This is a genomic window from Pseudomonas sp. TE3899, from assembly GCF_056279105.1.
This window is the reverse complement of record NZ_JBWBQR010000001.1, coordinates 961,672-1,073,356: the sequence shown is the minus strand read 5'-3', so window position 1 is coordinate 1,073,356 and position 111,685 is coordinate 961,672. Positions and strand designations below refer to the sequence as shown.

General features: G+C 60.5%; 107 protein-coding genes and 2 pseudogenes (2 of these 109 running past the window's edge). 60 read left to right on the top strand and 49 right to left on the bottom strand.

Going from position 1 to position 111,685, the window contains the following annotated elements; translation table 11 throughout:
* On the bottom strand, positions 1-92 hold the start of the coding sequence (locus ACZ89E_RS04940) for an ArsR/SmtB family transcription factor (protein WP_403017013.1). 244 nt of this gene lie to the left of the window's left edge; the window shows 92 of its 336 coding nt (coding positions 1-92); it begins with the start codon at positions 90-92; the stop codon falls past the left edge of the window.
* 104 nt (positions 93-196) lie between these two features.
* Between ACZ89E_RS04940 and ACZ89E_RS04935 the strand changes: the two genes are divergently transcribed.
* Entirely contained in the window at positions 197-1,060 is an 864-nt protein-coding gene (locus tag ACZ89E_RS04935) for an MBL fold metallo-hydrolase (RefSeq protein ID WP_463257642.1), read from the top strand.
* Positions 1,061-1,187: 127 nt separating this feature from the next.
* Here ACZ89E_RS04935 and bkdR read toward each other — a convergent pair whose 3' ends face one another.
* Complete coding sequence (gene bkdR / locus ACZ89E_RS04930) at positions 1,188-1,673, bottom strand: Bkd operon transcriptional regulator BkdR (protein ID WP_463257644.1); 486 nt, start codon at positions 1,671-1,673, stop codon at positions 1,188-1,190.
* Positions 1,674-1,859: 186 nt separating this feature from the next.
* Between bkdR and ACZ89E_RS04925 the strand changes: the two genes are divergently transcribed.
* From ACZ89E_RS04925 to ACZ89E_RS04905, 5 genes are all read left to right on the top strand, one after another.
* On the top strand, positions 1,860-3,095 hold the full coding sequence (locus ACZ89E_RS04925; protein WP_463257645.1) for a 3-methyl-2-oxobutanoate dehydrogenase (2-methylpropanoyl-transferring) subunit alpha: 1,236 nt from the start codon (positions 1,860-1,862) through the stop codon (positions 3,093-3,095).
* Position 3,096: 1 nt separating this feature from the next.
* Positions 3,097-4,155: an alpha-ketoacid dehydrogenase subunit beta gene (locus ACZ89E_RS04920; RefSeq protein WP_149661370.1), complete on the top strand. Its 1,059-nt coding sequence runs from the start codon at positions 3,097-3,099 to the stop codon at positions 4,153-4,155.
* On the top strand, positions 4,156-5,430 hold the full coding sequence (locus ACZ89E_RS04915; protein WP_476254995.1) for a dihydrolipoamide acetyltransferase family protein: 1,275 nt from the start codon (positions 4,156-4,158) through the stop codon (positions 5,428-5,430).
* A 3-nt stretch (positions 5,431-5,433) separates the two neighbouring features.
* On the top strand, positions 5,434-6,816 hold the full coding sequence (lpdA, locus tag ACZ89E_RS04910) for a dihydrolipoyl dehydrogenase (RefSeq protein WP_476254994.1): 1,383 nt from the start codon (positions 5,434-5,436) through the stop codon (positions 6,814-6,816).
* Between the two features lie 261 nt (positions 6,817-7,077).
* The gene (locus ACZ89E_RS04905; RefSeq protein ID WP_149661367.1) at positions 7,078-8,097 is read left to right on the top strand and encodes a branched-chain amino acid aminotransferase; all 1,020 of its coding nucleotides are present in this window, start codon (positions 7,078-7,080) and stop codon (positions 8,095-8,097) included.
* A 59-nt stretch (positions 8,098-8,156) separates the two neighbouring features.
* Here ACZ89E_RS04905 and ACZ89E_RS04900 read toward each other — a convergent pair whose 3' ends face one another.
* Both ACZ89E_RS04900 and ACZ89E_RS04895 read right to left on the bottom strand, forming a co-directional pair.
* Positions 8,157-8,981, bottom strand: coding sequence for a TIGR03915 family putative DNA repair protein (locus ACZ89E_RS04900; RefSeq protein WP_476254993.1), 825 nt, complete (start codon positions 8,979-8,981; stop codon positions 8,157-8,159).
* Positions 8,978-10,198, bottom strand: a complete 1,221-nt coding sequence (locus tag ACZ89E_RS04895; RefSeq protein ID WP_476254992.1) for a putative DNA modification/repair radical SAM protein — start codon at positions 10,196-10,198, stop codon at positions 8,978-8,980. Before ACZ89E_RS04895 ends, ACZ89E_RS04900 begins: the two co-directional genes overlap by 4 nt.
* A gap of 158 nt (positions 10,199-10,356) precedes the next feature.
* On the opposite strand from ACZ89E_RS04895, the gene ACZ89E_RS04890 reads away from it, so the two are divergent.
* Positions 10,357-10,698: a hypothetical protein gene (locus ACZ89E_RS04890; protein ID WP_476254991.1), complete on the top strand. Its 342-nt coding sequence runs from the start codon at positions 10,357-10,359 to the stop codon at positions 10,696-10,698.
* On the opposite strand, the gene ACZ89E_RS04885 is transcribed toward ACZ89E_RS04890, so the two are convergent.
* Positions 10,644-11,402 (bottom strand): ArsR/SmtB family transcription factor, encoded by a 759-nt coding sequence (locus tag ACZ89E_RS04885; protein WP_149661364.1) that lies wholly within the window; start codon positions 11,400-11,402, stop codon positions 10,644-10,646. The genes ACZ89E_RS04890 and ACZ89E_RS04885 overlap by 55 nt on opposite strands.
* Before the next feature lie 82 nt (positions 11,403-11,484).
* Between ACZ89E_RS04885 and ACZ89E_RS04880 the strand changes: the two genes are divergently transcribed.
* Positions 11,485-12,594: a cytochrome P450 gene (locus tag ACZ89E_RS04880; protein ID WP_476254990.1), complete on the top strand. Its 1,110-nt coding sequence runs from the start codon at positions 11,485-11,487 to the stop codon at positions 12,592-12,594.
* Between the two features lie 4 nt (positions 12,595-12,598).
* On the opposite strand, the gene dmeF is transcribed toward ACZ89E_RS04880, so the two are convergent.
* From dmeF to ACZ89E_RS04865, 3 genes are all read right to left on the bottom strand, one after another.
* Positions 12,599-13,525, bottom strand: coding sequence for a CDF family Co(II)/Ni(II) efflux transporter DmeF (dmeF, locus tag ACZ89E_RS04875; protein ID WP_476254989.1), 927 nt, complete (start codon positions 13,523-13,525; stop codon positions 12,599-12,601).
* 11 nt (positions 13,526-13,536) lie between these two features.
* Entirely contained in the window at positions 13,537-13,812 is a 276-nt protein-coding gene (locus ACZ89E_RS04870) for a metal/formaldehyde-sensitive transcriptional repressor (protein WP_149661361.1), read from the bottom strand.
* Positions 13,813-14,079: 267 nt separating this feature from the next.
* A complete protein-coding gene (locus ACZ89E_RS04865; protein WP_476254988.1) occupies positions 14,080-14,418 on the bottom strand; it encodes an FKBP-type peptidyl-prolyl cis-trans isomerase in 339 nt (112 codons plus the stop codon).
* Positions 14,419-14,593: 175 nt separating this feature from the next.
* Between ACZ89E_RS04865 and ACZ89E_RS04860 the strand changes: the two genes are divergently transcribed.
* On the top strand, positions 14,594-15,658 hold the full coding sequence (locus ACZ89E_RS04860) for a diguanylate cyclase domain-containing protein (RefSeq protein WP_476254987.1): 1,065 nt from the start codon (positions 14,594-14,596) through the stop codon (positions 15,656-15,658).
* A gap of 11 nt (positions 15,659-15,669) precedes the next feature.
* Here the strand turns inward: ACZ89E_RS04860 and ACZ89E_RS04855 are convergent, their stop codons facing one another.
* Positions 15,670-15,978, bottom strand: a complete 309-nt coding sequence (locus ACZ89E_RS04855; protein ID WP_463257653.1) for an RcnB family protein — start codon at positions 15,976-15,978, stop codon at positions 15,670-15,672.
* Positions 15,979-16,127: 149 nt separating this feature from the next.
* On the opposite strand from ACZ89E_RS04855, the gene ACZ89E_RS04850 reads away from it, so the two are divergent.
* From ACZ89E_RS04850 to ACZ89E_RS04840, 3 genes are all read left to right on the top strand, one after another.
* Entirely contained in the window at positions 16,128-16,733 is a 606-nt protein-coding gene (locus ACZ89E_RS04850) for a DJ-1/PfpI family protein (protein WP_476254986.1), read from the top strand.
* Between the two features lie 155 nt (positions 16,734-16,888).
* On the top strand, positions 16,889-18,181 hold the full coding sequence (gene tcuC, locus ACZ89E_RS04845) for an MFS transporter (protein ID WP_149661356.1): 1,293 nt from the start codon (positions 16,889-16,891) through the stop codon (positions 18,179-18,181).
* Positions 18,182-18,208: 27 nt separating this feature from the next.
* Positions 18,209-18,979 carry a substrate-binding domain-containing protein gene (locus ACZ89E_RS04840; RefSeq protein WP_149661355.1) on the top strand — a complete coding sequence of 257 codons (771 nt, stop codon included), beginning with the start codon at positions 18,209-18,211 and terminating at the stop codon, positions 18,977-18,979.
* Here the strand turns inward: ACZ89E_RS04840 and ACZ89E_RS04835 are convergent.
* The gene (locus ACZ89E_RS04835) at positions 18,969-19,877 is read right to left on the bottom strand and encodes a LysR family transcriptional regulator (protein ID WP_149661354.1); all 909 of its coding nucleotides are present in this window, start codon (positions 19,875-19,877) and stop codon (positions 18,969-18,971) included. The genes ACZ89E_RS04840 and ACZ89E_RS04835 overlap by 11 nt on opposite strands.
* 159 nt (positions 19,878-20,036) lie before the next feature.
* Here ACZ89E_RS04835 and ACZ89E_RS04830 point away from each other — a divergent pair, with 159 nt between their 5' ends.
* Positions 20,037-21,848, top strand: coding sequence for a monovalent cation:proton antiporter-2 (CPA2) family protein (locus tag ACZ89E_RS04830; protein ID WP_463257658.1), 1,812 nt, complete (start codon positions 20,037-20,039; stop codon positions 21,846-21,848).
* A gap of 142 nt (positions 21,849-21,990) precedes the next feature.
* Here the strand turns inward: ACZ89E_RS04830 and hcnC are convergent, their stop codons facing one another.
* The 5 genes from hcnC to ACZ89E_RS04805 form a co-directional block, all read right to left on the bottom strand.
* On the bottom strand, positions 21,991-23,250 hold the full coding sequence (gene hcnC, locus ACZ89E_RS04825; protein ID WP_476254985.1) for a cyanide-forming glycine dehydrogenase subunit HcnC: 1,260 nt from the start codon (positions 23,248-23,250) through the stop codon (positions 21,991-21,993).
* Positions 23,243-24,652 (bottom strand): cyanide-forming glycine dehydrogenase subunit HcnB, encoded by a 1,410-nt coding sequence (gene hcnB / locus ACZ89E_RS04820; protein ID WP_476254984.1) that lies wholly within the window; start codon positions 24,650-24,652, stop codon positions 23,243-23,245. The genes hcnC and hcnB overlap by 8 nt, the downstream gene beginning before the upstream one ends.
* Complete coding sequence (gene hcnA / locus ACZ89E_RS04815) at positions 24,649-24,963, bottom strand: cyanide-forming glycine dehydrogenase subunit HcnA (RefSeq protein ID WP_149661350.1); 315 nt, start codon at positions 24,961-24,963, stop codon at positions 24,649-24,651. The genes hcnB and hcnA overlap by 4 nt, the downstream gene beginning before the upstream one ends.
* A gap of 240 nt (positions 24,964-25,203) precedes the next feature.
* Positions 25,204-25,743 (bottom strand): hypothetical protein, encoded by a 540-nt coding sequence (locus ACZ89E_RS04810; protein WP_476254983.1) that lies wholly within the window; start codon positions 25,741-25,743, stop codon positions 25,204-25,206.
* A gap of 371 nt (positions 25,744-26,114) precedes the next feature.
* Positions 26,115-27,053: a hypothetical protein gene (locus tag ACZ89E_RS04805; protein ID WP_149661348.1), complete on the bottom strand. Its 939-nt coding sequence runs from the start codon at positions 27,051-27,053 to the stop codon at positions 26,115-26,117.
* Positions 27,054-27,363: 310 nt separating this feature from the next.
* Between ACZ89E_RS04805 and ACZ89E_RS04800 the strand changes: the two genes are divergently transcribed.
* Together ACZ89E_RS04800 and ACZ89E_RS04795 are read left to right on the top strand one after the other, a co-directional pair.
* Entirely contained in the window at positions 27,364-28,047 is a 684-nt protein-coding gene (locus ACZ89E_RS04800; protein ID WP_476254982.1) for a response regulator transcription factor, read from the top strand.
* A complete protein-coding gene (locus ACZ89E_RS04795) occupies positions 28,025-29,419 on the top strand; it encodes a sensor histidine kinase (RefSeq protein WP_149661346.1) in 1,395 nt (464 codons plus the stop codon). Before ACZ89E_RS04800 ends, ACZ89E_RS04795 begins: the two co-directional genes overlap by 23 nt.
* 1,444 nt (positions 29,420-30,863) lie before the next feature.
* Here the strand turns inward: ACZ89E_RS04795 and ACZ89E_RS04790 are convergent.
* Genes ACZ89E_RS04790 through ACZ89E_RS04780 form a run of 3 tightly spaced genes read right to left on the bottom strand, consistent with a single transcriptional unit; the run spans position 30,864 to position 33,113 of the window.
* The gene (locus ACZ89E_RS04790; protein ID WP_476254981.1) at positions 30,864-31,274 is read right to left on the bottom strand and encodes an SRPBCC family protein; all 411 of its coding nucleotides are present in this window, start codon (positions 31,272-31,274) and stop codon (positions 30,864-30,866) included.
* 28 nt (positions 31,275-31,302) lie between these two features.
* Positions 31,303-32,100, bottom strand: coding sequence for an SDR family NAD(P)-dependent oxidoreductase (locus ACZ89E_RS04785; RefSeq protein ID WP_476254980.1), 798 nt, complete (start codon positions 32,098-32,100; stop codon positions 31,303-31,305).
* Positions 32,097-33,113 (bottom strand): aldo/keto reductase, encoded by a 1,017-nt coding sequence (locus tag ACZ89E_RS04780; RefSeq protein ID WP_476254979.1) that lies wholly within the window; start codon positions 33,111-33,113, stop codon positions 32,097-32,099. The genes ACZ89E_RS04785 and ACZ89E_RS04780 overlap by 4 nt, the downstream gene beginning before the upstream one ends.
* 120 nt (positions 33,114-33,233) lie before the next feature.
* On the opposite strand from ACZ89E_RS04780, the gene ACZ89E_RS04775 reads away from it, so the two are divergent.
* Entirely contained in the window at positions 33,234-34,133 is a 900-nt protein-coding gene (locus ACZ89E_RS04775) for a LysR substrate-binding domain-containing protein (protein ID WP_476254978.1), read from the top strand.
* A gap of 140 nt (positions 34,134-34,273) precedes the next feature.
* On the opposite strand, the gene ACZ89E_RS04770 is transcribed toward ACZ89E_RS04775, so the two are convergent.
* Together ACZ89E_RS04770 and ACZ89E_RS04765 are read right to left on the bottom strand one after the other, a co-directional pair.
* Positions 34,274-34,408 (bottom strand): hypothetical protein, encoded by a 135-nt coding sequence (locus tag ACZ89E_RS04770; RefSeq protein ID WP_372242366.1) that lies wholly within the window; start codon positions 34,406-34,408, stop codon positions 34,274-34,276.
* A 155-nt stretch (positions 34,409-34,563) separates the two neighbouring features.
* Positions 34,564-35,502, bottom strand: a complete 939-nt coding sequence (locus ACZ89E_RS04765; RefSeq protein ID WP_475268971.1) for a cyclase family protein — start codon at positions 35,500-35,502, stop codon at positions 34,564-34,566.
* A 533-nt stretch (positions 35,503-36,035) separates the two neighbouring features.
* Here ACZ89E_RS04765 and ACZ89E_RS04760 point away from each other — a divergent pair.
* From ACZ89E_RS04760 to ACZ89E_RS04745, 4 genes are all read left to right on the top strand, one after another.
* On the top strand, positions 36,036-36,332 hold the full coding sequence (locus tag ACZ89E_RS04760) for a hypothetical protein (RefSeq protein WP_476254977.1): 297 nt from the start codon (positions 36,036-36,038) through the stop codon (positions 36,330-36,332).
* 273 nt (positions 36,333-36,605) lie between these two features.
* Positions 36,606-39,326 carry a magnesium-translocating P-type ATPase gene (gene mgtA, locus ACZ89E_RS04755; protein ID WP_476254976.1) on the top strand — a complete coding sequence of 907 codons (2,721 nt, stop codon included), beginning with the start codon at positions 36,606-36,608 and terminating at the stop codon, positions 39,324-39,326.
* A 184-nt stretch (positions 39,327-39,510) separates the two neighbouring features.
* Positions 39,511-41,160, top strand: a complete 1,650-nt coding sequence (locus ACZ89E_RS04750) for a Na/Pi cotransporter family protein (RefSeq protein WP_476254975.1) — start codon at positions 39,511-39,513, stop codon at positions 41,158-41,160.
* On the top strand, positions 41,148-41,501 hold the full coding sequence (locus ACZ89E_RS04745; protein WP_476254974.1) for a DUF2493 domain-containing protein: 354 nt from the start codon (positions 41,148-41,150) through the stop codon (positions 41,499-41,501). The genes ACZ89E_RS04750 and ACZ89E_RS04745 overlap by 13 nt, the downstream gene beginning before the upstream one ends.
* Positions 41,502-41,527: 26 nt before the next feature.
* Here the strand turns inward: ACZ89E_RS04745 and ACZ89E_RS04740 are convergent, their stop codons facing one another.
* The 5 genes from ACZ89E_RS04740 to ACZ89E_RS04720 form a co-directional block, all read right to left on the bottom strand.
* On the bottom strand, positions 41,528-42,175 hold the full coding sequence (locus ACZ89E_RS04740) for an amino acid ABC transporter permease (protein ID WP_463257691.1): 648 nt from the start codon (positions 42,173-42,175) through the stop codon (positions 41,528-41,530).
* Position 42,176: 1 nt separating this feature from the next.
* Positions 42,177-42,857 (bottom strand): amino acid ABC transporter permease, encoded by a 681-nt coding sequence (locus ACZ89E_RS04735; RefSeq protein ID WP_463257692.1) that lies wholly within the window; start codon positions 42,855-42,857, stop codon positions 42,177-42,179.
* Between the two features lie 3 nt (positions 42,858-42,860).
* Positions 42,861-43,637 carry an amino acid ABC transporter ATP-binding protein gene (locus tag ACZ89E_RS04730; RefSeq protein WP_429531540.1) on the bottom strand — a complete coding sequence of 259 codons (777 nt, stop codon included), beginning with the start codon at positions 43,635-43,637 and terminating at the stop codon, positions 42,861-42,863.
* A 16-nt stretch (positions 43,638-43,653) separates the two neighbouring features.
* Positions 43,654-44,619, bottom strand: a complete 966-nt coding sequence (locus tag ACZ89E_RS04725) for a substrate-binding periplasmic protein (protein ID WP_463257693.1) — start codon at positions 44,617-44,619, stop codon at positions 43,654-43,656.
* A gap of 85 nt (positions 44,620-44,704) precedes the next feature.
* Positions 44,705-46,138 (bottom strand): amino acid permease, encoded by a 1,434-nt coding sequence (locus tag ACZ89E_RS04720; RefSeq protein WP_463257694.1) that lies wholly within the window; start codon positions 46,136-46,138, stop codon positions 44,705-44,707.
* Positions 46,139-46,477: 339 nt separating this feature from the next.
* Here ACZ89E_RS04720 and ACZ89E_RS04715 point away from each other — a divergent pair, with 339 nt between their 5' ends.
* The 3 genes from ACZ89E_RS04715 to ACZ89E_RS04705 are packed head-to-tail and all read left to right on the top strand — an operon-like array spanning position 46,478 to position 49,524.
* Positions 46,478-47,896 (top strand): aminotransferase-like domain-containing protein, encoded by a 1,419-nt coding sequence (locus tag ACZ89E_RS04715; RefSeq protein WP_463257695.1) that lies wholly within the window; start codon positions 46,478-46,480, stop codon positions 47,894-47,896.
* A gap of 4 nt (positions 47,897-47,900) precedes the next feature.
* On the top strand, positions 47,901-49,145 hold the full coding sequence (locus ACZ89E_RS04710; protein ID WP_463257696.1) for an NAD(P)/FAD-dependent oxidoreductase: 1,245 nt from the start codon (positions 47,901-47,903) through the stop codon (positions 49,143-49,145).
* Between the two features lie 28 nt (positions 49,146-49,173).
* Entirely contained in the window at positions 49,174-49,524 is a 351-nt protein-coding gene (locus tag ACZ89E_RS04705; RefSeq protein WP_463257697.1) for a RidA family protein, read from the top strand.
* 148 nt (positions 49,525-49,672) lie between these two features.
* On the opposite strand, the gene ACZ89E_RS04700 is transcribed toward ACZ89E_RS04705, so the two are convergent.
* Positions 49,673-50,464: an SDR family NAD(P)-dependent oxidoreductase gene (locus ACZ89E_RS04700; RefSeq protein ID WP_476254973.1), complete on the bottom strand. Its 792-nt coding sequence runs from the start codon at positions 50,462-50,464 to the stop codon at positions 49,673-49,675.
* A 125-nt stretch (positions 50,465-50,589) separates the two neighbouring features.
* On the opposite strand from ACZ89E_RS04700, the gene ACZ89E_RS04695 reads away from it, so the two are divergent.
* Both ACZ89E_RS04695 and ACZ89E_RS04690 read left to right on the top strand, forming a co-directional pair.
* Positions 50,590-51,528 carry a GlxA family transcriptional regulator gene (locus ACZ89E_RS04695; protein ID WP_476254972.1) on the top strand — a complete coding sequence of 313 codons (939 nt, stop codon included), beginning with the start codon at positions 50,590-50,592 and terminating at the stop codon, positions 51,526-51,528.
* Between the two features lie 271 nt (positions 51,529-51,799).
* Positions 51,800-52,459, top strand: a complete 660-nt coding sequence (locus tag ACZ89E_RS04690; RefSeq protein WP_476254971.1) for a methyltransferase family protein — start codon at positions 51,800-51,802, stop codon at positions 52,457-52,459.
* Positions 52,460-52,580: 121 nt separating this feature from the next.
* Here ACZ89E_RS04690 and ACZ89E_RS04685 read toward each other — a convergent pair whose 3' ends face one another.
* From ACZ89E_RS04685 to ACZ89E_RS04675, 3 genes and pseudogenes are all read right to left on the bottom strand, one after another.
* Positions 52,581-53,249 carry an HAD-IA family hydrolase gene (locus ACZ89E_RS04685; RefSeq protein WP_476254970.1) on the bottom strand — a complete coding sequence of 223 codons (669 nt, stop codon included), beginning with the start codon at positions 53,247-53,249 and terminating at the stop codon, positions 52,581-52,583.
* Between the two features lie 62 nt (positions 53,250-53,311).
* Positions 53,312-53,722 (bottom strand): response regulator, encoded by a 411-nt coding sequence (locus ACZ89E_RS04680; protein ID WP_463257702.1) that lies wholly within the window; start codon positions 53,720-53,722, stop codon positions 53,312-53,314.
* Positions 53,723-53,834: 112 nt separating this feature from the next.
* Positions 53,835-53,974 (bottom strand): annotated as a pseudogene (locus ACZ89E_RS04675) (GMC oxidoreductase); the annotation flags it as partial.
* A gap of 1 nt (position 53,975) precedes the next feature.
* On the opposite strand from ACZ89E_RS04675, the gene ACZ89E_RS04670 reads away from it, so the two are divergent.
* Positions 53,976-54,488: a hypothetical protein gene (locus tag ACZ89E_RS04670; RefSeq protein WP_476254969.1), complete on the top strand. Its 513-nt coding sequence runs from the start codon at positions 53,976-53,978 to the stop codon at positions 54,486-54,488.
* Positions 54,489-54,574: 86 nt separating this feature from the next.
* Here the strand turns inward: ACZ89E_RS04670 and ACZ89E_RS04665 are convergent, their stop codons facing one another.
* The 3 genes from ACZ89E_RS04665 to ACZ89E_RS04655 are packed head-to-tail and all read right to left on the bottom strand — an operon-like array spanning position 54,575 to position 56,318.
* Positions 54,575-54,871 (bottom strand): pentapeptide MXKDX repeat protein, encoded by a 297-nt coding sequence (locus tag ACZ89E_RS04665; RefSeq protein WP_463257704.1) that lies wholly within the window; start codon positions 54,869-54,871, stop codon positions 54,575-54,577.
* A gap of 53 nt (positions 54,872-54,924) precedes the next feature.
* Positions 54,925-55,704, bottom strand: coding sequence for a molybdopterin-dependent oxidoreductase (locus ACZ89E_RS04660; RefSeq protein WP_149661684.1), 780 nt, complete (start codon positions 55,702-55,704; stop codon positions 54,925-54,927).
* Positions 55,701-56,318 carry a cytochrome b/b6 domain-containing protein gene (locus ACZ89E_RS04655; protein ID WP_463257705.1) on the bottom strand — a complete coding sequence of 206 codons (618 nt, stop codon included), beginning with the start codon at positions 56,316-56,318 and terminating at the stop codon, positions 55,701-55,703. Before ACZ89E_RS04655 ends, ACZ89E_RS04660 begins: the two co-directional genes overlap by 4 nt.
* A 158-nt stretch (positions 56,319-56,476) precedes the next feature.
* Here ACZ89E_RS04655 and ACZ89E_RS04650 point away from each other — a divergent pair, with 158 nt between their 5' ends.
* Positions 56,477-57,415 (top strand): class I SAM-dependent methyltransferase, encoded by a 939-nt coding sequence (locus ACZ89E_RS04650; protein WP_476254968.1) that lies wholly within the window; start codon positions 56,477-56,479, stop codon positions 57,413-57,415.
* A 62-nt stretch (positions 57,416-57,477) separates the two neighbouring features.
* Here the strand turns inward: ACZ89E_RS04650 and ACZ89E_RS04645 are convergent, their stop codons facing one another.
* Positions 57,478-58,245, bottom strand: a complete 768-nt coding sequence (locus ACZ89E_RS04645; RefSeq protein WP_476254967.1) for a helix-turn-helix transcriptional regulator — start codon at positions 58,243-58,245, stop codon at positions 57,478-57,480.
* A gap of 111 nt (positions 58,246-58,356) precedes the next feature.
* Between ACZ89E_RS04645 and ACZ89E_RS04640 the strand changes: the two genes are divergently transcribed.
* Both ACZ89E_RS04640 and ACZ89E_RS04635 read left to right on the top strand, forming a co-directional pair.
* The gene (locus ACZ89E_RS04640; RefSeq protein WP_149661680.1) at positions 58,357-59,460 is read left to right on the top strand and encodes a polyamine ABC transporter substrate-binding protein; all 1,104 of its coding nucleotides are present in this window, start codon (positions 58,357-58,359) and stop codon (positions 59,458-59,460) included.
* A gap of 152 nt (positions 59,461-59,612) precedes the next feature.
* The gene (locus ACZ89E_RS04635; protein WP_476254966.1) at positions 59,613-60,728 is read left to right on the top strand and encodes a DmpA family aminopeptidase; all 1,116 of its coding nucleotides are present in this window, start codon (positions 59,613-59,615) and stop codon (positions 60,726-60,728) included.
* Positions 60,729-60,771: 43 nt separating this feature from the next.
* Here the strand turns inward: ACZ89E_RS04635 and ACZ89E_RS04630 are convergent, their stop codons facing one another.
* Positions 60,772-61,404 carry a TetR/AcrR family transcriptional regulator gene (locus tag ACZ89E_RS04630; protein WP_133839938.1) on the bottom strand — a complete coding sequence of 211 codons (633 nt, stop codon included), beginning with the start codon at positions 61,402-61,404 and terminating at the stop codon, positions 60,772-60,774.
* Between the two features lie 163 nt (positions 61,405-61,567).
* On the opposite strand from ACZ89E_RS04630, the gene ACZ89E_RS04625 reads away from it, so the two are divergent.
* Entirely contained in the window at positions 61,568-62,008 is a 441-nt protein-coding gene (locus ACZ89E_RS04625) for a hotdog fold domain-containing protein (RefSeq protein WP_149661678.1), read from the top strand.
* 117 nt (positions 62,009-62,125) lie between these two features.
* Here ACZ89E_RS04625 and ACZ89E_RS04620 read toward each other — a convergent pair whose 3' ends face one another.
* Complete coding sequence (locus tag ACZ89E_RS04620; RefSeq protein WP_149661677.1) at positions 62,126-62,848, bottom strand: GNAT family N-acetyltransferase; 723 nt, start codon at positions 62,846-62,848, stop codon at positions 62,126-62,128.
* 358 nt (positions 62,849-63,206) lie between these two features.
* On the opposite strand from ACZ89E_RS04620, the pseudogene ACZ89E_RS04615 reads away from it, so the two are divergent.
* From ACZ89E_RS04615 to ACZ89E_RS04605, 3 genes and pseudogenes are all read left to right on the top strand, one after another.
* Positions 63,207-66,543, top strand: a pseudogene (locus ACZ89E_RS04615) (Ig-like domain-containing protein).
* Positions 66,544-66,677: 134 nt separating this feature from the next.
* Positions 66,678-67,784: an alkene reductase gene (locus tag ACZ89E_RS04610; protein WP_476254965.1), complete on the top strand. Its 1,107-nt coding sequence runs from the start codon at positions 66,678-66,680 to the stop codon at positions 67,782-67,784.
* A 194-nt stretch (positions 67,785-67,978) separates the two neighbouring features.
* Positions 67,979-68,866 (top strand): LysR family transcriptional regulator, encoded by an 888-nt coding sequence (locus ACZ89E_RS04605; RefSeq protein ID WP_463260623.1) that lies wholly within the window; start codon positions 67,979-67,981, stop codon positions 68,864-68,866.
* 1 nt (position 68,867) lies between these two features.
* Here ACZ89E_RS04605 and ACZ89E_RS04600 read toward each other — a convergent pair whose 3' ends face one another.
* Positions 68,868-70,088, bottom strand: coding sequence for an MFS transporter (locus ACZ89E_RS04600; protein ID WP_149661675.1), 1,221 nt, complete (start codon positions 70,086-70,088; stop codon positions 68,868-68,870).
* 228 nt (positions 70,089-70,316) lie between these two features.
* On the opposite strand from ACZ89E_RS04600, the gene ACZ89E_RS04595 reads away from it, so the two are divergent.
* Positions 70,317-71,408, top strand: coding sequence for a Gfo/Idh/MocA family protein (locus ACZ89E_RS04595; protein WP_476254964.1), 1,092 nt, complete (start codon positions 70,317-70,319; stop codon positions 71,406-71,408).
* 633 nt (positions 71,409-72,041) lie between these two features.
* On the top strand, positions 72,042-72,785 hold the full coding sequence (locus tag ACZ89E_RS04590; RefSeq protein WP_149661673.1) for a hypothetical protein: 744 nt from the start codon (positions 72,042-72,044) through the stop codon (positions 72,783-72,785).
* A gap of 38 nt (positions 72,786-72,823) precedes the next feature.
* On the opposite strand, the gene ACZ89E_RS04585 is transcribed toward ACZ89E_RS04590, so the two are convergent.
* The 4 genes from ACZ89E_RS04585 to ACZ89E_RS04570 all read right to left on the bottom strand — a co-directional run bounded on the left by ACZ89E_RS04585 (position 72,824) and on the right by ACZ89E_RS04570 (position 76,386).
* Positions 72,824-73,627: a hypothetical protein gene (locus ACZ89E_RS04585; RefSeq protein WP_476254963.1), complete on the bottom strand. Its 804-nt coding sequence runs from the start codon at positions 73,625-73,627 to the stop codon at positions 72,824-72,826.
* A gap of 106 nt (positions 73,628-73,733) precedes the next feature.
* Positions 73,734-74,303: a YceI family protein gene (locus ACZ89E_RS04580; protein WP_476254962.1), complete on the bottom strand. Its 570-nt coding sequence runs from the start codon at positions 74,301-74,303 to the stop codon at positions 73,734-73,736.
* Between the two features lie 68 nt (positions 74,304-74,371).
* Complete coding sequence (locus tag ACZ89E_RS04575) at positions 74,372-75,730, bottom strand: sensor histidine kinase (protein ID WP_476254961.1); 1,359 nt, start codon at positions 75,728-75,730, stop codon at positions 74,372-74,374.
* The gene (locus ACZ89E_RS04570; RefSeq protein ID WP_149661669.1) at positions 75,727-76,386 is read right to left on the bottom strand and encodes a response regulator transcription factor; all 660 of its coding nucleotides are present in this window, start codon (positions 76,384-76,386) and stop codon (positions 75,727-75,729) included. Before ACZ89E_RS04570 ends, ACZ89E_RS04575 begins: the two co-directional genes overlap by 4 nt.
* A 131-nt stretch (positions 76,387-76,517) precedes the next feature.
* Between ACZ89E_RS04570 and ACZ89E_RS04565 the strand changes: the two genes are divergently transcribed.
* The 5 genes from ACZ89E_RS04565 to ACZ89E_RS04545 all read left to right on the top strand — a co-directional run bounded on the left by ACZ89E_RS04565 (position 76,518) and on the right by ACZ89E_RS04545 (position 81,296).
* Positions 76,518-76,841, top strand: a complete 324-nt coding sequence (locus ACZ89E_RS04565) for a PepSY domain-containing protein (RefSeq protein WP_463257717.1) — start codon at positions 76,518-76,520, stop codon at positions 76,839-76,841.
* Positions 76,842-76,926: 85 nt separating this feature from the next.
* Positions 76,927-77,397 (top strand): DUF2271 domain-containing protein, encoded by a 471-nt coding sequence (locus ACZ89E_RS04560; protein WP_476254960.1) that lies wholly within the window; start codon positions 76,927-76,929, stop codon positions 77,395-77,397.
* Positions 77,398-77,421: 24 nt separating this feature from the next.
* Entirely contained in the window at positions 77,422-79,602 is a 2,181-nt protein-coding gene (locus ACZ89E_RS04555; RefSeq protein ID WP_476254959.1) for a PepSY domain-containing protein, read from the top strand.
* Positions 79,592-80,572, top strand: coding sequence for an FAD:protein FMN transferase (locus tag ACZ89E_RS04550; protein ID WP_476254958.1), 981 nt, complete (start codon positions 79,592-79,594; stop codon positions 80,570-80,572). The genes ACZ89E_RS04555 and ACZ89E_RS04550 overlap by 11 nt, the downstream gene beginning before the upstream one ends.
* 22 nt (positions 80,573-80,594) lie before the next feature.
* Complete coding sequence (locus tag ACZ89E_RS04545; protein ID WP_149661665.1) at positions 80,595-81,296, top strand: VIT1/CCC1 transporter family protein; 702 nt, start codon at positions 80,595-80,597, stop codon at positions 81,294-81,296.
* A gap of 67 nt (positions 81,297-81,363) precedes the next feature.
* On the opposite strand, the gene ACZ89E_RS04540 is transcribed toward ACZ89E_RS04545, so the two are convergent.
* Positions 81,364-87,309 carry a peroxidase family protein gene (locus ACZ89E_RS04540; protein WP_476254957.1) on the bottom strand — a complete coding sequence of 1,982 codons (5,946 nt, stop codon included), beginning with the start codon at positions 87,307-87,309 and terminating at the stop codon, positions 81,364-81,366.
* 73 nt (positions 87,310-87,382) lie between these two features.
* On the opposite strand from ACZ89E_RS04540, the gene ACZ89E_RS04535 reads away from it, so the two are divergent.
* A complete protein-coding gene (locus tag ACZ89E_RS04535) occupies positions 87,383-88,873 on the top strand; it encodes a sensor histidine kinase (protein WP_476254956.1) in 1,491 nt (496 codons plus the stop codon).
* Here ACZ89E_RS04535 and ACZ89E_RS04530 read toward each other — a convergent pair whose 3' ends face one another.
* On the bottom strand, positions 88,874-89,572 hold the full coding sequence (locus tag ACZ89E_RS04530; RefSeq protein WP_149661662.1) for a response regulator: 699 nt from the start codon (positions 89,570-89,572) through the stop codon (positions 88,874-88,876).
* A gap of 316 nt (positions 89,573-89,888) precedes the next feature.
* Between ACZ89E_RS04530 and ACZ89E_RS04525 the strand changes: the two genes are divergently transcribed.
* The 4 genes from ACZ89E_RS04525 to ACZ89E_RS04510 all read left to right on the top strand — a co-directional run bounded on the left by ACZ89E_RS04525 (position 89,889) and on the right by ACZ89E_RS04510 (position 95,465).
* The gene (locus ACZ89E_RS04525) at positions 89,889-91,625 is read left to right on the top strand and encodes a type I secretion system permease/ATPase (RefSeq protein WP_463257722.1); all 1,737 of its coding nucleotides are present in this window, start codon (positions 89,889-89,891) and stop codon (positions 91,623-91,625) included.
* A complete protein-coding gene (locus ACZ89E_RS04520; RefSeq protein ID WP_463257723.1) occupies positions 91,626-92,972 on the top strand; it encodes an HlyD family type I secretion periplasmic adaptor subunit in 1,347 nt (448 codons plus the stop codon).
* A 1-nt stretch (position 92,973) separates the two neighbouring features.
* Complete coding sequence (locus ACZ89E_RS04515; RefSeq protein ID WP_256672397.1) at positions 92,974-94,308, top strand: TolC family outer membrane protein; 1,335 nt, start codon at positions 92,974-92,976, stop codon at positions 94,306-94,308.
* 89 nt (positions 94,309-94,397) lie between these two features.
* Positions 94,398-95,465, top strand: coding sequence for an ArsO family NAD(P)H-dependent flavin-containing monooxygenase (locus tag ACZ89E_RS04510; RefSeq protein ID WP_463257724.1), 1,068 nt, complete (start codon positions 94,398-94,400; stop codon positions 95,463-95,465).
* A 283-nt stretch (positions 95,466-95,748) separates the two neighbouring features.
* Here the strand turns inward: ACZ89E_RS04510 and ACZ89E_RS04505 are convergent, their stop codons facing one another.
* Positions 95,749-96,669 (bottom strand): universal stress protein, encoded by a 921-nt coding sequence (locus ACZ89E_RS04505; RefSeq protein ID WP_476254955.1) that lies wholly within the window; start codon positions 96,667-96,669, stop codon positions 95,749-95,751.
* Positions 96,670-96,978: 309 nt separating this feature from the next.
* On the opposite strand from ACZ89E_RS04505, the gene ACZ89E_RS04500 reads away from it, so the two are divergent.
* From ACZ89E_RS04500 to ACZ89E_RS04490, 3 genes are all read left to right on the top strand, one after another.
* A complete protein-coding gene (locus tag ACZ89E_RS04500) occupies positions 96,979-97,404 on the top strand; it encodes a potassium channel family protein (RefSeq protein WP_463257726.1) in 426 nt (141 codons plus the stop codon).
* Between the two features lie 227 nt (positions 97,405-97,631).
* Complete coding sequence (gene fnr / locus ACZ89E_RS04495; protein ID WP_149661698.1) at positions 97,632-98,375, top strand: fumarate/nitrate reduction transcriptional regulator Fnr; 744 nt, start codon at positions 97,632-97,634, stop codon at positions 98,373-98,375.
* 217 nt (positions 98,376-98,592) lie between these two features.
* On the top strand, positions 98,593-99,156 hold the full coding sequence (locus tag ACZ89E_RS04490) for a GNAT family N-acetyltransferase (protein WP_149661656.1): 564 nt from the start codon (positions 98,593-98,595) through the stop codon (positions 99,154-99,156).
* 57 nt (positions 99,157-99,213) lie between these two features.
* Here the strand turns inward: ACZ89E_RS04490 and ACZ89E_RS04485 are convergent, their stop codons facing one another.
* Both ACZ89E_RS04485 and ACZ89E_RS04480 read right to left on the bottom strand, forming a co-directional pair.
* A complete protein-coding gene (locus ACZ89E_RS04485; protein WP_149661655.1) occupies positions 99,214-100,137 on the bottom strand; it encodes a universal stress protein in 924 nt (307 codons plus the stop codon).
* Between the two features lie 109 nt (positions 100,138-100,246).
* The gene (locus tag ACZ89E_RS04480; protein WP_256672398.1) at positions 100,247-100,432 is read right to left on the bottom strand and encodes a hypothetical protein; all 186 of its coding nucleotides are present in this window, start codon (positions 100,430-100,432) and stop codon (positions 100,247-100,249) included.
* Between ACZ89E_RS04480 and ACZ89E_RS04475 the strand changes: the two genes are divergently transcribed.
* Positions 100,347-100,613: a PAS domain-containing protein gene (locus tag ACZ89E_RS04475; protein WP_476254954.1), complete on the top strand. Its 267-nt coding sequence runs from the start codon at positions 100,347-100,349 to the stop codon at positions 100,611-100,613. The genes ACZ89E_RS04480 and ACZ89E_RS04475 overlap by 86 nt on opposite strands.
* Here the strand turns inward: ACZ89E_RS04475 and ACZ89E_RS04470 are convergent.
* Complete coding sequence (locus tag ACZ89E_RS04470) at positions 100,525-101,763, bottom strand: MgtC/SapB family protein (protein ID WP_463257730.1); 1,239 nt, start codon at positions 101,761-101,763, stop codon at positions 100,525-100,527. The genes ACZ89E_RS04475 and ACZ89E_RS04470 overlap by 89 nt on opposite strands.
* 285 nt (positions 101,764-102,048) lie before the next feature.
* On the opposite strand from ACZ89E_RS04470, the gene ACZ89E_RS04465 reads away from it, so the two are divergent.
* Positions 102,049-102,975 (top strand): universal stress protein, encoded by a 927-nt coding sequence (locus ACZ89E_RS04465; protein WP_476254953.1) that lies wholly within the window; start codon positions 102,049-102,051, stop codon positions 102,973-102,975.
* A gap of 93 nt (positions 102,976-103,068) precedes the next feature.
* On the opposite strand, the gene ACZ89E_RS04460 is transcribed toward ACZ89E_RS04465, so the two are convergent.
* A complete protein-coding gene (locus ACZ89E_RS04460) occupies positions 103,069-103,473 on the bottom strand; it encodes an acyl-CoA thioesterase (RefSeq protein ID WP_476254952.1) in 405 nt (134 codons plus the stop codon).
* A gap of 41 nt (positions 103,474-103,514) precedes the next feature.
* Between ACZ89E_RS04460 and ACZ89E_RS04455 the strand changes: the two genes are divergently transcribed.
* Positions 103,515-104,162: a VOC family protein gene (locus ACZ89E_RS04455; RefSeq protein ID WP_476254951.1), complete on the top strand. Its 648-nt coding sequence runs from the start codon at positions 103,515-103,517 to the stop codon at positions 104,160-104,162.
* 10 nt (positions 104,163-104,172) lie between these two features.
* Here the strand turns inward: ACZ89E_RS04455 and ACZ89E_RS04450 are convergent, their stop codons facing one another.
* Entirely contained in the window at positions 104,173-105,531 is a 1,359-nt protein-coding gene (locus ACZ89E_RS04450) for an MATE family efflux transporter (RefSeq protein WP_149661650.1), read from the bottom strand.
* A gap of 571 nt (positions 105,532-106,102) precedes the next feature.
* On the opposite strand from ACZ89E_RS04450, the gene ACZ89E_RS04445 reads away from it, so the two are divergent.
* From ACZ89E_RS04445 to ACZ89E_RS04405, 9 genes are all read left to right on the top strand, one after another.
* Positions 106,103-106,435, top strand: a complete 333-nt coding sequence (locus tag ACZ89E_RS04445; RefSeq protein WP_476254950.1) for a hypothetical protein — start codon at positions 106,103-106,105, stop codon at positions 106,433-106,435.
* A 36-nt stretch (positions 106,436-106,471) separates the two neighbouring features.
* The gene (locus ACZ89E_RS04440) at positions 106,472-107,653 is read left to right on the top strand and encodes a reverse transcriptase family protein (RefSeq protein WP_476254949.1); all 1,182 of its coding nucleotides are present in this window, start codon (positions 106,472-106,474) and stop codon (positions 107,651-107,653) included.
* A gap of 1 nt (position 107,654) precedes the next feature.
* Entirely contained in the window at positions 107,655-107,891 is a 237-nt protein-coding gene (locus ACZ89E_RS04435; RefSeq protein ID WP_476254948.1) for a retron Se72 family effector protein, read from the top strand.
* 280 nt (positions 107,892-108,171) lie between these two features.
* Positions 108,172-108,444, top strand: a complete 273-nt coding sequence (locus tag ACZ89E_RS04430; protein WP_123402772.1) for a hypothetical protein — start codon at positions 108,172-108,174, stop codon at positions 108,442-108,444.
* Between the two features lie 102 nt (positions 108,445-108,546).
* Positions 108,547-108,960 (top strand): hypothetical protein, encoded by a 414-nt coding sequence (locus ACZ89E_RS04425; RefSeq protein WP_476254947.1) that lies wholly within the window; start codon positions 108,547-108,549, stop codon positions 108,958-108,960.
* Positions 108,960-109,277: a DUF6966 domain-containing protein gene (locus ACZ89E_RS04420; RefSeq protein ID WP_463257745.1), complete on the top strand. Its 318-nt coding sequence runs from the start codon at positions 108,960-108,962 to the stop codon at positions 109,275-109,277. Before ACZ89E_RS04425 ends, ACZ89E_RS04420 begins: the two co-directional genes overlap by 1 nt.
* 69 nt (positions 109,278-109,346) lie before the next feature.
* Positions 109,347-109,745, top strand: coding sequence for a GFA family protein (locus ACZ89E_RS04415; protein ID WP_476257016.1), 399 nt, complete (start codon positions 109,347-109,349; stop codon positions 109,743-109,745).
* 69 nt (positions 109,746-109,814) lie between these two features.
* Positions 109,815-110,138: a hypothetical protein gene (locus tag ACZ89E_RS04410; RefSeq protein WP_476254946.1), complete on the top strand. Its 324-nt coding sequence runs from the start codon at positions 109,815-109,817 to the stop codon at positions 110,136-110,138.
* 232 nt (positions 110,139-110,370) lie between these two features.
* Positions 110,371-110,844 carry a phage infection protein gene (locus ACZ89E_RS04405; RefSeq protein WP_149659744.1) on the top strand — a complete coding sequence of 158 codons (474 nt, stop codon included), beginning with the start codon at positions 110,371-110,373 and terminating at the stop codon, positions 110,842-110,844.
* A gap of 97 nt (positions 110,845-110,941) precedes the next feature.
* Here ACZ89E_RS04405 and ACZ89E_RS04400 read toward each other — a convergent pair whose 3' ends face one another.
* Positions 110,942-111,685: the 3' end of a bifunctional diguanylate cyclase/phosphodiesterase gene (locus ACZ89E_RS04400; protein WP_476254945.1), read on the bottom strand. 1,842 nt of this gene lie beyond the right edge of the window; the window shows 744 of its 2,586 coding nt (coding positions 1,843-2,586); its start codon lies off the right edge, out of view — the gene reads right to left on this strand; it ends in the stop codon at positions 110,942-110,944.

Below are 111,685 nucleotides of genomic sequence, written 5' to 3'. Positions count from 1 at the left end.
TCCTCATTGGCCAAAGCCTTGAGCAACGCACAAGCTTTGGAGGCCGATGCCCGCAGTTGGGCGACTTCACCTTCGGTCAGACTGGATTGCATTTGCAGGATGCCTTCGACGTCACTTAAGCTGCAGACATTATGTGTAAACATAAAGTGTTGCAACCGGTTACTGTCTTCCCACTCCTTTCACAGGTTCGTGTCCCATGCCCGCGCTGATTGAAGCCTTCCTCGACCCCGCCTCGTCCACCTACAGCTACGTGATCTACGAGCAGGCTGGCGGGCAATGCGCGATCGTCGACCCGGTGCTCGATTACGACCCGGCGGCCGGGCGCACCACCACGGCCCAGGCTGATCGCGTAATTGCGTTCGTGCGCGAACACCAATTACAGGTGCAATGGCTGCTGGAAACCCACGCCCACGCCGATCACCTCTCCGCCGCACCGTACCTGCGTCGCGAGCTGGGCGGGAAGATTGCGATCGGGCAGTCGATCAGCAAGGTGCAGGGCGTATTCAAGACCCTGTTCAACCTGGAGCCGGAATTTTGTGTGGATGGCTCGCAGTTCGATCACCTGTTCGCCCCGAACGAATCGTTCATGATCGGCAACCTCAAGGCCACCGCGCTGCATGTACCCGGCCACACCCCGGCGGACATGGCGTATTTGATCGACGGGGATGTGATTCTGGTGGGCGATACGCTGTTCATGCCGGATGTCGGCACGGCGCGTTGCGATTTTCCGGGGGGCAATGCGAACCAGTTGTTTGCTTCGATTCAGAAGCTGCTGGCCTTCCCTGCCGGTGTTCGGCTTTACGTTTGCCACGATTACCCGCCTGAGGGCCGTGAGCCTGAGTGCCAGACCACCGTGGGTGAGCAGCGCAAAAGCAACATTCATGTGCATGACGGCATTGATGAAGCGGCGTTCGTGGCCATGCGTACGCAGCGCGATGCCGGGTTGGGCATGCCGAATTTGCTGCTGCCGGCGATTCAGGTGAACGTGCGGGCGGGGAATATGCCGCCGGCGGAGGAAAACGGCGTCACCTACCTGAAGATCCCGATCAACAAACTCTAACGCTTGATCGTTCCCACGCTCCGCGTGGGAATGCCGCCAGGGACGCTCCGCGTTCCGCTTCGGATGTGACGCAGAGCGTCACGGGATGCATTCCCACGCGGAGCGTGGGAACGATCAGTGGACGCCTTCAGGCGAGGGTCAACCCATTCGCCGGCAATGGCAGCGCGGTTTTGTAGCGCACTTGCTTGAGCGCAAAGCTCGAACGAATGTTGGCAACCCCGGGCACTTTGGTGAGGAAATCCATCATGAAGCGCTCCAGCGACTGAATCGTCGGCACCAACACCCGGATCAGATAATCCGGATCCCCCGCCATCAAGTAGCATTCCATCACTTCCGGGCGATCGGAAATCGCCTCTTCGAAATGCGCCAGCGCCTCCTCCACCTGCTTCTCAAGGCTGACGTGAATGAACACATTCACATGCAGCCCCAGCAGGTCGGCATCCAGCAGGGTCACTTGCTCGCGAATTACCCCCAGTTCTTCCATCGCCTTGACCCGGTTGAAACACGGCGTCGGCGACAGGTTCACCGAACGGGCGAGGTCAGCGTTGGTGATGCGGGCGTTCTCCTGAAGACTATTGAGAATGCCGATATCGGTACGGTCCAGTTTGCGCATGAGACAAAACCACCTGTTATTTTTGTTTAGGCAGATTTTTTATCCTCAAATGACTGCCAACGCAACGAAACACAGAGAAATATTCTCCTGCGCCGGGCCTATGATGTTTGTAGGACAAGATTTCCATTAACCGTGGAATGACCGTCAGCTCACTACAAAAAATTCACAAGATCGAGCGTAGAAGCCATGAACCAAGCGTACGAACCGCTGCGCCTGCACGTTCCCGAACCTTCGGGCCGTCCCGGCTGCAAGACCGACTTCTCCTACCTGCATCTGACTGACGCAGGTCTGGTGCGCAAACCCCCAATCGACGTAGAACCGGCCGACACCGCTGATCTGGCCAAGGGCTTGATTCGTGTGCTCGACGACCAGGGCAACGCACTGGGTCCATGGGCCGAAGGCGTGCCGTCCGAGATCCTGCGTAAAGGCATGCGCGCCATGCTCAAGACGCGGATTTTCGACAACCGCATGGTGGTCGCCCAGCGTCAGAAAAAAATGTCGTTCTACATGCAAAGCCTTGGCGAAGAAGCCATCGGCAGCGCCCAGGCCCTGGCCTTGAACATCGACGACATGTGCTTCCCCACCTACCGTCAGCAAAGCATCCTGATGGCCCGCGAAGTGCCGCTGGTGGACCTGATCTGCCAACTGCTGTCCAACGAGCGCGATCCGCTCAAGGGCCGGCAGCTGCCGATCATGTACTCGGTACGCGATCACGGTTTCTTCACCATTTCCGGCAACCTCGCCACCCAATTCGTACAAGGTGTGGGCTGGGGCATGGCGTCGGCGATCAAGGGCGACACCAAAATCGCTTCGGCCTGGATCGGCGACGGCGCCACTGCTGAATCGGACTTCCACACCGCCCTCACCTTCGCCCACGTTTACCGCGCGCCGGTGATCCTCAACGTGGTCAACAACCAGTGGGCGATCTCGACGTTCCAGGCGATTGCCGGTGGTGAAGCCACCACGTTCGCCGGTCGTGGCGTCGGTTGCGGGATTGCCTCCCTGCGGGTCGATGGCAACGATTTCGTCGCGGTCTACGCCGCCTCTGCCTGGGCCGCCGAACGGGCGCGCCGCAACCTCGGGCCGACCATGATCGAATGGGTCACCTACCGCGCCGGCCCGCACTCCACCTCCGATGATCCTTCGAAATACCGTCCCGCCGATGACTGGAGCCACTTCCCGTTGGGCGATCCGATCGCGCGCCTCAAGCAGCACCTGATCAAGATCGGCCAGTGGTCCGAAGAGGAACACAGCGCCGTCAGCGCCGAACTGGAAGCCGAAGTGATTGCCGCGCAGAAAGAAGCCGAAACGTACGGCACCCTCGCCGGTGGCCAGACGCCAAGCGCCGCGACCATGTTCGAAGACGTCTACAAAGAGATGCCGGAGCACTTGAAGCGCCAGCGTCAAGAGTTGGGGATCTGACATGAACGACCACAACAACCATATTGAGCTGGAAACCGCCATGACCACGACCACCATGACCATGATCCAGGCCCTGCGCTCGGCCATGGACGTGATGCTTGAGCGCGACGACAACGTCGTGGTGTTCGGCCAGGACGTGGGCTACTTCGGCGGCGTGTTCCGTTGCACCGAAGGCTTGCAGAGCAAGTACGGCACCTCCCGGGTGTTCGATGCGCCGATTTCCGAAAGCGGCATCGTCGGCGTTGCGGTGGGCATGGGCGCCTACGGTCTGCGGCCGGTGGCCGAGATTCAGTTCGCCGACTACGTGTACCCGGCGTCCGACCAGATCATTTCGGAAGCGGCGCGCCTGCGTTATCGCTCGGCCGGCGAGTTCACCGCGCCGATGACCCTGCGCATGCCTTGCGGCGGCGGCATTTACGGCGGCCAGACCCACAGCCAGAGCATCGAGGCGATGTTCACCCAAGTCTGCGGCCTGCGCACAGTCATGCCGTCCAACCCGTATGACGCCAAAGGCTTGCTGATCGCCTCCATCGAAAACGATGACCCGGTGATCTTCCTTGAGCCGAAACGCCTGTACAACGGCCCGTTCGATGGCCACCACGACCGTCCGGTCACCCCGTGGTCGAAACACCCGGCCGCACAAGTACCGGACGGCTACTACACCGTGCCGCTGGACGTCGCCGCCATCGCCCGTCCGGGCAAGGAAGTCACGATCCTGACCTACGGCACCACGGTTTACGTGTCGCAAGTCGCCGCTGAAGAAAGCGGTGTCGACGCTGAAGTTATCGATCTACGCAGCCTGTGGCCGCTGGACCTGGAAACCATCGTCAAATCCGTGAAGAAAACCGGTCGCTGCGTGATCGTTCACGAAGCCACCCGCACCTGCGGTTTCGGCGCGGAATTGGTCGCGTTGGTGCAAGAGCATTGCTTCCACTACCTGGAAGCGCCGATCGAACGCGTCACCGGTTGGGACACCCCCTACCCGCACGCGCAAGAGTGGGCGTATTTCCCAGGGCCGTCCCGAGTGGGCGCGGCGTTGAAACGGGTTATGGAGGTCTGAATGGGCACGCACGTTATTAAAATGCCGGACATTGGTGAAGGCATTGCAGAAGTTGAGTTGTCGGTGTGGCACGTCAAGGTTGGCGACATGGTCGTCGAAGACCAGGTGCTGGCCGATGTCATGACCGATAAGGCGATGGTCGATATTCCGTCGCCGGTGCATGGCAAGGTGATTTCCCTGGGCGGCCAGCCGGGCGAAGTCATGGCGGTTGGCAGCATTTTGATCAGCATTGAAGTGGAAGGCGCGGGTAACTATAAAGAGTCCGCGCAGCCGGCAGCCGTTGCCGTTAAAGAAGCACCGGTTGCAGCGGCGCCAAAGGTTGAAGCCGAAAGCAAACCGGTGGCGGCGCCGCGTCCTGCGGTCGCGTGCCAGGGCCCGATGGTCGCCCGTGAAGCCGATGAACGCCCGCTGGCCTCCCCGGCCGTGCGTAAACATGCGCTGGATCTCGGCATTCAGTTGCGCCTGGTGCGTGGCACTGGCCCGGCCGGTCGCGTATTGCACGAAGACCTCGACGCTTATCTGGCCCAGGGTCAGTCGAATGCCTCGGCACCGGTTGCCGCCGCTTACGCCCAGCGTAACGACGAAGAGCAAATCCCGGTGATCGGCATGCGCCGCAAGATCGCCCAGCGCATGCAGGACGCCACCCAGCGCGCTGCCCACTTCAGTTATGTCGAGGAAATCGATGTCACCGCCGTGGAAGAACTGCGCGCGCACTTGAACGAAAAACACGGTGCGACTCGCGGCAAGTTGACCTTGCTGCCGTTCCTGGTCCGTGCCCTGGTCGTTGCCCTGCGCGACTTCCCGCAGATCAACGCCCGTTACGACGATGAAGCCCAGGTCATCACCCGCCTCGGCGCGGTGCATGTCGGCGTCGCCACCCAGAGCGATATCGGTTTGATGGTGCCCGTGGTGCGTCACGCCGAAGCCCGCAGCCTGTGGGACAGCGCGTCGGAAATCTCGCGTTTGGCCACCGCTGCACGCAATGGCAAGGCCAGCCGCGATGAACTGTCCGGCTCGACCATCACCCTGACCAGCCTCGGCGCGTTGGGCGGCATTGTCAGCACGCCGGTGCTGAACCTGCCGGAAGTGGCGATCGTCGGCGTGAACAAAATCGTCGAACGCCCGATGGTGGTCAACGGCCAGATCGTGATTCGCAAGATGATGAACCTCTCCAGCTCCTTCGATCACCGGGTGGTCGATGGCATGGACGCGGCGCAATTCATCCAGGCCATTCGTGGCCTGCTCGAACAACCCGCCACCCTGTTTGTGGAGTAGGAAATGCAAAATTTGAACACCACGCTGCTGATCATCGGCGGCGGCCCTGGCGGTTACGTGACAGCGATCCGTGCCGGCCAGTTGGGCATTTCGACCATTCTGGTGGAAGGTGAATCGTTGGGCGGTACTTGCCTGAACATCGGCTGCATTCCGTCGAAGGCGCTGATTCACGTCGCCGAGCAGTTTCACCAGACCCAACACCACAGCCAGCATTCGGCTCTGGGTATCAGCGTTTCGGCGCCGACCCTCGACATCACGAAAAGCGTCGAGTGGAAGGACGGCATCGTTGATCGCCTGACCACTGGCGTGTCGGCGCTGCTTAAAAAGCACAAAATCCAGGTCATCCAGGGTTGGGCCAAGGTCATCGACGGCAAGACCGTTGAAGTCGGCGACACGCGGATCCAGTGCGAACACCTGGTGCTGGCCACCGGCTCCAAGAGCGTGAACCTGCCGATGCTGCCGATTGGCGGGCCGATCATCTCCTCCACCGAAGCCCTGGCGCCGAAGTCCGTGCCTAAACGGCTGATCGTGGTCGGTGGCGGTTACATCGGTCTGGAGTTGGGGATTGCCTATCGCAAGCTCGGCGCCGAGGTCAGTGTGGTCGAGGCCCAGGATCGTATCCTGCCGGCCTACGACGCCGAACTGACGCACCCGGTGCACGAGGCGCTGAAGCACCTTGGCGTGAAGCTTTACTTGAAGCACAGCGTGCAAGGTTTTGATTCGGCTAGTAATACGCTGCAAGTGCTTGATCCGAATGGCGACGTTTTGAATCTTGAAACTGATCAGGTATTGGTGGCCGTCGGTCGCAAGCCGAACACTCAGGGCTGGAACCTGGAAGCGCTGAATCTGGCGATGAACGGTTCGGCGATCAAGATCGACAACCGCTGCCAGACCAGCATGCGCAACGTCTACGCCATCGGCGACCTGAGCGGCGAACCGATGCTCGCGCACCGGGCCATGGCCCAGGGCGAGATGGTGGCTGAGCTGATCAGCGGCAAATCCCGCGAATTCAACCCGACGGCCATCGCTGCCGTGTGCTTTACCGACCCGGAACTGGTGGTGGTCGGCAAGACGCCGATTGAAGCCGAAGCGGCCGGTCTGGACTGCATCGTTTCCAGCTTCCCGTTCGCCGCCAATGGCCGGGCGATGACCCTGGAGTCGAAAACCGGCTTCGTGCGGGTGGTCGCTCGTCGGGACAATCACCTGATTGTCGGCTGGCAAGCGGTGGGCGTGGGCGTTTCGGAATTGTCGACCGCGTTCGGCCAAAGCCTGGAAATGGGCGCGCGGCTGGAAGACATCGCCGGCACCATCCATGCGCATCCGACGCTGGGCGAAGCGGTGCAGGAAGCGGCGTTGCGGGCGCTTGGGCACGCGCTGCACCTCTGACTGATCGTTCCCACGCTAACTGATCGTTCCCACGCTCCGCGTGGGAATGCAGCCCGGGACGCTCCGCGTCCCAAAGCGGACGCGGAGCGTCCGTTGAGGCATTCCCACGCGGAGCGTGGGAACGATCAGCGCGCGGGGAACGATCAAAGGAATGCATTCCAGGCTGCGAAACCGGCCCGGAATGAAGTATTGTTGTCCCCATCCAAAAAAACGTCAGAAGCCTTGAACCGTTTCGGCGGTTGTTCAGTGATAGAGGGTGTCATGGGTAACGAGAGCATCAATTGGGACAAGCTGGGTTTTGACTACATCAAGACCGACAAACGCTATCTGTCGTACTGGCGCAATGGCGAGTGGGACGCAGGCACCCTGACCGAAGATAACGTGCTGCACATCAGCGAAGGCTCGACTGCCCTTCACTATGGCCAGCAATGCTTCGAAGGCATGAAGGCTTATCGTTGCAAGGACGGCTCGATCAACCTGTTCCGCCCGGACCAGAACGCCCTGCGCATGCAACGCAGCTGCGCACGCCTGCTGATGCCGTTTGTGGAAACCGAGCAGTTCATCGAAGCCTGCAAAGCCGTGGTTCGCGCCAACGAGCGTTTCATCCCGCCTTACGGCACTGGCGGCGCGCTGTACCTGCGTCCGTTCGTGATCGGCGTGGGTGACAACATCGGCGTGCGTACCGCCCCTGAGTTCATCTTCTCGATCTTCGCGATTCCGGTCGGCGCTTACTTCAAGGGCGGCCTGACTCCGCACAACTTCCTGATCTCCAGCTACGACCGCGCCGCCCCACAAGGCACCGGTGCGGCCAAGGTCGGTGGCAACTATGCCGCCAGCCTGATGCCCGGCTCCCAAGCCAAGAAGGCGCACTTCGCTGACTGCATCTACCTGGACCCGATGACCCACACCAAAATCGAGGAAGTCGGTTCGGCCAACTTCTTCGGGATCACCCACGACAACAAGTTCGTGACCCCGAACTCGCCGTCGGTCCTGCCAGGCATCACCCGCCTGTCGTTGATCGAACTGGCAAAATCGCGTCTGGGTCTGGAAGTGATCGAAGGCGATGTGCTGATCGACAAACTGTCGGACTTCAAGGAAGCCGGCGCCTGCGGCACCGCTGCCGTAATCACCCCGATCGGCGGCATCAGCTACAACGACCACCTGCACGTGTTCCACAGCGAAACCGAAGTCGGCCCGGTCACCCAGAAGCTCTACAAAGAGCTGACCGGCGTACAGACCGGCGACATCGAAGCGCCAGCGGGCTGGATCGTCAAGGTTTGACCTGACGTCCGTTGCACAAAAGCCCCCCATCGAGTGATCGATGTGGGGCTTTTTGATCTTCAGCGCTTCATGCCAATCCGTTTCCCCTGCCTCCCGGCAATCCCGCTCGCCTGCCCGTCCTGCTGCTTACCCGTGCGCGCCTGGGTGATCAACCCCGGAATCAACACGCCTTCGGGCAGGTTCTTCCAGAACCGCGCTGGCAAATGCCCTTGCATGACCTTCGGGTTCAACCGCGCCGGGTTGAAGATGTGGCTGTAGTAGGTCAGCCACATATCGCCGTGGGGATCGTCGACGTTCTGCGCCAGTTGTTGCCATTCAACCGGGCATTGGCGTTGGTGGATCAACTGCTCGCCATCGTAATAGACGCCGTCGCGGGGTGTGGCGATCAACCAGCGGTGGCGGCCCATGCGCCCGACAAAGTGCTCGCTGGCGCTGTGCAGGATGTCGTGGGCCGGTTCATGCCACGCCACGTATTGCGGGCCTTCGGCATGCTTGGGCCGCTCGACGAACCGCACAAACGCATGCAAATGATGGGCTTCGCGCTGCACCTGCTTGATCCGCCGCTGCAGCTCACTGCCGAGCTTGTCACCGGCCAGCATCGCCGTGCGATCACCATGACTGACCCGCCACAACACCTCATAGAGCAGGCTCCAGCGCTGATCGCCACGATAACGGGCGGCGCTCTCCAGGATGCCGAGCAAGGCCAATGGAATACGCGCCTGAAACGGGCCATTGCCAGCGGGCGGCGCATCGTCGCTGGCAAACAGGTCGGTGACGCCTTCCGACGCCCAGCTGACCAGGCTCGGATCGATCTCATGGCTGAGCAACCACCGCGCCTGTTGCCGCCAGGTGTCGAACAGGTCGTCACAGTCCAGGCTGATCATCCCCACAACCCCATTTGTTGCGGTTGCGGCCGGTCCCGCAGTTGCTGATAGAGCAAATGGCTGGTGACTTCCGCCTGCTGGGGGTGGTAATCGCTGGTGATAAAGAACGGCTTGGCCTTGGCCAGCACGCAACGCATGCGCGCCAGGTCTTCATAGCGTATGCGCCGTTGTTGGCGCAGCTCCACCAGACGTTCGGTGGTGCGCAGGCCAATCCCTGGAATCCGCGCGATCAACGAAGCCTCAGCGCGATTGAGGTCCAGGGGAAACACGTCGCGATTCTCCAGCGCCCAGGCCAGTTTCGGGTCGATGTCCAGGGCCAGATCCCCCGGTCCCTTGAACAACTCGCCAGCGGTGAAGCCGTAGCTGCGCAGCAGAAAATCGGCCTGATACAAACGGTGTTCGCGCATCAGCGGCGGCGCCGCCAGGGGCACACTTTTCGGGCTGTTGGGGATCGGGCTGAACGCCGAGTAATAGACCCGCCGCAGGCGATAGCTGCCATACAGCGCCTGGGCGCTGTGGAGGATGGTGCTGTCATCGGTGTCATCGGCGCCGACGATCATCTGCGTGCTCTGCCCGGCCGGGGCGAATTTCGGTGACCGAGGTTCATTGAGCACGGTTTGCTCGCCGGTGTAGATGGTCTGCATCGCCTGCTTGATCGAGCCCAGTTGCTTTTCCGGGGCCAGGGTTTGCAGGCTGAGGTCGGTCGGCAGTTCGATATTGACGCTCAACCGGTCGGCATAGCGCCCTGCTTCGGCAATCAGCGCCGGATCGGCTTCGGGAATGGTCTTGAGGTGGATATAGCCGCGAAACTCATGTTCTTCGCGCAACAGCCTGGCCACGCGGATCAGTTGTTCCATGGTGTAGTCGGCCGAGCGGATGATCCCCGAACTGAGAAACAAGCCGCTGACGCAGTTGCGACGGTAGAAATCCAGGGTCAACGTCACCACTTCTTCCGGACTGAATCGCGCCCGAGGCACATCGCTGGAACGGCGATTGACGCAATACTGGCAGTCGTAGAGGCAGAAGTTGGTCAGCAGAATCTTCAGCAACGAAACACACCGCCCGTCCGGCGTATAGCTGTGGCAAATCCCCATGCCATCGGTGGAACCCAGCCCGCTTTTGCCTTCGGAGCTGCGCTTGGGCGCGCCACTGCTGGCGCAGGACGCGTCGTACTTGGCGGCGTCGGCGAGAATGCTGAGCTTGTCGATGAGTTCCATGGGGCACGCCTTATACTGTTCGGATATACAGTATAGCTTCGCCCTGCGACGCACAACCCGCAGATGCACCCCTCGTCGGATCAGAGGAAATCGGCGCCCGCCTCAATTCATTACTAAACTTGCGGCGTGCAACCGCCATCGACAGGTATCGACAAACCATGGGCAAATTCTGGCGCAAGTATCTGGCCTTGCTGGACACCGACTTCACCACGCAGGTGTTCGACAACATCAAGAACCTGCTGGTCTGCGCTTTACTGTTTGCGGCGGGCACCAATGCGTTGCACAGCGAACATCACCCGTACATGGGGCTGCTCACCTCGGACGTCGCGGGCTGGGCGCTGATCGCGGTCTCTGCGCTACTGATGCTGCTCAGCGTCAGCGACGGCTTGCGTCGCTTGTCACGACTGCCCTATCACGCGGCGTTCCAAGTGATTCTGTTTTTGATCTACCTGGTGCTGGCGGTGCGGGTGGTGGAGTACGTCTGGGATTTCCGGGCGTAGGAAAGATCGGCCGGTAACACCAGATCAAACCGCACCCCCATCTCCTTGCGCCCCGCCGCCGTCAATGCCAACGCCCGACTGTCCAGGCCTTGGGTCACCCATTTACGCTTGATCGCCACCTGCAACAACGCCGCCCCGAGCGAACCACCCAGATGCGGCCGACGCATGCTCCAGTCCAGGCACGGGCAGGCAAAGCGACGACGCATCGTGCTCAAGTCTTTGACTTCGATGCCCAAGCCTTCAAACAACGCCTCACCGCTGTCACTCAGCTGATAAACCTGCTCGTCAGTCTCCAGCAACCACCCCGCCTCAATCATCCGGTCATGCAGCAACACCGCCAGGGTGCCGGCCATGTGGTCGTAGCAGGTGCGGGCGAATTGCAGGCGATCAGGGGTGCGCGAATTGAAAGTGGGCGCGGCGTTCTGGCCGATCACCATCAAGGCTTCCAGCGCCTGGGCCACGCGTTTGTCGGCGAGGCTGTAATACCGATGGCGGCCCTGGACGTGCAGCCGCACCAGCGCCGATTCCTTGAGCTTGGCCAAATGCGCACTGGCCGTGGAGGCGCTGACCTCGGCAATCGCCGCCAGCTCGGTGCTGGTGCGGGCGTGGCCGTCCATCAGCGAACAGAGGATCTTTGTCCGGGCCGGCTCCGCAATCGCGGCGGCAACCTGAGAGACGCCGATGTCGTGCTGTTCAACGTTCATATTTCGCTCCCGGACGAATCAAGGCCGTTGTGAACTGGAGATAGTAGCAACACTTTCCCCACCACAAACAAGGCTGCGACCCATGGACCCGATCATCGCTGCGACTCATGCCGATCCTTATCCCTATTACGCGCAATTGCGTGCAGAGGGCGGGCTGGTTTTTCATCAAGGACTGAAGTTATGGGTCGCCAGCAGTGCCGCGACCGTGGCGGCGGTGTTGGCGCATCCTACTTGCCATGTGCGCCCGGCCGGTGAGCCAGTGCCCAAGACGATTGTTGACGGTTTGGCCGGCGAAGTATTTGGGCGGTTGATGCGGATGAATGAAGGTGAACGGCAGCGCTGTCCCCGGGCGGCGATTGAGCCGGGGTTGGCGTTGATCGACCCTGTCGAAATACAAGGGTTGGTCAGTGCACGGTTGATCACCCCGGACGCCGAGGGCTTATCAAAAGCCATGTTTTATGGCCCGGTGTGCGTGGTCGCGACGTTGCTCGGGTTCTCCCCCGCCCAGACCCGAGAGGTCAACGAATTGACCGCTGACTTCGTGGCCTGTCTGTCGCCGCTGAGCACTCGTCTTCAACTGGACCGCGCTCACGAGGCGGCTGAGCAATTGCGGGGGCATTTCTTCGAATTGCTGGATGACCCGGACGTGCACAGCCCTGTGTTAAATGGCATCAAGCAACGCTTCGCTTCTTCGGACAACGAAATGCTGATCGCCAACCTGATCGGCCTGTGCTCGCAAACCTATGAGGCCACGGCCGGGTTGATTGGCAATGCGCTGGTGGCATTGATTCGCGCTCCGCTGTTGCTGCGCGATGTTGACTCGTTCCTGGCCGAAGTCCAACGCCTCGACCCCTCAGTCCAGAACACCCGCCGCTTCGTCGTCGCGCCTTGCGTAATCGACGGTATCAACCTGAACCCCGGCGACACCATTCTGGTGCTGCTGGCCTCGGCCAATCGCGATCCGCAGCTCAACGAGCAACCCGATACATTCATCGTCGACCGCCCAAACCGTCGCAGCTTCACCTTCGGCGCGGGCCGCCATCAATGTCCGGGGCAGACATTGGCGTTGAGCATTGCCAGCGCCACATTGAGGCAAATCCTGGCGATAAATCCTGCGCTGGACGGTTTGACCTGGCACTACCGCCCGTCCCTGAATGGTCGGATTCCACTGTTGACCGAAGCCCAAGCCTGATCACTCAGGCGACGCGGTATTCCACCGTCAGGTGCGACAACTCATGAACAGGCGCCAAACGCTCGCGAATGGCATCTGCACTGACACTGGCCGCCGCCACCACGCTGACGATCGCCGCCCGGGCGTCAGGCCCGACCTGCCAGACGTGCAGGTCGCTGATGGTCACGTCGCCGGGGGTTTCCAGCAGTTCGCGGATTTCTCCGGCCACGTGTTCGTCGGTGGCATCGAGCAGCACGGCGGCGCTGTCGCGCATCAGGCCGTAGGCCCATTTCGCGATGACGACGGCGCCGACGATGCCCATGACCGGATCGAGCCAGACCCAACCCAGATAGCGGCCGGCCAGCAACGCGGCGATGGCGAGGACCGAGGTCAAGGCATCGGCCAGCACGTGGACGTAGGCGGAACGCAGGTTGTTATCGTGATGATGACCGTGGTCGTGGCTGTGCCCGTGATCATGGCCGTGATGCCCATGATTGCCCGCCAGCAGGAAGGCACTGACGACGTTCACCGCCAGCCCCACCACGGCAATGATCGTCGCCTCGGTGAAGGCCACGGTGGTGGGTTGAAACAGACGCAGGATGGACTCGCCAGCAATGCCCAGCGACACCAGCCCCAGCACCATGGCCGAGGCAAACCCAGCCAGGTCGCCGACCTTGCCGGTGCCGAAACTGAAGCGCGCATTACTCGCGTGGCGCCGGGCAAACCCGTAAGCCGCCGCCGCGATGCCCAGGGCCACCGCATGGGTGGCCATGTGAAAACCATCGGCCAGCAACGCCATTGAACCGGTGATATAACCGGCGGCGATTTCGCCAATCATCATCACGAACGTCAACGCCACCACCCACAACGTGCGGCGGCCGTTTTCATCGTGGGAGGCGCCGAGGAACATGTGATCGTGCGTAAAACGAGAAGCCTGGGGTGTCAGTGTCATGGTAATCGACCCTACTTCGAATAACGGCGGATGGCTTGCAGCAACTCTTCCACGCCCTGGGCGCGCTCTTCGTTGCTGAGGTCGGGATGGGCCACGTGCTCACGGGCGTGGGCGTCGATGAACTGGTCCATCAAACCATTGACCGCGCCACGGATCGCCGCCACCAGATGCAGGGTCTTGGCGCAATCGGCATCGGATTCCAAGGCCTTCTCCACCGCTTGCACCTGCCCGGCAATGCGCCGGACGCGATTGAGCAGATCATCCTTGTGTTCGTGAATGTGCGACATACCTATACCCCATACCCCTATGTGGCGCGCATAGTCTCTGGAATAGCCCAGGGCGGCAAGGATTTATTCAAGGTTTTTCTGGTGGCCTGACGAACAACGCGATCTTTTGATCTTCATTCGCCAAACCATGAGAGATCCTCCGCCGAAAACGAGAAAAGCCCTGCAAGCGTAAACCTGCAGGGCTTCTCGGTCAGGCTGACCATCTCATTAAACCCGCCCTCCCATAGCACCGGGATGGCGGGTCTTGTCATCTCAAATCACAGCCAATCAATCATCCCGCGTCAAAACTTCCAACAACTCAATCTCAAAAACCAGATTCGAATTCGGCGTAATCGCGCCCATCGTCCGTTCGCCATAGGCTAAATGCGCCGGCACCAGCAGCTTGCGCTTGCCACCGACCTGCATGCCCACAATCCCCTGGTCCCAGCCTTTAATAACCCGACCCGTCCCGATCACACACTGAAAAGGCTTGCCACGGCTATAGGAAGAATCGAACTCGGTGCCGTCTTCCAGCCATCCGCGATATTGCGTGGTGATCAGTGCGCCTTTGACCGCTGCTTTGCCGTCGCCCAGTTCAAGGTCGATTACCTGAAGCTCATCATTCATTACATGCACTCGTCTGTTGTCTCCCCCGGAGGGACTTAATGGCCGCCGTTTTCCCAGAATCGCGGGCAATTGGCAACTGTTCGGCGCGGTTTAGCTCTATTTCCGACCGTAACCCTGAACTAAGCTAAGCACCATCAACCCCACGGTTAAAACACCCGATGATGGCCATCCCTGAATGAGTGTCCTCTGGATCTGCGCTGCCATCGGCTTAGTGATGCTTGCCGTGCTGATTGTGCTGGTCTGCCGCCAGTCTGTCCTGCGACGGCAGTTGGAGGAATGCCGCGCGCTGATCGCCAGCCTGTCCACGGCGAAAAATATTCACCTGGACGGTGACGCCGAACGCTTCAAACGCAGCCAGTACTTCGCCCGCATCGGCACCTGGGACTGGGACGTGGACACGGACACGCTGTATTGGTCGGACGCGATCTACGGCATGTTCGGGTTCAAGACCGGTGAAGTCACGCCCTCCTACGCCTTGTTCTGTTCCTGCGTACACCCGGACGACCGGGCCAAGGTCCGCGCCGGCGAGTTGCGTTGCCTGGAAACCGGCGAAAACCATGACGAGGAATACCGCGTGGTCTGGCCCGACGGCACCATCCGCTGGCTGCGCGAGACTGGCAATGTGGTGAAAAACGATCACGACACCACGATCAAAATGATGGGTGTGGTCCGCGACATCACCGAAGAAAAAGCCTCCGCCAGCTACCTGCAACACTTGGCCTATTACGACCCGCTGACTGGCCTGCCCAATCGCCTGGTGCTTGAAGAACGCCTGTCTAAAGCGCTGGAACAGGCGCGCATCAGCGCGACACGGGTGGCGCTGGTGTTTGTCGACCTCAATGGTTTCAAGGCGATCAACGACCATTACGGGCATGCGGCCGGCGACCGGGTACTGGTCACCACCGCCACGCGGCTCAAACGCATCCTGCGCTCAACCGACACCGTGGCCCGGATTGGCGGCGACGAATTCGTGGTGATCCTCCAGGGCCTGCCGCCCGGCATTAATCTGCAAGACGAAGCGCGCAGCATCTGCCAGAAAATCTTCGTCGAACTCTCACCGCCGGTGACGATTGGCAATGATCAGCGCCACATTGGCACCAGCCTGGGCGTCGCGGTGTTCCCGGACCATGCGCCGAGCATGGACCGGTTGATTCACATTGCAGATTTGGCGATGTATGAGGCCAAGCGCAGTGGGAATAATCAGTATCGGTTGGGCATCCAGGCGTTGAGTCCTAGTTAGTGACGGACGAACTAACGCTCCACCGGCGTAACATCCACGATCGTCCCGCTGGTAATCAACACCATCATGTACTTGTCATTGATCTGCACCCACTGCGCGTCAGACGCCGGCGCCTTCAGACCTTTGGCCTTCCAGTTCTTCACGGCTTTTTCGCTGCGCTGATAGACCTCCGGCGCACGGTCGCCTTTCACCAGGCTGCGGGCGTTGTTGGCGCCGGGCTGGACGGTTTTCTGCGCTGTTTCGGCGGCCTGGACGATAGGACTGATTGCGGCAATACCGGCGACAAGGGCGAGGCTGGCGATAAGGGTTTTGCTGTTCATCGGTGAACCTCTTGGGATGTCGTGACTACTGAGTTCCGACTGCGCTCGTGGCGAATCATTCCTTACTGTAGCGATGATTCTGCAACTGACTGTACTGGAGGTGTCGCGCCGGCTCGGCGTAGGCTACGAAAAAGCCAGCAGGATTCGCCATGCACGTCGCCATTCTGACCTTCGATGGTTTCAACGAACTGGACTCCCTGATCGCCTACGGCATGCTCAGCCGGATTTCGCTGTTGGGGGATCAGGACTGGCGGGTGAGTATCGCCTCGCCAACACCGCGTGTGACGTCGATGAACGGTTTGACCATCGATGCGCACATCGATCTGCAGCAAGCCTGCACAGCCGATGCGGTGTTGATCGGCAGTGGCCGCAAGACCCGCGAAGTGGCCGACAACCCGGAGATCATGGCGCAGTTGCAATTCGACCCGGCGCGGCAACTGCTTGGGGCGCAATGCTCCGGCACGTTCCTGCTGGCCAGGCTCGGGTTGCTCGGCGATGCCCCGGCCTGCACCGACGCGATCAGCAAGCCCTGGGTGCAAGCGGCCGGGGTCAATGTGGTCAATCAAGCGTTCTACGCCAATGGCAATATCGCCACGGCCGGTGGCTGTTTGGCGTCGCAATACTTGTCGGCGTGGTTTCTGGCCCGGCTCAAAGGCACGCAAGCCGCGCGGGAAGTGCTGCACAATTTCGCGCCGGTGGGCGAGAAAGACGACTATGTCGCGCGGGCGTTTGCGCACATCGAAGCGAACCTGTAGCGGCATAATCCACAATGTATTGATCCACTTCGCACATCAATACATGCCAACTATGCAATTAACATATCGATGCCTCTGCTCCACTATCCGCCCCAATAAGAACCGTGCGCCGCTCCCACGCAGCGCACGTCATAAAAGCGGTGGAGTACAGATCAATGACAGCCTCAATCCCTTCCGGGCGCTCCCGGGCCAGTGCGATTTTCCGGGTCACCTCGGGTAACTTCCTGGAACAGTTCGACTTCTTCCTTTTCGGCTTTTACGCCACGCAGATTGCTGCCGTGTTCTTCCCGGCCAGCAGCGAATTCGCCTCCCTGATGATGACCTTCGCGGTGTTCGGCGCCGGGTTCCTGATGCGCCCGCTCGGCGCCGTGGTGCTGGGTGCGTACATCGATGATGTGGGCCGGCGCAAAGGCTTGATCGTGACGTTGTCGATCATGGCCAGCGGGACGATCCTGATTGTGCTGGTGCCCGGTTACGAGACCATCGGGCTGTTCGCCCCCGCCATTGTGTTGATTGGCCGCTTGCTGCAAGGCTTCTCGGCCGGTGCGGAAATGGGCGGTGTCTCGGTGTACCTCTCGGAGATCGCCACGCCAGGCAACAAAGGCTTTTTCACCAGTTGGCAGTCGGCCAGCCAGCAAGTGGCGATCATCGTCGCCGCAGCGCTGGGCTATGGGCTGAACCAATGGATGGCGCCAACGATGATTGCCGATTGGGGCTGGCGGATTCCGTTCTTCGTCGGCTGCATGATCGTGCCGTTCATTTTCTTCCTGCGCCGCAACCTCGAAGAAACCGCCGAGTTCGCTGCGCGCAAACACCGCCCGAGCATGGGTGAAGTGTTCCGAACCTTGGCGCAGAACTGGGGGATCGTGCTCGGCGGGATGATGATGGTCGCCCTGACCACCACCGCGTTTTACCTGATCACCGTGTACGCCCCGACCTTCGGCAAAACCGTGTTGCACCTGAGCACGTCCGATGCGCTGCTGGTGACGTTGCTGGTCGGTGTTTCGAACTTTTTCTGGCTGCCGATTGGCGGGGCCTTGTCCGACCGCATCGGCCGGCGTCCGGTGCTGATCGCCATGGCGCTGCTGACCCTGGCGACGGCCTATCCGGCGCTGACCTATCTGGTGAACGCACCGAGCTTCCTCAACATGCTGCTGGTGTTGCTGTGGCTGTCGTTCATTTATGGCTTGTACAACGGCGCGATGATCGCCGCACTCACTGAGATCATGCCGGTGGAAGTGCGGGTCGCCGGGTTCTCCCTGGCGTACAGCCTGGCGACGGCGGTGTTTGGTGGGTTCACTCCAGCGATGTCGACCTTGCTGATCCAGTACACCGGCGACAAGGCCGCACCCGGTTACTGGATGAGTTTCGCGGCGCTCTGCGCCCTCTGCGCGACCTTGTTTCTCTATCGCCGCTCCACCGGCCGCCTGCAACCGGCCGTGTCCTGACCCACCTTTGACTGCGAGAACTATTCGATGAAAACGCTGTTCAACTACGCCGCCCTGCTGCTCATCGCGGGTCTGAGCACCATTGCCCAGGCCGAAGAGCTCCACGTGATGACCTCCGGCGGCTTTACCGCGGCTTACAAAATCCTCGGTCCGCAATTCGCCAAGTCCACCGGCAATACCCTCGACACCGCCCTTGGCCCCTCGATGGGCAAGGCGCCGGAAGCGATCCCCAATCGCCTGGCGCGCGGTGAACACGCCGACGTGGTGATCATGGTCGGCTACGCACTGGACGAGTTGATCAAACAAGGCAAAGTCGACCCCGCGTCACGGGTGGAACTGGCGGACTCGCGGATCGGCCTGGTGGTGCGCGAAGGCGCGGCAAAACCTGATATCAGCTCTGTGGAAGGTTTGAAAAAGACCCTGCTCGATGCCCGATCGGTGGCCTACTCCGACAGCGCCAGCGGTGTGTACATCGAGGAGCAGTTGTTCAAAAAACTCGGCATCGAAGACCAGCTCAAGCCGAAGTCGAAGATGATTCCGAAAATCCCGGTGGGCTCGGTCGTTGCCACTGGCGACTACCAACTGGGCTTCCAGCAGGTCAGCGAACTGTTGCCGGTGCCGGGGGTGAGTTTTGTGGCGAAGATTCCCGAGTCGGTGCAATCGGTGACGCGTTTTGCCGCCGGCATTCCGGTGGGCGCGCAACACCCCGCGCAAGCCAAGGCGTTGCTCGATTACCTGGCCTCCCCGGCCGTGCAGCCGCAGGTGCAAGCCACCGGCCTGGATTCGGTCACCCGCTGATCGGCTGGATTTTCATTTCCACCACCAGCCGTTCCAGTTCCAGGGCTGCCGGGGTCAAGGTGCGACCCCGGCGTTTGATCAGCCCGACACTGCGCATCACCTGCGGATCGGTCAGCGGCACCCGCGTCAGAATCGGGTGGTCCTGCGCCGGCATCGCCATCATCGGCACCGCCGCCACGCCCAATCCCGCCTCCACCAGCCCGATCATCGTCGTGACGTGACGGGTTTCACAGATGCTCGGCCGCTGCGGCACCACGCCGGCCAGCGCCTGATCCAGCAAAAAACGGTTGCCCGAGGTCTTGTCGAGCGAGATGTAGTCCTGCCGGTAAAACTCGTCCCACGTCACGCTGCTGCGCCCGGCCAACGGATGATCGCGGCGACAGGCCACCACATAACCTTCTTGCACCAAGGGTTCGAAATCGACCTCGGCCTCCAGCGTGCCCATGAAACTCAAACCGAAATCCGCCTCGCCGTTGACCACTGCGCTGAGTACATCGTGGGCGCTGGAATCGAGGACCTTGACCTTGATCCGTGGAAATTGCCGGTGGTAGTGGGCAATCACCCGCGGCATGAAGTAGTACGCCGCCGACGGCACACACGCAACGGTGACGTGGCCCAGCCGGGTCGAGGAGACTTCGCTGATGCCGAGCAGCGCCACGTCCAGGTCGTCCAGCAAACGCTCGACGCTGGGAATGAAGCCGCGCCCGGCCTGGGTCAGACTGACCTTGCGCGTGGTGCGTTCGAACAGCTTCACACCGAGGGCATCTTCAAGTTTTTCGATGCGCCGGCTCAGGGCAGGCTGGGAAATGCGCACGGTGTCGGCGGCCTTGCGGAAACTGCCCTGCTCGACCACGGCGCGAAAGGCTTGCAGGTCGTTGAGGTCGAAATTGATGGCCATGTTGCGCACTCGCAGGACGGGCAGATTGATCAGCTTATCCTATGAATGTAACCAATTGATGCGAATTGTAACAACTGTACCGCTAAGCTTTGCTGACGCATCCGGTTACAGCCTTTATCCTTGGCCCCCCATGCCGTACCGAGTCTTTGGAGTTTTGCCATGCCCCATGAAGGCAACTTGTTGCAAGCCGCTGTCGTGTTTCTGTTCGCGGCGGTGCTCACCGTGCCTTTGGCCAAGCGTCTGCAATTGGGCGCGGTGCTGGGTTATCTGTTTGCCGGGGTGATCATCGGGCCGTCGGTGCTGGGCTTGATCGGCAATCCGCAAAGCGTCAGCCACATCTCGGAACTGGGGGTGGTGTTGCTGCTGTTTATCATCGGCTTGGAGCTGTCACCGCGACGATTGTGGGTGATGCGCAAATCGGTGTTCGGCGTCGGGCTGGCGCAGGTGTTGCTGACGGGGTCGGTGATTGGCGCGCTGGCGTTGTTTGTATTCGGCCAGAGTCTGAATAGCGCGATTGTGCTGGGCCTGGGTCTGGCGCTGTCGTCCACGGCATTCGGTTTGCAAAGCCTGGCCGAGCGCAAGGAACTGACCAGCCCCCACGGGCGGCTGGCGTTCGCGATTCTGTTGTTTCAGGACATCGCTGCGATCCCGTTGATCGCCATGGTGCCGCTGCTGGCCGGCGGTGATCACACCAGCAGTGCCGCCGAGGACTTGAATCACGGTTTGCGGGTGCTGGGCAGTATCGCGGTGGTGGTGATCGGCGGGCGTTACCTGCTGCGGCCGGTGTTCCGGGTGGTGGCCAAGACCGGCCTGCCGGAAGTCTCCACCGCCACCGCGTTGCTGGTGGTGATCGGCACCGCATGGCTGATGGACCTGGTCGGCGTGTCGATGGCGTTGGGCGCGTTCCTTGCCGGGTTGCTGCTCGCGGACTCTGAATACCGCCATGAGCTGGAAGCGCAGATCGAGCCGTTCAAGGGTCTGTTGCTGGGGCTGTTCTTCATCAGCGTCGGCATGGGCGCCAACCTGAGCCTGCTACTGAGCGCGCCGGTCGCCGTGTTGGGGCTGACCCTGCTGCTGATCGCGATCAAGCTGCCGCTGCTGTTTGTCGTCGGACGCCTGGCCGGTGGCTTGGGCAAGGTCAGTGCGATTCGCCTCGGCATCGTGCTGGCGGCCGGTGGTGAATTTGCGTTCGTGGTGTTCAAGATCGGTCGCGACCAAGGTTTGTTCGAGCCGCGCCTGTACGACTTGCTGGTGCTGACGATTACCTTGTCCATGGCGGTAACGCCGCTGTTGCTGCTGCTGTGCGCGCGGCTGTATTCGCCAAAAGTGCAGCCGGTGGTGGTGCCGGAGAAATTCCGCGAAATCGACACCGACGCCCCACGCGTGGTGATTGCCGGCATGGGCCGCATGGGCCAGATCGTTGCGCGGATCCTGCGGGCGCAGAACATCAAGTTCGTGGCGTTGGACACGTCGGTGGAAACCATCGAACTGTCCCGCAGCTTTGGCGGCGTGCCGGTGTTCTACGGCGACCCGATGCGCCCGGAAATCCTCAGTGCGGCCAAGGTCGAGCAGGCGGAATACTTCGTGATCGCCACCGACGACCCGGACACCAACATCAAGACCGCCGAGCTGGTGCACAAGCTCTACCCGCACATGAAAATCATCGCTCGGGCGCGTAACCGTCAACACGTACACCGCTTGGTCGACCTTGGCGCCGAAGCGATTCGGGAAACCTACTATTCCAGCCTGGAAATGAGCCGGCGTACGCTGGTGGGCCTCGGGCTGACCCAGGCCCAGGCCGATGCGCGGATCAAACGCTTCAAGCATCACGATGAACAAGTGCTGGAAGCGCAGCATGCGATTTACGACGATGCGGCGAAGGTCCTGCAGAGCGCGCAGGAAGCGCGGGCCGAGTTGGCCAAGTTGTTTGAAGCGGATCAGTTGGAAGAACAGGAATCGGGTAAGGCTTGATCCTGACCTGATCGCCTGATCGTTCCCACGCTCCGCGTGGGAATGCCTCAAGGGACGCTCCGCGTTCCAGCTCTCGATTTGGGACGCGGAGCGTCCCGGGCTGCATTCCCACGCAGAGCGTGGGAACGCTCATCGCCAGGCGTCAGGCCAGTTCCCGTTCTTTCACTTCAACCCCGGCCTTCACCTCGAACCGATCCGCCAAAAACGGCGTGATGTCCAGCGGCAACGGCTCATTGTTCACCAGCCTATCCAGCAACACCCCGGTAATCGCCGACGTCAGAATCCCCGTGCGGAAATGCCCGCAGGCATTGAGATAGCCTTCCACACCCTGCATCGGCCCCAGAATCGGCAACTCATCCGGCGAGCCCGGACGCAAACCGGCCCAGGTGCGCTTGAGGTTGACGTCGGCCAGTGCCGGAATGCAGCGCACCGCGCCTTGCACCAAACCGGCGATTTCCGGGTAGGTGGTGGTGACGTCGAAGCCTTTGTCCTCGGTGGTGCTGCCGATCAGGATCTCGCCGTTGTCCTTCTGCGCTACGTAGCAATCGCTGGTGGTCAGGCAACCGCGCAGGATCTTCGGCATGCGCTCGGTCAGCAGGATCTGGCCTTTCACCGGGTTCACCGGAATGCGAATACCGGTGGCCTGTTCGCTCAAGTCCGCCGCCCAGGCACCGGCGGCATTGATCAGGGTGTCGCAATGAAACACCCCGGCCTCGGCGGTTTGTACCCCGGTCACCCGCGAACCATGGTGCAGCACCCCGGTGACGTTGGTGTTGAAGTACATGTCCACGCCGTTCTGCCGCGCGCCTTCGGTGTAGGCGTCGGCCAGGCGGAACGGGCTGACCTGGTGATCGCACAGGAACTCCAGCGCGCCCCTCGCCTCGTGGCTGACACTCGGCTCGGCTTCGCGCAACGCGGCCTGATCGAGCCAACGGATCTGGTCCGCCAGGTGCGGAATGCAGGCAACGATGTGCTCGGCGTAGAGCCGGTCTTCATCGTCGTAGATCACGAACTTCAGCCCGGTTTTCTCGAACTTGAAATCCATCCCGTGGTTGTCCTGCAATTCCTTGTGCAGCGCCGGGTACAGGGCGTTGGACTGCAAGGCGAAATCGAAGAACGAATCCGGCAGGATGTGCGGCGTGCTGGAGTCGACCACCACCGCCGAGCCGTGGGCTTCACGCTTGCGGTTGGCCGACATCATGCGAAAGAAGATCACCCCGCAACCCAGCCCTACCGACTCGCCGATGGCCCACAAACCGCCAGCCGAGGCCCGGGTCGCGTTGCCCGGGCGCTTGGCGTCGATCAGCGCGACCTTGAGGTTTTTGCGCTTGGACAGTTGATAGGCGCAGGACGCCCCGATCACACCGCCGCCGGCGATGACCACGTCATAGAACTTACTCATGGTTGGCGCCCTCCGTGGCGGCGTTGTGAAAGGCTGAAAACGGAATCGGATCGATGGGGAAGCGCGGGCGCAACCAGCCCACGTCCTGACGCCCGGTGGCTTCGCGCAGGCGGTCGCTGCAATAGCCGACGCACATCCGGCCCTGGCAGTCGCCCATGCTGACGCGGGTGCGCATTTTCAGGCTGGCCATGTCTTGCACGCCCTGCGCAAGCGCCCGGTCGATGTCGGCGCGGGTGGCGTGTTCGCAACGGCAGATCACCGTGTCGCTGGCGGGCAATGCGGTCTGCCCGGCGCCACGTTCGGTGTAGCGGTCAACCGCGGCGCGAAAACGCACGATCGACTTGAGTTTCGACAGGCAGCGATCGCGCCGGACCAGTGCCAGTTCGGTGTCCAGCACGCCCCGTTGCTGCAGGATCGACAGCGCTGCGATCCGCCCGGCCAGCATCGCCGCTTCGCCACCGCGAATCCCGCCCATGTCCCCGGCCAGGTGCACCTGCGGCTCATTGCTTTGCTGCCAGCTATTGGCGCTGGCTCGCAAATAGCCGTCATCGCTGAAGCCGTGGTTCAGGCCCATTTGCTGACTGAGTTGGGTGCGCGGAATAAAGCCATAGCCGACGGCCAGGGTCTGCGCGGCAATCTGTTCGGCACGGCTCAGGTCCGGCACCCATGTGCTGGAATACGGCGCCACGGTGACCGATTTCAACTCGGTATCGCCCTGGGCCTCGACCACGCCCCAGCCGTAATACATCGGGATGCCGTGCAGTTTGAGGAACGCCAGCATGCTCAAGCCATCGAGGAACAGCTGCGGTTTGTTCAGCAGCGCCAGGCTCTCCCGGGCGATCTTGCCGAACGCGCACGCCTCGTAGACCCCGGCGACGGTGACCCCGGACGCGTGCAACTGACACGCCACCAGCGGCAGCAATGGACCGGTGCCGGTAATCACCACTGGCCCTTGGGGCTTGACCACGCCACTCTTGATTTGCAGTTGCAGGCCGCCCAGCAGGATCACGCCGGGCAAGGTCCAGCCAGGAAACGGTACGCTGCGCTCATGGCAACCGGCCGCCAGCAACAATTGCGGGTACTCGATTTCGTGCAAGTGCTCGTCGGCATCCAGCACCACCAGCGCACGCGTGCCTTCGGCACCGACCACCCGATGATTGAGCCGCACATCGATCAGGCCCGCGTGCGCCTGGAATTCGCCATGCAATTTGCCCAGGACTTCGGAATAGCGCGGCCCCAGGTAATCGAGCTGCACGCCATCGCGTAACGGTCCGCGATAGACCACGCCGCCGAGCCGCGAAGCTTCTTCAAGCAAAATGCTGCGCACGCCATGCCGGGCCAGTTCAATGGCCGCGGCCATGCCCGCCGGCCCGCCGCCGACGATCACCGGATGCAGGTTCATAAAACCTCCTGCTCGGCGATGCGATTGACCTGGGTTTCGACGGTCATGCCGTCACGTACGACGGTCTGGCAGGCGCGGCGCTTGTGCCGGCCGTTGATTTTCACCAGGCAGCATTGGCACACGCCCATGCCGCAATAGGCCCCGCTGATTTGATCGTGATCGTTGCGAGCCACTTGGCGCAGGCCAAGGGATTGAATGACCGTGAGGACGGTTTCGCCGATGGCGGCGCTGACCGCTTGGCCGTTGATGTGCAAAGTCATGTCCGCCCGGACCAGCGGCTGGATATCGAAGGTTCTGTCTAAGCGTTGCATTGCGATGTTCTTCCGTGAAAGTTTCAGGGTTCGACAGCTCCATGCTGCACTACACCTTGCCGGCCAACTGATACACACACAATGAGGAGGTCTGCATGGGTACTCCGACAGCGCATAAGCTGCGCACCAAAGCACTGTAGTCGATGCCGCAGCGAGGGCCTGGATCTTTTACGGTAAGCGATATTTCGCTTCGAAATATTGATCCACGCCAGTGAAAGCCCCCCCACTGCATGCCGTGCGTCAGTTGGAAAACACGTACTGACCCTTGATTTTTTTCGGCCCGAAAAAAGCCAGGTCCGGGAACAGCTTCATCTTCAGGTACAACACGAAATACACCATGCCCAGGGTGATGCCGGCGCCGATCAGCGTGGTCAGCGGGTCTTCGGCAAAGTCCTTGAACAGGCGCGACGACTGGCTGAGGGAAAGCACGATATAGACGGTGTAGAACTGCGCCAGGTTCTTGTAGAAACCATAGGCGAACCACAACGGGATGAGCCCGGCGAACAAGGTTAAAAACACTGTGGTCTTCGGCCCGATCGTCGATCCCAGCAAGAATCCCACCACCGCGCCGAGCACGGCCTGGGCCACCGTGAGCACAATCAGTATCATGAGCTTGCGCCGATGCTGGCGGTTGAGCGCCGGATCCGGGTGCGCGCCGATCCAGTAAGCCAGCACCCGATCCTTGACCGCCCCGCCAGAGAACGTCTTGAACGTCTCGGTCCGCGACCGCCCGGCGTCGAGCATGGCCAGCAGTTGCCGTTTGATTTGCTTCTTGTCCACTTACTTCTCCCTGATACAACACAACAATAAATGTGGGCGCGCGCTTTTGTGGCGAGGGGCTTGCCCCCGTTCGGCTGCGTAGCAGTCGTAAAACCGTCCTATGCGGTACATCTGATCCACCGCGATGGCAGGTTTCAGGGCTGCTTCGCACCCCAACGGGGGCAAGCCCCTCGCCACAAAAGCCCGCGCCTACAGGTATAAGTCCTGTTACATCTTGCCCCAGAAAGCAAAACGCCGCTTCTACCAGAGGCAGAAGCGGCAGAGGCATGAGCCTCAGAGGATCAGTGCATGAACAGGGCGATCAGGATAATGATCGGGATCGGCACGCCGAGAAAAAACAAAAGTAATGAGCGCATGATGATTCTCCTGGGTTAGCGAACAGGTGGCACGGTGGTGGTGGTGACGTAGGCATCCGATTCCAGATACACCACGGCATCCCGGCGACGACCGCCGTAGGTTGCGGCAAGGCTGGCGAAGAACGCACCGGCCAGCAGCGCGATGAACATCCACAACGCGGTCCAGGCAGCGACTTTGGCGGCGGTGTCGGCCGCTTGTTGGGCGGCAAGCTTGGCGTCGGCAATGGCTTTCTGGGTGCGGGCGTAGACTTCATCGACACGGCGCTCGGCATCAGCCTGAGTCAGGTTGGTGCGTTGGGCGACCAGTTGCGCGAGGTAGGTCCGGTCTTCTGCGGACAGGCCGTTGTTGCTCAGGCTGCGCGCAAAGATGCGGGTCACGGTGCCACGGGCGGCGTCATCGCTGACGGCGGCTGGGCGATCATCGCGGAACAGGCTATCGACGAAGTAACCGTACTGGTCACTGCTGGTGTTGGCAGCGGCCGTGCCGGCAGCTGCGGTCATGGCCGTTGCAGCGCCACCGGCGACACTCGCCCCGGCCTGCACACCACCACTGACGATACTGCTGACCGAACCGACCACCAGGGTTGCGGTCACCAGGGTCGCCACGCACCAGGCGAGGAAGCCATGGGCAGTGTCACGGAAATAGACTTCATCGCCGTGCATGTTGGCCCACTTCACCCGCAAGCGACCGGCAATGTAGCCGCCGAGCCCGGAAGCCACGATTTGCGTAACCGCCAGCCAAACGATGGTGGAAATGCCCAGGCCCTTGGCGCTGACGCCCTCATTGGCCCACGGTGAAACAGCGGAAAAGCCCAGGCCGAAGCCGAGCAATACCAGAATCAGCGACAACGCGGCGGCTGCAGCAGCCCCGGCGAAGATCGCGCCCCAGGACACGCCCGAGAGCGTGCTCGATTCATCTGCGGCAGGATAAAAACCCTCAGAAGATCTATTCATTATTGTTCAGCTCCAGGCATGAAAGATGTTGTTACAACTCGTCGAAAGAGGAATTGCAGACACCGTGCCAGTCGCCGACTTTAAATAAATCGTTCTATATCAACAGGTTAAAAATAATCCAAATCCTAGGACCATGCATTTTGCAAGAGCGGCTTAATATCAGCGGGTTTTATGCATTGGGCGCCAACCTGCAAAAAAACGCCGCAGATGCAAGGTTCCTCAACCAACATGAAAGTTAATTTAATAAGCCGCGCGTATTTCTTGGCAAAATGCCCTCATTCTGTAATGAACCGCATAGCAGGCCCGCCCTATGACCCGCATCTTGACCATCGAAGACGACGCCGTGACCGCCCGGGAGATCGTGGCTGAACTGAGCAGCCACGGCCTGGACGTGGATTGGGTGGACAATGGCCGCGAAGGCTTGGCGCGGGCCGTCAGCGGCGACTATGACCTGATCACCCTCGACCGCATGCTGCCGGAGCTGGATGGCCTGGCCATCGTCACCACGTTGCGGACCATGGGCGTGGCCACACCGATTCTGATGATCAGCGCTCTCTCCGATGTCGATGAACGCGTGCGCGGCCTGCGCGCCGGTGGCGACGATTACCTGACCAAACCCTTTGCCACCGATGAAATGGCGGCGCGGGTGGAAGTGCTGCTGCGTCGCCAGAGCAACGTCAGCACCCAGGCCACCACGCTGCGGGTGGCGGACCTGGAGCTGAACCTGATCAGCCACGAGGCCAGCCGCGACGGTGAATTGCTGACGCTGCTGCCCACTGAATACAAACTGCTGGAATTTTTGATGCGCAACACCGGGCAGATCCTGTCGCGCATGATGATTTTCGAAGAGGTCTGGGGTTATCACTTCGACCCCGGCACCAACTTGATCGACGTGCACATCGGCCGCCTGCGCAAGAAGATCGACCCGCCCGGCAACGTCCCGTTGATCCGGACTGTGCGAGGCTCGGGGTATGTCATTGCTGAACCCCTCTAAAGGCTGGCGCTCTTCCAGCAGCCGATTGCTGGCGCTCTACAGTTCCCTGTTCGTGGCCTGGAGCGGGATCCTCATGGGGGTCATGTATTACGAGGTCTCCGGCTACCTGGACAACCTGGCCAAGCACTCGCTGATGCAGCGCCAGCACCTGTTCTCGCGCTTCCAGGGCGAACAACTGGTGGATGCCCTCGCCGCCAGCATGACCTTCGACATCCGTGGCATCGACGCCTATGGCCTGTTCGACGCCCAGCATCGCTACCTCAGCGGCGCCCTGCGCGATATTCCGGCGGATTTGCCGCTGGATGGCCGTATCCACATGCTCGACAACTGCGCCGAGTCCGACGACCCGACCCTGCCCGCCGACAGTTGCGACGCCGTGGCCACCCCGACCCTCGACGGTCGCTGGCTGGTGCTGGTGCGCGACAACGGTTCGTTGTTCGCCGTGACCCAGATCATCCTTCATGCGTTGTTCTGGGGCGTGTCCCTGACCATCCTCCCCGGCATTGCCGGTTGGCACCTGTTGCGCCGCCGCCCGCTGCGGCGCATCCGGGCGATCCAGGCCAGCGCCGAAGCCATCGTCGCCGGCGACCTGACCCACCGCTTGCCGCTGTCCAACCGCCGCGACGAACTGGACATGCTCGCCGCCATCGTCAACGCCATGCTCGAACGCATTGAGCGCCTGATGAATGAAGTCAAAGGCGTGTGCGACAACATCGCCCACGACCTGCGCACCCCGCTGACCCGCCTGCGGGCGCAGCTGTACCGGATCCAGCAACAGGCCGGCGACGGCTCGCCGCTGGCGGTGCAGCTGGATTCGGTATTGGCCGAAGCCGACACCTTGATGGCACGGTTTCGTGGGTTGCTGAGGATTTCCGAGTTGGAAGATCGGCAGCGCCGTTCAGGGTTTGTGCAGTTAGATCCGGTGCCGCTGTTACGGGAACTGCATGACTTTTATCTGCCCTTGGCGGAAGAAGGCGAACTGGTTTTTCACCTGCAACTGCCTGAAGTCTTGCCGTCATTGAATGGCGACCGGGCGTTGTTGTTCGAGGCCATTGCGAACCTGCTGAGCAACTCGATCAAATTCACCCCGCCCGGAGGCGAAGTGATCTTGCGCGGGCTCAACCAGGGCGGGCATACGCGGATTGAAGTGCTCGACTCCGGGCCGGGTATTGCGCCGTCGGAACGGGAAGCGGTGTTCCAACGGTTTTACCGGGCCGAGGGAGGGAATCAGCAGAGTGGGTTTGGCTTGGGGCTGTCCATCGTTGCGGCGATTGTCAACCTGCACGGCTTTACCCTCGACGTCGGCACCAGCGACAGCGGCGGCGCACGGTTGGCGCTGGATTGCCGGCAAAGCCTGATTCCCCAGACCTGACGCGAACATCGAGCCCCCCGTAGGAGCGAAGCTTGCTCGCGAAAGCGTCGTGTCAGTCGACATCTGAATTGACCGATACTCCGCGTTCGCGAGCAAGCTTTGCTCCTACAGGGGTTGGCGGCGCGTATTAGCTGATCGTTCCCACGCTCCGCGTGGGAATGCAGCCCGGGACGCTCCGCGTCCCTTTCCAGAGCTGGAACGCGGAGCGTCCCTTGAGGCGTTCCCACGCAGAGCGTGGGAACGATCGTGACCAATGTAGGAGCGAAGCTTGCTCGCGAAAGCGTCGTGTTAGTCGACATCTGATTTGACTGATACTCCGCGTTCGCGAGCAAGCTTTGCTCCTACAGGGGTTGGCGGCGCGTATTGGCTGATCGTTCCCACGCTCCGCGTGGGAATGCAGCCCGGGACGCTCCGCGTCCCTTACCAGAGCTGGAACGCGGAGCGTCCCTTGAGGCGTTCCCACGCAGAGCATGGGAACGATCGTGACCAATGTAGGAGCGAAGCTTGCTCGCGAAAGCGTCGTGTCAGTCGACATCTGAATTGACCGATACTCCGCGTTCGCGAGCAAGCTTTGCTCCTACAGGGGTTGGCGGCGCGTATTGGCTGATCGTTCCCACGCTCCGCGTGGGAATGCAGCCCGGGACGCTCCGCGTCCCTTTCCAGAGCTGGAACGCGGAGCGTCCCTTGAGGCGTTCCCACGCAGAGCATGGGAACGATCGTGACCAATGTAGGAGCGAAGCTTGCTCGCGAAAGCGTCGTGTCAGTCGATATCTGAATTGACTGATACTCCGCGTTCGCGAGCAAGCTTTGCTCCTACAGGGGTTGGCGGTGCGTATTGGCTGATCGTTCCCACGCTCCGCGTGGGAATGCAGCCCGGGACGCTCCGCGTCCCTTTCCAGAGCTGGAACGCGGAGCGTCCCTTGAGGCGTTCCCACGCAGAGCATGGGAACGATCGTGACCAATGTAGGAGCGAAGCTTGCTCGCGAAAGCGTCGTGTCAGTCGATATCTGAATTGACTGATACTCCGCGTTCGCGAGCAAGCTTTGCTCCTACAGGGGTTGGCGGTGCGTATTGGCTGATCGTTCCCACGCTCCGCGTGGGAATGCAGCCCGGGACGCTCCGCGTCCCTTTCCAGAGCTGGAACGCGGAGCGTCCCTTGAGGCGTTCCCACGCAGAGCATGGCAACGATCGTGACCAATGTAGGAGCGAAGCTTGCTCGCGAAAGCGTCGTGTCAGTCGACATCTGAATTGACTGATACTCCGCGTTCGCGAGCAAGCTTTGCTCCTACAGGGGTTGGCGGCGCGTATTGGCTGATCGTTCCCACGCTCCGCGTGGGAATGCAGCCCGGGACGCTCCGCGTCCCTTTCCAGAGCTGGAACGCGGAGCGTCCCTTGAGGCGTTCCCAGCAGAGCATGGGAACGATCATGCAGGTGCTGTGGGGGCTTAGGCCGGGTAGTTGGCCCGCAGGGCTTCGAGGCCGCCCTTGTAGATCCCGTCAAACAACGCTTCCACTTCCGCATCGGTCACGCCTTTGGCGGTAAACCGGCCGGACCAGGTCACCCGAGCGCCCTGCCCTTGGGCTTCAACTTGCAACGTCGCCAGGTAATCAGTCGCCGGGAACGGCGCTTCCTCAATCGAATAGCTGTAGGTTTTCGCCCCGTTGTCGAACGCTTGCAGACGCTCAACCACCACCGCGCCGTCCGCCGTTTGCAGACTGCGCACGCGCCCGCCTTCGCTCAGCTCGCTTTTGACAATGAACGGTAGCCAGTCCGGCAGCGAGTCAAAGCCGCCGATCAATTGCCAGACCTGGTCGGCCGAAGCCGGAATATCGATAGTCGCTGATGCAGTTGCCATAAATACGTTTCTCTCTGTGAATTCAGGTTCAGATAGCCATGCTGTCGACGACACCGCCATCGACCCGCAACGCCGCGCCAGTGGTGGCCGAGGACAGTGGCGAGGCGATGTAGGCCACCAGGTTGGCGACTTCTGCCACATCCGCTACGCGCTGGATGATCGAACTCGGGCGGGCCTTGCGCACGAAGGCGTCGGCTTCTTCCCGGGCGCTGCGGCCGGACTCGGCGGTGGCGTCCTTGAGCATCTGTTCCAGGCCGTCGGTGAAGGTCGGGCCGGGCAGGATCGCATTGACGGTGACGCCGGTGCCGGCCAGACGTTTGGCCAAGCCATGGGACACCGCCAGGTTGGCGCTTTTGGTCACGCCATAGTTGATCATGTCGGCCGGAATCGCCACCCCGGATTCCGAGGACAGGAAGATCACCCGGCCCCAACCGTTCTTGACCATCTCTGGCGTGTAGTGCCGAGCGAGGCGCACGCCGGAGATCACGTTGACTTCATAGAAACGCGTCCATTCACTGTCCGGCGCGTCGAAGAAATCCACTTCATTAAAGATGCCGAGGTTGTTCACCAGGATGTCCGCCCGAGGTTCGGCGGCGAACAGTTGCTCGGCGCCTTCAGCGGTGCCGAGGTCGGCGGTCAGGCCACGCAATTGCGCACTCGGCACGCTTAGACGAATGTCCGCCAACGCCTTCTCAACCTTGGCCGAGTCGCGGCCGATCACCACCACCGTGGCGCCGGATTCGGCCAGTGTCTTGCTGATGCCCAGGCCAATGCCGGCGGTGCTGCCGCTGACGATGGCGAGTTTCCCCGTCAGATCGATTTTCATGCCACACCTCCTGGCAATGGAGCCCGTTCGGAAATCAGCTCCGCGTCACGCAGTGCCTGCCAGAACGCCGCAGGAATCACCTCATTCAACGCGGCCACATCTTCAGCAATCCGATCAGGACGGCTGGAACCGGGAATCACTGCCGCCACGGCCGGGTTGGCCAAGGAGAACTGCAACGCCGCCGCTTTGATGCTCACGCCATGGGCCGCCGCAATTTTCTTGATCTGCTCGACCTTGCTGATGATCGCCGGGCTCGCCTTCTGGTATTCGAAGTGCGTACCGCCGGCCAGAATGCCCGAGCTGTAAGGACCACCGACCACGATTTCCACGTTCTGCGCCAGCGCCGAATCCATCAGGCGTTGCAACGCACGGTCATGGTCCAGCAGCGTGTAGCGGCCAGCCAACAGAAAACCGTCCGGCTGCGCTTCGGTCAGGTCCAGCGTCAATTCGCACGGCTCAACCTTGTTCACACCCAAACCCCAGCCTTTGATCACGCCTTCTTCGCGCAAACGAGTCAGCACTTTGAACGCGCCGGTGCGGGCCTGGTTGAAGTATTCCAGCCATTGATCGCCGTAGAAGTCCTGAGCGATGTCGTGCACCCAGACGATGTCCAGGCGATCGGTTTGCAGGCGCTTAAGGCTGTCTTCGATCGAACGCATGGTCGCGTCGGCACTGTAGTCGTTGACGATTTTGTTCGGGCGACCGTGTTCAAACACACCGGCCTTCTCGCCCAGATCACGGGCGGCGGTGTCTTCGACTTCGTCGAGAATCACCCGGCCGACCTTGCTGCTGAGCACGTAGTCGTCGCGGTTGTATTGGGACAGCGCGGTGCCGAGGCGAATTTCCGACAGGCCCGAACCGTAGAAAGGCGCGGTGTCGAAATAACGCACGCCGGCATCCCAGGCGGCGTGCACGGTGGCCATCGCTTCTTCTTCGGGGATGGCGCGGAACATGTTGCCCAACGGGGCGGTGCCGAAACCCAGCGTGCCGGGCAGTTTGTCTTTCAAGCTCATGGGTGATTCCTCTTGAGTGTCAGTGGTCAGCGCATGGGTGACCGTTGAGCAGATCGTAGATTGGCAGGATCGGACCGTCCAAGACATAATGCGCAGCACTTGAGTCCCTAGAGGTCTGACATGATCGACATCCGCCAATTGCGCTACTTCGTCGCCGTCGCCGAGGAAGAACACGTCGGTCGCGCCGCCGAACGCCTGCACATTTCCCAGTCGCCCCTGAGCCGGCAGATCGCCCAGCTCGAAGAACGCCTGGGCCTGACCCTGTTCGAACGCAGCCAGCAACGCATCCGCCTGACCCGCGACGGCCAGACCTTCCTCGCCGAAACCCGAGCCCTGCTGACCCACGCCAATCGCCTGGAATCCCTGGGCAAACGCCTGGGTCGTGGTGAAGAAGGCGGGCTGTGCATCGGCTACATTGAGAACGCCATGCATGCTGGCGTGTTGCCGAACGCCTTGCGCGTGTTGCGGGTGGACCGGCCGAACGTGCACGTTGCGCTGTACAACCTCAGCTCCGCCGAACAATTGGAAGGCCTGCGCCAGCGTAGTCTGGATATCGCCCTGGTGAGTGAGCCGCCCGTCAGTGATGACCCGGATTTGCTGGGTTTCCAGGTGCTGGATGACCCGATGCTGCTTGCTTTGCCGGAAGATCACCCGCTGGTTCAGCAGGCGATTTTGACGCCGGAAGACCTCGCCCATCAGGAATGGATCGGCGTGCAGCACCACCATAACCTCACTGGTCGCGAGAACTTCGTCAGCGCCTGCATCCGCGCCGGCTTCACCCCGGACATCCGCATGGAAGCCACCGGCCCCTTCACGGCATTGGCCCTGGTGGCCTCGGGACTGGGCATCGCCATGATCCAGAAAGGCCTGAGCCGCAACGCACCGCCCGGCGTGGTCCTGCGGGAAGTGCCATGGATTGGCTTCACCCGACCGCTGTGGGCGGCGTGGCACCGGATCAATCTGCGGCCGTTGGTGGAGACGTTCAGGAAGGTGCTGACGGAGCCCAGTTCTTCGCTGTAATGATCGTTCCCACGCTCCGCGTGGGAATGCCTCAAGGGACGCTCCGCGTTCCAGCTCTGAAAAGGGACGCGGAGCGTCCCGGGCTGCATTCCCACGCGGAGCGTGGGAACGATCAGTCCAGTGTCCGGCTCACTATTCGCTCAGCCAACGCCAGGCAACTGGTCAAACCCGGTGGGCAGCGCCTGCCCGGTGCTGGCGTCGAGGCTGCGTAACGTCTCGCGGCCCAAGGCGCTGCGCTGCCCGTCGATAAACTGCTGACCCAAAATAGCGGACATCAAAAAACTCCCGCGCCCGCGCTTGGCGGGCGATCACTCGAATTGAAGGGTTACGCCTGTGGCGCACGCTTCACTCTAGGGGTGGGGTCATGGGCAAACAAAGGACAACAACGGGCCAGGGGATGAGCGTTTGTCATCCCCTGGCCCGCGTGCCGTCAGTGAATCGCTACCGGGTTGATGTTGACCTGGGTCGAGCCCTTGTACAGCGGCTGGCCGAGGACAAACATGAACTCCCAGGCCTTGTCTTTGACCAGGGCGCGGCTGTCGATCAGCTCCAGGTTGTAGATGCCGTTCTTGGCCAGCATGTACTGGTTGACCGGGAACTCCTGGCCATCTTTGGCCGGGTAGATTTCCGAAGCCCAAGTGTCACCGCCGAACGCGACAATCTGCTTGTCCACCAGCCATTTCGCCGCCGCCATACCGATGCCTGGTTCCACGGCGAGGAACTTCGCGTTGTCCTTGCCCAGCAGCTCCAGCCAACCGGTGTTGAACAACACCACATCGCCTTTCTGGATGGTGATGCCTTGCAGGTCGAGGGCTTTCTGGATATCGGCGACGCTGAATTCGGTTTTTTCCGGGACGATCGGTGTGCCGTACACGGCGGTCATGTCCAGCACCACACCACGGGTGACGATCGGCGGGACTTTCTCGATGCCGAGTTTTTTCACGCCTTCGACGGTGACGAAATCGGCGGCGCGGTTGCCGTTGTAGTAGACGTAATCGATGCCGATATGGCCGATGCCGTTGAGCTGGGTGCCGACGCCGGTCCAACCCACCACCAGTTCATCGTTGAAGGTGAATTTGTTCGGGCCCATGGTCGTGCCACCCGCCTCGCCCGGCTGGACGTTGGTCAGGTTGAAACTGCGATGGCGGAAGGCCGGGAGGGTCTTGTCGATGGGTACGGCCAGCGGATACGTCTTGCCGGTCTTGATCAGTTTGGCGGCGTTGAGCACCGAGTCGGCGTTGAGCAGATTGAGCGCACCGATTTCATCGTTGGCGCCGTATTTCGAGGGGTACCATTTTTCCGCATCCGCAGCCTGGGCCGCGCTGAAGGTGAACAGCAAGGTGAACGGCAGTATCAAACGGTTGAGCATGGGGCGTCCTTGTGGGTTTCGAGTGGAACCCAAGGTACGCAGCCCGTCTGTGGGGAAACAGACAGGTATGGGCAATACATTAGTTCTGGATAGTCACGAATTTGTAGGAGCGAGGCTTGCCCGCGAAGGCGGCGCATCTATAACAATGATATCGACTGACACACCGCCTTCGCGGGCAAGCCTCGCTCCTACAGGGACCATCATTAACTGTCATTTACCTGAACAACTTCCAACTTCAATAATCGAATGCGAAGTTCCTCCATTCAATTGCACTTTAATCAAGTATTGAAGGTTGACTTCATCCACCGGCCTGAGTAAATTGCGCGGGCCGGTTTCACAGGCCTTTTTTCAACTCACAAAAGAATCCAATGGACACAGTATCTAGTCGCTGTCGGGCAACTGCGAATTCGCAGGACCTGGCACATAACCCAGAACATGACGGGACTCGACTTTGTGGTCGGGTGAGCTGCGCTAGAGCTTGATGCTCCACCGTAACTTGCCTCGCCGGCGTCAGTCCGGTCCAGAGGTATGTTATGAACTTCAACATCACTGTAATGCCCGGCGTACGCGCCTTTGCCTCGACCATGCGGGTCCGGCTCAGCCATGAGCGCCCGCAGGCAAACCGGGTTGTCGCCCCGTTTTCCAGCCCTTCCTCCCCTGCCACGGCCCCTCTGCGAGCCAACTGGCGTGTCTGCCCGATGACGGGTCGGCTTCAGCAACGCTGGAGCCTCGACGACAGCCAGGAACCACCGAGTCGGCGCATCGCGCGTCTGTTCCAAGAGGCGAGCCTGATGCTCGGCCTGTTCCTCGGAGCACGCACTTTCAACTGATCTGAAGGCACTTTAAAAGTCCTTCCTTTAACGTTTTCCTTCGTTGGAATTCGATAACTTCTTATTGCCTGTTAAATAGCGAGTTAGTTATGGACGAAGCCAGTAGACGGTTCGCTGCCCGTTATTATTCAAACAACGGCCAGCGAACATTAAACCCTGAAAACGCAACTATCAGAATCGATCGCCTATTGGCGGCTCGACATACGTGCGCTCGTCTTTGATTAGCTGAGGTGCCTGTGTGTCGTGCCGCGAATCGGCGGCAGGAGCACAGCTATGACCCTTGTAAAAACCGCAAAGAAAGCCACACAGGGTGCCAGCAACGACAACGCAAAACTGTCGATGCGCGCCGCCCGGGAAGCGCAAAACGGCTTGACCGTAACGCTGACCAACCTCAACGCCAGCACCGATGGCCTGACCGAACTCGAAGCCCAGGGCCGCCTGGCGCGCAACGGTCACAACGAAGTGGCCCACGACAAGCCGCCTCACGCCCTGATCCAACTGCTAAAAGCCCTGAACAATCCCTTCATCTATGTGTTGCTGACCCTGGCCGCCATCAGTTTTTTCACGGACTACTGGCTGCCAATCAGCAACGGTGAAGCGGAGGACGCCGACCTGACCAAAGTCATCATTATCATGACCATGGTCAGCCTCAGCAGCCTGCTGCGGTTCTGGCAGGAATACCGCTCGGCCAAGTCCGCCGAAGCCCTGAAAGCGATGGTGCGCACCACCGCCACCGTGCTGCGCCGCGAGCACAAGGACGGCAAGCCGCTGCTGCGCGAAGTGCCGATGCGCGATCTGGTGGCCGGCGACATCGTGCAGCTCAGCGCCGGTGACATGATCCCGGCGGACATCCGCCTGATCGAATCCCGCGACCTGTTTATCAGCCAGGCGGTGCTGACCGGCGAAGCGTTGCCGGTCGAGAAATACGACACCCTGGGCAACGTGGCGCAAAAGTCCGCCACCGGTAGCGCGACCGATCAATCCAACCTGCTGGACCTGCCGAACATCTGCTTCATGGGCACCAACGTGGTCAGCGGCACCGCCAAAGCGGTGGTGGTCGCCACCGGGGCGCGGACTTACTTCGGTTCCCTGGCCAAAGCCATCGTCGGCTCCCGGGTGCAAACCGCGTTCGACCGTGGGGTTAACAGCGTCAGTTGGTTGCTGATCCGCTTCATGCTGGTGATGGTGCCGATCGTGTTCCTGCTCAACGGCTTCTCCAAGGGTGACTGGGGCGACGCGTTCCTGTTTGCCCTGGCGGTGGCGGTCGGCCTGACCCCGGAAATGCTGCCGATGATCGTCAGCGCCAACCTGGCCAAAGGTGCGATGGCCATGGCCAAGCGCAAAGTGGTGGTCAAGCGCCTCAACGCGATCCAGAACTTCGGTTCGATGGACGTGCTGTGCACCGACAAGACCGGCACCCTGACCCAGGACAAGATCATTCTGGAGCACCACGTCGACAGCCAGGGTCGGCGCGATGATTCGATCCTCGAACTGGCGTGGCTCAACAGCCATCACCAGAGTGGCCTGAAGAATCTGATGGACCAGGCCGTGGTGCAATTTGCCAATGCGAACCCGAAGTTTCGAGTTCCATTCGCCTACAGCAAGGTCGATGAACTGCCGTTCGACTTCGTGCGTCGGCGCCTGTCGATCATCGTCAAGGACAGCCGCGACGATCATCTGATGGTGTGCAAGGGCGCGGTCGAGGAAATGCTCTCCATCGCCAGCCACCTCAATGAAAACGGTCAGGTGATTGCGCTGGATGAGCAACGGCGTAAAGACCTGCTGGCCTTGGCTAACGAGTACAACGAGGACGGCTTTCGGGTGCTTCTGGTCGCCACCTGCGAGATTCCAAAAGCCCGGAGCAAAAACCAATACAACACCGCCGATGAGCGCGATCTGGTGATTCGCGGTTTCCTGACCTTCCTCGATCCGCCGAAGGAAACCGCCGGCCCGGCCATTGCCGCGCTGCGGGACATGGGCGTGACGGTCAAGGTGCTGACCGGTGACAACGCCGTGGTCACTTGCAAAATCTGCCGCGAAGTCGGCCTCGACCCAGGCACCCCGCTGCTCGGCCAGGACATCGAGCACATGGACGACACCACGCTCAAGCTGCGGGTCGAAGAACGCACGGTGTTTGCCAAGTTGACGCCGCTGCAGAAATCCCGGGTGCTCAAGGCCCTGCAAGGCAACGGTCACACCGTGGGTTTCCTCGGCGACGGTATCAACGACGCCCCGGCCCTGCGCGATGCTGATGTCGGGATTTCGGTGGACAGCGGCACCGACATTGCCAAGGAGTCGGCGGACATCATCCTCCTGGAAAAGAGCCTGATGGTGCTTGAGGAAGGCGTGCTCAAGGGCCGCGAAACCTTCGGCAATATCATGAAATACCTGAACATGACCGCCAGCTCCAACTTCGGCAACGTGTTCTCGGTGCTGGTGGCCAGTGCGTTCATTCCGTTTTTGCCAATGCTGTCGATCCATTTGCTGCTGCAAAACCTCATGTACGACATCTCTCAGCTGGCGTTGCCGTGGGACAAGATGGACAAGGAATTCCTGCGCAAACCACGCAAGTGGGACGCGAAGAACATCGGCCGTTTCATGCTGTGGATCGGGCCGACCTCGTCGATCTTCGACATCACCACGTTTGCGTTGATGTGGTACGTGTTCGCCGCCAACAGCGTGGAAATGCAGAGCCTGTTCCAGTCCGGCTGGTTCATCGAAGGGCTGCTGTCGCAGACGCTGGTGGTGCACATGCTGCGCACGCAAAAGATCCCGTTCTTCCAGAGCACCGCAGCGTTGCCGGTGATCCTGGCGACCGGGGTGGTGATTGGCCTGGGCATCTACATTCCGTTCTCGCCGCTGGGCACATTGGTCGGCCTGGTGCCATTGCCATGGGAGTACTTCCCTTGGCTGGTGGGCACGCTGCTCAGCTACTGCGTAGTGGCGCAGACCATGAAGACGATCTACATCCGCCGGTTCAAGCAGTGGTTCTGATCGCCTGAACCCCACACTCTCTGTAGGAGCGAGGCTTGCCCGCGAAGACGGTCTGACATTCAACATTGTTGTCGACTGACATACCGCCTTCGCGGGCAAGCCTCGCTCCTACAGGTTTTGTGTTCACAGCCTCTTCGGCCTTCGGGTCTTCGATAAATGCAACACGAAATAAAGGAGAGTTCTCATGTCGGGAACGACTCTACTGCTCAACCTCGCGGGCGCCATCGCTCTGTTGCTGTGGGGCACGCACATGATTTCTTCGGCGCTGTTGCGCGGCTTCGGCACGCCGCTGCGCCACTGGATGGGTCGGCACCTGAACAACCGCTGGCTGGCCCTGCTCGCCGGCATCGGCATCACCGGCGTCTTGCAAAGCAGCACCGCCGTCAGCCTGATGGCCACCTCGTTCACCGCGGCCGGCACGTTGGGCCTGGCCCCGGCGCTGGCGGTGATGCTCGGCGCCAATATCGGTTCGACGCTGGTGGTGCAGCTGCTCAGCGCTGACATCTCGATACTGACGCCCATCGTTTTGCTGGCAGGGCTGATCATCTTCCGGCTGCGGGATGACTCACGTTTCGAGAGCATCGGCTGTGCGCTGATCGGCCTGGGATTGATGCTGATGGCCCTGCACAGGCTCGGCTCGACCTTGGCCGAAGTGGAAGCCACTCCAGTGTTCCAGCTGATCATGCAAAGCCTGGACGGCGACCTGTTGATCGCGTTGCTGGTGGCACTGATCCTCACCTGGCTCTGCCATTCCAGCGTGGCCGTGGTGTTGCTGATCGCCTCCCTCGCGGCGACAGGCATGCTCTCGGCCACCACCCTCGTCGCGTTGGTGCTCGGGGTAAACATCGGCGGTGCATTGCCGCCGGTGATCAATGCCGGATCGAGCGTCGGCCGGCGCCTGCCCCTGGGCAATCTGCTGGTTCGGGCGCTGGGCGCAGCGGCGGTGTTGCCGCTGGCCGGGTGGCTGGCGGCGCTGAACTTCGATCCGGCGGCGCTGGTGGTTTACCTGCACACCGGGTTCAACCTGTTGCTGGCGCTGGTGTTCATCGGCTTCACCGGGCCCATGGCCAAACTGCTGACTCGGCTGCTGCCGGAGCCGGCGCGGGATGTCGATCCGGGCATGCCGCGCTACCTCGATGAGGCCGGGTTGGAGATGGCCAGCATCGGCCTGTCCAACGCCGCCCGAGAAGCCCTGCGCATCGCCGACATGCTCTCGGCCATGCTGGCGCGCACGCTGCAACTGTTCCACACCTCGGCGCCGGCCTGTGCCGATGAGGTGCGGCGCATCGATCAATCCACCGACCTGCTCAGCGCGGCGATTCGTGCGTACCTGGCGGACATCGGCCAGGAAGGCATCAGCGACAGCGATGCCGATCGCGCCCAGGAAATCCTCACCTTCGTGATCAACCTCGAACACGCGGCGGACATTCTTTGCAGCAGCCTCACGCAATTGGCCATGCGCCGCTTGCGTCGTGGCGAGCACTTTTCGGTGTTCGAACTGCGCAACATCGCGCCGCTGCACGAAGCGCTGTTGGACAGCCTGAGCCTGGCGATCACCGTGTTCCTGCGCGAAGACATTGCCACCGCGCACCAGTTGATCAGCCGCAAGGAAACCGTGCGCCGCCTTGAAGCCGACGCCAGCCGCCAACACTTTCGCAAACTCCAGGAGGACAAAAACACCTGGGCCGAATCCGGCGACATCTTCCAGCGGGTGCTGCGCGATTACCGTCGCGTGCATCACCACATCGCCGCCCTCGCCTATCCGTTACTGGAACGGGCCGGCGAGCCGCTGGGCGATGATCAGGCCAACGAGGTCTCGCCATGCGCGTCCTGATCTGCGCCGGCCGCCATTACACCGACAGCCGCCAGTGCCGCCGCGTGCTCGACGCCTTCCAGCGCCTGCACCCGGTGCGGGTGTTGATTCACGGCGGCAATCAATACCTGGGCGCCGACATCGAGGAATGGGCCCGGGAACACGGCGCCGACCTCGTGCGCTACCCGCCCAACTGGCAGCGCCACGGCAAACTCGCCGAACGCCTGCGCAACCACTTCATGCTCCATGACAGCCGGCCCGATGTGGTCATTGCCCTGCCTGGCGGTGAAGACACCGAAGAACTGGTCGCCCAGGCTCGAGCGGTCGGGCTGCAAACCCTATCGGTGGCGGACCGCGATTGAGCGCTCCCACAGGGCAATGGCGTGAATCAATGCCTGGTCTTGCGCTCCAGCAGGCGCACGCCGAGGGACAGCGGATAACACAATGCAAAATAAATCGCGCCAACGAGGATGTAGATCTCCAGCGGCATGAAATACACGCTGCTCAAATCCTGAGCCCGCAGCATCAAATCCGGTGCTGCGATCAACGAGGCCACCGAGGTGTCTTTCAGCAGCGAGATTGCCACGTTCCCGATCGGCGCCAACACAATGCGGATGGCCTGGGGCAACACTACCCAGCGCAGTACCTTGAGGTGCGGCATGCCAATCGCCTTCGCCGCTTCCACTTGCCCTTTGGGCACCGCTTCCAGACCCGAACGATAAATCTCCGACAGGTAGGCCGCCGCGTTCAATCCCAATCCGATCATGGCGGCCTGGAACGAGCTGAACTGCACGCCAACTTCGGTCAGGCTGAAGTAGACGATGAACAGTTGCACCAGTGCCGGCGTACCGCGAAAGACCTCGATGTAAATCAACGCCGCGCGGCGCAACGCCGGGCTGCCCGAGAGCCTCGCCAACGCTACCAGCAACCCGACAATCAACCCGATGACCAATGCGCCGAACGCCAATTGGAGCGTGGCCCAGGCCGCCGCTAGCAATTCGACATGGGTTGCTTCCCACAACTCGCCATAACCCATATCAATGCTCCTTCACGACTTTAAGTCGCCGTTCGGTCCGGGCCGCCCAGTGAGACAGCACCAGGCTCAACACCAGGTAAATAATCGCCAGCAGGAAGTAAATGAGGTTGGTCTGATAGGTTTCACTGACCAGCATCCGCGCTTTGAACGTCAGCTCCGGCACCGCCGCCGCCGAGGCCAGAGAGGTGTCCTTGAGCAGGCCGATGGCGAAGTTGGCCATCCCCGGAATCGCCACCTTGAACGCCTGGGGCAGCACGATGATGCGCATCGCCAGTGACCGAGTCATGCCGATGGAAAACGCCGCCTCGCTTTGCCCACGGTCGATGGTACGGATGCTTGAACGGAACACTTCCGACAAAATCGCCGCGCCGTTCAGGCCAAACCCGATGATCGCCGCACCAATCGCCGGCAACGTGATGCCGATGTAGGTCAGCCCGAAGTACAGGATGAACAACTGGGTCAGGATCGGGATGTTGCGAAACACCTCCAGGTACACGCTGGCGATCAGGCTCAGCACCCGGCTGCGCGAAAGCCGCATCAACGCCAGGCAAAACCCTAGCAACGTCGCCACCACGAACGCGGCAGCGGTCAGGCCAACCGTGGTCAAGGCACCGAGCCCCAGCACGTTCAAAAAGTACGGCAGCACCTCGATGGCTTTGTGCAGTGCAGTGGTGTCGAACATCGATCAATGCTCCTGCACGGCGCGGATGAAGTTGCGGGTGCGTTCGATCTGGCTCTCGCGAAAAATCTGCCGTGGCGGCCCTTGCTCGACGATGTTGCCATCGGCCATGAAGATCACCTGATCGGAGACACTTTCGGCGAAGTGCATTTCATGGGTCACGATAATCATCGTCATGCCCTCCTCCGCCAGCTTGCGCATGACGCCTAGCACTTCGCCGACCAGTTCCGGGTCCAGCGCCGACGTGGCCTCGTCGAACAGCATCAGCTTGGGTTGCATCGCCAGCGCCCGGGCGATGGCGATGCGTTGTTGCTGCCCGCCCGAGAGCTGTTCCGGGAACACGTCGCGCTTGGCGAACATGCCCACCTTGTTCAGCAGGTCCTCGGCCAGCTCCACCGCTTCGGCGCGGCTGCGTTGTTGCACCTTGAGCGGGCCGAGGATGATGTTGTCCAGCACCGAGAGGTGCGGGAACAGGTTGAAGCGCTGGAACACCATGCCGATCTCGGTACGCATCCGCGCCAGCTCCTTGTCGCTCATGGGCACTTTGCGGGTGCCCACCAGACGCTGGCCGATCAGTTCGTTGTCGATGTAGATGTCGCCCTTGGTCGGCTCTTCCAGGTAATTGACGCAACGCAGCAGGGTGGTCTTGCCCGAGCCGCTGGGGCCGATGAGCGAGATCTTCTGGCCCTGCTGGACGTTGAGGTCGATGCCTTTGAGCACATCCAGGCTACCGAAGGACTTGTAGAGCCCTTCGATGCGCACAAGTGGGGTTGATTCAGTCATGGGTCAATTCCTCGGCTCAGGCAAAGGCCTGACTGAAATCACGCGGCGGATGCTCGAACGGCCCGATCAGGTTGCCCTTCTCGTCGCGGTCCACGCCGATGCGCGGGTCCTTGGCCGGCGGCACCAGGTAGTCGGGGTTCTTGATGCCGTACTTGGCGAGGATCGGTTTGATCTGATCGGTGCTTTTGAGCCAGCGCAGGCCCTGGTTGATGCCATCGAACAAATCCTGGTTCTGCGGATGAACACCCCAGATCGCTTCAAACTTGGCGGTCAGGCTGGGGAATTTTTCGTCGTAGGCCATGGGGATCTGTTTGAGCTTGAGGCTCGGGTCCTGAAGGATCATGTAGTCAATGGTCGGGGCATCCAGCACGGCAAAATCCAGGCGCCCGGCTCGCACGTCACGCAGGCACGAGTCGGTGTTGTCGTAGAGCTTGACCTCCTTCACGCCTTCGATTTTCTTCATGTCCGGGATGGTGAAATAGCCGGTGATGGCACCGATGGTGCGCCCTTTCACGTCGTTGACGGTAATAGAAGTGGTGAACGGCTCGCTTTCGCGCATGATCACGTAGGCACCGGTGTAGAACACCGGGTCGGTCAACAGCAGGATCTTGGAGCGCATCGGGTTCCAGGCAAAGTTGCCGCCGAACCAGTCGGCCCGTCCCGAGCGCACCGCTTCGACCACGGCCGGGAAGCCCATGGTCAGCACATCGAGCTTGAGTTCAAGACGATCAGCGATGATTTTCAGCAATTCCAGATCGGTGCCGACCGGAACGCCTTCACGCAGCGCGCCCAAGGGCATGTCGCCCAGGCACGCAGCTGTCAGGTAGCCGGGGCGCACAGTCTTGATCGGTTGACCGGCGGCGAATGACAGCGGGATCGGGCCGACGACACTGCTCAGCAGCGCCGCCAGTGAACCGTACCCCGTGGCTTTGAGCAGCCCGCGTCGGGAGAAACCCTGGGAGTCGAATGTGAAGTAGGACATAGATCACCTATTGGGCAAATGATTGTTGTGGACCGTTTCAAGCCAAACAACGCAACCGCCATCCGTGGCTGGATGTCCCTATGATTTATGACCGTGTCGGCAACCCCGCCAGCAGGTCGGTGGCATTGACGTGGGACTGGCCGGCAGACTGCCGACGACGCTTGAGCAGCAGGTAAGCCGCCGAGACCACGCCCAGACTGACGAGACTGGCGAGGAACTGCGTGCGCAAGGATTCCTGAAAGGCCATGGCGACCAAAACGCCCGCAATCACTGCTACCACAGCATAGGACAGCCATGGGAACAGCCACATCTTGAGGGTCAGCCGGGCGGGTGCCGTGACTTCGATCTGACGCCGAACCTGGATCTGCGCCAGGGCTACAGCGAGGTACACGAAGAGCATCACGGCGCCGGACGCGTTGACCAGGAACAGGAACACGCCTTCGGGAGAAATGATCGCCGCCATGATCGCGATGTACCCGATCACACTGCTCAGCAGCACCGCCGCCCGTGGGACTTTGCGCCCGGTCAGCGTCGACAGTTTCGCCGGGGCATCACCGCGCTGACTGAGGCCAAACAGAATCCGCGACGACACGTACAACCCGGAATTAAGCGCCGAGAGCACGGCCACCAGCACCACTGCTTGCATGATCATCGCCGCGCCGGGAATGTGCAGGACTTCCAGCGCCGCCACGAACGGCGAGTGCCCAGCGACGATCTGGCCCCAGGGCACCACGCAGACAATCAGGAAGATTGAACCGACATAAAAGGTAATGACGCGAAAGATCACCGAACGGGTCATGTTCGCCACGTTCTTCGATGGGTCATCGGATTCGGCGGCGGCAATGGTGGCGATCTCGGCACCGCCCACAGCGAAGATCACCGTCGGCACGCCGGCCAGAATCGCGCTCACACCATAAGGCATGAAGCCTCGGTCATTCACCAGATTACCCAGCAATGTACGGGTGCTCGGCGCAAAGCCGAAGAGGTAGGCGCCGACCACAAAGATGAAGACGATGATGGCGAAGACCTTCAATGAAGCGAACCAGTATTCGAATTCGCCGTAGGACTTCACGGACAGGCAATTAATGGCCGTCATCACCGCCAGCAGCGTCAAGCCGATCATCCACGCCGGCAGCGGTATCCATTGCTGGAGGATGTTGGCGCCGACCACTGCTTCCACGGCGACCACGATCACCCAGAAGTACCAGTACAACCAGCCGCTGGTGAACCCGACCCAGTTGCCCAAGCCAATGCGCGCGTATTCGGTAAAGGAGCCGACACCGGGCAAGGCCACGGCCATTTCGCCGAGCATGCGCATGACCAGCATCACCACGATGCCGGCGGCGAGATAACTGAGGAATGCAGCCGGGCCAATCGCCTGGATCGTCGCGCTACTGCCCACGAACAGACCGGCACCGATGATCCCGCCGAGGGAGATCATGGTGATGTGGCGCTGACGCAAGGCGCCGCTGAGCTGTGGTTGAGCGGGGTTTGTATCGGTGGGTTGGGGCTTGTTCATCGGGTCACCTCGGCTGCGTTGTCTGGTATTGATCGACCGGATAATTTCATCGAAGACTTTGCGCGAGGGGGACAACACACCGGATACTCTGTGCCGCCCGCTGCCAGGCTGAAAAGTCGGTGGTGCCGGGGCGTGCCTGGCTGGAACGTTTTGATAGTCATGTGCGTACCTGTGGGGCTGAGCATGGCAGCCATTTTCTTATTGTGTTGCATGACAAGCATTACAACTCACACACTAATCACGGTTTTTTAGCTTGTCAATGGGCTTTGTATCGGATAAAAAGCAATACAAATTTGCTTATTGTCTTGCTACGAGCATGACAAGCAGGGATAAAGCACCATGAGTCAATTCGAACAATTGCTGGACGAGCTCAAGACCAGTGCCGCTTTACAGCGCGACAAGGCAGAAACCCTTTACGCCCAATTGGCCGATTCACTGGCCGAGGCGATCGGCAACGGCAAGCTCAAGCCAGGTGAGCGTTTGCCGCCACATCGCGAGTTCGCCAGCGCACTGGGGGTGAACATCACCACGGTGACCAAAGCCATGGCGGTGTTGCAGCAAAAAGGCTTGGTGGAAAGCCGTCCGGGTCGCGGTACGCAAGTCGCCCAGCCTCGGCATCCAGCGGCACAGTTCCAGTCGGCGCCGAGCAATGACCCGGGCACCGTGGACCTGAGCGTCAACCGTCCGGCCACCGATGGCTTCAATCGGGTGCTGGCGCAATTGCTCCCACGTCTTTCCAGTGATCCGCGCTTTAGCGACATGAAGGACTATCACCCGTCCGAAGGACCGCTCTGGGCCCGAGAAGCTGCCGCACAATGGCTGCGCCATACCGGCGTAGAAGCTCATGCCAGCCAGATGCTGATCGTTGAAGGCGCGCAACACGGCATCGCCAATACGTTGCGCAGCCTGACCAACAGCGGCGATACCGTGCTGGCCGACAGCGTGACCTATCAAGGCATCAATGCCTTGTGCCGTTCGCTGGGTTTGATTCTGGTTGGGGTCGACGCCGACGCACGCGGCATGTCCCCCGAAGCGTTGCGCCTGGCCTGTGCCCAACATCAGCCACGGTTGCTGTTCCTGGTGCCGTCGATCCATAACCCGACCGCCATCACCCTCGATGCCAAGCGTCGTGAAGAACTGGCGGCGGTGATTCGCGAAACCAACTTGCTGGTGATTGAGGACGATGTGTACCGGCCGCTGCTGGATCAATCGCCGCCCTCCTTCACCTCACTGATGCCGGAACGGACGATCTACATCTCGGCCCTGTCCAAATGCATCGCGCCGGGGCTACGCATGGGTTTTGTCATGGCCCCGCAGCCTTTGGTGCAAGACATCGCCGCCATGCAGCGCATCGACTGCTGGAGCACCTCGCCGCTGACCGCGCTGATCGCCACCCGACTGATCGAGGACGGGCATGCCGATCAACTGGTTTCGGAGCAGCGCGAAGAATTGCGCATCCGCCAGGCGTTGCTAGCCACGCACCTCGACGGTCTGGAATTCCAGCACAGCGCCACCGGCACCCACGCCTGGCTGGTACTGCCGGAACCGTGGACCGGTTCGCGCTTCGCTCGCTTGTGCCAGGACCGCGGCGTCGTGCTGCTGGCCGGCGGCGCCTTCACCTTGCGCCCGGAACTGTCGCCGCAAGCGGTACGCATCAACATCTCGGCTGCCCTGTCACGGGAGCAGTTGATCAAAGCCTTGGGCGTGATCAGCCAATTGGCGCGCCAGGGTCATCTCTATATGCACAACCGGATTTGAGGATATGACCCAGCCAGTTCATTGCGAAATTGCCGTTATCGGCGCCGGCGTTGTCGGGGTGGCGACTGCACTCTGGCTGCGTCGCCAGGGTTACCAAGTGTTGTTACTGGAACGCGAGGCGATTGCCGCCGGAGCGTCTTACGGCAATGCCGGCACCTTGGCGCCCTACGGCGTGATGCCGATTGCCCAGCCTTCACTGTTGAAGGCGATTCCGTCGCTGCTGTTTTCGAAGGAGTCTCCCTTTGTCATCAACTGGGCACGTTTGCCCCGGTTGATGCCCTGGCTGCTGCGGTTTCTCAATGAATGTCGCACCTCGCGCTGCGAGGCCAACACCCTGGCCCTGAGCAAAATACTGCAACACACCTACAGTGGTTATGCGCCGTTACTGGCTGACTGCCCCGAGGCCAATCAGCACCTGCGCCACAACGGCTGCATCTACGCCTATGGCACTGAGCAGGGTTTCGCTGGCGCCCGGGCCGCCATCGAGTTGCGCCGCTCCTTGAGCATCCCGCAGCAGGTGCTGAACGCCGCCGATGTCGAACAATTGGAACCGGCGCTGGCGGGCAAAGCGGTGGCCGGGATTCTGTTTCCCGAGTCGTCGCACATGGATGACCCCCGAGCCTTTATTGAAGCACTGGCCGCGCCGCTGGTAGCTGAAGGTGCGTTGCTTCAGGCAACGATCACGTGCCTGCAAAGGCACAGCGGCGGCCTGCACCTGCTCAGCGCCGAAGGCCAGACCTACCGCGCTGACCGGGTGGTGCTGTGTGGCGGCGCCTGGTCGGCGGGGCTGGCGCGTCAGGTCGGCGACCATATTCCGCTGGATACCGAGCGCGGCTATCACATCGAATTCGACCTGCAAGACACCCTGCTCAACCGCCCATGCTGCCCGGTGGAAAGCGCCTTCTACATGACGCCCATGGCCGGTCGCCTGCGGGTGGCGGGCACGGTGGAACTCGGCTCGATCAACGATCCGGCCAACCCTCAACGCTTTGAGTATCTGGAGCGCCACGTGCGCCGGGTCATGGGCCTGACGGAACCGGTGGCGCGCCAGTGGCTGGGCTTTCGCCCTTCGCTGCCCGATTCGCTGCCGGTGATCGGCCCGTCGCCGAACGAACCGCGACTGATCTACGCCTTCGGCCACCAACACCTGGGCCTGACCCTCGCCGGGGCGACCGGCCAATTGGTCGCCGATTGCATCGCCGGCAAGGTCCCGGGCTGGCTGGACAGTTTTTCCGTGCAACGTTTCTAAGTCACGCCATTTCACAGGAGAGCAGTTGATGCCAATCATCGAGCGCAAACACACCAATCAGCGCATGAGCCAAATCGTTATCCACGGCAATACGGTGTTCCTGGCCGGCCAGGTAGGTGAAGCTCACCACGATATCGCTGATCAGACTCGCGATGCTTTGGCACGAGTCGATGCCTTGCTCAAAGAGGCCGGCTCGACCCGGGAACATCTGCTGCAAACCACCATCTGGCTGGCCGACATGGCGGACTTCGACGCCATGAACACAGTGTGGGATGCCTGGGTGCCAAAAGGACATGCACCGGCGCGGGCCTGCGGCGAGGCAAAACTGGCTGATCCGCGGCTGCTGGTGGAAGTCATCGTGAGTGCCGCGCGGGTGTGAACAAGGCTGATTACAAAACCTGTGGGAGCGGGCTTGCTCGCGAATGCGTCGTATCAGTCGATATCTGCATCCACTGACCCACTGCATTCGCGAGCAAGCCCGCTCCCACATTGGATCGTGGGCCGAGCACAGAATTTGTGTTCTGCCTTCAGCGATACCGCGCGGCCGCCGTGGAGTGGCCAAACGAACCGCTGAGCACCTGGCGCTGGGCCTCGTAGGCATCCCATTTCTCGCCTTCATGCAGGCCCGGGATGGTCACCACTTCGCCCTGGGCCAACCCAACCAGCGCGGCATCGACCATGTCCTGGGCCGACATCACGATCTCTTGCGGCAGGTTTTCCACCGGGTTGCCGGCCTCGCTCCAGAAATCAGTGGCGGTGGCGCCGGGCAGTACGGCCTGGATGCGCACGCCTTTGTCGGCGAGTTCGTGGTGCATGGATTGGCTCAGGCCCAGCACGAAGGCCTTGGTCCCGCCGTACACGCCGTTGAGGATTTGCGGGGCGATGGCGACGATCGAGGCGATGTTGATCACGGTCCCGGCGCCACGGGCGACGAAGCCGGGCACTGCGGCGTAGGCCAGGCGCATCAGCGCGGTGACGTTGAGGGTGATCATGTCTTCCATGTCATCCACCGGGCTGCCGAGTAGCGGCATCACCCCGCCGACCCCGGCGTTGTTGACCAGCAAGGTGATGCTGGCGTCGGTGCGCAGGAGGGCTTCGACGCGCAGCAGGTCAGCCTTGTCTTTGAGGTCGGCGGCAACCACTTCAACGGCACGCCCGGTTTCATTGCTCAACTGGTTGGCCAGGGTGTTCAATTTGTTTTGGCTGCGGGCCACTAGAATCAAGTCATACCCTTGCCGTGCGAGACGGTCGGCGTAGACCGCGCCGATGCCGGAAGAAGCGCCTGTGATCAGCGCGGTGCCTTTGGATGAAAGTGCCATTTTGGATTTCCTTCACAGTGAGGCGATCAGTTCGCCGGGTGTGAACAGTTATAAATGGGCTAACACTTGTCTCAAATGACGTTTAAAGTACGTTTTTCGGACACGACCTTTTTGAGGGCCCAGCAATGACTTCCGTGGCGTTTGTGGTGTTCGAGGGTTTCCAGTCCATGGCGCTGGCGGCGATGCCGGTGTTTGAGTACGCCAATTTCAGTGCGGGCGAACCTTTGTATGAAGTCAGCGTGTTGTCCGAAGATGGCCGCACGTTGCGTGCTTCCGGCGGATTGAGCGTGGGCACTGAGGCATTCGACGATCGGGTGTACGACACCGTGATCGTGGTCGGTGGTGACTCCATCATCGAGCAGGCACCCGACGCGGTGCTGACGTATGTGCGCGGCAGCGTGAACACCGCGCGGCGCACGGCATCGATTTGCTCCGGGGCGTTTGTGCTGGCCCAGGCCGGGTTGCTGGAAGGACGCCGCGCCACGACGCATTGGGCGTATGCCCGAGAGTTGCAGGCACGGTTTCCGGCGATCAAGGTCGAGGAAGACCGGATCTTCGTGATCGACGGATCGATCTGGACCTCGGCCGGCATGACTGCCGGCATCGATTTGGCGCTGGCCATGGTCGAGAAGGACCACGGCGCCGAACTGGCCCGGGCGGTGGCGCAGAAACTGGTGATGTACCACCGGCGTGCGGGCGGTCAGTCGCAGCACTCGGCGTTGCTGGAACTGGAGCCGAAATCCGACCGCATCCAGACCGTGCTCGGCTACGCCCGGGAACACCTGACGTCGGCGCTGTCGGTGGAACAACTGGCGGACGTGGCGCGGCTCAGCCCGCGGCAATTCAGCCGGGCGTTTCGTGCTGAAACCGGGCAATCGCCGGCCAAGGCGATTGAGAACCTGCGCCTGGAAGCGGCGCGGCAGTTGCTCGAACGGGGGCGATTGACGCTGGATCAGATTGCCGAGGAAAGTGGGTTCTGTGATCGGCGGCGGATGCGGGAGGCGTTTCTAAGGGCATTCGGCCAACCGCCGCAGGTGATTCGGCGTAATGCCAGATCGGCGTGACGATATTTTCAAGCCAAACACCAAACCTGTGGCGAGGGCGCTTTTGTGGCGAGGGGGCTTGCCCCCGTTGGGTCGCGAAGCGGCCCAGCATTCTTTCAATGCTACCGAGTTGCCTGGTTTGACGACTGCTGCGCAGCCGAACGGGGTGATGCGGCATTCCGACAAGCCCCCTCGCCACAAAAGCGGTCTCGCCACAGGATTATCGACTGGCTCTAGATTCTCTCAATTGAACAACTCCTACACTGGTTGTATGCCATGTGTGGAGCTAACCATGAAAATCTCACCCAAACTGGCGTTTTTCGCCGTCGTGTCCACCCTCGCCTACCTCGGCCTCGCCGTGTGGGGGCTCGGCGGATTCGCCGCGTTTTTTTCCCATGGCTCGCTGGTGGTCGTGGCGCTGGCCACGGTGGTGATGGCGGTTGCCTCGCTGTTCACCGAGGTCAACCTGAGTTCCGGCGAACGGGAAGACCGGGGCAATCGCTGGGTGCTGCCGGTGTTCGGGATTATCGGGTTGCTCAGTGGATTCCTGCCCGCCTACACCGACCGCATCGACTTCTGGTCCTTCGGTGGCGAAGGCGTGCGTTGGCTCGGTGCGCTGCTGTTCAGCCTCGGCGGCGCGCTGCGGTTGTGGCCGGTGTTTGTGCTGGGCAAGCGTTTCAGCGGGTTGGTGGCGATCCAGCCGGGGCACACGCTGGTGACGGACGGAATTTATAGAACGCTGCGCAACCCCAGTTACCTGGGGCTGATGGTCATTGGCATCGGCTGGGCGCTGGCGTTTCGTTCGGTGGTGGGACTGGTGTTGGCGGGGTTGACGTTGATCCCGCTGATTGCGCGGATTCATTCTGAGGAAGCGCTGCTGCGGGCGCAGTTCGGCAGCGAATATGAGGCATATTGCGGCAAGACCTGGCGGCTCATCCCCGGCATTTACTGACCCACCCTGTTCCCTGTAGGAGCGAAGCTTGCTCGCGAAGGCGTCGTGTCAGTCGACATTGAATTTGGCTGACACGACGCCTTCGCGAGCAAGCTTTGCTCCTACAGAGGACGTTGTTCGATCAGAGGGGATTCAGGCGAATCCGGCCATCGGCATCGACGCGAACTTCGACGGCATCGTAATCAGCCATCGTGTCGTGGGGCGTCTGGATCGGGTGGTCGTGGGTCGAGGTAATCACCAGCAAATCAGCCTCCGCCGCTTCCGCCGCCTGAATCCCCACGGTGGCATCTTCAAAAATCAAACACTCCCGAACGTCCAGCCCCAATCGCTGAGCCGCCAGTCGATAACCCGCAGGATCAGGCTTGCCCGCCTTCACCTCCTCAGCCGTGACCATCACTGAAGGCTGCGGAATCCCCGCCGCCGCCATGCGTCGTAACGCCAGCGCCCGGGGGGCAGAGGTGACAATCGCCCACTGATCGGCCGGTAAAGTCTTCAGAAAACGCGCCGCACCGGCCACCTCGACAATCCCTTCCACATCCTCGATTTCCGCCTCGGTGATAAACGCCGCTTCAGCTTCAGCATCCAGTCCCGGCAAGCCCTGACGGTTGATGGTGTCGATGGCGCGAGCGCCGTGGATGGTCGGCAGGAAGGTGGCGACGTTGATCCCGTGGCGCACGGCCCAGGCCGTCCATATCCGCTCGGCGGCGGCGATGGAGTTGAGGACGGTGCCGTCCATGTCGAACAGAAAGGCGCGGTAAGGGGTGTTGAAGACGGATGTTTGAGCAGGCAAAAGACAGCTTCCTATCGCAAGGGGCCAGGCGGTGTGTCAGGCAATGTACCACCGCCGGCCGGTTACGCCAGCGGCCGCCGGGATTTCAAGGCGCCTTCCACGCAATCGAGCAATTGCCCCAGCGCCCAGGGCTTTTTGATAAACGACACGTGGTGCCGCACCCCGGAGCTTTCCGGGGTTTCGAAACCGGACATGATCATGATCGGCTTGTCCGGCCAGCGATCGCCGAATTTGTTGGCCAAGTCCGCGCCATTGAGCTTGCCGGGCATGGTGATGTCCGTCAGCAACATCCGCACCTTGCCTGCGTGCTCTTCCAGATACTCAGACGCCGCATCCGCGCTGACGTGCGGCGCCACGACAAAGCCTTCGTCCTGAAGAATTTCGCAGAGGAATTCCAGAATCAGCGGGTCGTCCTCCACCACCAGGATCAAGCCGCCAGGTAACGACTCGCCCGCCATTTTTGTTGGATTCATGACCTGACCACTCCCTGATTGCACCAATGATTTTGCGGCTAAAATCCGCCACCTATCTGGTATGAGCGGCTTACTGGTCGGAAATTCATTTTTGATACAACCAGAGGTGAAATCAGGCGTCCTGCAGGATCAGGTCGGCACCCTTTTCGCCATCATCAGCACCGCGGCGTGGGTATTACCGCTGGCGACATTGGGGAAAATCGAGGCGTCGACGATGCGCAGACCGTCGAGACCATGGACCTTCGCCTGGCGCATGATAGATTTGCCGGTCTATCAGGTGCAGTTCAAACGCCTCGACGCAAAGCATTCATTATTCCGGGCTCCTATTTCGATGGCCGAAAAAATCGCTTCAAGCATCTGGTGTTGGTATGGCCAGGATGAATACCAAAAGGTCATCCTTCTCGGCGAACTCTGCCCGGCATTGGAGTTTCTAGCCCTTGATGCTCCGGCGCAATGCAACGCGATCAGTTGCTGCCTGGAATGCAGTTTTGACGATGACGTCACCTGCCATATCGACGCTTTTTTGCGGGACTTTGCAGGTCCGTTTGCACCTCAGTTGCGCCAGGCGCTCGAAGGTTTGCAAACGCGCTATTACAACTTGAGCGAGGCGTCGATCCGGTTCCGCGAGGGAGAACGATTCACGCAGGACGAATGGCAGGAGATGCGGGTTTTAGCGCGTAATGCGCTGGAAATGATTGGCTGGGGAGAGATAAAGGCTGATATGGGGTCACTGGTCAGCGATTGTCGGGCTCAGCTGAAAAAATGAGGGCCATGGCATTCGTAAACAAAAGCTGCAGATTGGCAAAAAAAGAGCCGGCCTCCCCCAACGGGCGGCCGTCTCTTTCAGGCGAGTTACTGTGACATCGCGTCTTTTTTCATGGCGTCTTTGCTCATGCCGTCTTTGGACATGGCGTCTTTCTTCATCGCGTCCTTGCTCATAGCGTCTTTGGACATGCTGTCTTTCTTCATCGTGTCCTTGGCCATGGAGTCCTTTTTCATCGTGTCTTTTTTCATGTTGTCTTTGGACATCGCATCTTTGGACATCGAGTCTTTGCTCATGCTGTCGTTGCTCATGGTGTCGGCGGCGTACACGCTGGCGACGCCCATGGCCAAGAACAGGGACAGTGCGGCGGTGGCTAACTTCTTCATGGTGCAGTTCCTTTTGGGGTTGGGGTTGTTACGGTCAAGTGTCCGGGCGTGCATCAGCTGCCACCGAACCAGTTGTAGCCCTGGTCTTCCCAGTAGCCGCCGCTGTAGGTGTTGCTGACGAAAATCGCCTGAATGTGTTTGGGGTTCTTGTAGCCAAGCTTGGTGGGCATGCGCAGTTTCATCGGGAAGCCGTACTCGCGGGGCAGCACGGCGCCGTCGTAGGTCAGGGCCAGCAGGGTTTGCGCATGCAGGGCCGTGGCCATGTCGATGCTGGTGTAGTAGTCGTCGGCGCATTTGAAGCCGACGTACTTGGCGCTGGTGTCGGCGCCAATGCGCTTGAGGAAGTCACTGAAGCGCACGCCGCCCCAGCGGCCGATGGCGCTCCAGCCTTCGACGCAGATGTGCCGGGTGATCTGGTCGGTCTGGGCCATGGCCCGCAGTTCTTCGAGGCGCCAGTTGCGTTTGTCGGCGACCAGGCCGGTGACTTCCAGGCGGAAGCTTTCTTCCTCGACGGTCGGTGCTTCGTCGATGCCGTAGAAGGCATTGAACGGGAACGGTCGGGTGATCATCGACTCGGGATAGGTCGGCGCCATGGCGTTGGGGTTGAACAGCCAGCCCTGGACCCGATCGTTGAGGCGGGACATGGAGGACAGCGCGGTTTCGACGCTGTCGTTGTCGGTGATGTTGCAACCGGACAACATGGCCACCCCGCCGAGGGTCAGGCCGCGTAGCAGGAACGAGCGCCGGGAACGGTCTTCGATTTGCGGCGCCAGTACCTTCCGGGCTTCGCTGAGGATGGACGACTCGTCGAGTCCTTCGATGCGCTTTTTCATACCGGCTCCTTGCGACCAACAATCATGGCCCACAGCGTTTTCGGGACCAGCAGTACCATCACCAGATGCACCACGATGAAGCCCACCAACAGCGCCATCGCGATGAAATGCACCTGCCGCGCCCCTTCGTAACCACCCAGCAATTCACGCAACAACGGGAACTGCACGGACTTCCACAGCACCAGCCCGGACACCACCATCAGCGTGATGTCGAGCATGACGAACAGGTAGGCGAAGCGCTGGACCTGGTTGTAATGACTGAGGTCGGCGTGCCCCAACCGCCCTCTCAGTGCCGCCCACAGGTCATGCAGGATGCCTTTGGGCGATACCGGGAAAAACCGGCGCAACAGTCGACCGCTGGCAATGTTGATGGTCAGGTAAATGAGGCCGTTGATGGCGAGGAACCACATCGCCGCGAAATGCCATTGCAGCGCCCCGCCGAGCCAGCCACCGAGGGTGATCGACGCCGGGAAGCTGAAATCGTAGAGCGGCGAGGCGTTATAGATGCGCCAGCCGCTGCTGATCATGACCACGACCGCCAGGGCGTTGAGCCAATGGGTCAAACGCAGCCAGCGTGGGTGGCTGGCCTTGGGTGAAGCAGTTGGCTGCGACATGTCCGGCTCCTTGTTTGTTGTTCGATGGGGCCGAGTATGGAAGCCAACTGTTCGCCAAATCCTCACGTAAAGTTAAATTAATCGTGATAACTATCCGGACGTCCCCGGGATTCATTTGTGGTTAAAATGCCGCCCACTCACATTGCCGACGTTGCCCGATGAACCCTGACGCCCTCGCCACCCTGCACACCCACCTGCTGACCGCCCTGGCCACCGCCCCGGCCGAAACCCGCCGCTTGTTCCACGGCCGTGGGCGTTGCTGGCCGGGGCTGGAGCAGTTGACCGTCGACTGGTTGCAGGGGGTGGTGCTGGTGTCGCTGTTCAAGGAGCCGGAGCCGCAACAGCTGGAGGATCTGAAGCAACTGCTGATGGGCCTCACCGGGTCCGCCGAATGGCAGCAATCCGGCGCGCATACATTGTTGCTGCAACACCGTTACCTGCTGCAAAGCACCACCGAATGGCTGCTTGGGGATGCGCTGGAAGAAATGACCATCACCGAGGGCGGCCTGAAGTATCGGGTGGACCTGGGCCGTAAACAGAACGCCGGGCTGTTCCTCGACATGCGCTACGGCCGCGATTGGGTGCGAGCGAATGCGGACGGCAAGCGGGTGTTGAACCTGTTCGCCTACACCTGCGGGTTTTCGGTCGCGGCCATCGAGGGTGGTGCGGCGCACGTGGTCAACCTGGACATGTCCAGTTCGGCGTTGAGCCGTGGCCGTGATAACCATCGGCTCAATGGCCACGACGTGAGCCAGGTGACATTCCTCGGCCACGACCTGTTCAAGTCCTGGGGTAAAGTGATTGGCAAGGGACCTTATGACCTGGTGATCATTGATCCGCCGTCGTTTCAGAAAGGCAGTTTTTTGCTGACCAAGGATTACCAGCGGGTGCTGCGTCGGTTGCCAGAACTGCTCACCGAACAGGGGACGGTGCTGGCCTGCATGAATGATCCGGCGTTTGGTTCGGACTTTTTGATTGACGGCGTTACCCGTGAGGCGCCGAGTTTGAGTTTTTTCGAGCGGCTGGAGAATCCGCCGGAGTTTCCGGATGCGGATATTGAGTGCGGGCTGAAGGCGTTGGTGTTTCGGCAGGGCTAGCTGAAGATCAAAAGATCGCAGGCTTCGCCAGTGCCTACATTGACCGCGTGAAAACCCGAGCCTCAACGCGGCTGCAGCACCAACGCAAACAACTCCCCATGCCCGCTGACATTGAGCTTGTGGTAAAGATTGCGCCGATGCACCTTCACCGTTTCCGGGGAGATGCTCAGTTGTTGGGCGATGGCTTTGCTGGAGAAACCCTGAAGAATCAGGCGCGCAGTCTCGACTTCACGCACCGTCAAGCGTGCGTCGAAACGATCGAGCAAGGTCGCCAGATCCCCGGCCACCGCCGTCGGTCCTTCCGGCGGCACCAATTGCAGATGTCGGCCCATCGCCGCCAGCACCCAGTCGCGCACGCATAGAAGTCGGCCGTGTTCTTCGGGCGTGAAACGCGTCGAACGACCCAGCGACAAACCGAGCACGGCGCCGTCCACATTAATCATGAACTGCAATTCATCGCCGCCCACCACCGAGCGGAAGTAACTCTGGTAGTACTCGCTCTGCTGAAACTGGTCCGGGGCCACTGAATCGAGGCTGTGCAAGCCGTCAGTGATGCCGGCGCAGGCTGCCTGGTAGAAGGGATCGATCAGGTACATGCCGGCGCTGTAGTCAGCCAGTTCCTCCTCCTCGTGCGCGCTGGCACGGGAGTCGAAATCGATCAGCAGCTGCGGCACCCGCCCCGCCTGCATCACCGCGACCAAAGCATTATCCAGCGGCACCAGCAACCGCAAGGTATCCACCAGCGCCCGCCAGAAACCGTCGCGGCCCAGCGCGCCAAACACTCGGGCCAGCCCTTGGTGCACCGGCAACTCTTTCAGCAACGCCTCCACGCTCTACCCCTTTTGTGTAACCCATGATGGGAATGGGTGACGAGCACCCCGGTCGATACGCTGCATGCACTTATTGACCACCGGCCTGTAGCAGGCCAGGAGTGCCGCATCATGAGTCGTCATCGCACGTATATCAACCTGGGACTGGGCGCCTGTCTGTCGGCCTGGATAGCAGCCGCAGCGGCGGATGAACCGACCGTGCACGTCTACAACTGGTTTGACTACATCGGCCCGACCACGCTGAAGGATTTCCAGCGCGACACCGGGATCAAACCCGTCTATGACACCTTCGACAGTGGCGAAGTACTGGAAGCCAAGCTGATGACCGGTCACAGCGGTTACGACGTGGTGGTGGCCAGCAACTTCATTCTGCCGGCCCTCATCAAGGCCGGAGCCTTGCAGAAACTGGACCGTAGCCAGTTGAGCAATCTGCACCACATTGACCCGGTGTTGCTGGAAAAGCTGCGCGCGAACGACCCGGATAACCAATACGCCGTTCCTTACCTGTGGGGCACCGACGGCATTGGCTACAACGTCGACAAGGTCCGCGCGGTCCTTGGCGATCAGGCGCCAGTGAATTCTTGGGACCTGCTGTTCAAAGAAGAAAACCTGGCCAAGCTCAGCCAATGTGGCGTGGGGATTCTGGACGCTCCAGCCGAGGTCATCCCGATCGCCCTGCACTACCTCGGCCTGCCGCCCAACAGCAGCAACCCCGCGGACTACAAGAAAGCTGAAGCGCTGATGCTCAAGTTGCGTCCGCACATCACCTATTTCAATTCGTCGAAGATCCAGACCGACCTGGCCAACGGCGATATCTGCGTCGCCCTGGCGTGGTCCGGCACCGTGTTCGGTGCCATGCAAGCCGCCAATGAAGCGGCGAAGGGTGTAAAGATCGAATACAGCATCCCGGTCGAAGGTGCGCCGATGTGGTCCGATAACCTGGTCATGGTCAAGGACGGCAGCAATCCACAACAGGGGCTGGCCTTTATCAACTACCTGCTCCTTCCCGAAGTTGTCGCCCCCGCTACTAACCTGGCGCTCACCGCCAATGCCAACAAAGACGCGACGGTGTTGCTCTCGGACGAGGTGCGCGGGTACAGCAACATCTACCCCTCCGCCGAAGTGATCGCCAAGGCATTCACCCTGCAACCGCAGCCCCACGAGATCGAACGTGTGCGCACGCGCTCCTGGAGCAACATCAAGAACGGTCAGTAAAAACACCGCCGTCCCCTGTAGGAGCAAAGCTTGCTCGCGAAGAGGCCATCCCATTCAACAAAGATGTCGCCGCCTGATCTACCGCTTTCGCGAGCAAGCTTTGCGCCTACAAGGGGTCTGCCAATGAGTTTGACTTGAACATGAGAACGACAATGAAACCACGTGCCCGCGACCTGAATATCCAGTTCGGCCAACTGCAACCCGGCCCGCTCAATGCCATCACTGATGTACCCGGCGTGCGGGTCGGCCACAGCGATGTGCGCGGCCGCACCGCTAACGGCCGCGACATCCTCACCGGCGTTACCGTGATCGAACCTCGCGCCGGTTCCACCAGCCAGCAGCCGTGTTTTGCCGGGGTCCATGTGCTCAACGGCAATGGCGATGCGACCGGTCTGGAATGGATTCGCGAGGCCGGGCTGTTGACCAGCCCCATCGCCTTCACCAACACCCACAGCCTCGGCGTGGTGCGCGATGCGCTGATTGTGCTGGACCGCGAGCAGCAACCGGACGACGGGCGACTCTACTGGAACATGCCGGTGGTGCTGGAGACGTTCGACGGTTTGCTCAACGACATCAACGGTTTTCACGTGAAGCCCGAACACGTGGCCGAAGCCCTGAATACAGCCGTCGGCGGACTGGTCACCGAAGGTAATGTCGGTGGCGGCAGCGGCATGATCTGCCATGAATTCAAGGGTGGGATCGGTACTGCGTCGCGCCGCTTGAGCAGCGCTCAGGGTGGCTGGACGGTGGGCGCCATCGTCCAGGCCAACCACGGCATTCGCAACGAATTGCGCGTCGATGGTTACCCGGTCGGGCGCTATATGGAAAAGGCTGACTCGCCGTTTCTCAAGGCGTCGCTGCCGCATCCGGGCATGGGCTCGATTGTCGTTTGCCTCGCCACCGATGCGCCGTTGCTGCCGCACCAATGCACCCGTCTCGCGCAACGTGCCAGTCTCGGCCTGGCCCGCACCGGCGGGGGCAATGAAGACCACAGCGGCGACATCTTCATCGCCTTCGCCACGGGCAATGATGTGCCGCCCGCGGCGTATGAAAGCAAGAAAGCGCCGACCTGCGACAACCTGCGCATGGTCAATAACGACCACATCAGCGAACTGTTTTTGGCCGCGACCGAAGCCGTCGAGGAAGCGATCATCAACGCCTTGCTGGCGGGGGAAACGGCTGAGGGTAACGGGCATGCAGTGCCGGGGCTGGATGCCACAACACTGCTCGATGCCTTGCGCCAGGCAGGTTGGCCGGGAGCCCAATAAAAGAACCTCCCGAAGTCGCTGACACCACCGCAACGGGGGATGCTCATGGATCGCAGGCGTCCCCCGTGCATATCGATCGCCACGCTGCTTCTGCCAGCAGGTCCCGATAATCCTTCGGCCGTCCCTTCACCCGCCCCGACAACCACGTCCGGCAGTAGCTTTCCGCCTGACCGATGATCAGCGACGGCATCAATTCCGCCGGAACCCCTTTCAACTCATCGCCCCGCTCCGGGGCTGACAGCCATTCCCACAGCTGGCGGTTGCGGGTTTTGTTACGGGTCGCCAGTTCGTCCTTCAATGGCCCTTTGGTCACGGCAAATCGCGCGTGGTACTGGAACCGTGCCCACTCGGGCTGGTTATCGACCCAGTCCACATAACTGTGCACCAGCGCATAAACCCCGGCTCGCGTCGTTTCGGCGTCGGCCAGATAGCTGTCGCGAAGCTGCGCCTGATCGTCCAGCGCAGTGAAAAACAGCGCGGCCACCAAGCCTTCCTTGTTGCCGAAATGGTGGTAGATCGCACCGACGCTGGTATCGCATTCGGCGCGGATCATCTCGATGGTCGTGGCCTCGATCCCCTGCTCATTGAACAGCTTGAGGGCTTTTCGAAAAATGTCGCGCTTGAGTTCGGCTCTTCGTCCGGGGTAGCAGCGCTCGAGTAAATCTGCAGTTTCCATGCTGAACACCAGCCCAAAAAATCAACGGCAAGGCAGACACCTGCCCACGGATAAGTCGCGCTAGGTTGACAGATTTCCCATCGACAGAATACTGTTCCGTAACAGAACATTATTCTGTTACGGAACATCATTCTGTTAATCCACCCCTCAGCGAGGCTTCAACATGAACCAGGTTCTCAGCCTGTACACCAGCGCCGGCCCCGAAGCGTTCAGCAAAATGGTGTGCCAGATGGCGCCCTACTTCAGCACCATCCACCCGGTTTTCTCGGCACTGCGCCAAGGCTATGCGAGCGTGCAGGTGCCATTTTCCAGGGAAATCACCAACCACCTGGGCACCGTGCATGCGATCGCCCTGTGCAATGCCGCGGAACTGGCGGCCGGCACGATGACCAACGTGTCAATTCCCGAAGGCGCGCGCTGGATTCCGAAAGGCATGACGGTGGAGTACCTGGCCAAGGCCAAGACGGATGTGACGGCGGTCGCGGATGGGGAAGCGGTGGACTGGCTGACCGAGGGCGACAAGATTGTGCCGGTGGACATTCACGATGCCGAGGGCAAGAAGGTGTTCACGGCGCGGATCACCATGAACGTGAAGCTTTCCTAAACACTTTTAACTGTAGGAGCGAAGCTTGCTCGCGAAGGGGCCGGCACATCCAACATTGATGTCGGCCAACAGGACGCCTTCGCGAGCAAGCTTCGCTCCTACAGAGGGGATGTGTGGTCAGACCAACCGCAGTCTTGGAGTGATGGCTGGCACGGCCTCATCACCCAACCGCCCGCGCACAAACTCATTGGCCTTGCGCGTCAACTGATCCAGATGCCGGTCGCGCTGTTTCTCGGCATCGGTCATCGCCCGTTTGCCGTGCTTTTGCAGCAGGTAGGTATGGATCTGCCGCACTTCCAACGCACTGTAGATCGGTGCCGTGTCCAGCACCGCCATCAGGCCGTCGGTCCCGTGATCGCGGGTGTTCATCAGCACTTGCGTGGCGCGCACACCCAGCACCTGGAAGCCCATCGCTTCAAAATACGGGACTTTTCCAACGCTGCACGTCAACTCAGCGTGAGGGTAGCGGCCGACCATTTCCCGCAGCATCGCCCGGGCAACACCCTGGCCGCGATAACTGGCATCGACGGCCATATAAGCCACGCCGCACGCTTCAGGATCGTCCTTGACCGGCAGGTACAACACAAAGCCGATGACCTTCTCCGGGTCGTCCACATCCGTCGCCACGATCAACTCGACCGCCAGCCCCTTGGCCCCGCTCAACGCCTCCAGATACAGGTGGACCTCATAGCCGATCGCGTATTGGTACACGTTGTACAGCAGGTTGCTTTGCGGCAGAGCGACCGCGCTGATGTCGGTCAGGTTGTCGACCACCAGTTGCAGGATCTGGCTGGTGATGTGCTCGGGGCACGGGGTTTTGAAATGGCTGATCTGGGGCATTGCGCGACTGACTCCGGCGGTTAAGGCGTACCCGCGACGTGAAGAATGCGTCGCGAGTGCGGCCATCATAACGCGCGACGGGGCAATTCCCCGAAACTGAGGGGTTGCCCCAGCGAAACAGGCTTTCTCATACAAATAAAAATCAATGCAACCCGTTGATTAGCAAACGGTTTAAACAACAAAATCGCCCATGGCGCGGCTTTTGCTTTATTCCTCTTTAACGCACCGACGGCCCTCGCTTCCAGGTGATGGCTGCTATCGCCGTGCCGGCCTGACGCAAGGGGAAAAAAAAATGAAAAGCCCAGCCTCGGAGCACCGTTGGCCCAGCCGTTTGCTGGGTTTGGGTGTCGCCTCCGTCATGCTCATCACCTTCAGCCTGTCCACGGCCAGCGCGGCCCCGCTCGATGATGTCGGGCAACCGCCCCCCACGGATCCCTCGGCCTTTACCAATCCACCGGCCGATCCCAAGGCTGCGCTGGAAGCACTGAAAACCTTGCCTGAGGCCAATCAAGGCGCGATTGCCCTGCCCAATGGCGTGTTCGGCGACCGTACTACACCACGGGCCGACAACGTATTGCCCCCATCTCTGCAAACGTCGTTCAACTTCCCCACCAATGGCAAACCCAGCCCCTTGTTTGGGGCCGAGCCTTTTACCCAGCAATTGCTGTTATTCGAAGAGTTCGGCACGGAAAAACTCGACCCGACCACCCCGCCACCGACCCTGACCTTCCCGGTGCCGACCCTCGGCCCGGCGCCCCAGCAAGACCCGAACAACGTCGCCCGCAGCGGCCCGTCCAGTGCCGCAATCGAAGCCTTCATGCGTCAGCCGGGGTTGTTTCCGTTTCCGGCGCAGTTCTCCAATGTGCTGGACCGCAACCCCTGGAAGGCACAGATCGAAGCCTTCCTCAACCGCCACCCGGTGGGTTCGCCCGCCGAGGGCCGGCCACCTGGAAAAGGCTGGTCGCATCAACGCTGGAACGAGTTCTTTCCTCAGGTGCAGTTCAAGACCGTGCAAATGGGCACGCGCACCAATCAGGGCCTGCGTGACCGCAAACAACTACACAATTACGCCAATGGCGAATTCGCCCCCGGCGGGCTCAACTACCAAACATCGGACATCCCGGAAACCGCCGGCACCACCCGGGGCATCGACGCGCGCTTCCACTCCAAAATGCCGATACAGAATCACAACTCGTTATGGACGTTCGACGGCACCTTTCCGCCCAAATTGCTCATGGTGCGTTACGGCCAACCGGTGCTGATGCGGCACTACAACGCCCTGCCGATAGACCCGGCCGCCAACATGGGTTTCGGCCTGCACACCATCAGCACCCACGAACACAACGGCCATTCCCCGGCGGAAAGCGACGGCTACACCAACGCATTCTTTTTTCCGGGGCAGTACTACGACTATCGCTGGCCGCTGCAACTGGCCGGTTACGACACGATCAACACCACCGCCCAAGACCCGCGTGCGGCGTTCCCCTGCTCACCGGGCGAAACCCTGTACGTCAACGACGCCAACCCCGGCCTCAAGACCTGCGACCACGGCAGCATCAAGATTCGTGGCGACTGGCGCGAGACCATGAGCACTCACTGGTTCCACGACCACATGCTCGATTTCACCGCACAGAACGTCTACAAGGGCAACGCGGTGATGATGAACTACTACAGCGCCCTGGATCGCGGCAACGAAGCCATCGAGGACGGCGTCAACCTGCGCTTGCCCAGCGGTTCGGCGCTGCCCTGGGGCAACCGCGACTACGATGTGAACCTGGTCATCGCCGACAAAGCCTGGGACGAGAACGGTCAATTGTGGTTCAACCCGTTCAACACCGACGGCTTTCTCGGCGATCAGATCCTGGTCAACTGGCAGTACCAGCCACGCCTCAAAGTGCGTGCGCGCAGCTATCGCTTCCGCATCCTCAACGGCTCGGTGTCGCGCTTCTTCAAGTTTGCCCTGGTGCGTGAAATCAGCGGCAACGGCGGCGAGTTTCCCGGCCCGGCGGGCTCGGGGGTTTCCTACAATCGCGTGCCGTTCCACCTGATCGGCAACGACGGCAACCTCATGGAGCACACGGTGCCGTTCGACGGCAGCATGGACCTAGACGGCGACGGTGACCGGCAAGACCACAACGCCATCCTGCCGACCCAAGGCATTGCCGAACGCTACGACATCATCGTCAACTTCGCGAAAAACGGCATCCAGCCCGGCGACAAGCTGTACTTCGTCAACCTGCTGGAACACCGCACCGGCAAGGGCCCGGAGAAAAACGAACTGGCCCTGGCGGACGTGTTGTCCGAGAAATACAAAGCGGTGATCAAGCAGACCAGCAAAGGCCCGCAATGGGACAAGGGCGACCCGGCCGTCGGCAAGTTCCTGCAACTGCTGGTCCAGCCCTACAGCGGCCAGGACGTGAGCATGAACCCGGCGGACTACGAACCAGCCAAACCCGGCAAGCCCGCCGGCAAGACAATGATCCCGCTGACCATCGACCGCGACAACCCGAGCGATCAGGCCAAGCTCAAACTGGCCCGGCATCGCCACTTCATCTTCGGTCGCTCCGACGGCACCGACGAGGCGCCCTGGACCATCAAGACCGACGGCGGCCTGGGTTACGACATGGACCCGCGCCGCATTAGTGCTGCGCCGCAATTGGCCAACGGTCCGACCGACGCGGGCTATGCCGGTGACGGCACCCTTGAGGTGTGGAAAATCGAGAATGGCGGCAACGGCTGGAACCACCCGGTGCACGTGCATTTTGAAGAAGGGGTCATCCTCAGCCGCGACGGCAAGGCGCCGCCGGAATGGGAAAAATGGGCGCGCAAGGACGTCTATCGTATCGGTGAAGGCATCGACAGTTCCGTGGATGTGGAAATGGCGATCCACTTCCGCGAGTTCGCCGGCACCTACATGGAGCATTGCCACAACACCCAGCACGAAGACACCTCGATGCTGCTGCGCTGGGATATCGAGCACCCCGGGCAGTTCCAATTGATGCCCACGCCCCTGCCCGGCTTGGGACGGTGTCACCTACGTGAACTCCGCCGCACTGCCGACTTTCCGCACCGGTGATCAAGGTGAGGAAAACAACGGCCCGAATAAAAAACCCGTGGCCAACCCCGACAGTGCCATCAGCAATAACGGCCTGCCGCTGACCATTAACGTGTTGGCCAATGACACCGATCCTGACGGCAACCTGCCGCTCAAAGTGGTGGGCCTGAGCCAGCCGGATTCGGGCCAGGGCACGGTCAGCACCGACGGCCTGCGCGTGGTCTACACCCCGCCGGCCGTGGTCAGCGCGCCGTTCACCGCGACCTTCACCTACCAGGCCAGCGACAGCAAGGACGCGGTCTCGGACAAACCGGCCACGGTGTCGGTGGCGGTCAGCGCGGCGGCGGTCAATGAAGACTTGCAGGTGACCAGCGCCACGGTCGTCGCCCGCAGCAACAGCCGCTACACCTGGGATTTAGCGGGAACCACCTCGCGGGCGGCAGGCAACAGCATCACGGTCAGCGCGAGCACCACGGGCGGGGCGCTCAATCTCGGTGCGGCGGCACTGACGCCGAGCGGGACCGGCGCACGCTGGCGGCTGTCTGTCACCACCACCGGTGACGGCCCGACGCCAAGCCCCACCGCCACGGTTCGCTCGGCCCTTGGGAAAACGGTGACGGCGCCCATCGCGGCGCATTAACGATGGGGGCCCGGCCCAAGACCGGGCGCCAATCGATTACGGAACAATCGGTCCAGAGAGAGCGGATCGCCGGCCCGTTTTTCCCATCAGGCAATCAGCTTAAGGTGGCCTCCATTCACTCATTGGAGGTCACCATGAATCACCCCACCCTGCTTTCCACGATCAACATCGGCCCGCACACCCTCGCCCACCGCGTGGTCATGGCCCCCCTGACCCGCATGCGTTCCGAGCCCGGCGACCTGCCCGGCGCGTTGATGGCCGAGTACTACTCGCAACGGGCCACCGACGGCGGCTTGATCATTTCCGAAGCCACGGTCGTGTCCACTACCGGCAACGGCTACCTCGGCTCGCCCGGCCTGTACAACGACGCGCAAATCCCTGGCTGGAAAGCCATCACCGAAGCGGTGCATGCCAAGGGCGGGAAGATTTTCCTGCAACTGTTCCATGCCGGTCGCCAGTCCCACAGCGACATGCAACCCGACGGCGCACAACCGGTGGCCCCATCGGCGGTCGAGTACGACGGCGTGGCCTACACCGCCAGCGGCTGGGTGCCGAGCACTCCGCACCGGGCGCTGAGCGAAGCGGAAGTGGAAGCGCTGGTGGACGATTTCCGCAGCGCCGCCGAACGTGGCCTGGCTGCGGGTTTTGACGGTGTGGAAATCCATGGCGCCAACGGTTACCTGATCGATCAGTTCTTGCAGGACGGCAGCAACCGCCGCACCGACGCCTATGGCGGCAGCATCGCCAAGCGTGCGCGGTTTTTGTTGGACATCACCAACGCGGTGATTTCGGTCTGGGGCAGCGAGCGCGTTGCGGTGCGCCTGGGCCCAAGCGGTACGTTCGGGGACATGAAGGACAGCGATCCCGAAGCGTTGTTTGTCTACGTCGCGGAGCAATTGGCACCGTTGAAACTGGCGTACCTGCACTTGATCGAACCGCGTGTGCTGGGCAACTCGATCGATGAGAGCAAGGACCAGAATCCCGTGGCCGCACAGTTGATTCGTCGGCATTACGACGGTTTGATCATCGCGGCGGGTGGTTTCACCGCCGAGTCGGCCGAGCAGATTTTGCGCGCGGGCGATGCGGACCTGGTGGCGTTTGGGCGCGACTTTATTGCCAACCCGGATTTGCCGGAGCGGATTCGCCAGGGTCGGCCGTTGAATGCTTATGACCGGGATACGTTTTATGGGGGTAATGAGGTCGGGTTTACGGATTATCCGTTTTATCAGCACAGTGCCTGACAGGTCCCGGCCCATGCGTTGAATGTTCGGACGCCTTCGCGGGCAAGCCTCGCTCCTACAGAGATCACGCGATCCATTGTAGGAGCGAGGCTTGCCCGCGAAGGCGTCACCTCGATTTACCCGATCACCCTTTGCAAATCCCCCGCCCGCCTCTACTCTGCGTCAACCCTCCTGCATCGAGCACACCTCCCATGATGGACAGCCTCAGCGGTATCACGGCCTTCATTCAGGTGGCCGAAACCCGCAGTTTTACCGAAGCCGGGCGCCTGCTGGAAATCTCCTCCTCAGCCGTCGGCAAAAGCGTGGCGCGCATGGAAGAACGCCTGGGGGTGCGGCTGTTCCATCGCAGCACCCGCAGCGTCACCCTGACCACCGAAGGCGAGCTGTTCCTGGACCGTTGCAAGCGCATCCTCAGCGAAGTGGAAGCCGCGCAAATGGAGCTGCTGGAGTTGTCCGCCACGCCCAAGGGCAAGGTGCGCATTAGCGTGCCGATTCAGAACGTGTTGATCATGCCGGTGCTCGCCGGGTTCATGCGCGCCTACCCGGACATCGAGCTGGACGTGGACATGTCCGACCGCATGGTGGACGTGATCGAGGAAGGTTTCGACGCAGTGATCCGCACCGGCGCGCCGCAGGATTCGCGGTTGATGGCGCGCAAGTTGGGGGGCTATCAATTGCAGTTGGTGGCCTCGCCCGCGTACCTGGAACGCCACGGCGAACCGACGCACCCGGACGAGCTGATCAACCACGTGGCGTTGCTGCACAAGTTTCCGGCGACGGGGATGATCGAGCGCTGGCCGCTGCGCGTCGGCGATACGCACATCGAACCGAATCTGGCGAAGGCCATGGCCTGCACCACGATGGATCCGCTGACGTATCTGGCGCTGGATGGGGTGGGGATTGCCTGCCTGCCGGACTTTTCAATCCGTCAGCCGTTGGCCGATGGCAGGCTGAAGGTGGTGCTGGCGGACTACACCGACCACACCGGCAACCTGTGGATGCTCTGGCCTGCATCAAAGCAGACCGCACCGAGGCTGCGGGTGTTGATCGATTTCTTCAAGGACAACATTCTCAAGGTTTGAACTAGCGTTGCAGGGCCTCGGCAATCGGGGCCTTGCTGATGCCGAAACTGAGCATCACCGCCAACCCGAGCACACCGATCACCGCACCGAGCCACAGCGCCGACGGCACGCCGAAGTGATCGACCATCAAGCCGCCAAACAGCGAACCCGAGGCGATTGCCACCTGGAAGGTGGTCACCAACATGGCTGAACTGGCTTCGGGCAATTGTGGCGAGGTCAGTTGCATCCAGGTGCTGACGCCTAATGGAATCGCGCCATAAGCAATGCCCCAGACCAGAACCGCCAATGCCACGCCCCAGCCATGCAGCGCGGGCAAGGCCAGTTGCGCGATCACCATCAACACCACCACCGCCCCCAGGGACAGGCGCAGATGCTTGACGATGCTCCCAGCCATCGCGAAGTTGGCGAGCATGCCGACCAGGCCGAAGCCGAGCAGGATCCCGGTGATTGCACTCGGTGTATAGCCGGCGTTTTGCCCAAGGAATGGCGCGATGTAGGTGTAAGCCGTGAAGTGTGCCGCCACGACCGTGCCCAACAGCAACATGCTGCGTCGGGCGTTACTGCGGCGCAGGAAACCCAACAATGCGCGCACCTGCAAGCCTTCGCGGGACGGCAACGACGGCAAGGTCAGCCACTGCGCGAGCAACGTCAGCAACGCCAACCCCGCTGTCGCCGCAAACGATATCCGCCAGGAAAACAACGTGCTGACAAAGGTCCCGAACGGCACCCCGAGCACCGTCGCCAGGGTGATGCCGCCGAAGATCAGCGCCGTCGCTTTCGCGGCTTTTGCTTCGCTGACCAAACGCCCGGCCGCCGCAATCGCCACGGCCCAGAAACCGCCCAGTGCGACACCCAACAGACCTCGGCCGAGCAGCATGATCGTCAGCGAAGGCGCCAGCGCCGATACCACGTTGGAAGCCACCAGTAACAGCGTCAATAACAGCAGCAGATGCCGTCGATTCATCTTCCCGGCACCCAGCATGATCGCCGGTGCCGAGACGGCCGCGACGATGCCCGGCACGGTCACCATCAACCCCGCGACACCATCGGTAATGTCCAGGCTGTTGGCAATCTGCGGCAGGATGCCCACCGGCAGGTATTCGGTGGTGACAAACGCGAAGGCGCCGAGGGCGACCGAGAACACCGACAGCCAGTCGCGGGCGGAGGATGGCGGCTCAAGCGCAAGCGCCGGGGTGGCCGGTATCACGTGTATGTCGTTCATGGGGAAAGCTCCACAGTTATAAGTGGAGCCATGGTAGGGAGCGGCCCGGCGCGGAAAAACGGTGCAGCGCTCCGATCACTGTGGATCGATGACTCCGCAATCCGAAGCTCCGGGCCACGGATTAGCGCCGTTACTGTCCAAAGAGTTCGGCCCTCCAGGCTGTTTTTCCCAAAGCCTGCGCTCCCTAGACTTCGCCTCGTCTGCCATCAACCTTACGAGGCCACACCCATGACAACTTCACGTTCCCCCATTCGCGTCGGCATCGTCGGCGTTGGCACCTGGGCCCGCCACGGTCACCTGCGTGTATTGGCGCTGCTGCCGCAATACCGGGTGCAAGCGGTGTACAGCGAACACCGCGAACGCGCCGAAGCGGCGGCCAGCGAATACGGCATTCCACAGGTCGCCGATTCCCTCGACGCCTTGGTAAATAACCCCGAAGTGGACCTGGTGGTGGTGCTCAACACCGCACCGCAACACGAGCAAACCGTGCGCGCCGCCATCGCCGCCGGCAAAGACGTCTACTGCGAATGGCCGCTGACCACCACCACTGCGGCGTCCGAACAATTGGTACATCTGGCCAAGGATGCCGGCGTGCGTCACATCGTCGGCCTGCAACGCCGCCACGCGCCGCACAACCGTTATCTGCAAGACCTGTTACAGCAGGGCTATGTCGGCCAGTTGCGCTCGGTGCGCATGCACGTCAGTACGCATTATTTCCAGGCGCTGCGTGCCAACTCGCTGCGCTGGACGGCGCCTGAGGAAAACTTTTCGAGCGTCGTCTCGATCTACGCCGGGCACTTCCTCGACATGCTGTTCACCGCCACCGGTTGGCCGCTGAAAGTGTCGGGGCTGACCGTCAGCCAGTTCCCGAAAGTCACCATCGTCGAAACCGGCGAAGTGCTGGACAGCACCGCGCCGGATCAACTGGTGCTCAGTGGCGTGCTGGAAAACGGCGCGGTGGTGTCGATCCATATCGAGGGCGGCAAACGCAACGGTTCCGGCGTGCAGATCGACATCACCGGCGATCAGGGCGACCTGAAAATCACCAACCGTTCCGCCTTCGGTGGCGTGGGCGATGACTACGTGATCGAGGGTGCCCACGGCGATGACCAGCCGTTGCAAAGCCTGCCAGTGCCGGACAGTTATCAGCGCCTGCCCGAATCCGGATTGCCGTCGGCGGTGTTGGAACTGGCGGAGTTGTATCACGTGTTTGCCCAGGACCTGGCGGACGGCACCCATGCGGCGGCGACGTTTGAGGATGCGGTTCGGATGCATCGGTTGCTGGATGTGGCCAAGGTTGGAAATCAATTACCGCTCTGACTTATCACCTGTGGCACGGGGTTATGTGGTGAGGCGGCTTGTGTGGCGAAGGGGCTTGTGTGGCGAGGGGGCTTGCCCCCGTTGGGCTGCGAAGCGGCCCCAAAACCTGCAATCCAGTTGTGTCAGGTATACCGCATTCAGCGGTTTTACGACTGCTGCGCAGCCGAACGGGGGCAAGCCCCCGCGCCACACGGAATATCGTCGGGCAGCCGCCGATTCAGCATCGACCACGACGCATCGACTGGCGAGGGGGGGGTTCTCGAAGCTTGGCTTCATGGCAATACGTTCCTGCTCGGCGCCTGACTACAAACGCCAGAATCGAATCACCGGCGCCATCACAAAACCCGAGCAGCTTTGATACAACCCCGTTACCCAACCTGTTACCTGCCCGAACAATCCCCTGCAAACCCCCATCACGAATGTAACGTCAAGACACTTCGCCCCCCTGCCCGCCGCGCCTAGTGTGAAGCCGTCAATGGGCTTACAGGGTTGTGACACATCATCGGCATCGCCCGCCTCCCGCCAGTGGAGGCATGGAAGACCTGTCACGGGTGCTGCCTGATGGTTGCTCGGATTCGACGCCCGCTGCCCATTGATTGCCTAAACACAACCCAGACAGAACAGAGGGACACCATGAGTAAGTCAAACGTTGCAAGCACTCAACAAGCACTGCACGACGACGTTCAAGCGGCCGTCAAATCGATTCTCGGCGCCTCAAGTTCAACGGCCCTGAAAACCACCGACTACAGCAAAGTGCTGACGTCGACCCTGGCCGCTACCCAGAAATCGGTCAAGATCCAGATCGCCTCCGGTGACCTGACCACGCTCAAGCAGTCCGGCTACAAGCTGTGCTTTGCCAAGAAGGTCGGTACCGAAGACTACAACGTGGTCTGGCAGTCCTACGTCAATTACCTGAGCAACAACACCTTCAGTTGGACGCCGCAATACCAGTTGTTCGGCTCCAATTCGTTCCAGGCCAACGTTCAAGTGGATGTGTCGACCAACCTCGTCACCATCGGCCTGGGCCAACAGTCGATTCTTGACTCGTCCGGCTTGCTGGGCAATGCGACCACCGGTGGGCCCGACACCTCCATCACGCTGGTCAATCAATACGGTGCGATTCACCCCGGCGTCAGCCAGTTGTCCACGGGCATCGACGGCAAGCAGGTCGCCACCCCGATCTACGTGGCCATTAATCAAGTGGTCACCGGCCAGACTGTGCTGACGCCTGTCGAGACCATTCTTGTCTGGTTCGAACAGAATGTGCAGACCAGCACCATGTTCAGCACCTCGCGCTCCCAGGCCATCGAGGTCGACCTCACCTTCGATAACAACGCGACCCGTCTCTACTCGGGTGGTTCCTGGACTGTGGTGTAACGGTGACATCGGGGGCAACCTCGCGGTTGCCCCTTCTCTCAGGCATCGTCACTGCCCCGGTCGAAATAGCCCGTCAGTGAACGGCAGATCGATTCGGCCAGGTCTTCCTGGGTCGCGATGCCGTAGGGATGACTGCGATCAAATTGTGCCGACCAGCGAATCCGCCCCTGAGCCACATCAATCAGGCGCACCGACGCCCGGACCCGGGCCGGCTCCACCCGAACACTGCCCTCCAGTGAATAACTGCCACGCCCCACCCGCTCCGGCACCGGCGTTTTCACGCTGCTGCATGGCACCTTCATCAGCACATGGTTGGCATGGGTCTGGGAATGCTCGAAGGACTCAAACAGCCGGCAACTCAACTCTTCGCACAAGCCTCGGGTAAAGTCGTCGCCATCATGGGTGATGCAGGTAAACGGCTGCAGTTGCAGCACCGGATGAGGGTGGCTGGCCACTTTCGGCCTGAGCCGTTCGTACGCCAGGCGATAACTGCCGGCCGGCAAACTCAGGCGCATCAGGTCGTGTTGACCGAGGGTGGTGTAATAGCTGGCGAGCTTGCGCCGCAGGCGGCCGACCTGCACCCGCACCACCGGATCGTCGACCGTGGAATACACCGTCGGGTCACGGCGAAACACCGCGAGGCCAATGGCGTGTTCAGTCAGGGGAGTGTTCGACAACTGCAAGTCATGCTCGACCAGAAACCGCAACAAGCCACCCATTCGCCGGGATTTGGCAAACAACGGGCTGGCCAGCAGCAGCGCCAGCACCCGCTCCACTTCATCCCGACCGAACGGCTCGGGAACCGCGTGCACACGTGTTTCGGCAATGCGTTTGATCACCATCAGTCTGCCTCCATGCAGATTGTTGCGTTCAACGTGGGCGTTGCACGGGCGAAGCTTAGCAGTTGCGCGGGATTGTGTAGTGGCACCTTGGCATATAGCGCTGGGGCTAACGCTCCGGGGCAACCATTCGAAAGCGGATGTTGATGTCTTTGGAGACCACACCGTCTGCCCACTCCCCGGCGCCGATCTTGAAGTCGTCACGATTGAGGGCGAACTCACCGACAAAAACCCCAATGCCACTCTCCGGCTTCAACTCGACCTGAACCTGGACGTTACGGGTGATGGTTTTGAGCGTGAGGTTACCGGCAAACAGATAGCGGTTATCGCCCAAGGCTTTGACGCTGGTGGACTCAAAAGTCCCCAGCGGGTAGGTGGACGTGTCAAACCACGCAGGCTTTTGCAACTCGGTGTTGGCGTCACTGCTGCCGGCATCAATGCTGCTCAGCTCAATACGCAGGGCGGCGTGGGCGGCGACGGGGTTTTGCGTGTCGAAATCAAGAGTGCCTTCAAACTGACCGAACGTGCCGTAGACCCGCGAGCCAAACTGGTCGAAGGTGAAGCTGATCTGGCTGGCCGCGGTGTTGACCTGGTTGTATTCGACGGCCTGGGCCCCTGGGGAAAAACCGACCGCAACCACCGCCGACAGTGCGGCAAACTGCGGAAATCGAAAGCGCATGGAATGCTCCGGTCAGAGGGGCCCGAGGAACGCACGAGCATAAGGCCTGGCATCCTTTTAAGGAAAGTCTAGCCATCAATCTTGTCGCCATGGTCATCGAGCGCCAGTTGAAACTGGACGCGCACCTCAAACCCTTGCGTCCTGCCTGTCGCCGGTGATGCCAGGGTCAGGCTGGCACCGACACCTTGCACAATGGTTTTGGCAATTGCCAGCCCCAACCCTGAACCGCTGGCTTCACTGTTGCCCCGCACAAAGCGCTCGGTCAGGCGCTGCAACACCGGCGCGGGCACCGTCGGGCCACCATTGACCACCTGCAGCAGCGCTTGATCGGACAGGCTGACCTCGACCGGTTGGTCCGCGGCGCCATATTTCAGCGCGTTTTCGATCAGGTTACGCAACAGGACGCCGAAAGCGTCCGGATCAATCGCCGAGTAAACGCTGGCCTGACGGGGCAATTGCAACTCGATCCGCTGTCCGCTGCTGTGATTCCACTCATCAACCACATGGGCCAGCAAGGGAATGAGGTCCTGAGGCGCCTCGGACAACAATCCGCCTCCCTCAGCCTTGGCCAGTTGCATGAGTTTTTCCGAGAGCCGGGCCAGCTCGCGCAACGAGTTTTCGATCTTCGCCGCACGCACGCGCAATGGCCCTTCGGGTGTTTCATGGCGCAGCCGCTGGATCTGCGCCAGGGTCGCGGCCAGTGGGGTGCGCAGTTCGTGGGCGCTGTTGGCGGTAAAGCTGCGTTCGGCCTCCAACGCCTTGCGCAAACGCTCCAGCAAATGGTTGACCGCGCCGGCCAACGGGTTGATTTCTGCCGGCAGTCGCGCCACGTTGATCGGTGACAGATCGCCCACACCACGAGCCTCCACGGCACGACGATAGGCCAACACGCTGCGCAGGCTGATGCGTACGAACAGCCAGGTGCCCAACAGGCTGATGGGAATCAGCGCCAGCAACGGCAACAACAAGGCAAACAAGGCTTCCCGGGCGGCCTCTCGGCGATGATTCAGCGGTTCGGCGATCTCGATGAACAGCGTCCCCCGCAGCGCACTCGCGCCATACAGACGGTATTTACCGGTGGTGGAAAACCCTTCCGTCGGCTGTTTGTTGAAGATCTTCGGGTTGGCGTCGTGGGACTTCATCAGAATCTCGCCCTTGGCATCGCGCACCAGGTATGTCAGGTATTCCTTGTGGGTTTTCAGGGTGGCAATGTGCTGTGCTTCGCGGGGTTCTTCACGGTTGCTGATTTCCAGCACGGCCAGGGGCAGGATGCGTTGTGCGGTTTCCTCCAGAGCGCTATCGAACGCCTCGTTCAACTCATGTTGCACCACCAGCCAGGCCCCGACGGTCGCCCCTAGCCAGAGCAAGGTCATGCCCAGGGTCAGCCCCAGGCCAAGGCGTTTTTGCAGACTCGACGGCGACTTCATACGGACATCAACCGGTAACCCATGCCGCGCACGGTTTCGATCAGGTCACGCCCGAGTTTTTTACGCAAGCGACTGATATACACCTCGATGGTGTTGCTCTCGATTTCCGCACCAAACGCATACAAACGTTCTTCCAGCTGCGACTTCGACAACAATGCGCTGGGCCGCTGGACAAACGCCTCGAACAGCGCCCATTCCCGCGCCGTGAGGTCCACGCAGGAGCCGGAACGATGAACCGTGCGGGCGTTCATGTCGATCTGCAGTTCGCCAAGTTTGATCAGCGGGTTGGGGTTGCCGCTGTAACGTCGGGCCACGGCCGCCACACGGGCCGAGAGCTCAAACAGGTCGAATGGCTTGACCAGATAATCGTCAGCCCCGGCATTGAGTCCGGCAATGCGATCGGATATCTGGTCCTGGGCGGTCAGGATGATCACCGGGGTCACGTCCCCCGCTGAACGCTGTTGACGTAAAAAGTCCAGCCCGCGCCCGTCCGGCAGCATCAGGTCCAGCAGGATCAAGTCGTAAGGCGTGGTGCGCACACTGTTGCGCGCATGGTCCAGGCGCTGCACCCAATCGACGGCATGGCCGTCATCGGCGATCTGCTCGCGCACCGCCTCCCCGAGCCCTGGTGCATCCTCGACCAATAAAACCCGCATCTGGCACCTCCTGTGATGGTTGTCGTGCAGCACCTTAACGGCCTCACCTGACGGGAATCTGAAGATTCAGCTGGTTGTCAGGAATGCACCCTAGGGTATGCCTCAGACGCCACGCCGACAGGAGACAGATCATGAAATCAGCTTTTATTGCCCGAATCGCGCTGCTGAGCGTGCTGCTCAGCGGTTACGCCCTGGCCGATGACGACTGCAGCGAGCCGGTCAGTGATTGGCAAGCGCGAGACACCCTGCGTCAGCAGGTAGAGCAGCAATACGGCTGGAGCGTGCAACGGATCAAGGTCGACGACGGTTGCTACAAGCTCAAGGGCGCCGACCGCAAGGGCAACGCCATCGAAGCCCGCTATGCGCCCGCCTCCCTGCACCTGCGCACGCTGCAGATCAATTTCGGCGACGACGGTGACGCCCGGGACTACCTCGCCAGCCCCAACGCCGAATGATCATTGCAGTTTTTTCCAGGGCTTTCAGGTTGCTGTCAGCCAGCAGGTCCAGGCTCTCGCCACAACGCTCAAACAGGACTCCCTCATGAAAAAAATCATCGCTGCAACCTGCCTTGTCGGTGCCATTGCCCTGCCGGGGCTGGTTCAGGCCCGTGAAGTGACCCTGACCACCCAGCTCAAGGACTACAGCGGCAACGATGCGTACCTGACGATCTATGTCACCGACGCCAATGGCCAATACCAGAAAACCCTGTGGGTGGCCGGCAAGAAGGCCAAGTACTACCGGCACTTGACGGATTGGGCCCGTGGCAGCGGCATGAACCCGAGCGAATTCGACGGGGTCAGCGGCGCCAGTGTCGGCAGCGGGGGCACCCTGAAAGTCAGCGTTGAACTGGCAGACACCTTGATTGACGCCGGGTATCAGATCCGTATCGACAGCGCCGTGGAAAACAAGCGCGAAGGTCGAGCCGACGTCAGCGTGCCCCTGACCGCCAAAGGTTCAGGCAAGCCGGCGACCGGTAGCACTTACGTCGACTCCTTCACTTACGACCTGTAGCACCCACAACCCTGGAGGCTGAACATGCTTCGCCAGTTCCATTCACTGCCCGGTTTGATCGCCGCCCTGTTGGTCATGATATTGGCCATCAGCGGCGCGGTATTGTCCGTAGATCCGGCCCTGGAACGCCTGCACAGCACATCCACCGCTGCCGGGCAGCTCAACGTCGGACAGTTGGCCGGGCGTGTCGCCAGCCACTTTCCCGGCGTGGAGCAAATCCAGCGCACGGCGTCCGGGACGGTCATTGTCTACTACAACCAGGACGGTCAGTCCGGGGCCGAAAAGATCGACCCGCTGACCGGTCAGGGCCTCGCGCCCTATGAGCCGTCAGCCTTCTCACGCTGGATCAAAGACCTGCACCGCTCGCTGTTCATGGGCACACCGGGCCACGGAGTGGCGGGCGTCGGTGCGCTGTTCATGTTGATCCTGTCGGTGTCCGGCGCGCTGTTGCTGGCCCGGCGCCTGGGCGGCTGGCGCAATCTGCTGCGGCCACTGCGCGGCACGTTCAGCCAGCGCTGGCACGCCGAAGTCGGACGCTTGGCCTTGCTCGGTCTGCTGCTGTCGGCGCTGAGCGGGCTCTACCTGTGCGCCAGCACTTTCGGTTTGATCGCCGACGGCAGTCAGAGTGAACCGGCCTTCCCCACCCACATCAGCACCGGCCCGGTGTTGCCGGTGGCCAACCTGCAAGCCCTGCGTTCCATCGACCTGAATGACCTGCGTGAACTGGTGTACCCGAGCCCCGGCAACCCACAAGACGTGTTTTCTCTGCGCACCGCCCAAGGCGACGGTTACGTCGACCCGGTCAGTGGCGCGTTGCTGTCCTGGCAAGCCCACGACTCGATGCACAATGTTTACCAATTGATCTACCGGCTGCACACCGGTGAAGGCCTCTGGTGGTTGAGCCTGCCGCTCGGGCTCTGCGCCCTCTGCGTGCCGTTGATGAGCGTAACCGGCATGCTGCTCTGGTGGCGCCGCCGCAAGGCCGGCCCGAACATCCGCCACAACAGCCCCGCCCAAGCTGCCGACAGCGTGATTTTGGTGGGCAGTGAAAACAACAGCTCCTGGGGATTTGCCAAAGCCTTGCATGATGCCCTGCACCTGGCCGGACATCGGGTGCATAGCACAGCGATGAATACATGGACGGGCGATTACCGCGATGCCAAACGGGTGTTCATCCTCACCGCGACCCATGGTGACGGCGACGCACCGGCCTCGGCGTCGCAGTTCCTGACACGGCTGAACACCGTCGGCCTCAAACCCGACCTGCCGTTTGCGGTACTGGGTTTGGGTGACCGGCAGTTTCCGCGTTTCTGTCAATACGCCCATCAGGTGCACGATGCGATGGTGCAGGCCGGCGGCTCGCCGCTGCTGGGGCTGGAAACCGTCAACCGCCAGTCCGCTCAGGAATTTGCGCGTTGGGGCCTCGCGTTGGGTGAGGTGCTCGGGCATGAGCTGACACTGGTACATACCCCGCAGCAGCCACAGTCCCATCAATTGCAACTGACCGAACGCATTGTCTACGGCGAACAGGTGAATGCACCGACTCACGTACTGCGCTTCAAGGCGCCCGGCGTACTCCCGGACTTTCTGGCCGGTGATCTGGTGGGGATTTTCGCCCCCGATAACCCGGTTCCGCGCTTTTACTCGCTGGCCAGCAGTTCAGAAGACGGTGTGCTGGAAATCTGCGTGCGTAAACACGAAGGCGGTGTGTGCTCGCAGTTCCTGCATGGGCTGAAGATCGGCGCACCAATCGAAGCCTTTATCCAGCCTAACCCGCAATTTCGTCCGGCGTCGGGCGACCACCCCGTGATCCTGATCGGCGCGGGCACCGGCATTGGTCCCCTGGCCGGTTTTATCCGCAACAACAAGGCGCGCCACCCGATGCACCTGTATTGGGGCGGACGCAACCCGACCTCGGATTTTCTTTACGAGCCGGAGCTTAATCGTTACCTGGCAGACCGTCGCCTCACGGCGTTGCGCGCGGCATTTTCCCAGGTTCAAGACCGCAGCTACGTACAAGACCGGCTGATCAGCGATGCCCTGGCCTTGCGCCGGCTGATTGAGAAAGGCGCCCAGGTGTTGGTGTGCGGCAGTCGAGAAATGGCCAAAGGCGTGATGCTGGCCCTGGATGAGGTGCTCGCCCCCCTCAATCTGACTGTGCTGACCCTAAAGGCACAAGGACGCTACCGTGAAGATGTCTACTGATAGGCAACGCTACAGCCTCAACGGCGAAACCATGGGCACTCGCTACACCGCCCTGTTCTATGCCGAGGCCGGGATCGACACCCACGAAATCGGCCTCAGCCTGGCGCACGCCGTGGACCGGGTGGACCGGCAAATGTCCATTTGGAAGCCCGACTCTGACCTCAACCGTCTCAACGCTGCCCCCGAGCAGGAGTGGCTGTCAGTGCCCGAAGAGCTGGCCACGGTGTTGTCCGCCGCGCTGCGGGTCAGCCAACAATCCGGCGGCGCCTTTGACATCGCCGTCGGTGACCTGGTGAACGCCTGGGGTTTCGGTCCCGGCGAACAGTCCGTCACGCAGCAGACGCCCGGAACGCCGCCACCGCGCGCTCGACTGTCCGCCAGCGCGGCGCTGGTGGTTGACCCGCAACGCAATCAGGTTCGTAAACGCGCACCGCTGAACCTTGATTTGAATGGCATCGCCAAGGGCTTTGGCGTCGATGAACTGGCCCGTTGCCTGGAGCGTTTTGGCATTGATCGCTACCTGGTCGGCATCGACGGCGAGATGCGCGCCCGTGGTGTCAAACCCGATGCGCAACCCTGGGTCGTGGCCATTGAAAAACCCTGTCGCGGCGTGCGTGAAGTCATGGGTGTGATGGAGCTTGGCGACGCCGCCATCGCCACGTCCGGGGACTACCGACATTGGATTGATGTGAAGGGGCACGCCTATGCCCACACGATGGACCCGGTCACCGGCGCACCGCTGAACAACCCGCTCGCGGCGGTCACCGTGGTAGCGGCCTCGTGCATGCTTGCCGATGCCTGGGCCACGGCGCTGATGGTGTTGGGCGAGATCGAAGGCCCACGCCTGGCTCAGGAACGCGGGATGGACGCGTTGTTCGTGCTGCACGACGGTGAACAGTTCAAAGAAATATCCATTGTCGGCGGCCAATTGCAGGCGCAGATTGAAACCCGCCCGATGCGAACAACCTAATGACAGTGAGTCCCGCTAAACCATGAAATTCATGCACAGGCATACCGAGTCTCACCGCAGCGATCGAATTGGCTGGCTGCGCGCCGCCGTCCTGGGGGCCAACGACGGAATCGTCTCCACCGCCAGCCTGTTGATCGGCGTCGCCGCCGCCAACGCCACTCACTCAACGTTGCTGGTCACCGGGATGGCCGGGCTGGTGGCAGGCGCCATGTCCATGGCCGCGGGTGAATACGTCTCCGTACACTCTCAGGCGGACACCGAACGGGCTGACCTGTCCCGGGAACGAGCCGAACTGGCCAGCGACCCGAAATCCGAACACATAGAACTGGCCAACATTTACAGGCATCGCGGTGTCTCACCCGAGTTGGCCCATCAGGTGGCCGACCAACTGATGGCCCATGACGCCCTCGGTTCTCACGCCCGGGACGAACTGGGCATCAGCGCAGTACTCACGGCCAAGCCGCTGCAGGCTGCCCTCGCCTCGGCCGCCAGTTTTGTGGTCGGTGCCGCCTTGCCGCTGGCGGTGGTTTTCATCGCGCCAGCACCCAGCGTGGTGCCGTGGATCTGCGCGATGTCGCTGGTGTTTCTCGCCAGCCTGGGCGCCGTCGCAGCCAGGGCCGGAGGTGCCAACGTATTGATCGGTGCCTGGCGTGTGACGCTGTGGGGCGTGCTGGCCATGGGCATCACGGCGCTGGTGGGATCGCTATTCGGGGCCGTGGTTTAGTTCGCGTTTATGCCTGAAACACAAAGGGCGCCCGATCCAGGATCGGGCGCCCTTTGTGCGTTAACGACTACACCACGCCGACGAAATCACTCGCCGTCAGGGCGACATGCCCGACCAGATCGATCTGAAAATCGGCCGCGTTACCTGTGTTTACATTGCCCTCCACATAAGTGTGGTCAACCCCGCCGACGTTGACGAAGTGGTATTTCAATTGCGCCTGGTTGTTGAACTCGTTGCCGGCGCCATTCCACTCGCCAAGGAAGGTGAAGTCCTGATTACCGGCCGAACCGGCGCCGGAGGTCCGGGCATCAATCAGCGACAGATCGATGTGGTCGGTGCCGTGCACAAAGTCGGTAATCACGTCGCGGCTTGCGGTCGATGTGCCGGAGTCGTTGATGGAGCTGAACACAAACGTGTCCGCCCCTGCACCACCGGTCAACGTATCGCGGTTGCCATTTCCGTTCAGTGTGTCGGCACCGCCACCACCGCTCAAGGTGTCGATGTTGCCCTGGCCGGTCAGTACGTTATCGGCATTGTCGCCCGTCAGGCTGTTGGTGCCGCTGCTGCCGACGACATTCTCGACGCCAGTCAAGGTGTCGTTACCGGTTTGCGAGCTGAAGGCCGAACCGGTGGTCAGATTGACCGTGGCGTTGGCCGTAGTCCCGGACAGGTCGTAGGTGTCAGTGTCAGCGCCACCGTCATAAGTGTCGTTGCCATCGTTGACCGACGCCTGGAAGGTGTCATTGCCAAGACCACCGAACAGGTTGTCCAGGCCTTGCCCACCGCTCAAGGTGTCATTGCCACTGCCACCGTCGATCAAGTCGTTACCGCCCTGTCCCAGCAACTGGTTGTTGGCCGCATCGCCCTGGATGTGATCGTTGCCAGCGCTGCCGATGACGTTTTCGATACCGGTCAAACTGTCACTGCCGGTCTGGGCACTGGTTGACGTACCGGCCTGCAAATCCACTGTGGCTGCCGCCGAAGTGGCCGACAAGTCATAGCTGTCGGTGCCCGAGCCACCGTCATAGTGGTCGTTACCGTCGTTCACCGATGCCAGCAGCGTATCGTTGCCCGCCTCGCCGAAGATCGAGTCATTGCCCGCCAGCCCGCTGAGTTGGTTGTTACCACCGTTGCCATGGATAACGTTATCCAGCTCGTTACCGGTGCCGTTGATGTTGTTGGAGCCCAGCAAGGTCAGGTTTTCGACGTTGGCACCCAAGGTGTAGCTGACCGAGGACATGACCGTGTCCGTGCCCTCGTTCAGGCTCTCCTGAACCACATCGCCATTGGTATCGACCATGTAGATGTCGTTGCCGGCGTTACCGCGCATCGTGTCGTTGCCCGAGCCGCCATCCAGCAAGTCGGAACCCAGGCCACCGTTGAGCACGTCGTTGCCCGAATAACCCATCAGGATGTCCTGAAAGTTGGTGCCATTGAGCGTGTTACCGACGAAGTTGGTGCCCTCGATAAAGCGTCCGACTGCCTCCGACGGGTCAGACGTCAACTGCTCCACCGTGCCGTTGTTATCGGTGTAAGTCGTGATCACCCGCAGTTGCTGGCCGAACTGTGCCGAGGTCGGCGCAAAGGTCGCCGCATTCGCCCCGGCGATGCTCAACCAGGCCGCCCCCACCAGCGCTTGCCACTGATAGGAGAACCCGCTCGGCCCAGGCAAGCCGTCGGCGTCCTGGATCGCCGCCGTGTTGGCGGTCAGCCGATATTGGGCCGGCACCGGACGGCTCGGGGTGGTTGGCGCGGTGGCAAACCCCGACAACACCACATTACCGGTCGGCAGATGATTAGTGATGCTCAGGTTCACCGTGCGATCGGCAAAGCGCAGTTTCTCCACGCCTATCACGATGTCGGTGCCATCGATGTTCGCCGCGCCGACCCGCAGGTCCACCACTTTGAATGCGGTGATCAGTTCGCCACCCGGCCGGGTATCGGTGAACTTGGTGATGCTGTAGTTGGCAAAGTTGCCCGAGAACAGCGCCGTGTCCGCCGCACCATCAGCCGTGCCCGGGGCTTGATGGTTGTCACCCAGAATGAAATCGGGGCGAGTCGATTGCAGGCCGGTAAAGTGTTGAGCAAACCCCTGGCTGGCGAGCAAGTGATTAAGGTCGGCAAGTTTGATCGAATCACCGACGATCACATCATTGCCGCCGTTACCTTGGGAGACATCATCACCACTGCCGCCAATCAGCCAGTTTTCCGTGGCATTACCGATCAGGCCCGCAGAAGGATTGGCCGGAGCGGCCGAGTTCGGCCGGCTGTCGCTGAAACGTGAGCCGATCAAGCCTTCAATGTCGGTGAGCAAGGCATTGAACGGTTGGAACAGCACTGCAGTGCCGGGTGCCGCCACGATGTTCTGATTGTTGAGGTCGGCCGCCGCATCCAGCGCAATATTCACATCGCTGAACGCGGCGATATCGAACCCGACATCACCAATGGCTTCATCACCGTCACCCTGGCCAGGTGCACCGCCCAGGCCTGGCAACAGAATATCGTCACCGGCACCGCCGAACTCCTGGTCACCGGTGGAGCCACCGGAAATGATGTCGTCGCCATCCTCGCCAAACAAAATGTCCGGGCCGTCGCCACCGTAGATCTCATCGTTGCCGTCACCACCATGCACCAGGTCGGTATCGCCACCGGCATCGATATAGTCATTGCCGGCACCACCGTAAATTTCGTCGATCCCGGCCTCGCCGTAGAGGTGATCGTTACCGCCACCGCCAATCACCACATCGAGCACCCCGGCGCTGGTCCCGGCATAGATGGTGTCGTCCCCTTCCCCGCCATCGAGGAAGTCCTCGATATCACCACCGTAAATCACGTCGTTGCCGTCGCCGCCATAGATATGGTCGGCGCCAGACTTGCCGTCGAGCACGTCGTCGCCACCTTCGCCGTAAATCGTGTCATCGCCGTCCCCGGCGTCGAGCCAGTCGTTGTAGTCAGTCCCCACCAACACTTCGTGGGAGTTGTAGCCCACTGCCGCCGTGCCATCGGGGTTTTGCCCCTGATCCGGGCGATAGTCGCGGATGTAGGTTTGCGCCACGTGGGTTTCCGGGTTCGCCAGGCTCATCAGCAAGCCGTTACCGCCGATGCCGCCACTGCCGCCGGTGGAATAAACGCCCACATGGTTGGCCGCGATCAGGGTGCCGTACTTGTGCTCGCTCTTGTACGCCGTCGCACTGGCGCCGGAATCGGTGTAGCTCAGTTCGATGTAGCTGTCGGCGTAGCCGAACACATCACCGGCCAGGTGCCGGGCGTCGGTGGTGCGCTCGATAATGTCCTTGAATTGCTCGGTCACCACCTGTTCGTTGAGGTTGGTCATGGCCGGCAAGCCGAGGTCGAGGCGGAACAGGTAGTAGAACCGGTCACCGTCCATCAACCGTTCCATCTGGTCCTCGAAGATCGCGTTGAACGTGGTGCCCAGTTGCCCGGTGTAGACATGTTTTTCCGCCAGGCCACCGATCCACAGATCAATCGCGTTGTAGCCGTCATAGCCCGCCACATGATTGCCGTTGGCATCCGCCGCGCCGGACAGGAAATAGGCCGCCTGTTCGGCCGTGACACTGCCACCGGCATAGTTGACGGTGAGGCCCGAAATATCGGCATCGATAATCGCCTGGGCATGAGCTTTGTCACCGTCGAAGGAATACGCGGCGATGAAGTTCACCAACGATTCGGGGTGAATCATGTTGTTGGCGAAGTCACTCCAGCTCGTATAAGGCGTCAGGCCATCGACGATCAGGTTGGTGTGGTGCTGCGCGCCGGCCGGTGACGCCCGTTCGGCAATCAACGCATCGTGGATCTGCTGACGGGCCTGGTTGAGGGTTGGCAAGCCCAGGTCGCGGCCACGGGCCAGGTTGATCGTCGCCAGGTCCAGCGGCTGGCCGAGCAAACCTTGTTGCAGGGCCGGGGTGACGAACTCATCGATTTCGTTGCTGATCTGCCGGGTCATGCCCAACGCAATGGCCGTCGGCCCGATATCGGCGAAACCACCTGGGTTGAGAAAGGCCTGCTCCAGCGCATAGTGGGTAATCGCGCCCGTCAGGTCGTAGCCGCCACTGGCATTTTTCTCCAGGGCATCGATGGTTTCACGCAGTTGCGAGTGGCCGAAGCGGAACGCCGCCTGGCCGTATTCCAGCGAAATGTTGGTGTTGATGCCTGAGTCGTAGGTCACGAATTCCGGCAGGTCCGGGGTAATCAACCGGGCGTACTGGTCGATCGCCACGTGCTGGTATTCCATTTCCACGGTCAGCTTGGCGGCATAAAACAGCTTGTCCTGATCCCAGGACACCGTGACGCCATCGGCCAGGGTGAAGTTGCCATTGGCATCGCTGTAGAAACCACCGCTGCCATTGCTGATCTGCACCTGCCAGTTGTGCCGCACCGTGACGTCGGTTTGCGCCAGCACCTCGTTCTGCAGGTTGATCAGCTGCACGTTGTGGTCTTCGTGGAAGACGTGGTGAATGGCGGTCAGCCCGAAGTTTTCGTTTACCCGGCCGTCACCGGCAATGTAGTGGTCGCCCACCGATTGCAGCAGCAACTCGTTGGCCACCGCAAAGTCGGCGCTGCCGGCGGCGGCGCTGATGGTGAAGTCGGCAAAATTGACGAAGCTGAACAGGTTTTTCGGCCCTGAGTTGTCGTAGTTGAAGACCATGCCATATGGGTTGTTTGCATCGAAGGTGATGCTGGTGATGTGCGCGTCCAGCGACATCAGCTTCGCTTGATCAATATGCAGATCGTCGAAGTGCGGGTTCATGTCCAGCAGGATCGCTTCGCGGGTGTACACCGCTTGCACGCCGGCGGTGGTCGGGTCGGCATCCAGTACATGGCCGTGGGCGTCGCGTACACGGAAGTTGGCGATGTCGTCCCAGGTCAGGTCGTCACGCCCGGTGGCCAGTACATGGGCGCGCAGTTCGCTCAAGGTCGGCAGCGTCTGATGGGTGACCACGCCGTTGAGGGTCCAGGCAGCGTCGTCACTCAAGGAGGTGCCATCGAACAGCGCGGCCCCGGCGATGAATTGACCGGGGTGATTGGGGTCCGCGACCCACTGGCGCAGCAATTGGGTCACGGCGTCGTTGGAGCCGTAAGTCTGGTTCTGATCAATGTACGGCGAGTCCAGGTTGACGTATTGCGCCTGGCCCTGGCCGTCCACTTCGCTGACCGAAGCGCGGTGCACTTTGATCGAGTAAACCGGTTGCCCGTCCGGGCCGATGGAGCCGTACAACGGATCGTCCGGCGCCAGGGGAATGGTGATCGTCGCGTTCTGATTAGGCTTGTTGATGAAGTCCAGGCCGTGGTCGAAGAACTGCCCGAACAAGGTGAACCAGCCGGTGGTCGACGGGTCTCCGGCAACTGTGTTCTGGTTGCGAATGTAGTACTGACCGGAGTCCGGCGAGGTGGTATCGACTTCGCCGATGGCACCCAGAATCCCCGGATCCGTGACGATTGCCACACCTGTTGCGGTGTGCTGGATGTGCCCGTTGGCGTCGGTGGCAAACGTCACACCGCCACTGACGATGGTCTGGCTGATCATCCGGGGCGTGTAGTCCACCAGTGAAGCTGTCGGATCGCTATACAGTGAACTACTGTCAGTCATGGGCGTGGCGTTGACGGGCACACCCTGCCCCGTCAATGCCGCGTTGCTCAGGTCCTGATGGACGTAATGCGTGTAGTCGGAATGAGTCAGGCGAATGAAGTTTTGACCGAAACTGCCCCAGGCCTGACCGTCCTGGGTCATGTTGTTGAAGTGGCCAGAAACGTTGCGCAGGCCGATCGGGTCGCGGGCGCCGTTGTACCAACTGGTCTCGCCGGGAGGCGTGTCCAGTGGGTTGAAACTGCCCAGCACACCGAGCACATGGACATTGCCGTCCGAGCCATCGTAGCCGTACAGCGGCTGACCCGCAGTGTTGTAGCCAACGATGTGAATGGTGGGAAAAGACACCTGCTGCTCAAGAAACGAAATATCGTTTTGGTTGAGGGTGAAGCGTTTTAGCGCATACATGGCGAGCTCCAGATATTCGTTGAGTTGCAGGGTTTTCCAACCGACTTATCACGATGATCAGGGAAACGAACCGATGGCAAAAGATGCAAAAGTCGAATCAAAAAACCAGACTTTTGTCAGTGGTCAGGCTGAGACTTTGGTCGGGCCCGCACCGTCATCCGCGGCGGGTCACACTCGCCACTGGCGCAGCCGAATCAAGGCCAGGACGCGCAACCTGAGCCGCTCCACCCAGTTTGTGATTGCTGCCGCGTTGATCCTGGGGCTGACGATGTTTTTCGTCGGCAAACTGGTGAGTGCACGAATAGAACGGGCCGCCGTGCAAAGCGCCGCCGAGGCCGGCGCCCATTACATGGAGGCGTTTCTGGAACCCTACGTTCAGGAGATGAGCCGCGATAACGGGCTGTCGCCCACCAGCATCAAGTCCCTGGACCGGCTCATGGAAAGCCGTTCGCTGAAGCGGCACATCGTCTCGATCAAGATCTGGCGCGCCGACGGCACCGTGGTGTACAGCACAGACAAATCCATCACCAATCGTAAATTCCCGATGGACGAGATCGCCGAAGCGCTCAAGGGCAATGTGGTCACCGACCTGGAGGACCTGGATCAGGAAGAGAACGAGTTCGAGCGAAATCTGAACGTGCCGCTCTATGAAATTTATGCGCCGCTGCGCGAATTCCACTCTGGAAAAATCATCGCCGTGGGCGAGTTTTATGAAAAGGCTGAAAGCCTGGAACAGGAAATCAATCGGGTACGTCAACAAGTGTGGATGGTAGTCGGCGCCGCGACGCTGGCCATGCTGGCGCTGCTGTTCTTCCTGGTGCGACGCGGCGACAAAATCATTCAGCGCCAGCAAGTGGCTTTGCGCTTGCGCTTGCTGGAGCAAACCCGGTTGCACGTCAGTAATGCCGCGCTGCAGCGCAAGATGACCACCGCGACCCAGGAGTTTTCACGCATCAACGAACTGACCCTGCGCCGCATCGGGGCGGACCTGCACGACGGCCCGGCGCAACTGTTGACCCTGATTCTGATCCGGCTCGACGATCTGGCCGAGAACTGCACGGAAGTCGATCAGGAGTCGATGGAAACCATTCGCGGCGCGGCCACCGATGCGTTGCGCGAGGTACGGGATCTGTCCCGGGGGTTGGCCCTTCCGGAAATCAACGAACTGACCCTGTTGGAGGAGTTGCGGCTGGTGGCACAACGGCACGAGCAACGCACCGGCACCAAAGTCAAACTGAAACTGGGGCCGTTGCCGGAAGCGGTGCAGCTACCGCTCAAACTTTGCATCTACCGTTTCGTCCAGGAAACCCTGAACAATGCCTACCACCACGCCCAAGGCAAAGGTCAGATTGTCAGCGGGAACCATGTCAACGGGACGTTGCTCATCACCGTCAAAGACAGTGGCCCGGGCATGGCAGCCGACGCCTTGGTGGCTGACCCCGATGGCAGGATACGGTTGGGGCTGGCCGGTTTGCGTTATCGGGTCGAATCCCTGGGCGGGCAGTTCAGTATTGATTCATCACCCGGCAAAGGCACCTTGGTCAACGCACAATTCAAGCTGTAGTCAGGAGCCATCCCGGACGCCCAGATGCGCCGCCCCAGGGCTGATGTGCAGTCGGCTGATGGCCTCGCGCTCCCAATAACGCCTCAGGGCCGTGACCGCTTCCACACGATTACGCGCATGCAGCTTCTGCATCACGCAGGTCATGTAGTACTTGACGGTTTTTTCACTGATCAGCAGCTTTGACGCCACTTCCTTATTGGTCAGGCCTTTTGAGACTTCTCGAATGATCTGCTCCTCCCGATGGGTGAGGTCGATCTTGTGCACTTGCGCTTCGTGCTTTTTGAAATTGATCAGCAGCTTATTGGCAAATTCGGGCGTGATGTACGTTTCACCCCGGGCAATCGAGCGGATCGCCAGTACCAGGTCCGGTCCGCTGACCCCTTTCAATACATAGCCGCGCGCCCCGGCTTCAAGCGCCGAGTAAGCATCATCCTCGGACTCGGAAACGGTCAGCATCAACACTTTGACGTCTGGCAAATGCGTGGCAATGAAGCGCACCGCGCCAAACACATCGCCCGGCATATTGACGTCCATCAGCATCACATCCGGACGTTCGCGCTGGGCGATATCCCGGGCATCGTCCGCGCTGGCGCCCTGCTCCACGACTTGCAGGTCAGCCCTTTTTCTCAGCGTATTGGCCACACCTTCACGCAACAACGGATGATCGTCGGCAATGCCGATTCGAATAAAAGGGTTCATGACGCACTCCCCGGGAGGCCAAGTACTCGGACACACATTGATTAATAGCAGGTAACCCCATCGCACGCCGGTCGTCGGTCGGGTACGGCCAGGGCCAAAACGTCGAAAATTAGACTTAGGTCGGACGAAATTCAGCCGTCAACAAGCCCTCATCATCACAACCCGCTGAAAAACACGTCGCCAACTCATTGTTTTACAACACAGTCAAAACCGCCAAAAAAACGCCAACGGCATAAAACCCGGACCTGCCCCTGATCCGACCAACAGTCGCTCTCCTACGCTGAGGTACATAAAACCACGGCATTGGAACCTTCCGATGGACAAGAAAACCCAGCAGCGATCCGAGTTTGCCGAAGTGTTTTTTCGGCTGCGCCATACCTTCTATTCGCTGGCCGGCTTCAGTGGCGTGATCAACGTGCTGATGCTGGCACCGGCCATTTATATGCTGCAGGTGTACGACCGGGCACTGGTCAGCAGTAACCTCACCACGCTGCTGATGCTGACGATTCTGATGATCGGTTTGTACACCCTGCTGGCCATGCTGGAAGTGGTGCGCACACGGGTGCTGATCCGGGTTGGCAATCGGCTGGACATGGCGCTGAACCGTCGCGTATTTACTGCCGCCTTCGAGCGCAATCTGCAGCGTGCCGGCGGCAACCCGGCGCAGGCTCTGCAAGACCTCGCGCAAGTGCGTCAGTTTCTCACCGGCAACGGCCTGTTTGCGTTCTTCGATGCGCCATGGACGCCGATCTACCTGTTCGTCGCCTACCTGATTCACCCGTTGCTTGGGGCCGTTACCCTCGGCGGCTCGCTGATCCTGGTCGCCCTGACCTGGCTCACCGAAATAGCCACCAAAAAACCCTTGGGTGAAGCGGGCATGGCCGCCCAGGTCTCCGGCACCTTCGCCAACAACAACCTGCGCAACGCCGAAGTCATCGAAGCCATGGGCATGTTGCCGGCGATCACCCGGCGCTGGTTCGGCAGTCACCTGCGGATACTGGAAATGCAAACCCTGGCGTCCGACCGGGCTGCCTACATCAGCGGTTTGGGGCGTTTTGTGCGGATCACCCTGCAATCGCTGATCCTTGGCACCGGTGCCTTGCTGGCGATTGAAGGCTCAATCACCCCCGGCATGATGATCGCCTGCTCGATCCTCAGCGGCCGCGCGCTGGCGCCGGTGGAGCAACTGATCGGCGCCTGGAAGCAACTGTTGACCAGCCGCCGCGCCTGGTCGCGATTGAGGAACCTGCTGCAGGAATTCCCGCCCAGGGCCGATGCGATGAAGCTGCAGCGGCCGTTGGGCATGCTCTCGGTGGAGCACCTGCACGCCGGGGCGCCAGGCATGAGCCAATCGATCATTCGCGGCCCGCACTTCAACCTGTCGCCAGGCGAATCCCTGGGCATCATCGGCCCGTCCGCATCCGGTAAATCGACCCTGGCGCGTCTGCTGGTGGGCATCTGGCCGGCGCAAAGCGGCAAGGTGCGCCTCGACGGCGTGGACGTTTACCTGTGGAACAAGGAGGAGCTCGGGCCTTGGGTCGGTTACCTGCCCCAGGACGTGGAATTGTTCGAAGGCAGCATCGCCGACAACATCGCGCGCTTCGGTGAAGTCGACAGTGACGCGGTGATCGTCGCGGCCAAGCGCGCCGGGGTGCACGACATGATCCTGCGCTTTGCCCACGGCTACGACACCGTCCTGGACGTGGACGGCAACCCGCTGTCCGGCGGGCAGCGCCAGCGCATCGGCCTGGCCCGCGCGCTCTACGGCGAGCCGGCGATCATCGTGCTCGACGAGCCGAACGCCAACCTCGACGACGCCGGTGAAAAGGCCCTGATCGAGGTCCTTGAAGACCTCAAGGTCCGGGGTTGCACCACGGTCCTGATCTCCCACCGCCCGAGCATCCTCGGCACCGTCGACAAAGTGCTGATGCTGCGAGAAGGCAGCACCCAACTGTTCGGTCCCCGGGAGGAAGTGTTTGCCGCCCTGCGTCAAACCAGCGTGCTGCCGACCGTGGGCGCACCCACCCTGTCAGCCGTTCGCGGGAGAGAATAAATGGGCGCCTTGAGTCTCGATCCCCGTGGCCAGGAACTGCAAAGCGCAGCGGCTAATATCGATGTCGATGACCACCGCCCGGCACGCTGGGGCGTGTTGCTGGTGATCCTCGGGTTTGGCGGGTTTCTGCTGTGGTCGTGGCTGGCGCCGCTGGACGCCGGGATCGTCGCCACGGCCACGGTCAAAGTCACCAGCAACCGCAAGACCATCCAGCACCTCACGGGCGGCAGCGTCGAAGCGATTCTGGTGCGCGAAGGCGACAGCGTCAGCAAGGATCAGGAACTGGTACGCCTCGACGCGACGCAAGCGTTGTCAGAACAAGGGGTGGTCAATGCCCAGTTCATTGCCACCAAAACCATGGAAAACCGTTTGGAAGCCGAACGTGACGGCTTGCCCGACGTGGCCTTCGACCCCGCCATGGTGCAGCGCTACGCCGGTAACGAGCACCTGAACAACGCAATCCTCCTGCAACGGCATTTGTTCACCACGCGCCGCGCCGCCCTTGAGGGCGAAATCGGCATCCTGCGTGAATCACTCAACTCCGCCGAGGCGCAGATCAAGGGTTTGCAGCACATCTACGGCGCCCGCTCGGCACAGATCGGCTTCCTCAATCAGGAACTGGTCGGGGTGCGCCAACTGGCCGCCGAGGGCTATGTGCCGCGCAACCGCATGCTGGAACTCGAACGCACTGGCTCGGACCTCAATGCCTCCCAGGCCGATAACCTCAACAACATTGCCCGGGCCAAGGGCCAGGTGGCGGATATCAAGTTGCGCATCCTGCAGCGCGAGTTCGACTACCGCAAGGAAGTGCAGTCGATGCTGGCCGATGTGCAGAAGGAAAACAGCGCCCTCACCGACCGCTTGCAGGCCCTGGATTATCAGGTGCGGCACACGGTGATCCGTTCGCCCATCGACGGCATGGTCCAGGGTTTGAGCGTGTCGACCATCGGCGGTGTGATCGCTCCCGGTTTCAAGATCATGGAAATCGTACCGGGCCACGAACCGTTGCAGATCGACGCGATGATTCCGGTGCAAGCCATCGACCGCATGTCACCAGGCCTGCCGGTGAGCATCTCGTTCCCGGCGTTCAACCACGTGCAGACACCGAACATCCCGGGCCAGGTGCTGACCATTTCCGCCGACCGGCTGCTGAATGAAGAAAACAAGCAGCCGTTCTACCTGGCGCAGATCGAAGTGACGCCGGCCGGCATGGCCATGCTCGGCAGCAACCACATCCGTGCGGGGATGCCGGCCTCGGTCACCATCAAGACCGGTGAGCGCAACATGCTCAGCTACCTGTTGAAACCGCTGCTGGACCGCGTCAATAGCGCGTTCAAGGAGCAATGACGTGAAGCGGTTCATTGGCATTGCCGCTTTGCTGACCCTGGCTCAATCAGCCGCAGCCCTGGACCTTCGCGAGTCCTGGAATTTGATGCAGTTCCAGGGCCCGACCTACCTGTCCGCCGGTCACGAAAGAGATGCGGCCCTGGAAAACCGTGCCATCGGCCATTCCGGGCTGTTGCCAAAAATCGGCATCACCGCGTTCGACAACCACATCAACGGCACGCAAAAGCAGCCGGATTTTTACGGCAACAGCCACACCAACGACCTGAACTACAACTCCCGGGGCGCGACGTTGCAACTGCGCCAACCGCTCTTTAACAAGCAAAAAATGGCCGAATATCGCCAGGGCGAATACCAGGCCGACTACGGCGTGGCGGTGTTCGATGGCAAGGCGCAGGACGCGGCAGTGAAGCTGGCCGGGCGTTACTTCGACGTGTTGCTGGCCCACGAAACCGTGGAACTGGCGACGGCCAAACTCAAATCCTTCGATGAACAAGTGGCCTCGACCCAACGGCGCAAGGACCTGGGCGACGGCACCATCACCGACATCGACGAAGCCGTGGCCCGGCGCGACCTGGCCCAGGCTGAACTGATCGAAGCCGAAGACAGCGTGACCGTGGCCCGGCGTCTGTTGCAGGAATACCTCGGCCAGCCCCCCGAAGACATCGCCACCCTGCAAGACACCTTCCCGACCCCGCCCCTGCAACCGGACAACCTGCAGGAATGGATCATCCGCGCCGGCACCGACAGCCCCTCGATTCGTGCCCGGCGCTTGAACGTCAACACTGCTGACGAAGAAGTGGCCAAGGCCAAGGCCGGACACTGGCCGACCCTTGATTTGGTGGTCGGTTACACCGCCGCCGACAGCGAAACCCTGTCCACCCAAAACCAGCGCAACCGCTACACCTCCGCCGGGCTGGAGCTGAACATTCCGCTGTACAGCGGCGGCTACGTCAGCGCTCGCGCCCGGCAGAGCGTCGCCACCCGGGACCAGGCCGAAGAGGACTTGAACGCCACCCGCGAGGAAATCATCTCCGGCACCACCCGGGAATTTCGCGGCGTGCAAAGCGGCGAAGCGCGCATCCATGCACTGGAAAAAGCGGTCAAATCCAGCGAGCGCTCACTGGACTCCTCGAAAAAAGGCTTCCTGGCCGGCAGCAGCACCAACGTCGACATCCTCAATGCCCAGGAGCAGATCTACACCGCCCGCCGTGACTTGTTCGAAGCCAAGCTGCGTTACCTGCTGGCCAAACTGCGGCTGGCGGCGGATGTGGGGGCATTGGGGGATGACGACATCGCCAGCGCCAATGCTTATCTGGGGCCGAAATTGGCGTTTTGAGCCGATGCACCGAACGCTTGAGAAACATCAATAAACAGCCAATCGGCATGGGTTACCTTGGCGTGACGCTCGCGCCCTGAGGATTCCCCATGCCTTCTACCCCCACCGAAGTGGATGTCGCCATTATCGGCGGCGGCCAGTCCGCACTCGCCGTGGCTTACTTCCTGCGCCGGACCCAGCGCTCGTTTGTGATCATCGATGCCGAAGCCGCACCGGGCGGCGCCTGGCGCCATGGCTGGAATTCGCTGCGACTGTTTTCACCCTCGACCTGGAGTTCCCTCCCCGGCTGGATGATGCCGCCGGTCACGGACGGCTACCCAAGCCGCGACAACGTAATCGATTACCTGCGCCAGTATGAACAGCGCTACCACTTCCCCATCGAGCGCCCCTATTGGGTAGACGCTATCGAGCGCCGGGACCATCGCCTGCACGTCAAAGCCCAGGGCCGTAGCTGGCTGGCCCGCACGGTGGTCAGCGCGACCGGCACCTGGCGCCATCCCTTCGTGCCGCATTACCCCGGCAACGAAACCTTTACCGGCCAGCAATTGCATTCGGCCCACTACGTGGACCCCAAGCCATTTGCCGGAAAAAAAGTCCTGGTGGTGGGCGGTGGCAACTCCGGCGCGCAGATCCTCGCTGAAGTGTCCCAAGTGGCAGACACCACATGGATCACCCCGCAAGCGCCGCAATTTCTCGCCGATGACGTCGACGGTCGAGTGCTGTTCGAACGCGCCACCGAACGCTGGAAGGCCCAGCTCGCCGGCATCGTCGTTGAGCAACCGGTCGGCGGGTTGGGCGATATCGTGATGGTGCCGCCGGTCCTCGACGCCCGGGAGCGTGGCGTGCTGCACGCCGTTCGACCTTTCCAGCGCTTCTCCGAAACCGGTGTGGTGTGGGCCGATGGCACCCAAACACCGGTCGATGCGGTGATCTGGTGCACCGGTTTCCGCCCGGCCCTCGGCTATCTGGAATCACTGGGCGTTTACACCGCCGATGGACGTGTCGCCGTCGAAGGCACCCATTCAATTCAAGAGCCGCGCTTGTGGCTGGTGGGCTATGGCGATTGGACGGGGGCCGCCTCTGCGACGCTGATCGGCGTCACGCGCACGGCACGCAGTACCGTGGAGGAGATCGGGCGATTTTTATCGGCGCAATGAATCGAGGGGAGCGCTGCGGTGAGGCCTGCGGGTTGTTCCGAGCGATTTAACCTTCAATAGCCGGCCTGCTTCAGGCCGCAGCCGGGCCATGGGTGTACGCGCGCAAACTGACCCGGCAGGGTGAAACCTACGCCAGCCACCGTGCCTTGCAACTGCACGACCTTGCTGTGGTCCGGGACATTGGCCCTGTAAGGGTGTACCTGAGCGAGCTCTATTGTGGAGGCCCGGCAAACGGGATGTTTGCCGGGCCATCTCTATGACCAGGGCGCGACGCATGCCCCTTTCAGCCGAGCCGGGGCAACGGCTTGACGATCATCAAACTGCAGGGCCCGTGGTTCAACACACTCTCGGCGGTACTGCCGATGAACCTGTCGACCCCAGGGTGATAGGTCGTGCCCAGCACCACCATGTCGAAGGCATTTTGCCGGGAGAAAAGCTCGATCACCTTGTGGGGGATGCCGGTCAGTAGATGCCGGCGTTTTTTCTCGATGTCATGGCGTTCGGCAAGCACATCAAAGGCCTCTTCCTGGGCATCGTTGACCGCGTCTCTCAAACTGTCATCCAGGCAGGGGGTCGGCAGACTCCGCTGCGCGCCGCCCACCACCGACCAGTTGTTGACGTTAAGCACGTGCAACGCGGCGCCACAGGAAAGCGCCAGCAGCGAGGCCAGGTCGAGAACCCGGTCATTGAGCCCTTGGGTCAGATCTTCCAGATGGGACAGATCAATGGCCGCCAGAATCTTCAACGGTTTGGGGTGGCTGGCTTCGGTCACCAAGAGCAAGGGGGCCGGACAGTCGCGCAGCAAGCGCCAGTCCAGCGGGCGGTGGAAAGCACGGTCGAGTGCGGGCACATGGTGGGTGTCCTTGATCACCAGATCCGCGTGGAAGTCATTCACATAGGTCAGCACCTGCGCCAGGCTTGACTTGGCCCAGACCACTTCCGTCGTCACCTGCAACCCCGCGCTCTGCTGAAACCGGGCTTGCTGCTCCAGCCAGTGACGATGCACCTGCAAGTAGCCCTCTCGGGCCTGGGCCATGGCGTCGTGGTTAAACACCCCGGCCAGCGCCAGTGCCTGCACATAATCGAAGGCCACGATGTGCAACAACGCGCCGGTGGCTATGGCCAATGCCTGCGCCCGATCAAACGCCGGGGTACGGGTCATTTCGGTGGGGGCAATCAAAAGGATTCGTTTGAGTTTGAGCATCACATACCTCGTCCAGGGAACGCTTTACCGGCCTGACTGCACACGGCAACGAACGAGCGCATGTTGGTTTCCCTCGGTTTATCGTAGCTGGAGCAAGCTGTCGTTCGAGTATCTGGCGTTGTCGGGCGCCGGCTCTGATCTTTGTCAACAAATGGGGGCTTTGGGTCAATGCACGAAGCCACGGCAGGCTTGCAGAGGTATTGTTGATATAGCTCAACGCATCAACGTCGCTCAGGCGTAGAAAAAAGCGGACGGCCTGTGTGCCTCATGGCACGGAGCAACACGTGCCCCCTATCACTGGAGTTGGCGATGCTGGCAGTCACGCTGATCAATACGCTGGTGGTCATCATCGTTGTCGTGATCCATTACGAATGCCTGTCGCGCCTGAACGATTGGCTGCCCCGGCTCAAGCTGTGGAGCCGTTTCAGGATTGTCGTCGGCGTGTTCGGTGCGCTGCTGGCCCACGCGATAGAAGTCTGGTGCTTCGCGCTGGTCTATTACCTGATGGCGCGCTCCGGCGAATGGGGCGCCCTGATTGGCAGTTTCGACGGCTCGTTCCTGGACTGCGTGTACTTTTCCTTCACCACCTACACAACCATCGGCTTCGGCGATATTTCACCCGTGGGCAACCTCAAATTCCTGACCGGTCTTGAGGCCCTGACCGGCCTGGTGCTCATCACCTGGACCGCCTCCTTTCTGTTTCTTGAAATGCAAAAGTACTGGAAGCACAAATAACCAATTTTCGTCGGCGGCGGGCCGGATTCAGACGCGCCTCAGCCGGTATCCCCCGGGAATCCGAACCGTCCAAGGCTTGATTTGCATCACCTCCCAGGCCATCACCCGGACCAAAGGTGCAGCGGTTTTTCCCCGTTCGTCGATTAGCCCGGCAAACGTCCGAACGAAAGCCGCATTCAATGACCCGCGATCTATGCTACGAGCACCCCAAGACGGTGCCATATTCCATGCCCGAAGCCCGCCCGCTTCAAATTCAACACCTTAAGGCCGCATGCTCCAACTGCAGTGTTTTGGAGCTGTGCCTGCCGATTGGCCTGACCAGCCCGGAGGTCGAGCGCCTCGACACGCTGATCGTGCAACGTTTGAAGGTTAAAAAAGGCGCAACCCTCTACCGCGCAGGCGATGCATTACGCTCGCTGTACGCGGTGCGTATCGGCTCGTTCAAGACCAGTGTGCTCTCGGTCGATGGTCGCGAGCAGGTCACGGGCTTCCAGATGCCCGGCGAAATACTCGGCCTGGACGCTATCAGCACCGACCTGCATGCCTGCAACGCGTTTGCCCTGGAAGACAGCGAAGTCTGCCCTATCCACTTCGCGCACCTGGAGAAACTCGCTCAGGAGCTGCCGTCACTGCAGCACAACCTGAACAAAATCCTGAGCCGGGAAATCGTGCGCGATCACGACATGCTGATGATGCTGGGCAATATGAACTCCGATGAGCGCCTGGCAGCCTTTTTGTTGAACCTGTCCCAGCGTTTGAATATGCGGGGGTATTCCTCGCGCAACTTCGTGCTGAAAATGCGCCGTGAGGAGATCGGCTCCTACCTGGGGCTGCGTCTGGAAACGATCTGCCGCGGCATCGCGCATCTGCGGGATCAAGGGCTGGTGGAAATCTCCGGCCGAAATGTCGACATCCAGAACATGGAAGGCCTCAAACAACTGGTTGTGGGCTGTCACCGCCCCTTGCGCTAGCACCGCACGGCAGCCGCCGCCACGACGTGACCAGGATGGCGGACCTCCCTTCACCATTACATCCGCCGGGTACTCCTCCACAAACACACAAATCAACACCCCCGTTACGGGTGTCTGATCCAGATCAGGTTTACACGCCGCCAACGGCGTACAAAGGAATGAACGGCGTGGTTCGTCACCGCGCGCCGACCTTTGAAACCGGATGGAGGATCACCCCATGCTCACCGTCAAAGACCACAATGATCGGGCGGCTGCCGCCTACGCCGCAGTCACCGGTAAATACTGGATCGAAGCGCTCAAGGACGGCCGCCATGTGTTGATTCGCCCCCTGACGGAAAAAGACCGCGACCGTGAATACGCGTTCATCAAGCGCCTGTCTCCAGAGTCCCGGCACATGCGTTTTCTCGCCCACATCAACGAGCCCGGCGCCGCCATGCTCAATCAGTTGATGGACGTCGATGACAAACAGCGTGCGGCCTTCATCGCGCTGGTCCATGAGAATGGCCATCTGATCGAGATCGGCTTGGCCCGTTACGCCGCCACCGGCGAAAGCGAGTGCGAATGTGCGGTAACAGTCGCCGATGAATGGAAGCACTTGGGGCTGGCCACGGCGTTGATGGAGCATTTGATCAAGGGCGCTCGCAAGAACGGTTTTCGCCAGATGTATTCGGTGGACGCCTCCAGCAATGCCCCGATGCGTGACCTGGCCAAGGCCCTGGGTTTCGAAACACGCAACGATCCCGACGACAGCTGTCAGGTCATCCATCGTCTTTGCCTGTAAACAATCGCCCCGCGACGGACCGGCCAACGGTTCATCGCGGGGCGATTCTGCGTCAACTCAGGATGACAGCGTGCGCCCTGGCTTGATCGCCAGCACGCTGCACGGCGCCCGATGCAAGAGTTGTTCGGCCGTGGTCCCCAGGAGTTTTTTCAACCCGCTGTGTTGTACGGTCCCCATGACGATCACGTCCGTCCCATGCTCCATTGCAAAGTCACAGATCCCCGACAGCGGTGCGCCCTCGATGAAATGGCGACGATCCGGCGGTACGCCATGACGTTCGGCCAGAGCGGCAAACGCCTCGTGTTGCGCCGCGCCCAGTGCCTCATAAATCCCGTTGGCCAGCGGCAATGCGCCTACGCCCATGTCTTGGGCATACAACGCCGTCCAGTCATACACATGCACCAGTTCGAGCGTGGCCACGCATTCTTCGGCCAGCTTCACCGCCGCCTCGATAATCCGGTCATTGAAGACCAGGTCCTGCTCCTCGCTGCGCAGCACATCGACAATCGCCAACACGCTGCGCGGCCGTGGGTGAACAGCATTCGTGACCAAATGCACCGGCACCGGGCAGTCGCGCAGCAACTGCCAGTCCAGGGGTGTGAAAAATACCCGTTTCAACGCTGATTCTTCCTGGGCATCCTTGATGATCAGCGTCAGCGACATCTCGTTGACGAAATGCAGGATTTCTTCATAAGGATGCTGTACCCACACCACCTCGCTGGTGACCTCGACACCGTGCCGGCTCATCAATCCGGCTTGCGCCGCGAGCCATTGCCGATGGGTTTGCAGATACCCTTCCCGGGCCAGGTTGATCTGCTCGGGGGCAAACAGGCCGGCCACCGCCAGGGCCTGCAGATAATCAAACGCCACGATGTGCAAGGGCAATTGCATGGCGAGCGCCAGTGCCGCGGCCCGGTCGAACGCCGGTGTGCGGGTCATGGCTGGGGGAGCGATCAACAGTAAACGCTGAGTCTGCGACATGGGGCACCTCGGCACGCGGCCATCTCAATGCAACGAATTGATCTACAGATTGAGCATTCCGGCCCGGGGCGACTTGATCTTAATCAGCTGTAACGTTCCTTTTTGCTGTTCACGTCGCACGTTTAAAGTCGATTTTGATCAACCCTCCCCGCTCTTTCCCCTGGTCTGGAACAACGTATCCCGCGCCAACGGCAGCATCGGAGGGGACAATGATCGAAAACAACCAGCCATTACGGGTAAGAGCATTGGATGCTGCGACAAATCCGGTATTGATCACCGAACGAACTGGTTGCATCGTCTGGATCAATAACGCGTTCTGCCTCCTGAGCGGTTATTCCAGGCCAGAGCTGGTCGGCAAAACCCCGCCTCTGCACGTCATGACGCGCCTCAGTGCAGCAAGGTGCCGGCCCACATCGCCAGCGTCAGCCCCAGCTGTCCGGGAATCACATAAGCGGCAAACCGCCGCCCGCCACTGATCCAGGCCACCAGGCATTTGCTCACGGCGTTGCTGCTGACCGCGATCAGCGCAGGGGTGGCCATGGCGTCGAACGGCAACTGACCGGATTTGACCAGGGCGGCAATCGACGCCGTCGAGGAGTGAGCGTCGGCGAAACCGGTGAAGGTGGCCGTCAGCATCACCCCCACCTCACCAAAGAGGTTGAGCATGACCGACGACAGCAAGGTGATGCCGGTCATGGTCAACGTGACGACCAGGGCCAGCTTGAGGTTGAACGCACCTCCAACCTTGATCGGCTGGCTGACACCGGTCGCTCGCTGGGAAAACATCAGGCACAGGCCATACAGCGCCGTGGCCGCGACACCGCACAACAACGGCCCCCACATGTGGCGCAACAGCCCGATGTCAACCGCTCCCAGAATCAGGCCGACCTGAATGACAGTGGCCAAATTGGACAATATCGCCGCCGCGGCCAGGACTCTGAGGTTGCCCGGTTCCTTGGTGACCAGATGTCCCATGGTGGCGATGGTTACGGTACTGGAAGCAAACCCGGAGGCGATGGCGCTGATCGCATAGCCGTAATGAGTGCCCAAAGCACGCACGGCGACATGCCCCACGGCCCCCACCGCCATCAACAACACAGTCAGGGTGCAAATGGTGCGCAGATTGATCGCGGCATAGGGACCGATGAAACGGTCCGGGGCCAGCGGCAACACCACCAGTGCGACGATCAACAACACCAAGCCATCGCGCATTTCAGCTTCGGTCAATTGGCTACGGGCGAAGTGGTGCAGTTTTTGACGGTACGTCAGCAACCCCGCCACCACCACGCCAATGGCAATGGCCAGTTCCGGCGCAGAGCCACACAACGCGCCCAATACCAACACCGTGAGTAACGCCACTTCACTGGTCACGCCGGGGTCATCGCTCAGGCTTCGCCAGTACGCCACCGTGACCAGCAACGCCACACAGATCGCCATGATCCCCAACAGCAAGCCACCACCGACCTGCATCGCCACATAGCCCAACAATGCCGTGATCGCGAACGTGCGCAAACCGGCACAGGCACGGCTGTCGCCTCGTCCCTTGTGCCGCTCGCGTTCAAGACCGATGAGCATGCCGATCCCCAGTGCAGCCGCTGCACCTGCTATGCCGAGTGTGTCATTCATTGGATGGATGTCCGGGTGGGCCGTGCCCGCCCTGGTTTCGACGTCGAGGGTCAATGGGCACAAGCCTGCACCGACCTGTTCAAGGATAGATTGATCATGATCAACCCATTGAGAATCGACGGCATCGCGGCAACCACACATCGGACGGCCCGCGCCGTAAGGCATCGGTTTGATACAGATCAAGTCTGAAACGCCGTCCGGCAGCATCTTGGTCAGATGTCACCGCCAACAGCCTCTCGCGGCCCTGTCGGCCAGCGTCGGCGTGATAACCCAAGGGAGATTTCCATGTCTGAGCAATCACGTTTCATGCTGGTCGCCTCACCGCTGATGCAAAACAGCCCTGCTTTCGACCGGGCCGCCGCACTGGCCAAGGCCGAAAATGCGGCGTTGCACATTGTGGCCTTCGATTACCTTGAGGGCTTGGCGACCGCCGGTCTGGTCAACGAACAGGCGCTGGAACAGATGCGCTTGGGCTATGTCGAGCGCCATCGCCAGTGGCTGGAGGACCAGGCCCGGCCCTTGCGCAACATCGGCGTCACTGTCACCACCGAAGTGGTCTGGGTCGAAAGGCCCTTGCAGGAGATCCTGATTCACCTCAAAGAACAGCCAATCGCCTTGCTGATCAAGGCGCTGGAACACGAATCGCTGCTCTCGCGGCTGATGTTTACCCCGCTGGACATTCACCTGCTGCGCGAATGCCCGGTGCCGCTGCACTTTGTGAGTCATGTGCAGCATGCCTTGCCGCGAAGAATCGTCGCGGCGGTCGACCCCTTCCATCGCGATGGCCAATACAAAGACTTCAACGACCGGATCCTGCGCGAGGCGGTGAAATTGGCGACCGCATGTAACGCCCTGGTCGACGTGATCTACGCCCATGACCTGTCCTCCATCAGCGCCGAGGAATTCGGCTTCGACAACGCCTCTGCGTACTTTTCCTCCGGCAATGCCAAGACCTTGTTCGACGCGCAGAGCCAGACGTTCAACGAACTGGCCGAGCGCAACGGCATCCCGCCGGAGCAACGCCACATGATCATGGGCAACCCGGCCAAGGTCCTGGCCAGTTATGCCGATGCCTACAACATCGATGTGATCGTCATGGGCCGGGTCGGCCATCACGGCATAGAGCGCCTGGTGGGCAGCACCGTGGAACACCTGCTGTACAAAATGCCCTGCAGCGTTTGGGTGGTGTCACCGGAGGTACTGGCGGATTGAGCAACGGACGCTAAACGGAAAAAAGGGGCCGACGTGTGAGCGTCGGCCCCTTTGTATTTCGCATTAAGCCAGCCTGACCGAGACAAGCCACGCTTAAGAAAGCAGCGCCCTGAGTCGTTCTGGGACGGCGACGACTTCTTTGGTCTCAGGCGAAATACACACGTGGGTGACCGTCGCGGTAAACGCTAACGTCTCGTCCCGGATAAAACCTTCGACCCGAAAAGTGAAGGAATGAACCCCCACCTTGGCCACACTGACTTTGATGCTCAGCTCATCATCCCAGGTCAACAGCTTGAGCATCTCCACCGACATAGCCCGCACCGGCGGCAGCACATCAAAACCCATCAGCGTTCGAAGGCCGGGGGCGCCCAGCCAACTGTCCAGCGCGGTGTAAATGGCCTCAATGGCGAAGTAGGAAAATCGCGGCGTAAACACCACGCCAGCGGGGTCGCAGTCGCCGAATGAAACGGTTCTACTGACAAACACTGCATCAGGCATTAAATAGTTCTCCCTGTTGTTTAAATGGAAGGCGCATCCCCATGAAAAGCACCCTCGACCACCTCGCCATCGTCGCCCCCGACCTCGACAGCGGCTGCGCCTTCGTCAGCCGCGTGCTTGGCGTCGACCTGCAACCGGGCGGCGCGCATCCGCGCATGGGCACCCATAACCGGTTACTGCGCCTGGGCCCGGACGTTTATCTGGAAGTGATCGCCATAGACCCCACCGCCCAAAGCCCCGACCGGCCGCGCTGGTTCGGCATGGACGACTTGGCGGGTGATACGCCGCCGCGCCTTGCCACATGGGTCGCCCGCACCGACGACATCCACGCCATGAGCGAAACCTGTCGCGCCATCCTCGGCAATCCCGAACCCATGACCCGAGGCACCCTGGCCTGGCAAATCACCCTCCCCGCCGACGGCAGCCTGCCGCTGAACGGGTCAGCGCCAACGTTGATTCAATGGGCGCAAACGCCACATCCCGCGAGCGCCATGCTGGACCGAGGCTGTGAGCTGGTGGCGCTGGACGTGTTCGATCCCGATCCCGCAAAAGTCCAGGCGCTGTTCAGCGCGATCAACTTTACCGGGCCGGTTCATCTGCATGCCCTGGAAGCGACCGCAAAGCCTTACCTCGTCGCACATATCCAAACCCCAAACGGCCTGAAAACCTTGCCGATTGTTCATGCTTAAGATCCCGCGCCTACACCAGCCGCTCAATCTTCTGATGCCGCCAAACAAACTTGTAATACACCGTCTGCAACGCCAGCATCCCCAAATACGCCACCGGAAACGCCATCCACACGCCCTGCAATCCGTACTTCGCATCCAACAGATACGCCACCGGCAACTGCACCCCGACCACACAAACAATCGAAATCACCATCGGCACCAACACCGTGCCGCTGGCGCGCATGATCCCGCCGATAATCGCCTGGAAGCCAAACACCAACAGACTCCACAACATGATGTGCAACAGATGCTCCGCCATCGCCCGGGTCGAATCCTCCGTCAGGAACAAACCCAACAACCAGTGCGACAACAAATACCCCAGCAACACCAAACCACCGGTCAAACACACATTAATCAAAATCCCCGTGCGCAGAATCGGCGTGATCCGCTCCAGCCGCCCCGCCCCAATCGCCTGCGCCCCAAGAATCGACGCCGTGATCGCAATCGACAACGCCGGAAACTGCACGTAATTCACAATCTGCGTCACCGCCCCATACGCCGCCGTCGCCTGGGAACCGTGCTGATTCACCAACGCCAGAATCACCAACTCCGACGCCGACAACACCACCATCTGCAACCCGGTCGGTAACCCGATGCGCAACACCTTGCCCAGAATGTCCAGGTCCAACCGCATCGCCGCAAACATCTCCCGATCCGGCGCCAACGGATGCCCCTTACGAATCAACCGCCACGCCAACCACCCCATCGCCGACAAATTCCCCGCCAACCCCGCAAACGCCGCACTCTGAATCCCCATCGGCGCAAAACCCAGCCAGCCTTTAATCAAGGCAGGCGTCAGCGCCAGACCGATGCACGTAGAAACAATCAACGCCACCAACGGCGAAACGGTATCACTCACCCCACGCAGCAACTGCGTAAACAGCACGTAAACCAACAGCGACGGCATGATCCACATCATCACGTGGGCGTAGGCCACCGCATCGTCCAACACATCCGCCGGCGTGCCCAAGCCTTGCAAGGCTGGCCGCGCAAACACACTCCCCAACACCGCCGCCACCAACCCAATCATCGCGCCCAACAGCAAAGTCGTGGCGGCGATGGTCTTCACCAGATGCGTTTCCCGCGCGCCCCAGGCTTGGCCGATGAGCACACCCGCGCCCGCGCCGAGGCCGATGACCAGGGCAATGAAGAAGAAGACGATGGGGAACATGCCCGAGACGGCTGCGAGGGCTTGGGTGCCGAGCATTTGGCCGATGTAGATGCTGTTGATCGTGCCCGACATGGATTGGAGGAAATTGGAGAGGACCATGGGGGCTAGGAAAAGGAGGTAGGTTTTCCAGAGGGGGATGGAGGTGGTGGGGGTTTGCATTGAGGCTCCGTCTCAGGTGGGGGCTGGGGCTTGGGGGATTCTACGCTAGGGGGGTGGCTTCGAGGCGCTCAGATTCGAGGATTTGGATAGTTTGAGGAAAGTATGTTTCGGCCACGGACTGTCCGCTCGGCCCTCTTCTTCCTTGACGTTTGCCCGTCACGATTGACGGGAATCACATCCTAATTATTGTTCATCGAACCCATGATGAGATAGGCGTCACGGCCGTGCCAATATTACTTATCTCGGACGACATATACTTAAAAAACAATTAGTTAGGTTATATTTGGAAAGACCGCGACCGACATAACGAGGAAAGTTTGATATAGGTTTGTTTAGCAATAAAAAACAGATGATCGGTAGCAGATGATTTTTTAGCGTGAAAGTTCATAAAAATAGTAGTCCTGAGATTGACAGGGCATACATCCTGTCCTAGGCTCAATTTCGCAGGTGTATCACGCCTGTTCCGCTCTTTAAAAGTCACGTTTGCAAGGAAATCGAAGCCTTCTTTGGCGATCTCGTAAGAGATCATGACCGGCCCCTCGGTACCCCTGTGCGAATCGCAGAGCGCGGCATGCGCGAAATCGATTTGCGCTTGCGAGGGTTGTCTGGCGTAAAAGCTGAGAGTCCTCTTAAGTCAATATACATATTCCTTGCTGTTTCTCTCTTTGGTCTGGCCGGCTTCGCATTTTGCGTTGCCTATTCAAGGAGAAAATCTATGTACAAACTACATGTTGTAATCTACGTGACTAGAAAAAATAAGAGCATTCGTACGAAGCTTGGAGACAGGCTCGCAACGAAAGGAATTGACTTAAGAGCAACCATAAAAAAACTGACTGTTTCAGCTGTTTTTGGTTGGGTTATCCGTTGGATCTTTTCAATCTTTATTGGAAGTGATAATAGCTAACTGACTCTCATCTTTTTTGCTTACCAAGGAGCAGCCGTGGCAAAGGACAAGCCTTACTATCCTCACCTTCCGATTGGAAGCGTTGAAGCACTCGCAAAATGTTTAGGGCTCCCTCCAAAACTTTTAAAAGACCTATCAGAAGACACCTCCAACTCTTATACCGAATTTAGAATTACATCTAAATCAGGTAAAGAGCGCATTGTCTATGATCCGAAATTTGAGCTAAAGCGGTTACAGAAAAGAATAAATTCTAGAATCTTTGAGGAGGTTTTCTACCCTACCTACCTGCAAGGAGGGATTAGAGACGAGGAAAACCCTAGAGACTATATCGTAAATGGCACTATCCATGCCGGATCAAAACATTTAATCGGAATTGATATAAAGGATTTTTATAACAATATCAAAGAAGATAGCGTTAAGCCTATATTTACTCGGCTTTTAAATTTTCCAGATGACGTGGCAAATATTTTGACAAAATTGGTCACGAGAGATGGCAGGGTGCCACAGGGGGCGTGTACTTCAAGCTATGTGGCCAATTTGGTTTTTTTTAACTCAGAATACTCACTTGTTAGCAGAATAAGGGCGCGAGGATTATCTTATACGCGCCTATTGGATGATGTGACTGTGAGTTCAATACGACCAATCACTAAAGAAGCAAGTACGGAGATAATTAAAGAAGTCGCCGCAATCTTCAAAAAACATAATCTTAGACTTAACAACAAGAAAACCAAGCAAGAATCGGCGAGCGACGTCAAGGCCGAATATAAGGTCACTGGAGTATGGGTTGGTCATGGAATACCTAAACTCAGAAAAGCTGAGCGACGACATATTAGGCAGCTAGTGTATATTTGCGAAAAAGAATATTTTAAATGCCGATTTTCTGAAGAGTACCACTCTCTGTGGAATAGAGTTTCTGGACAAGTCGCTAAGCTGACAAGATTAGAACATACGCAAGCGGAAGATTTAAGATTGCGAATGACGAGAATTTTACCAGAATATGACAACCAGATGAAAGCAAGCATAATATTTGAGGCTGACAAGTTACTTAAAAAACCTGTTGCTCATCATGTTAGGACGGGCGTCATAAACTCCTTAAATAAAACCTTGTATGCTCTGGGCATTTTGACTCGAACAGATAAACCTTTAGCCAGGCACTATAAGAAAATGCTTAGGCTTAGGTTCATAAATGCTCCTACAAAATCTGAAATGTGGGGATAATATGTCGAAAGATGATCAGGTCATATTTTCTGGATTCGTGACTACCTTTGATGCATTCAAAGGGTATGGATTTATCAGGAGAGCGGAAGGTAAAGACGTTTTCTTTTTCTATGATGACATTGACGATGAAGGGCACGACATCAACGTAGGTGATCGAGTCACTTTCATAATTGAAAAAGCCCCAAAAGGCCCAAAAGCCAAAAGTGTAAAAAAAACAGAACCAGTTCCGGTTTTATAAGAGTTGGATTGAGATATGCGTAAAACGAATTTGATCTTTTGAAAAATCGACAAGTTTCTTTTTGACGATGGCGAATACATCACAAATTTTTTATGAGGGAGAAACGCTATCTAGTATCTTGCCTGCTTTCGATACACCTCCTACAGCAACCTCGGAAATTTCTTATATCCGACCTAAAACGTAAACCTTACTCTCACCCCGCCCCCAAAAAGCGACCAGGTTTGGCGACCTGCAGATCGGATCAGTCCTTTACTAAAATCTGATTCGGAGTTTCACCCTTATGGAAAGATACATGCCTATCACCGGAATCGACCTGGTCCCGGCCTCCCTCCTCATCGACACCCAAGCCCCACTCGACGTCCTGCAAGCCATGGCCGATTACCGCATCCGCACGGTCACGCAGGTGTTGGAGAACATCGCTTACCGCGCTGAGATCGGTTGTGACACGGTGGTGTTGGCGGACTTTTCCAAGTTGTTGGTCATTCCGTTGCGCGATGGCTGTGATTTGATGGATGTGATCGGTCGGCGTTTGCGGGCGCAGGTTAAGGAGTAAGTGAAGACGGGTGCCGGGCAGGCACCCGTTTTTTTTGTCGGTTGGGCGCGTGGAGGCATAGAATCCGTCGCTCGCCTCGCCCCGACTTCGCAAGGATTGTGAATGCCTTCCCATAAACGCCTCAGCAGCGTGTGTCATAGCCTCGCTCACCACGCCGGCAGTTCGCTGTCCTGGGTTCATCCCCATTTAAGTGAGGCGTTGCGGCCGTTGGGTGTCAGGGTGGCAGCGGTTGATTTGACGAAAGAAGACGTCTGCCCTCCCGCGCTGAGAAGTCATCCCTATTTGTCTAACGGGCTCAATGCGTTGAAAACGCGTTTTGAGGAGATGCTCGGGGCGGAGGGTTTTGCGCTTTCGGCGCTGCAAGAGGCGACGGTGTTGTTTAACTTTGAAGACGGTAGCGACGACTATTGCTGTGAGTGCCATGCGCGGTTGGTCAGCGTGACTGGCCGGCAGTACGTGGCGGCGGTGAATTATTTGGGCAAGTCCATCGTTCCGCAGTCTGGGGCTTTTCAATAATGGGACCGAAGACTGAGCAGCTTATTGGCGTGCTTGAGCAACTTGCCGTGGTGCTTGAGAGCGATGGCGCTGTTCACTGGGGTCAGTGGATGCGCAAAGCGCGGGCGCATTTGTTGAACGGGGATGCCTATGGGGTTGAGTATCTGTTGTCAGCCTATGGCGGGATGAGTTCGCTCAATGATCTTGTGCTTGGCCAAAGTTCTATCGCGGGTGTGTTTGCCTGGAAACCCGGGCATGTTGAGTTGAATGAAAGGTTCGATGCGCTCAGGGATGAAGCTGCCACGCTCGCTTATGCGATTAAACGGGCTCAGGATTGATCGGCGAACACTTATCCGGCGTCCGCTGTGCCTTTACCCTCCTCTTTTTTATTTGAGTAACCGATGAACATGGATGAGTTTCATCAAGGCAGTTGTCTGTGCGGGGCCGTGACGTATGAGGTTTCGGGTCAGTTGAAAGCGGTGTCGCACTGTCATTGCGCCATTTGCCGGAAGGCCCATGGGGCGGCGTTTGCGACGTATGCCAGTGCGCCGAGGTCGGCGGTTTCCATTGCGAGCAGCGTGGAGGCGCTCAGGCGTTTTCAGTCGTCGGCCGGAGTGACGCGGCAGTTTTGTTCGATCTGTGGCACTTCGTTGTTTTGGTCGGATTCGAATGGCGAGTTTGCGGATTGGATTTCGATTGCGGTGGGTACGTTGGATACGCCGTTTCGGGCGCAGAAGCAGCGGCATACGTGTGTGTCCGAGAAGGCCTCGTGGTTTGAGATTGGGGATCAGTGGCCTCAGGATTGATAAATTTTAGTCACGGCTAATTCATTGAATGGATTAGTTTTTCTTTGCGCTTAAATGGATGGAAACGCAATGCAACCACCTGTCTCTGACCCGATAAAGCGGGATTACTCGCCACTGACCGTAGGCTCCGCGCTCGTCGTAATCTTCGGTTTGTTGATTATGTTGTTGCGAATTGCACAGGAGAATTACCTGATGGCGATTGGCGCCGTCTGGGTAGCGAACGGTCTGACGTTTGTCCTGCATGTGCTGTATTGGCGGCGTTATGGCTTGTCCGATGGCTTGAAGGTTGCTGTCGTGTTCCAAGGCTTGATTACGCTCGCACCGCTACTGGCAGGCAATTTTGGAGTGGCGTTGATTTTCTTGATGCTCGGTGGGGAACTGCGCTTTTGGTAGTGCGGATGTCGTGGCGATTGCAGGTTTTGGGGCTGCTTCGCAGCCCAACGGGGGCAAGCCCCCTCGCCACAGGGGATCGGGTCGATGGCGGATTATCAACCTCGCCGATAGCCCATTCTGCCAACCATCATTGGCGTCGATGGTCACCATCACGTCAATGAAGTTCTCATAAAAAATCCCCGGCGTAACATCCGCTCCATACCAACCAATAAACACCCCGGAGCACACCATCATGAAACGCCAAATCCTTCTCAGCATCGCTTTCTCGGTTTTTGCAGTTAACGCTTTTGCCGCTTCCCACACCATGATCGCCGAAGGCGGTTCGGATCGACTGATTGAAAGCCGTGTGGCTGAGGGTGGTTCGGATCGTCTGCAACAGAATCGTGTTGCCGAAGGTGGTTCGGATCGTTTGATCGAGAACCGCGTTGCTGAAGGTGGCTCGGATCGTCTGCAACAGAATCGCGTAGCTGAAGGCGGCTCGGATCGTCTGCAACAGAATCGCGTTGCTGAAGGTGGCTCCGATCGTCTGCAACAGAACCGCGTTGCCGAAGGTGGCTCCGATCGTCTGCAACAGAACCGCGTTGCTGAAGGTGGCTCCGATCGTCTGCAACAGAATCGTGTAGCCGAAGGTGGCTCCGATCGTCTGCAACAGAATCGCGTTGCTGAAGGTGGCTCGGATCGTCTGATCCAAAACCGCGTCGCATAAATGATTGGCTTTAAAGCGGTAACCAACAAAAAGCCCGGCCTGATCAGCCGGGCTTTTTCATGCCTGAAATAATTCAGTCCTATTCAGGCGCTGCGATTCATACGTTGCTTCGGCTACCTGCCCGCTCGCTGACGTCGAGCAAAGCATCAAACGCCGCATTATCCAGCGGCCGGCTCAGGAAGTAGCCTTGGCCTTCGTCGCACGCCACGGCTTTGAGTAATCTGAGGTGTTCGGCGGTTTCAACGCCTTCAGCCGTCACGGTGAGGGATAACGCGCGCCCCAGGCCCACGATGGCCTGGACAATGGCTTTGTCGCCTTCGCTTTCGACCAGTCGGCTCAAAAAGCTGCGGTCGATTTTCAAGCCATCGAATGGGAAGGCGCGCAGGTAGCTCAGCGAAGAGTATCCAGTGCCGAAATCGTCCATGGATATCCGCACACCGAGGCGTTTGAGCGTATGCATCAGCTCCAGTGCGCCAACGGCATCGTCGAGCATGACGCTTTCGGTGATTTCCAGCTCGAGCCGGGTGGGGTCTATGCCAGAGTCATGGAGCGCATTCTGGATGCGCTCGACCAGGTCGCCGCGCTTGAATTCGATGGGTGAAAGGTTGACGGACACGAACAGTTTTTTCGGCCACTGTGCGGCGCAGCGGCAAGCGGTATTGAGCACCCAGTTGCTCAGGGCGAGAATCAGCCCGGACTCTTCGGCAATCGGGATAAACGTGTCGGGTGGTATCAGACCGCGCTCGGGGTGTTGCCAGCGCACCAGCGCTTCGGCGCCGACCATTTGCCCGTCGGCGATGCGGTAACGGGGCTGGAAATGCAGGCGCAGTTCACCGTGTTT

Bases quoted from the DNA above. Each gene is read 5' to 3' on its own strand.
- ACZ89E_RS04790 (WP_476254981.1), bottom strand. From the start codon at position 31,274: ATGGCAACTGCATCAGCGACTATCGATATTCCGGCTTCGGCCGACCAG.
- ACZ89E_RS04840 (WP_149661355.1), top strand. From the start codon at position 18,209: ATGAAAACGCTGTTCAACTACGCCGCCCTGCTGCTCATCGCGGGTCTG.
- hcnB (WP_476254984.1), bottom strand. From the start codon at position 24,652: ATGAACCTGCATCCGGTGATCGTCGGCGGCGGGCCGGCGGGCATGGCC.
- bkdR (WP_463257644.1), bottom strand. From the start codon at position 1,673: ATGCGCAAACTGGACCGTACCGATATCGGCATTCTCAATAGTCTTCAG.
- ACZ89E_RS04655 (WP_463257705.1), bottom strand. From the start codon at position 56,318: ATGTCGCAGCCAACTGCTTCACCCAAGGCCAGCCACCCACGCTGGCTG.
- ACZ89E_RS04485 (WP_149661655.1), bottom strand. From the start codon at position 100,137: ATGTCGCAGACTCAGCGTTTACTGTTGATCGCTCCCCCAGCCATGACC.
- ACZ89E_RS04850 (WP_476254986.1), top strand. From the start codon at position 16,128: ATGCACGTCGCCATTCTGACCTTCGATGGTTTCAACGAACTGGACTCC.
- ACZ89E_RS04770 (WP_372242366.1), bottom strand. From the start codon at position 34,408: ATGTCCGCTATTTTGGGTCAGCAGTTTATCGACGGGCAGCGCAGCGCC.
- ACZ89E_RS04425 (WP_476254947.1), top strand. From the start codon at position 108,547: ATGCCTTCCCATAAACGCCTCAGCAGCGTGTGTCATAGCCTCGCTCAC.
- ACZ89E_RS04520 (WP_463257723.1), top strand. From the start codon at position 91,626: ATGGGCGCCTTGAGTCTCGATCCCCGTGGCCAGGAACTGCAAAGCGCA.
- ACZ89E_RS04570 (WP_149661669.1), bottom strand. From the start codon at position 76,386: ATGCGGGTTTTATTGGTCGAGGATGCACCAGGGCTCGGGGAGGCGGTG.
- ACZ89E_RS04835 (WP_149661354.1), bottom strand. From the start codon at position 19,877: ATGGCCATCAATTTCGACCTCAACGACCTGCAAGCCTTTCGCGCCGTG.
- ACZ89E_RS04705 (WP_463257697.1), top strand. From the start codon at position 49,174: ATGCCAATCATCGAGCGCAAACACACCAATCAGCGCATGAGCCAAATC.
- ACZ89E_RS04610 (WP_476254965.1), top strand. From the start codon at position 66,678: ATGAATCACCCCACCCTGCTTTCCACGATCAACATCGGCCCGCACACC.
- ACZ89E_RS04605 (WP_463260623.1), top strand. From the start codon at position 67,979: ATGGACAGCCTCAGCGGTATCACGGCCTTCATTCAGGTGGCCGAAACC.
- ACZ89E_RS04860 (WP_476254987.1), top strand. From the start codon at position 14,594: ATGAGTGTCCTCTGGATCTGCGCTGCCATCGGCTTAGTGATGCTTGCC.
- ACZ89E_RS04900 (WP_476254993.1), bottom strand. From the start codon at position 8,981: ATGATCAGCCTGGACTGTGACGACCTGTTCGACACCTGGCGGCAACAG.
- hcnC (WP_476254985.1), bottom strand. From the start codon at position 23,250: ATGAGTAAGTTCTATGACGTGGTCATCGCCGGCGGCGGTGTGATCGGG.
- ACZ89E_RS04690 (WP_476254971.1), top strand. From the start codon at position 51,800: ATGAAAATCTCACCCAAACTGGCGTTTTTCGCCGTCGTGTCCACCCTC.
- ACZ89E_RS04500 (WP_463257726.1), top strand. From the start codon at position 96,979: ATGCTGGCAGTCACGCTGATCAATACGCTGGTGGTCATCATCGTTGTC.
- ACZ89E_RS04895 (WP_476254992.1), bottom strand. From the start codon at position 10,198: ATGGAACTCATCGACAAGCTCAGCATTCTCGCCGACGCCGCCAAGTAC.
- ACZ89E_RS04635 (WP_476254966.1), top strand. From the start codon at position 59,613: ATGAAACCACGTGCCCGCGACCTGAATATCCAGTTCGGCCAACTGCAA.
- ACZ89E_RS04565 (WP_463257717.1), top strand. From the start codon at position 76,518: ATGAAATCAGCTTTTATTGCCCGAATCGCGCTGCTGAGCGTGCTGCTC.
- ACZ89E_RS04915 (WP_476254995.1), top strand. From the start codon at position 4,156: ATGGGCACGCACGTTATTAAAATGCCGGACATTGGTGAAGGCATTGCA.
- tcuC (WP_149661356.1), top strand. From the start codon at position 16,889: ATGACAGCCTCAATCCCTTCCGGGCGCTCCCGGGCCAGTGCGATTTTC.
- ACZ89E_RS04720 (WP_463257694.1), bottom strand. From the start codon at position 46,138: ATGAACAAGCCCCAACCCACCGATACAAACCCCGCTCAACCACAGCTC.
- ACZ89E_RS04665 (WP_463257704.1), bottom strand. From the start codon at position 54,871: ATGAAGAAGTTAGCCACCGCCGCACTGTCCCTGTTCTTGGCCATGGGC.
- ACZ89E_RS04585 (WP_476254963.1), bottom strand. From the start codon at position 73,627: ATGGTGATCAAACGCATTGCCGAAACACGTGTGCACGCGGTTCCCGAG.
- ACZ89E_RS04575 (WP_476254961.1), bottom strand. From the start codon at position 75,730: ATGAAGTCGCCGTCGAGTCTGCAAAAACGCCTTGGCCTGGGGCTGACC.
- ACZ89E_RS04415 (WP_476257016.1), top strand. From the start codon at position 109,347: ATGGATGAGTTTCATCAAGGCAGTTGTCTGTGCGGGGCCGTGACGTAT.
- ACZ89E_RS04740 (WP_463257691.1), bottom strand. From the start codon at position 42,175: ATGGGTTATGGCGAGTTGTGGGAAGCAACCCATGTCGAATTGCTAGCG.
- ACZ89E_RS04530 (WP_149661662.1), bottom strand. From the start codon at position 89,572: ATGAACCCTTTTATTCGAATCGGCATTGCCGACGATCATCCGTTGTTG.
- ACZ89E_RS04450 (WP_149661650.1), bottom strand. From the start codon at position 105,531: ATGCAAACCCCCACCACCTCCATCCCCCTCTGGAAAACCTACCTCCTT.
- ACZ89E_RS04745 (WP_476254974.1), top strand. From the start codon at position 41,148: ATGCGCGTCCTGATCTGCGCCGGCCGCCATTACACCGACAGCCGCCAG.
- ACZ89E_RS04710 (WP_463257696.1), top strand. From the start codon at position 47,901: ATGACCCAGCCAGTTCATTGCGAAATTGCCGTTATCGGCGCCGGCGTT.
- ACZ89E_RS04855 (WP_463257653.1), bottom strand. From the start codon at position 15,978: ATGAACAGCAAAACCCTTATCGCCAGCCTCGCCCTTGTCGCCGGTATT.
- ACZ89E_RS04435 (WP_476254948.1), top strand. From the start codon at position 107,655: ATGTCGAAAGATGATCAGGTCATATTTTCTGGATTCGTGACTACCTTT.
- ACZ89E_RS04445 (WP_476254950.1), top strand. From the start codon at position 106,103: ATGCGCGAAATCGATTTGCGCTTGCGAGGGTTGTCTGGCGTAAAAGCT.
- ACZ89E_RS04525 (WP_463257722.1), top strand. From the start codon at position 89,889: ATGGACAAGAAAACCCAGCAGCGATCCGAGTTTGCCGAAGTGTTTTTT.
- ACZ89E_RS04460 (WP_476254952.1), bottom strand. From the start codon at position 103,473: ATGCCTGATGCAGTGTTTGTCAGTAGAACCGTTTCATTCGGCGACTGC.
- ACZ89E_RS04420 (WP_463257745.1), top strand. From the start codon at position 108,960: ATGGGACCGAAGACTGAGCAGCTTATTGGCGTGCTTGAGCAACTTGCC.
- mgtA (WP_476254976.1), top strand. From the start codon at position 36,606: ATGACCCTTGTAAAAACCGCAAAGAAAGCCACACAGGGTGCCAGCAAC.
- ACZ89E_RS04765 (WP_475268971.1), bottom strand. From the start codon at position 35,502: ATGCTCAACCGTTTGATACTGCCGTTCACCTTGCTGTTCACCTTCAGC.
- ACZ89E_RS04880 (WP_476254990.1), top strand. From the start codon at position 11,485: ATGGACCCGATCATCGCTGCGACTCATGCCGATCCTTATCCCTATTAC.
- hcnA (WP_149661350.1), bottom strand. From the start codon at position 24,963: ATGCAACGCTTAGACAGAACCTTCGATATCCAGCCGCTGGTCCGGGCG.
- ACZ89E_RS04760 (WP_476254977.1), top strand. From the start codon at position 36,036: ATGAACTTCAACATCACTGTAATGCCCGGCGTACGCGCCTTTGCCTCG.
- dmeF (WP_476254989.1), bottom strand. From the start codon at position 13,525: ATGACACTGACACCCCAGGCTTCTCGTTTTACGCACGATCACATGTTC.
- ACZ89E_RS04695 (WP_476254972.1), top strand. From the start codon at position 50,590: ATGACTTCCGTGGCGTTTGTGGTGTTCGAGGGTTTCCAGTCCATGGCG.
- ACZ89E_RS04490 (WP_149661656.1), top strand. From the start codon at position 98,593: ATGCTCACCGTCAAAGACCACAATGATCGGGCGGCTGCCGCCTACGCC.
- ACZ89E_RS04680 (WP_463257702.1), bottom strand. From the start codon at position 53,722: ATGAATCCAACAAAAATGGCGGGCGAGTCGTTACCTGGCGGCTTGATC.
- ACZ89E_RS04625 (WP_149661678.1), top strand. From the start codon at position 61,568: ATGAACCAGGTTCTCAGCCTGTACACCAGCGCCGGCCCCGAAGCGTTC.
- ACZ89E_RS04405 (WP_149659744.1), top strand. From the start codon at position 110,371: ATGAAACGCCAAATCCTTCTCAGCATCGCTTTCTCGGTTTTTGCAGTT.
- ACZ89E_RS04560 (WP_476254960.1), top strand. From the start codon at position 76,927: ATGAAAAAAATCATCGCTGCAACCTGCCTTGTCGGTGCCATTGCCCTG.
- ACZ89E_RS04805 (WP_149661348.1), bottom strand. From the start codon at position 27,053: ATGAATAGATCTTCTGAGGGTTTTTATCCTGCCGCAGATGAATCGAGC.
- ACZ89E_RS04410 (WP_476254946.1), top strand. From the start codon at position 109,815: ATGCAACCACCTGTCTCTGACCCGATAAAGCGGGATTACTCGCCACTG.
- ACZ89E_RS04870 (WP_149661361.1), bottom strand. From the start codon at position 13,812: ATGTCGCACATTCACGAACACAAGGATGATCTGCTCAATCGCGTCCGG.
- ACZ89E_RS04795 (WP_149661346.1), top strand. From the start codon at position 28,025: ATGTCATTGCTGAACCCCTCTAAAGGCTGGCGCTCTTCCAGCAGCCGA.
- ACZ89E_RS04555 (WP_476254959.1), top strand. From the start codon at position 77,422: ATGCTTCGCCAGTTCCATTCACTGCCCGGTTTGATCGCCGCCCTGTTG.
- ACZ89E_RS04750 (WP_476254975.1), top strand. From the start codon at position 39,511: ATGTCGGGAACGACTCTACTGCTCAACCTCGCGGGCGCCATCGCTCTG.
- ACZ89E_RS04590 (WP_149661673.1), top strand. From the start codon at position 72,042: ATGAGTAAGTCAAACGTTGCAAGCACTCAACAAGCACTGCACGACGAC.
- ACZ89E_RS04455 (WP_476254951.1), top strand. From the start codon at position 103,515: ATGAAAAGCACCCTCGACCACCTCGCCATCGTCGCCCCCGACCTCGAC.
- ACZ89E_RS04935 (WP_463257642.1), top strand. From the start codon at position 197: ATGCCCGCGCTGATTGAAGCCTTCCTCGACCCCGCCTCGTCCACCTAC.
- ACZ89E_RS04510 (WP_463257724.1), top strand. From the start codon at position 94,398: ATGCCTTCTACCCCCACCGAAGTGGATGTCGCCATTATCGGCGGCGGC.
- ACZ89E_RS04775 (WP_476254978.1), top strand. From the start codon at position 33,234: ATGATCGACATCCGCCAATTGCGCTACTTCGTCGCCGTCGCCGAGGAA.
- ACZ89E_RS04640 (WP_149661680.1), top strand. From the start codon at position 58,357: ATGAGTCGTCATCGCACGTATATCAACCTGGGACTGGGCGCCTGTCTG.
- ACZ89E_RS04785 (WP_476254980.1), bottom strand. From the start codon at position 32,100: ATGAAAATCGATCTGACGGGGAAACTCGCCATCGTCAGCGGCAGCACC.
- ACZ89E_RS04700 (WP_476254973.1), bottom strand. From the start codon at position 50,464: ATGGCACTTTCATCCAAAGGCACCGCGCTGATCACAGGCGCTTCTTCC.
- ACZ89E_RS04540 (WP_476254957.1), bottom strand. From the start codon at position 87,309: ATGTATGCGCTAAAACGCTTCACCCTCAACCAAAACGATATTTCGTTT.
- ACZ89E_RS04465 (WP_476254953.1), top strand. From the start codon at position 102,049: ATGTCTGAGCAATCACGTTTCATGCTGGTCGCCTCACCGCTGATGCAA.
- ACZ89E_RS04595 (WP_476254964.1), top strand. From the start codon at position 70,317: ATGACAACTTCACGTTCCCCCATTCGCGTCGGCATCGTCGGCGTTGGC.
- ACZ89E_RS04890 (WP_476254991.1), top strand. From the start codon at position 10,357: ATGGGCAAATTCTGGCGCAAGTATCTGGCCTTGCTGGACACCGACTTC.
- ACZ89E_RS04905 (WP_149661367.1), top strand. From the start codon at position 7,078: ATGGGTAACGAGAGCATCAATTGGGACAAGCTGGGTTTTGACTACATC.
- ACZ89E_RS04480 (WP_256672398.1), bottom strand. From the start codon at position 100,432: ATGCAACCAGTTCGTTCGGTGATCAATACCGGATTTGTCGCAGCATCC.
- ACZ89E_RS04505 (WP_476254955.1), bottom strand. From the start codon at position 96,669: ATGCTCAAACTCAAACGAATCCTTTTGATTGCCCCCACCGAAATGACC.
- ACZ89E_RS04600 (WP_149661675.1), bottom strand. From the start codon at position 70,088: ATGAACGACATACACGTGATACCGGCCACCCCGGCGCTTGCGCTTGAG.
- ACZ89E_RS04550 (WP_476254958.1), top strand. From the start codon at position 79,592: ATGTCTACTGATAGGCAACGCTACAGCCTCAACGGCGAAACCATGGGC.
- ACZ89E_RS04730 (WP_429531540.1), bottom strand. From the start codon at position 43,637: ATGACTGAATCAACCCCACTTGTGCGCATCGAAGGGCTCTACAAGTCC.
- ACZ89E_RS04865 (WP_476254988.1), bottom strand. From the start codon at position 14,418: ATGAATGATGAGCTTCAGGTAATCGACCTTGAACTGGGCGACGGCAAA.
- ACZ89E_RS04670 (WP_476254969.1), top strand. From the start codon at position 53,976: ATGATAGATTTGCCGGTCTATCAGGTGCAGTTCAAACGCCTCGACGCA.
- ACZ89E_RS04780 (WP_476254979.1), bottom strand. From the start codon at position 33,113: ATGAGCTTGAAAGACAAACTGCCCGGCACGCTGGGTTTCGGCACCGCC.
- ACZ89E_RS04545 (WP_149661665.1), top strand. From the start codon at position 80,595: ATGAAATTCATGCACAGGCATACCGAGTCTCACCGCAGCGATCGAATT.
- ACZ89E_RS04470 (WP_463257730.1), bottom strand. From the start codon at position 101,763: ATGAATGACACACTCGGCATAGCAGGTGCAGCGGCTGCACTGGGGATC.
- ACZ89E_RS04475 (WP_476254954.1), top strand. From the start codon at position 100,347: ATGATCGAAAACAACCAGCCATTACGGGTAAGAGCATTGGATGCTGCG.
- ACZ89E_RS04800 (WP_476254982.1), top strand. From the start codon at position 27,364: ATGACCCGCATCTTGACCATCGAAGACGACGCCGTGACCGCCCGGGAG.
- ACZ89E_RS04620 (WP_149661677.1), bottom strand. From the start codon at position 62,848: ATGCCCCAGATCAGCCATTTCAAAACCCCGTGCCCCGAGCACATCACC.
- ACZ89E_RS04630 (WP_133839938.1), bottom strand. From the start codon at position 61,404: ATGGAAACTGCAGATTTACTCGAGCGCTGCTACCCCGGACGAAGAGCC.
- ACZ89E_RS04735 (WP_463257692.1), bottom strand. From the start codon at position 42,857: ATGTTCGACACCACTGCACTGCACAAAGCCATCGAGGTGCTGCCGTAC.
- ACZ89E_RS04830 (WP_463257658.1), top strand. From the start codon at position 20,037: ATGCCCCATGAAGGCAACTTGTTGCAAGCCGCTGTCGTGTTTCTGTTC.
- ACZ89E_RS04430 (WP_123402772.1), top strand. From the start codon at position 108,172: ATGGAAAGATACATGCCTATCACCGGAATCGACCTGGTCCCGGCCTCC.
- ACZ89E_RS04535 (WP_476254956.1), top strand. From the start codon at position 87,383: ATGGCAAAAGATGCAAAAGTCGAATCAAAAAACCAGACTTTTGTCAGT.
- ACZ89E_RS04920 (WP_149661370.1), top strand. From the start codon at position 3,097: ATGAACGACCACAACAACCATATTGAGCTGGAAACCGCCATGACCACG.
- ACZ89E_RS04650 (WP_476254968.1), top strand. From the start codon at position 56,477: ATGAACCCTGACGCCCTCGCCACCCTGCACACCCACCTGCTGACCGCC.
- lpdA (WP_476254994.1), top strand. From the start codon at position 5,434: ATGCAAAATTTGAACACCACGCTGCTGATCATCGGCGGCGGCCCTGGC.
- ACZ89E_RS04885 (WP_149661364.1), bottom strand. From the start codon at position 11,402: ATGAACGTTGAACAGCACGACATCGGCGTCTCTCAGGTTGCCGCCGCG.
- ACZ89E_RS04725 (WP_463257693.1), bottom strand. From the start codon at position 44,619: ATGTCCTACTTCACATTCGACTCCCAGGGTTTCTCCCGACGCGGGCTG.
- ACZ89E_RS04715 (WP_463257695.1), top strand. From the start codon at position 46,478: ATGAGTCAATTCGAACAATTGCTGGACGAGCTCAAGACCAGTGCCGCT.
- ACZ89E_RS04580 (WP_476254962.1), bottom strand. From the start codon at position 74,303: ATGCGCTTTCGATTTCCGCAGTTTGCCGCACTGTCGGCGGTGGTTGCG.
- fnr (WP_149661698.1), top strand. From the start codon at position 97,632: ATGCCCGAAGCCCGCCCGCTTCAAATTCAACACCTTAAGGCCGCATGC.
- ACZ89E_RS04660 (WP_149661684.1), bottom strand. From the start codon at position 55,704: ATGAAAAAGCGCATCGAAGGACTCGACGAGTCGTCCATCCTCAGCGAA.
- ACZ89E_RS04925 (WP_463257645.1), top strand. From the start codon at position 1,860: ATGAACCAAGCGTACGAACCGCTGCGCCTGCACGTTCCCGAACCTTCG.